Annotated in this window: 98 protein-coding genes, 1 tRNA gene and 1 pseudogene (1 of these 100 running past the window's edge); 49 read left to right on the top strand and 51 right to left on the bottom strand. The window is 71.8% G+C overall.

All coding sequences use genetic code 11. From position 1 onward, the window contains the following. A protein-coding gene (locus tag ACXJKA_RS04700; protein ID WP_456824019.1) for a hypothetical protein crosses the window boundary here: on the bottom strand, positions 1-348 show its beginning. The gene continues 528 nt to the left of window position 1, outside the view; only the first 348 of its 876 coding nucleotides appear in the window; the start codon lies at positions 346-348; its stop codon lies beyond the left edge, outside the window. Continuing rightward, on the bottom strand, positions 345-1,289 hold the full coding sequence (locus tag ACXJKA_RS04695; protein WP_456824018.1) for an alpha/beta hydrolase: 945 nt from the start codon (positions 1,287-1,289) through the stop codon (positions 345-347). The genes ACXJKA_RS04700 and ACXJKA_RS04695 overlap by 4 nt, the downstream gene beginning before the upstream one ends. Before the next feature lie 111 nt (positions 1,290-1,400). Between ACXJKA_RS04695 and clpB the strand changes: the two genes are divergently transcribed. Further along, a complete protein-coding gene (clpB, locus tag ACXJKA_RS04690) occupies positions 1,401-3,995 on the top strand; it encodes an ATP-dependent chaperone ClpB (RefSeq protein ID WP_456824017.1) in 2,595 nt (864 codons plus the stop codon). A 4-nt stretch (positions 3,996-3,999) separates the two neighbouring features. Here clpB and ACXJKA_RS04685 read toward each other — a convergent pair whose 3' ends face one another. Beyond that, complete coding sequence (locus ACXJKA_RS04685; RefSeq protein ID WP_456824016.1) at positions 4,000-5,439, bottom strand: outer membrane protein assembly factor BamB family protein; 1,440 nt, start codon at positions 5,437-5,439, stop codon at positions 4,000-4,002. A 282-nt stretch (positions 5,440-5,721) separates the two neighbouring features. Here ACXJKA_RS04685 and ACXJKA_RS04680 point away from each other — a divergent pair, with 282 nt between their 5' ends. Continuing rightward, entirely contained in the window at positions 5,722-6,378 is a 657-nt protein-coding gene (locus ACXJKA_RS04680) for a TetR/AcrR family transcriptional regulator (RefSeq protein WP_456824015.1), read from the top strand. 122 nt (positions 6,379-6,500) lie between these two features. Here ACXJKA_RS04680 and ACXJKA_RS04675 read toward each other — a convergent pair whose 3' ends face one another. The 5 genes from ACXJKA_RS04675 to ACXJKA_RS04655 form a co-directional block, all read right to left on the bottom strand. After that, positions 6,501-7,064: a hypothetical protein gene (locus tag ACXJKA_RS04675; RefSeq protein ID WP_456824014.1), complete on the bottom strand. Its 564-nt coding sequence runs from the start codon at positions 7,062-7,064 to the stop codon at positions 6,501-6,503. A 93-nt stretch (positions 7,065-7,157) separates the two neighbouring features. Continuing rightward, on the bottom strand, positions 7,158-9,398 hold the full coding sequence (locus ACXJKA_RS04670; protein ID WP_456824013.1) for an aryl-beta-d-glycosidase: 2,241 nt from the start codon (positions 9,396-9,398) through the stop codon (positions 7,158-7,160). A 225-nt stretch (positions 9,399-9,623) separates the two neighbouring features. After that, complete coding sequence (locus tag ACXJKA_RS04665; RefSeq protein WP_456824138.1) at positions 9,624-10,196, bottom strand: DUF4190 domain-containing protein; 573 nt, start codon at positions 10,194-10,196, stop codon at positions 9,624-9,626. A 95-nt stretch (positions 10,197-10,291) separates the two neighbouring features. Further along, the gene (locus ACXJKA_RS04660) at positions 10,292-11,518 is read right to left on the bottom strand and encodes a DUF4190 domain-containing protein (RefSeq protein WP_456824012.1); all 1,227 of its coding nucleotides are present in this window, start codon (positions 11,516-11,518) and stop codon (positions 10,292-10,294) included. 75 nt (positions 11,519-11,593) lie between these two features. Then, positions 11,594-12,388 (bottom strand): exodeoxyribonuclease III, encoded by a 795-nt coding sequence (locus tag ACXJKA_RS04655; RefSeq protein WP_456824011.1) that lies wholly within the window; start codon positions 12,386-12,388, stop codon positions 11,594-11,596. A 124-nt stretch (positions 12,389-12,512) separates the two neighbouring features. Between ACXJKA_RS04655 and ACXJKA_RS04650 the strand changes: the two genes are divergently transcribed. Then, positions 12,513-13,268, top strand: coding sequence for an SDR family NAD(P)-dependent oxidoreductase (locus ACXJKA_RS04650; protein ID WP_456824010.1), 756 nt, complete (start codon positions 12,513-12,515; stop codon positions 13,266-13,268). Positions 13,269-13,415: 147 nt separating this feature from the next. On the opposite strand, the gene ACXJKA_RS04645 is transcribed toward ACXJKA_RS04650, so the two are convergent. Then, positions 13,416-14,006 (bottom strand): TetR/AcrR family transcriptional regulator, encoded by a 591-nt coding sequence (locus ACXJKA_RS04645; protein ID WP_456824009.1) that lies wholly within the window; start codon positions 14,004-14,006, stop codon positions 13,416-13,418. A 72-nt stretch (positions 14,007-14,078) separates the two neighbouring features. On the opposite strand from ACXJKA_RS04645, the gene ACXJKA_RS04640 reads away from it, so the two are divergent. Next, positions 14,079-16,379 carry an MMPL family transporter gene (locus tag ACXJKA_RS04640; RefSeq protein ID WP_456824008.1) on the top strand — a complete coding sequence of 767 codons (2,301 nt, stop codon included), beginning with the start codon at positions 14,079-14,081 and terminating at the stop codon, positions 16,377-16,379. A gap of 57 nt (positions 16,380-16,436) precedes the next feature. Here ACXJKA_RS04640 and glpK read toward each other — a convergent pair whose 3' ends face one another. The 3 genes from glpK to ACXJKA_RS04625 all read right to left on the bottom strand — a co-directional run bounded on the left by glpK (position 16,437) and on the right by ACXJKA_RS04625 (position 20,666). Next, positions 16,437-17,960 (bottom strand): glycerol kinase GlpK, encoded by a 1,524-nt coding sequence (gene glpK, locus ACXJKA_RS04635; protein ID WP_456824007.1) that lies wholly within the window; start codon positions 17,958-17,960, stop codon positions 16,437-16,439. A gap of 97 nt (positions 17,961-18,057) precedes the next feature. Beyond that, positions 18,058-18,744 (bottom strand): MIP/aquaporin family protein, encoded by a 687-nt coding sequence (locus ACXJKA_RS04630; RefSeq protein ID WP_456824137.1) that lies wholly within the window; start codon positions 18,742-18,744, stop codon positions 18,058-18,060. 113 nt (positions 18,745-18,857) lie between these two features. Next, on the bottom strand, positions 18,858-20,666 hold the full coding sequence (locus tag ACXJKA_RS04625; protein WP_456824006.1) for an FAD-dependent oxidoreductase: 1,809 nt from the start codon (positions 20,664-20,666) through the stop codon (positions 18,858-18,860). Between the two features lie 145 nt (positions 20,667-20,811). Here ACXJKA_RS04625 and ACXJKA_RS04620 point away from each other — a divergent pair, with 145 nt between their 5' ends. From ACXJKA_RS04620 to ACXJKA_RS04610, 3 genes are all read left to right on the top strand, one after another. Further along, positions 20,812-21,801, top strand: coding sequence for a sugar-binding transcriptional regulator (locus ACXJKA_RS04620; protein ID WP_456824005.1), 990 nt, complete (start codon positions 20,812-20,814; stop codon positions 21,799-21,801). 70 nt (positions 21,802-21,871) lie between these two features. Beyond that, positions 21,872-22,375 carry an amino-acid N-acetyltransferase gene (locus ACXJKA_RS04615; protein ID WP_456824004.1) on the top strand — a complete coding sequence of 168 codons (504 nt, stop codon included), beginning with the start codon at positions 21,872-21,874 and terminating at the stop codon, positions 22,373-22,375. Between the two features lie 52 nt (positions 22,376-22,427). Then, the gene (locus ACXJKA_RS04610; RefSeq protein WP_456824003.1) at positions 22,428-23,003 is read left to right on the top strand and encodes a GNAT family N-acetyltransferase; all 576 of its coding nucleotides are present in this window, start codon (positions 22,428-22,430) and stop codon (positions 23,001-23,003) included. A gap of 14 nt (positions 23,004-23,017) precedes the next feature. Here the strand turns inward: ACXJKA_RS04610 and ACXJKA_RS04605 are convergent, their stop codons facing one another. Then, positions 23,018-23,920: an A/G-specific adenine glycosylase gene (locus ACXJKA_RS04605; protein WP_456824002.1), complete on the bottom strand. Its 903-nt coding sequence runs from the start codon at positions 23,918-23,920 to the stop codon at positions 23,018-23,020. Between the two features lie 143 nt (positions 23,921-24,063). On the opposite strand from ACXJKA_RS04605, the gene ACXJKA_RS04600 reads away from it, so the two are divergent. Then, positions 24,064-24,678 (top strand): hypothetical protein, encoded by a 615-nt coding sequence (locus ACXJKA_RS04600; protein WP_456824001.1) that lies wholly within the window; start codon positions 24,064-24,066, stop codon positions 24,676-24,678. A gap of 89 nt (positions 24,679-24,767) precedes the next feature. After that, on the top strand, positions 24,768-26,081 hold the full coding sequence (locus ACXJKA_RS04595; RefSeq protein ID WP_456824000.1) for an APC family permease: 1,314 nt from the start codon (positions 24,768-24,770) through the stop codon (positions 26,079-26,081). Here ACXJKA_RS04595 and disA read toward each other — a convergent pair. The 4 genes from disA to radA all read right to left on the bottom strand — a co-directional run bounded on the left by disA (position 26,078) and on the right by radA (position 30,456). Further along, positions 26,078-27,196 carry a DNA integrity scanning diadenylate cyclase DisA gene (gene disA, locus ACXJKA_RS04590; protein WP_456823999.1) on the bottom strand — a complete coding sequence of 373 codons (1,119 nt, stop codon included), beginning with the start codon at positions 27,194-27,196 and terminating at the stop codon, positions 26,078-26,080. The genes ACXJKA_RS04595 and disA overlap by 4 nt on opposite strands. A 195-nt stretch (positions 27,197-27,391) precedes the next feature. Next, the gene (locus ACXJKA_RS04585; RefSeq protein ID WP_456823998.1) at positions 27,392-28,462 is read right to left on the bottom strand and encodes a LacI family DNA-binding transcriptional regulator; all 1,071 of its coding nucleotides are present in this window, start codon (positions 28,460-28,462) and stop codon (positions 27,392-27,394) included. Between the two features lie 68 nt (positions 28,463-28,530). After that, on the bottom strand, positions 28,531-28,761 hold the full coding sequence (locus ACXJKA_RS04580) for a hypothetical protein (protein ID WP_456823997.1): 231 nt from the start codon (positions 28,759-28,761) through the stop codon (positions 28,531-28,533). 273 nt (positions 28,762-29,034) lie between these two features. Further along, positions 29,035-30,456, bottom strand: coding sequence for a DNA repair protein RadA (radA, locus tag ACXJKA_RS04575; RefSeq protein WP_456823996.1), 1,422 nt, complete (start codon positions 30,454-30,456; stop codon positions 29,035-29,037). Between the two features lie 335 nt (positions 30,457-30,791). On the opposite strand from radA, the gene ACXJKA_RS04570 reads away from it, so the two are divergent. Beyond that, positions 30,792-31,601 carry a hypothetical protein gene (locus tag ACXJKA_RS04570; protein WP_456823995.1) on the top strand — a complete coding sequence of 270 codons (810 nt, stop codon included), beginning with the start codon at positions 30,792-30,794 and terminating at the stop codon, positions 31,599-31,601. Positions 31,602-31,715: 114 nt separating this feature from the next. On the opposite strand, the gene ACXJKA_RS04565 is transcribed toward ACXJKA_RS04570, so the two are convergent. The 4 genes from ACXJKA_RS04565 to ACXJKA_RS04550 form a co-directional block, all read right to left on the bottom strand. Next, positions 31,716-32,096: a VOC family protein gene (locus tag ACXJKA_RS04565; RefSeq protein WP_456823994.1), complete on the bottom strand. Its 381-nt coding sequence runs from the start codon at positions 32,094-32,096 to the stop codon at positions 31,716-31,718. Between the two features lie 382 nt (positions 32,097-32,478). Continuing rightward, entirely contained in the window at positions 32,479-34,026 is a 1,548-nt protein-coding gene (locus tag ACXJKA_RS04560) for a sensor histidine kinase (RefSeq protein WP_456823993.1), read from the bottom strand. 14 nt (positions 34,027-34,040) lie between these two features. Continuing rightward, complete coding sequence (locus ACXJKA_RS04555; protein ID WP_456823992.1) at positions 34,041-34,778, bottom strand: response regulator transcription factor; 738 nt, start codon at positions 34,776-34,778, stop codon at positions 34,041-34,043. Positions 34,779-34,846: 68 nt separating this feature from the next. Continuing rightward, positions 34,847-35,500, bottom strand: coding sequence for a TetR/AcrR family transcriptional regulator (locus tag ACXJKA_RS04550; protein ID WP_456823991.1), 654 nt, complete (start codon positions 35,498-35,500; stop codon positions 34,847-34,849). Between the two features lie 99 nt (positions 35,501-35,599). On the opposite strand from ACXJKA_RS04550, the gene ACXJKA_RS04545 reads away from it, so the two are divergent. The 6 genes from ACXJKA_RS04545 (at position 35,600) to ACXJKA_RS04520 (ending at position 44,190) form a co-directional block, all read left to right on the top strand. Continuing rightward, a complete protein-coding gene (locus tag ACXJKA_RS04545; RefSeq protein WP_456823990.1) occupies positions 35,600-38,113 on the top strand; it encodes a beta-d-glucosidase in 2,514 nt (837 codons plus the stop codon). 121 nt (positions 38,114-38,234) lie between these two features. Further along, positions 38,235-39,917, top strand: coding sequence for an ABC transporter substrate-binding protein (locus ACXJKA_RS04540; protein ID WP_456823989.1), 1,683 nt, complete (start codon positions 38,235-38,237; stop codon positions 39,915-39,917). Between the two features lie 93 nt (positions 39,918-40,010). Beyond that, positions 40,011-41,117 carry an ABC transporter ATP-binding protein gene (locus ACXJKA_RS04535; protein WP_456823988.1) on the top strand — a complete coding sequence of 369 codons (1,107 nt, stop codon included), beginning with the start codon at positions 40,011-40,013 and terminating at the stop codon, positions 41,115-41,117. Then, complete coding sequence (locus tag ACXJKA_RS04530) at positions 41,114-42,091, top strand: ABC transporter permease (protein ID WP_456823987.1); 978 nt, start codon at positions 41,114-41,116, stop codon at positions 42,089-42,091. Before ACXJKA_RS04535 ends, ACXJKA_RS04530 begins: the two co-directional genes overlap by 4 nt. A gap of 3 nt (positions 42,092-42,094) precedes the next feature. Further along, complete coding sequence (locus tag ACXJKA_RS04525) at positions 42,095-43,087, top strand: ABC transporter permease (protein WP_456823986.1); 993 nt, start codon at positions 42,095-42,097, stop codon at positions 43,085-43,087. Continuing rightward, the gene (locus tag ACXJKA_RS04520; RefSeq protein WP_456823985.1) at positions 43,084-44,190 is read left to right on the top strand and encodes an ABC transporter ATP-binding protein; all 1,107 of its coding nucleotides are present in this window, start codon (positions 43,084-43,086) and stop codon (positions 44,188-44,190) included. The genes ACXJKA_RS04525 and ACXJKA_RS04520 overlap by 4 nt, the downstream gene beginning before the upstream one ends. A gap of 109 nt (positions 44,191-44,299) precedes the next feature. On the opposite strand, the gene ACXJKA_RS04515 is transcribed toward ACXJKA_RS04520, so the two are convergent. The 7 genes from ACXJKA_RS04515 to ACXJKA_RS04485 form a co-directional block, all read right to left on the bottom strand. Next, positions 44,300-45,502 (bottom strand): hypothetical protein, encoded by a 1,203-nt coding sequence (locus ACXJKA_RS04515; protein ID WP_456823984.1) that lies wholly within the window; start codon positions 45,500-45,502, stop codon positions 44,300-44,302. Positions 45,503-45,513: 11 nt separating this feature from the next. Continuing rightward, positions 45,514-48,162, bottom strand: coding sequence for a glycoside hydrolase family 73 protein (locus ACXJKA_RS04510; protein WP_456823983.1), 2,649 nt, complete (start codon positions 48,160-48,162; stop codon positions 45,514-45,516). A gap of 12 nt (positions 48,163-48,174) precedes the next feature. Next, positions 48,175-49,518, bottom strand: coding sequence for a hypothetical protein (locus tag ACXJKA_RS04505; RefSeq protein WP_456823982.1), 1,344 nt, complete (start codon positions 49,516-49,518; stop codon positions 48,175-48,177). Positions 49,519-49,522: 4 nt separating this feature from the next. Beyond that, positions 49,523-49,993 carry a hypothetical protein gene (locus ACXJKA_RS04500; RefSeq protein WP_456823981.1) on the bottom strand — a complete coding sequence of 157 codons (471 nt, stop codon included), beginning with the start codon at positions 49,991-49,993 and terminating at the stop codon, positions 49,523-49,525. A 52-nt stretch (positions 49,994-50,045) separates the two neighbouring features. Next, the gene (locus ACXJKA_RS04495) at positions 50,046-51,296 is read right to left on the bottom strand and encodes a hypothetical protein (RefSeq protein ID WP_456823980.1); all 1,251 of its coding nucleotides are present in this window, start codon (positions 51,294-51,296) and stop codon (positions 50,046-50,048) included. Further along, the gene (locus tag ACXJKA_RS04490) at positions 51,289-53,862 is read right to left on the bottom strand and encodes a hypothetical protein (protein ID WP_456823979.1); all 2,574 of its coding nucleotides are present in this window, start codon (positions 53,860-53,862) and stop codon (positions 51,289-51,291) included. Before ACXJKA_RS04490 ends, ACXJKA_RS04495 begins: the two co-directional genes overlap by 8 nt. A gap of 64 nt (positions 53,863-53,926) precedes the next feature. Next, positions 53,927-54,154, bottom strand: coding sequence for a hypothetical protein (locus ACXJKA_RS04485; protein WP_456823978.1), 228 nt, complete (start codon positions 54,152-54,154; stop codon positions 53,927-53,929). A gap of 203 nt (positions 54,155-54,357) precedes the next feature. Here ACXJKA_RS04485 and ACXJKA_RS04480 point away from each other — a divergent pair, with 203 nt between their 5' ends. Continuing rightward, the gene (locus ACXJKA_RS04480; RefSeq protein ID WP_456823977.1) at positions 54,358-55,188 is read left to right on the top strand and encodes an AfsR/SARP family transcriptional regulator; all 831 of its coding nucleotides are present in this window, start codon (positions 54,358-54,360) and stop codon (positions 55,186-55,188) included. Here the strand turns inward: ACXJKA_RS04480 and ACXJKA_RS04475 are convergent. Further along, positions 55,133-56,839 carry a hypothetical protein gene (locus ACXJKA_RS04475; protein ID WP_456823976.1) on the bottom strand — a complete coding sequence of 569 codons (1,707 nt, stop codon included), beginning with the start codon at positions 56,837-56,839 and terminating at the stop codon, positions 55,133-55,135. The genes ACXJKA_RS04480 and ACXJKA_RS04475 overlap by 56 nt on opposite strands. Before the next feature lie 176 nt (positions 56,840-57,015). Between ACXJKA_RS04475 and ACXJKA_RS04470 the strand changes: the two genes are divergently transcribed. The 9 genes from ACXJKA_RS04470 (at position 57,016) to ACXJKA_RS04430 (ending at position 66,452) form a co-directional block, all read left to right on the top strand. Further along, positions 57,016-57,366: a hypothetical protein gene (locus ACXJKA_RS04470; protein WP_456823975.1), complete on the top strand. Its 351-nt coding sequence runs from the start codon at positions 57,016-57,018 to the stop codon at positions 57,364-57,366. 63 nt (positions 57,367-57,429) lie between these two features. After that, a complete protein-coding gene (locus ACXJKA_RS04465) occupies positions 57,430-58,377 on the top strand; it encodes a phosphatase PAP2 family protein (RefSeq protein WP_456823974.1) in 948 nt (315 codons plus the stop codon). A gap of 70 nt (positions 58,378-58,447) precedes the next feature. Then, positions 58,448-61,177 (top strand): type I DNA topoisomerase, encoded by a 2,730-nt coding sequence (topA, locus tag ACXJKA_RS04460; protein WP_456823973.1) that lies wholly within the window; start codon positions 58,448-58,450, stop codon positions 61,175-61,177. A gap of 54 nt (positions 61,178-61,231) precedes the next feature. After that, entirely contained in the window at positions 61,232-62,239 is a 1,008-nt protein-coding gene (locus tag ACXJKA_RS04455) for a Gfo/Idh/MocA family protein (protein WP_456823972.1), read from the top strand. 52 nt (positions 62,240-62,291) lie between these two features. After that, positions 62,292-62,933 carry a dTMP kinase gene (gene tmk / locus ACXJKA_RS04450; RefSeq protein WP_456823971.1) on the top strand — a complete coding sequence of 214 codons (642 nt, stop codon included), beginning with the start codon at positions 62,292-62,294 and terminating at the stop codon, positions 62,931-62,933. Continuing rightward, positions 62,930-64,069, top strand: coding sequence for a DNA polymerase III subunit delta' (locus ACXJKA_RS04445; RefSeq protein ID WP_456823970.1), 1,140 nt, complete (start codon positions 62,930-62,932; stop codon positions 64,067-64,069). The genes tmk and ACXJKA_RS04445 overlap by 4 nt, the downstream gene beginning before the upstream one ends. 103 nt (positions 64,070-64,172) lie before the next feature. After that, on the top strand, positions 64,173-65,741 hold the full coding sequence (locus ACXJKA_RS04440; protein WP_456823969.1) for an alpha/beta hydrolase: 1,569 nt from the start codon (positions 64,173-64,175) through the stop codon (positions 65,739-65,741). A gap of 51 nt (positions 65,742-65,792) precedes the next feature. Further along, positions 65,793-66,296, top strand: coding sequence for a hypothetical protein (locus ACXJKA_RS04435; protein ID WP_456823968.1), 504 nt, complete (start codon positions 65,793-65,795; stop codon positions 66,294-66,296). 80 nt (positions 66,297-66,376) lie between these two features. Beyond that, positions 66,377-66,452, top strand: a tRNA-Thr gene (locus ACXJKA_RS04430). Between the two features lie 56 nt (positions 66,453-66,508). On the opposite strand, the gene ACXJKA_RS04425 is transcribed toward ACXJKA_RS04430, so the two are convergent. Then, positions 66,509-66,880 carry a tyrosine-type recombinase/integrase gene (locus tag ACXJKA_RS04425; RefSeq protein WP_456824136.1) on the bottom strand — a complete coding sequence of 124 codons (372 nt, stop codon included), beginning with the start codon at positions 66,878-66,880 and terminating at the stop codon, positions 66,509-66,511. Between the two features lie 180 nt (positions 66,881-67,060). On the opposite strand from ACXJKA_RS04425, the gene ACXJKA_RS04420 reads away from it, so the two are divergent. Then, positions 67,061-67,972 carry a hypothetical protein gene (locus tag ACXJKA_RS04420; RefSeq protein ID WP_456823967.1) on the top strand — a complete coding sequence of 304 codons (912 nt, stop codon included), beginning with the start codon at positions 67,061-67,063 and terminating at the stop codon, positions 67,970-67,972. Between the two features lie 129 nt (positions 67,973-68,101). Here the strand turns inward: ACXJKA_RS04420 and ACXJKA_RS04415 are convergent, their stop codons facing one another. The 4 genes from ACXJKA_RS04415 to ACXJKA_RS04400 are packed head-to-tail and all read right to left on the bottom strand — an operon-like array spanning position 68,102 to position 71,001. Further along, positions 68,102-68,806 (bottom strand): alpha/beta fold hydrolase, encoded by a 705-nt coding sequence (locus ACXJKA_RS04415; protein ID WP_456823966.1) that lies wholly within the window; start codon positions 68,804-68,806, stop codon positions 68,102-68,104. 29 nt (positions 68,807-68,835) lie between these two features. Continuing rightward, positions 68,836-69,216, bottom strand: coding sequence for a cupin domain-containing protein (locus ACXJKA_RS04410; RefSeq protein ID WP_456823965.1), 381 nt, complete (start codon positions 69,214-69,216; stop codon positions 68,836-68,838). Positions 69,217-69,240: 24 nt separating this feature from the next. Then, positions 69,241-70,137, bottom strand: a complete 897-nt coding sequence (locus tag ACXJKA_RS04405) for an alpha/beta hydrolase (protein WP_456823964.1) — start codon at positions 70,135-70,137, stop codon at positions 69,241-69,243. Positions 70,138-70,161: 24 nt separating this feature from the next. Further along, positions 70,162-71,001 (bottom strand): alpha/beta fold hydrolase, encoded by an 840-nt coding sequence (locus ACXJKA_RS04400; protein ID WP_456823963.1) that lies wholly within the window; start codon positions 70,999-71,001, stop codon positions 70,162-70,164. 137 nt (positions 71,002-71,138) lie between these two features. Between ACXJKA_RS04400 and ACXJKA_RS04395 the strand changes: the two genes are divergently transcribed. The 7 genes from ACXJKA_RS04395 to ACXJKA_RS04365 all read left to right on the top strand — a co-directional run bounded on the left by ACXJKA_RS04395 (position 71,139) and on the right by ACXJKA_RS04365 (position 77,734). Next, positions 71,139-71,498 (top strand): response regulator, encoded by a 360-nt coding sequence (locus tag ACXJKA_RS04395; protein ID WP_456823962.1) that lies wholly within the window; start codon positions 71,139-71,141, stop codon positions 71,496-71,498. Between the two features lie 21 nt (positions 71,499-71,519). Next, entirely contained in the window at positions 71,520-72,185 is a 666-nt protein-coding gene (locus ACXJKA_RS04390; RefSeq protein ID WP_456823961.1) for a response regulator transcription factor, read from the top strand. A 132-nt stretch (positions 72,186-72,317) separates the two neighbouring features. Beyond that, complete coding sequence (locus tag ACXJKA_RS04385; RefSeq protein ID WP_456823960.1) at positions 72,318-73,754, top strand: GAF domain-containing sensor histidine kinase; 1,437 nt, start codon at positions 72,318-72,320, stop codon at positions 73,752-73,754. A 73-nt stretch (positions 73,755-73,827) separates the two neighbouring features. Then, positions 73,828-74,457: a pyridoxamine 5'-phosphate oxidase family protein gene (locus ACXJKA_RS04380; RefSeq protein ID WP_456823959.1), complete on the top strand. Its 630-nt coding sequence runs from the start codon at positions 73,828-73,830 to the stop codon at positions 74,455-74,457. A 350-nt stretch (positions 74,458-74,807) separates the two neighbouring features. Next, positions 74,808-75,896: a sensor histidine kinase gene (locus ACXJKA_RS04375; RefSeq protein ID WP_456823958.1), complete on the top strand. Its 1,089-nt coding sequence runs from the start codon at positions 74,808-74,810 to the stop codon at positions 75,894-75,896. 31 nt (positions 75,897-75,927) lie between these two features. Further along, positions 75,928-76,542: a response regulator gene (locus tag ACXJKA_RS04370; RefSeq protein WP_456824135.1), complete on the top strand. Its 615-nt coding sequence runs from the start codon at positions 75,928-75,930 to the stop codon at positions 76,540-76,542. A 190-nt stretch (positions 76,543-76,732) separates the two neighbouring features. Further along, entirely contained in the window at positions 76,733-77,734 is a 1,002-nt protein-coding gene (locus tag ACXJKA_RS04365; protein ID WP_456823957.1) for a hypothetical protein, read from the top strand. 206 nt (positions 77,735-77,940) lie between these two features. On the opposite strand, the gene ACXJKA_RS04360 is transcribed toward ACXJKA_RS04365, so the two are convergent. Next, complete coding sequence (locus ACXJKA_RS04360; protein ID WP_456823956.1) at positions 77,941-81,744, bottom strand: glycoside hydrolase family 3 C-terminal domain-containing protein; 3,804 nt, start codon at positions 81,742-81,744, stop codon at positions 77,941-77,943. A 288-nt stretch (positions 81,745-82,032) separates the two neighbouring features. Here ACXJKA_RS04360 and ACXJKA_RS04355 point away from each other — a divergent pair, with 288 nt between their 5' ends. Continuing rightward, complete coding sequence (locus ACXJKA_RS04355) at positions 82,033-82,785, top strand: SDR family NAD(P)-dependent oxidoreductase (RefSeq protein WP_456823955.1); 753 nt, start codon at positions 82,033-82,035, stop codon at positions 82,783-82,785. A 77-nt stretch (positions 82,786-82,862) separates the two neighbouring features. Here ACXJKA_RS04355 and ACXJKA_RS04350 read toward each other — a convergent pair whose 3' ends face one another. Further along, entirely contained in the window at positions 82,863-84,140 is a 1,278-nt protein-coding gene (locus ACXJKA_RS04350; RefSeq protein WP_456823954.1) for a glycosyltransferase, read from the bottom strand. A gap of 474 nt (positions 84,141-84,614) precedes the next feature. Here ACXJKA_RS04350 and ACXJKA_RS04345 point away from each other — a divergent pair, with 474 nt between their 5' ends. Both ACXJKA_RS04345 and ACXJKA_RS04340 read left to right on the top strand, forming a co-directional pair. Continuing rightward, complete coding sequence (locus ACXJKA_RS04345) at positions 84,615-85,601, top strand: phosphotransferase family protein (protein WP_456823953.1); 987 nt, start codon at positions 84,615-84,617, stop codon at positions 85,599-85,601. Beyond that, positions 85,598-87,139, top strand: a complete 1,542-nt coding sequence (locus ACXJKA_RS04340) for an MATE family efflux transporter (protein ID WP_456823952.1) — start codon at positions 85,598-85,600, stop codon at positions 87,137-87,139. Before ACXJKA_RS04345 ends, ACXJKA_RS04340 begins: the two co-directional genes overlap by 4 nt. A 223-nt stretch (positions 87,140-87,362) precedes the next feature. Here ACXJKA_RS04340 and ACXJKA_RS04335 read toward each other — a convergent pair whose 3' ends face one another. After that, positions 87,363-89,789 carry a glycoside hydrolase family 2 TIM barrel-domain containing protein gene (locus tag ACXJKA_RS04335; protein WP_456823951.1) on the bottom strand — a complete coding sequence of 809 codons (2,427 nt, stop codon included), beginning with the start codon at positions 89,787-89,789 and terminating at the stop codon, positions 87,363-87,365. Positions 89,790-89,864: 75 nt separating this feature from the next. After that, on the bottom strand, positions 89,865-90,896 hold the full coding sequence (locus ACXJKA_RS04330; RefSeq protein WP_456823950.1) for a LacI family DNA-binding transcriptional regulator: 1,032 nt from the start codon (positions 90,894-90,896) through the stop codon (positions 89,865-89,867). A 351-nt stretch (positions 90,897-91,247) separates the two neighbouring features. On the opposite strand from ACXJKA_RS04330, the gene ACXJKA_RS04325 reads away from it, so the two are divergent. From ACXJKA_RS04325 to ACXJKA_RS04305, 5 genes are all read left to right on the top strand, one after another. Then, positions 91,248-92,567: an ABC transporter substrate-binding protein gene (locus tag ACXJKA_RS04325; RefSeq protein ID WP_456823949.1), complete on the top strand. Its 1,320-nt coding sequence runs from the start codon at positions 91,248-91,250 to the stop codon at positions 92,565-92,567. A gap of 89 nt (positions 92,568-92,656) precedes the next feature. After that, positions 92,657-93,637, top strand: a complete 981-nt coding sequence (locus tag ACXJKA_RS04320; protein WP_456823948.1) for a carbohydrate ABC transporter permease — start codon at positions 92,657-92,659, stop codon at positions 93,635-93,637. Then, the gene (locus tag ACXJKA_RS04315; RefSeq protein WP_456823947.1) at positions 93,630-94,442 is read left to right on the top strand and encodes a carbohydrate ABC transporter permease; all 813 of its coding nucleotides are present in this window, start codon (positions 93,630-93,632) and stop codon (positions 94,440-94,442) included. Before ACXJKA_RS04320 ends, ACXJKA_RS04315 begins: the two co-directional genes overlap by 8 nt. Then, on the top strand, positions 94,439-97,444 hold the full coding sequence (locus ACXJKA_RS04310) for a glycoside hydrolase family 2 TIM barrel-domain containing protein (RefSeq protein WP_456823946.1): 3,006 nt from the start codon (positions 94,439-94,441) through the stop codon (positions 97,442-97,444). Before ACXJKA_RS04315 ends, ACXJKA_RS04310 begins: the two co-directional genes overlap by 4 nt. 249 nt (positions 97,445-97,693) lie before the next feature. Continuing rightward, the gene (locus tag ACXJKA_RS04305) at positions 97,694-98,869 is read left to right on the top strand and encodes a VOC family protein (RefSeq protein WP_456823945.1); all 1,176 of its coding nucleotides are present in this window, start codon (positions 97,694-97,696) and stop codon (positions 98,867-98,869) included. A 100-nt stretch (positions 98,870-98,969) separates the two neighbouring features. Here the strand turns inward: ACXJKA_RS04305 and ACXJKA_RS04300 are convergent, their stop codons facing one another. The 4 genes from ACXJKA_RS04300 to ACXJKA_RS04285 all read right to left on the bottom strand — a co-directional run bounded on the left by ACXJKA_RS04300 (position 98,970) and on the right by ACXJKA_RS04285 (position 101,399). After that, positions 98,970-99,218, bottom strand: coding sequence for an SCO4226 family nickel-binding protein (locus ACXJKA_RS04300; RefSeq protein WP_456823944.1), 249 nt, complete (start codon positions 99,216-99,218; stop codon positions 98,970-98,972). Between the two features lie 95 nt (positions 99,219-99,313). Further along, positions 99,314-100,642, bottom strand: a complete 1,329-nt coding sequence (locus ACXJKA_RS04295) for a hypothetical protein (RefSeq protein WP_456823943.1) — start codon at positions 100,640-100,642, stop codon at positions 99,314-99,316. Beyond that, positions 100,642-100,926: a DUF7701 domain-containing protein gene (locus ACXJKA_RS04290; RefSeq protein WP_456823942.1), complete on the bottom strand. Its 285-nt coding sequence runs from the start codon at positions 100,924-100,926 to the stop codon at positions 100,642-100,644. Before ACXJKA_RS04290 ends, ACXJKA_RS04295 begins: the two co-directional genes overlap by 1 nt. Next, positions 100,923-101,399 (bottom strand): RipA family octameric membrane protein, encoded by a 477-nt coding sequence (locus ACXJKA_RS04285; RefSeq protein ID WP_456823941.1) that lies wholly within the window; start codon positions 101,397-101,399, stop codon positions 100,923-100,925. Before ACXJKA_RS04285 ends, ACXJKA_RS04290 begins: the two co-directional genes overlap by 4 nt. Positions 101,400-101,560: 161 nt before the next feature. Between ACXJKA_RS04285 and ACXJKA_RS04280 the strand changes: the two genes are divergently transcribed. Beyond that, positions 101,561-102,211, top strand: coding sequence for a DUF4203 domain-containing protein (locus ACXJKA_RS04280; RefSeq protein ID WP_456823940.1), 651 nt, complete (start codon positions 101,561-101,563; stop codon positions 102,209-102,211). Between the two features lie 76 nt (positions 102,212-102,287). Here the strand turns inward: ACXJKA_RS04280 and ACXJKA_RS04275 are convergent, their stop codons facing one another. Further along, positions 102,288-102,854 carry a hypothetical protein gene (locus ACXJKA_RS04275; RefSeq protein ID WP_456823939.1) on the bottom strand — a complete coding sequence of 189 codons (567 nt, stop codon included), beginning with the start codon at positions 102,852-102,854 and terminating at the stop codon, positions 102,288-102,290. Further along, positions 102,848-104,125 (bottom strand): wax ester/triacylglycerol synthase domain-containing protein, encoded by a 1,278-nt coding sequence (locus ACXJKA_RS04270; protein ID WP_456823938.1) that lies wholly within the window; start codon positions 104,123-104,125, stop codon positions 102,848-102,850. The genes ACXJKA_RS04275 and ACXJKA_RS04270 overlap by 7 nt, the downstream gene beginning before the upstream one ends. Positions 104,126-104,398: 273 nt before the next feature. Between ACXJKA_RS04270 and ACXJKA_RS04265 the strand changes: the two genes are divergently transcribed. From ACXJKA_RS04265 to ACXJKA_RS04255, 3 genes are all read left to right on the top strand, one after another. Further along, the gene (locus ACXJKA_RS04265; RefSeq protein ID WP_456823937.1) at positions 104,399-104,884 is read left to right on the top strand and encodes a hypothetical protein; all 486 of its coding nucleotides are present in this window, start codon (positions 104,399-104,401) and stop codon (positions 104,882-104,884) included. 74 nt (positions 104,885-104,958) lie between these two features. Beyond that, positions 104,959-105,987, top strand: coding sequence for a phosphotransferase family protein (locus tag ACXJKA_RS04260; RefSeq protein WP_456823936.1), 1,029 nt, complete (start codon positions 104,959-104,961; stop codon positions 105,985-105,987). A 107-nt stretch (positions 105,988-106,094) separates the two neighbouring features. Beyond that, positions 106,095-108,302 (top strand): lanthionine synthetase LanC family protein, encoded by a 2,208-nt coding sequence (locus ACXJKA_RS04255; protein ID WP_456823935.1) that lies wholly within the window; start codon positions 106,095-106,097, stop codon positions 108,300-108,302. Between the two features lie 16 nt (positions 108,303-108,318). Here the strand turns inward: ACXJKA_RS04255 and ACXJKA_RS04250 are convergent, their stop codons facing one another. The 3 genes from ACXJKA_RS04250 to ACXJKA_RS04240 all read right to left on the bottom strand — a co-directional run bounded on the left by ACXJKA_RS04250 (position 108,319) and on the right by ACXJKA_RS04240 (position 109,684). Then, entirely contained in the window at positions 108,319-108,960 is a 642-nt protein-coding gene (locus tag ACXJKA_RS04250; RefSeq protein ID WP_456823934.1) for a winged helix-turn-helix transcriptional regulator, read from the bottom strand. 5 nt (positions 108,961-108,965) lie between these two features. After that, positions 108,966-109,400 carry a VOC family protein gene (locus ACXJKA_RS04245; protein ID WP_456823933.1) on the bottom strand — a complete coding sequence of 145 codons (435 nt, stop codon included), beginning with the start codon at positions 109,398-109,400 and terminating at the stop codon, positions 108,966-108,968. Between the two features lie 143 nt (positions 109,401-109,543). Further along, complete coding sequence (locus ACXJKA_RS04240) at positions 109,544-109,684, bottom strand: hypothetical protein (RefSeq protein ID WP_456824148.1); 141 nt, start codon at positions 109,682-109,684, stop codon at positions 109,544-109,546. 107 nt (positions 109,685-109,791) lie between these two features. On the opposite strand from ACXJKA_RS04240, the gene ACXJKA_RS04235 reads away from it, so the two are divergent. Then, positions 109,792-110,862, top strand: a complete 1,071-nt coding sequence (locus ACXJKA_RS04235) for an RDD family protein (RefSeq protein WP_456823932.1) — start codon at positions 109,792-109,794, stop codon at positions 110,860-110,862. 57 nt (positions 110,863-110,919) lie between these two features. Then, on the top strand, positions 110,920-111,222 hold the full coding sequence (locus ACXJKA_RS04230) for a hypothetical protein (protein ID WP_456823931.1): 303 nt from the start codon (positions 110,920-110,922) through the stop codon (positions 111,220-111,222). An 18-nt stretch (positions 111,223-111,240) separates the two neighbouring features. On the opposite strand, the gene ACXJKA_RS04225 is transcribed toward ACXJKA_RS04230, so the two are convergent. The 4 genes from ACXJKA_RS04225 to ACXJKA_RS04210 form a co-directional block, all read right to left on the bottom strand. Beyond that, a complete protein-coding gene (locus tag ACXJKA_RS04225) occupies positions 111,241-111,936 on the bottom strand; it encodes a hypothetical protein (RefSeq protein WP_456823930.1) in 696 nt (231 codons plus the stop codon). A gap of 46 nt (positions 111,937-111,982) precedes the next feature. Next, a complete protein-coding gene (locus tag ACXJKA_RS04220) occupies positions 111,983-112,411 on the bottom strand; it encodes a YdeI/OmpD-associated family protein (protein WP_456823929.1) in 429 nt (142 codons plus the stop codon). Between the two features lie 37 nt (positions 112,412-112,448). Then, positions 112,449-113,165: a DUF5701 family protein gene (locus tag ACXJKA_RS04215; protein WP_456823928.1), complete on the bottom strand. Its 717-nt coding sequence runs from the start codon at positions 113,163-113,165 to the stop codon at positions 112,449-112,451. 64 nt (positions 113,166-113,229) lie between these two features. Next, positions 113,230-114,426 (bottom strand): hypothetical protein, encoded by a 1,197-nt coding sequence (locus tag ACXJKA_RS04210; RefSeq protein WP_456823927.1) that lies wholly within the window; start codon positions 114,424-114,426, stop codon positions 113,230-113,232. Positions 114,427-114,817: 391 nt separating this feature from the next. On the opposite strand from ACXJKA_RS04210, the pseudogene ACXJKA_RS04205 reads away from it, so the two are divergent. Beyond that, positions 114,818-115,343, top strand: a pseudogene (locus ACXJKA_RS04205) (hypothetical protein); the annotation flags it as partial.

Genomic DNA, 115,343 nt, shown 5'->3' with positions numbered 1-115,343 from the left:
GCTGATGAGCGCCACCAGGAAGCCGAGGATCCCGACGCTGCTCCCGACGCTCGCGCTGGCGCTCACGCTGCCGGCGAGCGTGTCGCGGGTGGCCTCGGAGAGTCCGAGGCTGTCGGCCATGAAGTAGCCGAACCCGCCCTGCTTGTTGGGCCGGAGCGCCGCCGTCACGATCATCACGGGGACGATCGAGACGAAGGCCTGCGCCGCGAGGGTCATCGCGCGGTCGAACGGCTCGATGTCGACGAAGCCGGTGTAGCCCCGCTCGACCAGCGCACCGATCGGAGTGAGTCGCACCCGGGCGGCGATCCGCAGGCCGCGCAGCCGCCAGCGGGCGATGGTTCCGGTCACGGCAGCCGAGCGTCGAGGAATGCCAGCACCTCGGCGACGTAGATCTCGCGGGCCGGCAGGGGAGACAGCGCGAGGTCGTGCGCGCCGCCGGGCACCTCGACGAAGGTGACGTCCGGGCCGAGGTTCGGCGCCAGGCGCTGCATGTCCGCCACGTCGAGAACCGAGTCGGTCGCAAGGAGCGCGTCGTGCCAGACGTCGTCGGGACCCGAGGCGTCGGACGCCAGCAGCAGCACCGGGACGTCGATCTCGAGTCCCGCGGCCACCCGAGCGTGCCCACGACGAATGGCCCGCGCGAAGCCGGCGCGGGCCGGGAAGCCGTCGAGTGGCTTCCACGCGAGGTCGTACGACCACTCCCCGCCGGTGCCCTCGTGCAGCGCGCGCCCGTAGAACGGCGCGATCTTGCCGACGACGAGCTTCGGGGCGACCCTGCCCACGCCGTCCAGCACGGCCGTGAAGACGGTGCGCTCGAACCAGGAACCGTTCAGGTCCAGCCACGGACTGTTGAGCACGAGGGCGTCGATGAGTCCCTCACCGCGGCGGGAGTCGGCCCACAGCGACGTGACCAGGCCGCCCATCGAGTGTCCGAGCAGGACGACCTCGTCGTGGTCCTCGCGGATCACGCGGATCGCGGCGTCGATCTCCTCGGCGAACGTGCCGAGGTCCGTGACGTAGTTGGCCGGGCGGCCGTCACGGATGGAGCGCCCGTAGTCGCGCAGGTCGAGCGCATACACGTCGTAGCCGTGCGCTGCGAGTGCGTCGCCGAAGCCGGTGTGGAAGAAGTAGTCGACGAACCCGTGCACGTACAGGAGTGCGCGCCGGCTGGGGGAGCCGACGCGGTGGACCAGGGTGGCCACCGGGTCCGGGGTGCCGCCGTCGGGCCTCAGCGGGAGGGTCCGGGAGGTCCAGCCGGGGCCCAGCACGTCCGGGACGTCGTCACTCATGGCGTGATCGTGCCATGGCGTCGGCGCTCGGGCGGGGTGAACAGACTTGAGCGGAATAGACTCAACTCTGCACGTCGTTGCGATGAGCAGACACGACACACAGGAGGTCACGTGGACGCCAAGTTCACCACCCGGTCCCAGGAGGCCCTGGGCGACGCCATCCAGCAGGCCTCGGCGGCCGGCAACCCCCAGCTCGAGCCCGCCCACGTGCTCAGCGCGCTGCTGCAGCAGGAGGGTGGCGTGGCCAACGGGCTGCTCGACGCGGTCGGCGCCGACCGCGGAGCGCTCGGCCGCACCGTGCGCGGCATGCTCGTCAGCCTGCCGACGGCGAGCGGGAACGCCGTGGCCCAGCCGACCGCCTCGCGCGCCCTGGCGACGTCGCTCGAGGCAGCCTCGTCCGAGGCCCGCTCGCTCGGCGACGACTACGTCTCGACCGAGCATCTGCTCCTGGGCCTCGCCACCGGCCAGTCCGGCGTGGCTGACGCGCTGCGTGCCCAGGGGGCCTCGCGCGACGCGCTCGCGGCCGCGCTGCCGACCGTCCGGGGCTCCGCGCGCGTGACGACACCCAACCCCGAGGGCACGTACAAGGCGCTCGAGCAGTACGGCCTCGACCTGACGCAGCGGGCGCGCGAGGGCAAGCTCGACCCGGTGATCGGCCGCGACGCCGAGATCCGCCGTCTCGTGCAGGTGCTGTCCCGGCGCACCAAGAACAACCCCGTGCTCATCGGCGAGCCCGGCGTCGGCAAGACCGCCGTCGTCGAGGGCCTCGCGCAGCGGATCGTCGCCGGGGACGTGCCCGAGTCGCTGCGCGGCAAGAAGCTGGTCGCGCTCGACCTGGCCGCGATGGTGGCCGGCGCCAAGTACCGCGGGGAGTTCGAGGAGCGGCTCAAGGCTGTGCTGGCCGAGATCACCGGCTCGAACGGCGAGGTGGTGACCTTCATCGACGAGCTGCACACGGTCGTCGGGGCGGGTGCCGGCTCCGAGGGTGCGATGGACGCGGGCAACATGCTCAAGCCGATGCTGGCGCGCGGTGAGCTGCGCCTGGTGGGTGCGACGACTCTCGACGAGTACCGCGAGCGGATCGAGAAGGACCCCGCGCTCGAGCGGCGGTTCCAGCAGGTGTTCGTCGGCGAGCCGTCGGTCGAGGACACCGTCGCGATCCTGCGCGGGCTCAAGGAGCGGTACGAGGCGCACCACAAGGTCACCATCGCCGACTCCGCGCTGGTCGCCGCCGCGACGCTGTCCGACCGCTACATCACCGGCCGCCAGCTGCCCGACAAGGCCATCGACCTGGTCGACGAGGCCGCCTCCCGCCTGCGCATGGAGCTGGACAGCTCGCCGATCGAGATCGACGAGCTGCAGCGCGCCGTGACCCGGCTGGAGATGGAGGAGGTCGTGCTGTCCGAGTCCGACGACCCCGCCTCGGCCGAGCGCCTTCAGCGGCTGCGCAAGGACCTGGCGGACCGGCGCGAGGATCTCGCGTCCCTGACCGCGCGGTGGGAGAAGGAGAAGGCCGGCCACAACCTCGTCGGCGACCTCAAGGCGCGTCTCGACACGCTGCGCACGGACGCCGAGCGGCTCCTGCGCGAGGGCGAGAACGAGAAGGCCGCACGCATCCTGTACGGCGAGATCCCCGCGCTGCAGGAGCAGATCTCCGTCGCCGAGGCCGAAGAGGCGTCGGCCGACGCCGCGCCCGACGGCCCGCCGATGATCGCCGAGAAGGTCGGTCCCGACGAGGTCGCCGAGGTCGTCGCGCAGTGGACCGGTATCCCCGCCGGCCGGCTGCTGGAGGGCGAGACCGCGAAGCTGCTGCGCATGGAGGAGGTGCTCGGCGAGCGGCTCATCGGCCAGCGCCCCGCCGTCGCCGCCGTGTCCGACGCCGTCCGGCGCGCCCGTGCGGGCGTCTCGGACCCGGACCGCCCGACGGGCAGCTTCCTCTTCCTCGGCCCGACCGGCGTCGGCAAGACCGAGCTCGCCAAGGCGCTCGCGGACTTCCTGTTCGACGACGAGCGCGCCATGGTCCGCATCGACATGTCGGAGTACGCCGAGAAGCACTCGGTGGCCCGGCTCGTCGGAGCCCCTCCCGGGTACGTCGGGTACGAGGAGGGCGGGCAGCTGACCGAGGCCGTCCGTCGTCGGCCGTACTCGGTGGTGCTGCTCGACGAGGTCGAGAAGGCGCACCCCGAGGTGTTCGACGTGCTGCTGCAGGTGCTCGACGACGGCCGGCTCACCGACGGGCAGGGGCGGACGGTCGACTTCCGCAACGTGATCCTGGTGCTCACGTCGAACCTCGGCTCGCAGTACCTGGTGGACCCCCTGCTCTCCGACGACGAGAAGCGCGACGCGGTCATGTCCGCGGTCCGCACCTCGTTCAAGCCCGAGTTCCTCAACCGGCTCGACGACGTGGTGCTGTTCGACCCGCTGTCGCTCGACGAGATCGGGCACATCGTGGACCTGCAGGTGGCGCTGCTGGCCCGCCGTCTGGCGGACCGCCGGCTGACGCTCGACGTCTCGCCCGCCGCGCGCGAGTGGCTGGCGCTCGAGGGGTACGACCCGGCCTACGGTGCGCGGCCCCTGCGGCGCCTCGTGCAGCGCGAGATCGGCGACCGGCTGGCCCGGCAGCTGCTCGCTGGGCAGATCCACGACGGGGACACCGTGGTCGTCGACCGCGGGGAGGCCGGCCTGGAGGTCACCAGCCGGCGGTGACGCGTCAGCCGAACCCGACGACCTGCGTGCCCTGCCCGCTGATGAGCCGGTCGCCGGCGACGAACGCGGAGGTGATGCCGGCGGGCAGCGGGGTGCGGCGCAGGGCGGTGCCGTTGCGCCGGTCCATGACCAGGAGGTCGCCCGTGCCGGAGGGGTCGAGAGGCGACTGCACCAGGAGCAGGTGGCGTCCGTCGGTGAGCAGCTCCCCGCCCGTCGTCGACGGCGAGCGGGGGGTGCTCCACACGACGGTCCCGTCGCGCCCGTCCAGGGCGACCACGGCGTCGACCGTCGGCAGATAGACCCGCCCCTGCAGCACCATCACCTGGTCGCCCGCGTTCCTGGCCACGACGACGTCCGCCTGCCAGAGCTGCTTGCCGGAGCGCCCGTCCCACCCGCGGGTCGTGATGCCGGTGGTCACCTCGAGGCCGGGCACGCTGCCGTCGTCGACGGTCCGGCGCAGCAGGTCTCCGGTGACCTCGAGCGGCGGCTCGCCGGGGCGCAGCACGTGCACCAGCTCGTCGCCGCCGTCGGGGTTCGGACGCGACCACGTGAGCCACCCGTCCTGGGTGGTCGCCCACGTGTCGGTGCTCTCGTCCGGCTCGAGCCGCTCGCCGTCGGCGGTCAGGACGAGCGGGCCGCTGGGCCGGTTGTAGACGACGATCAGGTCCCCGGCCTCGCCCAGGGCCGCCGGGCCGTCACCCCTGTCCTGCCACGGCTCGTCGTCGCGGAAGCGCCAGAGCTCGTCGTCGGTCATCGGGTCGCGGGCGACCACGACGAGCCGCTGCTGGTCGTCGACCTCCGCCGTGGCCACCAGGTCGGTCAGGACGGCGAGCGTGTCCACCGGGGCGACCGGGTGGTCGGCCAGCACGCGTCCGTCGGCCAGGTCGAGCACGACGACGTGCGCCTGTGTGGCCGGTCGCCCCGTGTCGTCGGCGGTGTCGGAGAAGCGCTGGTAGCCGTCGGTCACGAGGCAGACCGCACGGTCGTGCGCCGCGGTCCGGCAGCCGGTCGTCGTGCCGTTCAGCGGGTCGGTCAACGCCGGGTCGGGGCCGCGCAGCGTCGTCGACCAGGCCCGGGCCCCCGTCTCGAGGTCGAGCGCCGTATAGGTGAGCGAGCCGTCGGGGCCGACGAGCACGCCGTGCAGAGCGTCGTGCGCGACCCCACCCCACGCGAGGGCACCGGTGCCGGGCTCGCTCCGCCAGACGGTCTCGAGCCGGTCGCCGACCGGCTCGATGACACCGGGCAGCGCCGCGATCCGTGCGTCGGTGGCGCGCTCTCGGGCGTCGATCAGCTGCTGCGCGCCGAGCACGAGCCCGACGGCCGCGACCAGGACAGCCAGCAGCCACCACCGGCGCTTCTTGTGGACGGGCGCGGCGTCGACCTGCGGCTCGAGCTGGTCGTCCTCGAGGAGCTCGACCGGGGCGAGGTCGGCGCGGCGGTGCATGACCGGACACTACCCACCGCGGGCGGTCGACGTCTGGATGGCCGACGGGTGCGGGACCCGTCGCCGGGCTCACGACGAACGCCGCGGCCCGGTCCACCAGCGGCGTGAGGATCGCGGGCCGGTCGAGGTCGACGTCGATGATCGTCGGGACCACCGCGCTGATCCGCGCGCGATCTGTCGGCAGGGAAGTCCAGCGAGCCGGCGTGGAGAACGGCCTCGAGCCCGGTCAAGCACCTACTTACCATCTGGTCGGAATTGGCTCCGGCGTGCGATCCTGTCGCCATGACGACCGAGGTCACGACCGCATCGACGCCGTCCGCTCAGGGCGCCGCGTCGGCGTCCCCGCGCTCGGGCGGCTACGCCAAGGGGCGCGCGACGCGCGAGGAGATCCTCGACGCTGCCATGCAGCTGTTCGGCGAGGTGGGGTACCACACGGCCTCGCTGCGCGAGGTGGCCTCGCGCGTCGGCATCTCGCACCCCGGGCTGCTGCACCACTTCGCCAGCAAGGCGGCCCTGCTCGAGGCCGTCCTGACGCGTCGCGACGAGATCGACGAGGCCCTGTTCGCGGCCGACGTCGCCGCGGGCCACGACTACTTCGACAGCATGTCGCTGCTTGTCGAGCGCAACGCCGCCCGCCCGGGCATCGTCGAGCTGTTCGCGACGCTGTCCGCCGAGGCCACGTCCCGCGACCACCCCGCGCACGCGTACTTCCAGGACCGCTACCGCCGGGTGCTCGCCCTGACCGCGACCGAGTTCGAGCGCTGGCGCGACCTCGGGCGGCTCCGGCCCGGGATCGACCCACTCACCGCCGCTCGCCTCACCGTCTCGGCGATGGACGGCATGCAGGTCCAGTGGCTGCTCGCGGCCGACACCCCGGACAACCGCCCGGACATGGCGGCGGCGCTGCGCGCCCAGTTCACGGCGCTGCTCACGGACTGAGCCCGGCGCCGAGCTCGTGACTCCGAGTCGAGCTCGCCGGTTGCAGCTCACGAGGTCGACTCGGAGTCACGAGCTGGTGGGCTGCAGGTGCTGAGCTCGACCGAGCGGCTGAGCTCAGCGGCTCACATCTGCGCCGGGTCGATGCCGTCGACGAGGTCCGACCAGAACCGGACGCGGCGTGACCGGTCCTGCGTGGGGACCGGCGAGGACCGGTGGAGGAACTCGCGGGCGAGGTAGTCGGCGAGGTCCGAGCCGTAGTGGATCACGTCCGTCTGGTAGATCGAGAAGACGGGCGTCCCCGTGGGTGCCGGGGCGCTGGGCAGGTAGCGGTGCGCGTACACCGGGATCATCTTCCGGACCTGCTCGAGGTGCCGCCGGGCCACCGCCTCGCGCTCGTCGTCGGGGCGCGGACCCCACGACGCCGGCCAGAAGTCTGCGTGGAGCACGTCGTGCACGACCCCGTCGACGGGCCACGCCAACCGCGCGTGCAGCGGTGCCTCGTCCTCGTCCAACCAGTCCGGCCAGCCGTCGCCGACGGGCACCGCGAGCGTGAGCATCTCGCGGTGGTCGGCGCAGAACGCGAACCCGAACCGGCGCTCGACCTCCGCGACCTCGTCGTCGGTCAGCCCGGGATCGAGCCAGACCCCGGCGGCGTCCAGCCCGGCGAGCACCGCGTCGAGGTCCATGGAGTGAGTGTCCCAGGTGCCGAGAACGGCAGATCGCCGCGAGAACGGCACGGCGGGGTGCCGTTCTCGCGGGGACGTGACGTTCTCAGGGGGTCAGCCCGCGGCGACCTTGGCGACGAGGATGTCGAGCGCCTCGCGGTCGAAGCCGCCCAGCCCGAAGTCGGAGATCACCTTGGCCGGCATCTGCATGATCATCGCCTGCATGGTGTCGTCGAGCGGGCCCATGTCGGCGGGCGGCACAAGCGCGGCCTGCAGCAGCGGTCCGCCGACGGGGTGCGCGAGCCACTCCTCGATGGTCGACATCGGCGTCAGGTCGCCCCACAGCGGCTCGCCCTCCACGTCGAGCGCCACGGACCCGCGGATGTCACGCGACGACGACCCGACCTCGATCACGAACTCGCCGCCCTCGACCACCCAGCGGTGCAGGCCGGGGTGCCAGTACGAGAGGTCGCGGCCGGTCAGCGAGAACGTGACCTCGCGGGACTCCCCGGGCTCCAGGGCGACCTTGGCGAACGCCTTCAGCTCGCGCGTCGGGCGCAGCACGGCGGCCTGCGGGTCCCGGACGTAGACCTGGACCACCTCGGCGCCGGCGACCGGGCCGGTGTTCGTGATGGTCGCGGTCACTGTGACGTCGGTCCCGTGGGCCGTGGCCGCCACGTCGCCGTAGTCGAACGTCGTGTACGACAGGCCGTGCCCGAACGGGTAGGCGACGTCCATGGCGCGGGTGTCGTACCAGCGGTAGCCGACGAGCACGCCCTCGCCGTAGCGGACGACGCCGGCCTCGCCGGGGAAGTTGCCGAACGCCGGGGTGTCCTCGAGGCGGTGCGGGATCGTCTCGGTGAGCTTGCCGGACGGGCTGCGGACGCCGAGCAGGAGGTCGGCGACGGCCGAGCCGCCCGCCTGACCGCCGAGCCACGTCTCGAGGATCGCCGGGGCGAGGTCGCGCCAGCCGGTGACGCTGACCGCCGAGCCGTTGGCGAGCACGACGACCACCCGGGGGTTGACCTCCGCGATCGCGCGCAGGACCGCGACCTGGTTGTCGGGGAGCCCGAGGCGGGGGCGGTCGTAGCCCTCGGACTCGTCGGGTCCGGGCAGTCCGAGGAACACCACGACCGTCTGCGCGGCGCGCGCCACGTCCACGGCCTCGACCAGGAGGTCGTCGTCGGAACCGTCCGGCCCGCCCGCGATGGTGAAGCCGGCCGCGAACGGGAAGGCTCCGCCGGCTGCCCGCAGCGCGTCGAGCGGGACGTCGAGCCGGGTCGGGTTCACCTGCGAGGAGCCGGCGCCCTGGTACCGCGGCGTGCGAGCGAACTCGCCGACGACCGCCACGCCGTCGGTGGAGGCGAGCGGCAACAGTCCGCCGTCGTTCTTCAGCAGCACGGATCCCGCGGCGGCGGCCTGGCGGGCGAGCTCGTGGTGGGCGTCCACGTCGAAGGAGTCCTMCGCCTCGATGCCGGGCAGCGCCTTGGCGACGAGGTCGAGCACCCGGCGCGCGGCGACGTCGAGCACGGCCTCGTCGAGCGAGCCGTTCCGGACCGCGGTCACGACCTCCTCGTCGGGACGCGGACCTGCGGCGGGCATCTGCAGGTCGAGGCCTGCGGCCAGCGCCGGGACGCGGTCGTGCACGGCGCCCCAGTCGGAGACGACGAGGCCCTCGAAGGCCCACTCGTCGCGCAGGATCTCGGTGAGCAGCCAGTGGTTCTCGGACGCGTACGTGCCGTTGACCTTGTTGTACGCGCACATCACGGTCCACGGCTGCGCGTTCTTCACCACGCGCTCGAACGCCGGCAGGTAGACCTCGCGCAGCGTGCGCTCGTCCACCTCGGCCGAGACGCGCATGCGGTCCGACTCCTGGTTGTTCGCCGCGAAGTGCTTGAGCGACGTGCCGACGCCCTGGCTCTGGATGCCCCGGACGATCGCGGTGCCCAGCTCGCCGGCGACCACCGGGTCCTCGGAGACGTACTCGAAGTTGCGGCCGCACAGCGGGGTCCGCTTGATGTTGACGCCCGGGCCGAGCAGCACGGCGACGTCGTTGGCGCGGGTCTCCCGGCCCAGCGCCTCGCCGACGCGGGTGACCAGGTCGACGTCCCACGACGAGCCGAGCGCGGCGGCCGTGGGGAAGCAGGTGGCCGGGACGGAGTTGCCGAGCCCGAGGTGGTCGGCGTCCTCCGCCTGCTTGCGCAGGCCGTGCGGACCGTCGGTCACCATGACCGCGGGCACCCCTGCGCGCTCGACGCCCTGCGTGTGCCAGAAGTCGGAGCCCGACGTCAGCGACGCCTTCTCCTCCAGGGTCAGCTGAGCCAGCACGCGTTCGACATCGAAGTCCTGCGACATTGCGGGGCACCTTCCTCGGTGGGGTTCGTCGTCCGCCACCTTAACCCAATTCCTACCGCGTGGTAAGTGTCTGGTTGGCAGAGAGGGGGCGGCCCTCCTCGACGTCGCCCTGCGTGAAGACTTCGTACCGCCACACGCGACCAAGTCTTCTCCGAGTGCCCTCGGTCCATGCCGGACCATCGCGCACGGCTGGAGGTCGACGCTGGGGCGACAGGGTCGGGCGGGTCAGGGGAGGGTCGCGGTCCCGTCGAGGAACGAGCCCGTGACCCGGCCACCGTCGACGACGGCCAGGCACAGGCCGATGCGGTCGCCGTCCGCCCACGAGCGCTCGGTCGGCGACCACGTGACGGTCCGGACCCCGCCGGTGACCTCCGTGTCGTCGAGCACGCACGCCCGCGCGACACGGGCGTCGGCCGATTGCTGACCGGGCCAGACGGCGTCGTCGGCGAACCGGAACTCGGTGATCACCTGCGCCACGTGCGGGTCTGCGCAGGGGACGACGCGGACCGAGTCCACCGGGCCGTTGCCGGGGACGTCCGAGAGGCAGTTGCCCGTCACCAGCTGCTGCGCGTGCGCGTCCCGGGCCGCCGGCACGTCGGCGGGCAGCGGTCGGGTGGCCATCGACGTGAGCACGACGACCGTCCCGACGACGGCCAGACTCACCGTCCCGAGGACCCCGAGAACTCCGCCCGCGATCGCGAGACCGCGGCCGCGCCTGTGTCGCGTCCGGATCCTGCGGCGGGCGACTGCGGCCAGCACCAGCGCGACCGGCCCGAGCCCGAGCAGCCCGGTGACCAGCGACCAGACCGCCGTCGGCTCGAGCGGCGGGCGCGGGGCGACCCACCCGGGCGCGTAGTGCGGCTCCGGGTAGGAGTAGGCCCGGCCGATACCGCTCAGGATGCCGTCCCCGCGCCGGCCAGCTGGAGCGTGCCGGCCGTCGCCGACCCGGTCATGCCGGGCTCGTCGCCGGAGAAGACGCAGTACGCAGCCGTGCTGCCCGCGGCGAAGTCGTCCGGGTGGGGGTAGTACAGGCTGACGTCACCGGAGGAGAAGTAGTCGGGCAGCAGTCTCTCGGTGAGCTGGTCGCAGGCGTCCCACGCCTCCCAGTACGCCGGGTCGTTCTCGTCCTCGGCGTCGAGGCTCACCGGGCCGGACATCGGGACCAGCCCGACGACCTCGGCGTCGTGCGGGACCTCGCAGCCGACGGGCTCGGTGTCGCTCATGTCGTAGGTCGCCGCGTAGGTGGTCAGGCAGGTGCCCGTCGTCAGGTCGGTGCGGAGCGTGAAGGAGGGGATCTGCGAGCCGCTGTCCGTCCCCGACGACCCGTCCGTGCCCTGGTCGGTCCCCTGCTGGACCTCGTCCCAGACGTCCGAGGAGCTGATGGCGCTCCCGAGGATCAGCGCGACGACGACGATGTAGGCGACGATCGCGAGCATCCAGAGGATCCCGACGGCGCCGATGACGATGCCCGCGATGGCCCACCCGCGGCCCGCCTTGCCGGAGACCCTGATGCGGCGCAGCGCCGCGATGCCGAGCCCGAGGCCGACGGGGCCTGGCAGCCCGCCGAGGAACAGCAGGCCCGCGGTGCTGGTGACGAACGAGGCGATGGCCATGCCCTCGGTCGGCGGCGTGACGTACGGCTGGCCGTAGCCGTAGAGCTGTGTGCCGTACGGGGGCTGCGGCTGGTCGTAGCCGGGCGCCCCGTACTGAGGAGCTCCGTAGGGGGGTGCTCCGTACTGAGGCGGTGCCCCGTACTGAGGAGCTCCGTACTCGGGCCCGCCGTACACGGGCGCGGCGGGCTGGGGAGCCCCAGACGAACCGGGTGCGGCGGCGCCGTACAGACCGGCCACGGGAGCACCGTACGGATCGGGCGCGGGAGCGCCGTAGGGACCGGCCGCTGGTGCGCCGTACGGATCCGGCGCGGCAGCGCCGTACGGACCGGCTGGGGGAGCGCCGTACGGACCGGGCTGCGCGGGCGGGGCCTGCCCGCCGTACGGCGACACCGGCACCTGGCCGCCGGCCGCCGGCAGCGAGCCGCTCGGCGGAACCGGGGAGGCGGCCGGGTCGGGGACGGCGTAGGGGTCGGGAACCGGAGCCGGCCCCCCAGGCTCGTTGCTCATGCGCGCAACCTAGCCCACCGCGCCGCCGCGCCGACCGGTCTTTCCACCGACATCACCCGTGAGCGCCCGCGGACGTCAGTCGGCGATCTCGAGCACGACCGGCACGTGGTCGGACGGCGCCTTGCCCTTGCGCTCGTTGCGCTCGATGGTCACGCCGGTCACCCGGGTGGCCAGCGCGGGCGTCGCGTAGGTGAGGTCGATCCGCATGCCCTCGTTCCGGGGGAACCGCAGCTGCTGGTAGTCCCAGTACGTGTAGGTGTGCTCGGCGGGGACGTGCACCCGCGAGACCTCGGTGTACCCGGCGCTTCCGATGGCGGTGAAGGCGTCGCGCTCGGCCGGGGTCACGTGCGTGCGTCCGGCGAAGAAGCCGATGTCCCACACGTCGGTGTCGAGCGGCGCGATGTTCCAGTCGCCGACGAGGGCCACCTGAGCCTCGGCGTCTGCGGCGAGCCAGCCGGCCGCGGCGTCGCGCAGCCGACCCAGCCAGTCGAGCTTGTAGGCGTAGTGCGGGTCGTCGACCTCCCGGCCGTTCGGCACGTACAGGCTCCATACCCGCACGCCGCCGCACGTCGCGCCGAGCGCCCGGGCCTCCGCCGCCGCCGCCGGGTCGCCCCACGTCGGCATGCCCGGGAACCCGACCTCGACGTCCTCGATGCCGACCTTGCTGACGATGGCTACGCCGTTCCACTGGGAGAACCCGCTGGTGGCCACCTCGTAGCCGAGCGCCTCGAACGCCTCCCGCGGGAACTGCTCGTCCTTGACCTTGGTCTCCTGCAGGGCCAGGACCTCGATGCCCGTCCGCTCCAGGAAGGCGACCGCACGGTCGGTGCGGGCGCGGATCGAGTTGATGTTCCAGGTGGCCAGACGCATGGGGCAGGACGTTACCGGGCGCCGACGACATGCCTGCATCCGGATGATTCGGACATCCCGGTGTTGAGCGGGACGAACCGCTCCCGTACGGTGCGCACAACGCCAGCCACAGGAGGTTGAGAAGGTGGAGCAAGCGCTCACCGGTCGTCGCGCGCTCGTCACGGGCGGCGCCTCGGGGATCGGGCGCGCAGCGGCGCTAGCGCTGGCCCGGGCGGGTGCGGACGTGGCGATCACGTACCTGTCGCACGACCCCACCGACGTCGTCGCCGAGATCAAGGACGAGGGACGCATCGCGGCGTCGTTCCAGGTGGACGCCCGGCGCAGCTGGGACGTGGACAAGGCGGTCAGCGACGCGGCGGGCATGCTCGGCGGCGGCATCGACATCCTGGTCAACAACGTGGGCGGTCCCGTCGAGCGCCGCCACGTCGCGGCGATGGACGACGCCCACTGGCACGGGGTGCTCGACCTCAACCTGTCGTCGGCGTTCTACGTCACCCGGGCCGCGCTCGCGGTCATGCCCGACGGGGGCCGGATCATCACCGTCGGCGCGCAAGCGGCACGGAGCGGCGGCGGGACCGGGATGGTCGCGTACTCGACCGCGAAGGCTGCCCTCGAGGGGTTCAGCCGGGCGCTGGCCCGCGAGCTCGGCCCGCGGCGGATCACCGTGAACGTCGTCGCGCCCGGCTTCGTCGCCGGCACACCCCTGCACGCGGCGCACACGCCCGAGCCGGCGCAGCGGGCCGCCGTGGCCGCGTCGCCGCTGAACCGGGCGGGTGCTGCCGACGACATCGCCGAGGCCGTCGTGTACCTCGCCTCGGACGGCGCGGCGTTCGTCACGGGCACGGTCCTCGACATCAACGGCGGCGCCTACTTCAGCTGACCATCTACGAACCAGCGACGTCCGCACATCCGGTCGTCGGAACCCGCGAATCTGCGGACGTTGCGAGTCCGACCGCGTTGCGTCCGCACATCCGGTCGTCGGGACGCGCGAATCTGCGGACGCTACCGATGGGGGCGAGCGGCGCGGTCAGCGCTCCGGGGGCCAGCCGCTGACCGCCGACCATGCCCAGGAGGCGGCGTCGCGGGCGGGGGGCAGCGGGTCGCGCGCCAGCCACGCGACGAGGACCCCGATGACGGACCCGGCGAGCGCGGCCGCGGCGATCGGCTGGGGCAGGGAGGCGAGCGCGGGTGGCGAGCCGTGCAGCTGGAGGCCCTCGAGCGCGAGCGCCTCGATGCGCCGGCGCAGGCGGGCGACGGCGACGGGGGAGCCGTGCTCGCCCAGCGCGCAGCGGTAGAGGGCGACGTTCTCGGCGACATGGGTGGCGTACCGGACCAGCACGTCGGGGGCGTCGTCGGCCGCCGTACCGGGATGGATCTGGGTGAGGTCGGCGCCCACGAGTGCGGCCTGCGCGTCGAGCGCGTCCGCCAGCAGCGTGTCGGTGTCGGGGTAGTGCTGGTAGAACGTGCTCCGGTTGACGGTCGCGCGGTCGGCGACGTCGGCGACCGTGATCTCGTCGAGACGGCGTTCCCTGGCGAGTGCCAGCAGGGCATCCTGGAGCAGGCGGCGCGTGCGCAGGACCCGGGGGTCGACGCGGGCGCCCTCGTCCTGGATGGTCATGCACCCCATCTTGCCACCGACGTATAACCAACACTTGTCGGGTAACCTGCACCGGTCGACCAAGGAGTGAACATGGCACGCGTGCTGGACCGTCTGGGCCGGGGAAGCTACCGCCACCGCTGGATCGTGCTGGTCACCTGGCTGGTGATCCTGACCGCCGCGGGGCTCGGCGCGGTTGCGTCCGGGCTCCACCTGTCGAACACGTTCTCGATCCCGGGCACCGAGTCCGACCGGGCGCAGGCGCTCGTCGCCGAGCGGCTGGGCACCCAGGCCGCGGGCGTCGGCGGCAACAACGCGGCGGACGCGCAGGACTCGACAAAGCCGGCGAGCTCACGCGTCGTCGTCGCTGCGCCCGAGGGCGAGTCGTTCCTCACAGGCACCGGCATCCAGGACGTCATGACCGCGTTGGCGCCCGTGGCGGACGCCGAGGACGTCGCCGGCATGTCCGACCCGGTGTCCAGCCAGGCCGTCGCCCCCGACGGCAGCGTCATGTACGTCGACGTGCAGTTCACCGTCGCGGCCGACGACGTCCCGACGGCCACGACCGACGCCCTCGAGACCGCCAAGTCGAGCCTCGAGGCCGACGGCTACGAGGTGGCCCTGGCGGGTGGCCCCTTCACCGAGCCGCTCAAGCTGGCCGGTCCGACCGAGGCGCTCGGGCTCGTCGTCGCCCTCGTGGTGCTCGTGGTGACGTTCGGGTCGCTCCTCGCGGCCGGCATGCCGATCCTCACAGCCCTGCTGGGCGTCGGCATCGGCGTCGCCGGTGTGCTGTCGCTGTCCGGGATCACGGACATCTCGTCGTCGACCCTGACGCTCGCGCTCATGCTCGGCCTCGCTGTCGGCATCGACTACGCCCTCTTCCTCCTGTCTCGGCACCGCCAGCAGCTGGCCGACGGGATGGACCCGCTGCAGTCGGCGGGGCACGCCGTCGGCACCGCCGGCAGCGCCGTCGTGTTCGCCGGCACGACCGTGGTCATCGCCCTTGCCGCCCTGACGGTCACGGGCATCCCGTTCCTCGCCGCCATGGGCCTCGCCGCCGCCGCGACCGTCGTCATCGCCGTGCTCGTCGCCGTCACGCTGCTCCCCGCCCTCATGGGCTTCGCCGGCGAGCGTCTGCGGCCGAGGGGTCGCGCGATGCGGCAGGCCGAGCACTCCCGCGAGGCGCGCAACCGCTGGGGCGCGCTCGTCACGACGCACCCGATCATCACGCTGGTCCTCGGCGCTGCGCTCCTGCTCACGATCGCGATCCCCGCGCTGAGCCTGCGGCTCGGCCTGCCCGACGCGGGCCGTGAGCCCGAGGGCACGGGCGACCGCCGCGCCTTCGAGATGCTCGCCGAGGGCTTCGGCCCCGGCTTCAACGGCCCGCTCGTCGTGCTCGTCGACGCGCAGGAGGACCCGTCCGCGCTGCCCGCGGCCGTCGAGTCCGTGACGGCGACGGTCTCCGCCCTCCCGAATGTCGCCTACGCGGCGCCCATCGCCGCGCCCGGCGCCAGCGAGGGTGCCGAGGCCGCGCTCGTCGTCGTCATCCCGACCGGCGCGCCGGACTCGGAGGAGACCGCCGACCTTGTGCATGCCATCCGCGACGCCCGCCCGGCGCTCGAGGAGAGCACCGGTACCCAGCTCTGGGTGACCGGTGCCTCCGCCGCGAACATCGACATCACGGAGAAGCTCGCCGCCGCGTTCCCGTTGTTCCTGCTCATCGTCGTCGGGCTCGCGATCGTGCTCCTGCTGGTCGCGTTCCGGTCGCTGCTGGTCCCGGTGACCGCCGTGCTCGGGTTCCTCCTGACGATCGCCGCCGCGTTCGGGGCGACGACGGCCGTGTTCCAGTGGGGCTGGCTGTCGGGCGTGTTCAACGTCGACTCGACGGGCCCGCTGCTCAGCTTCCTGCCCATCCTGCTGGTGGGCGTGCTGTTCGGGCTGGCCATGGACTACCAGGTGTTCCTGGTGTCCCGGATGCGCGAGGAGCACGTGCACGGCGCCGACCCGACGACGTCAGTCCGGCTCGGCTTCGCCCACGGCGCCCGCGTGGTGCTGGCCGCGGCGCTGATCATGATCTCGGTGTTCTCGAGCTTCGTGTTCAGCGGCTCGGCGCAGATCGGCCCGATCGCGTTCGCGCTGGCCATCGGCATCCTCTTCGACGCCCTCGTCGTCCGGATGACCATGATCCCGGCGGCCATGACCCTGCTGGGGAAGTCGGCCTGGTGGCTGCCGCGCTGGCTGGACAAGATCATCCCGAACGTGGACATCGAGGGGGCCGCGCTGGACCCGACCGGTTCGCACGCGGCCGCCGCGCCGGTCGACACGGTGCCCGACGACGCCCACCACGGCACCCACGCGGCGCACGGCGTGCACGCCGCTCCGGCCGACGACTGACGCGACGAGGGCCGGGGCGCCTCGTCGCACCCCGGCCCTCGCCCGTCGATCAGACGATCAGCTCACGTCGTCGTCCACCCAGTCGAAGGTCTTGGTGACGGCCTTCTTCCAGTTCCTGTACTGCCGGTCGCGCTCGTCGGCGGCCATCGCCGGCTCCCAGCGCTTGTCCTCGGCCCAGTTGTCGATGACGTCCTGCTCGCCGCTCCAGAACCCGACGGCGATGCCGGCCGCGTAGGCCGCGCCCAGGGCGGTGGTCTCCGCGACCTTCGGCCGGACCACGGGGACGCCGAGGATGTCCGCCTGGAACTGCATGAGCAGCTCGTCCTGGACCATGCCGCCGTCCACCTTGAGCTCGGTCAGGTCGACGCCCGAGTCGGCGTTCATGGCGTCCAGCACCTCGCGGGTCTGGAACGCCGTCGCCTCGAGGGCCGCGCGGGCGATGTGGCCCTTGTTGACGTACCGCGTGAGGCCGACGAGCGCGCCGCGGGCGTCGGAGCGCCAGTACGGCGCGAAGAGGCCCGAGAAGGCGGGCACGAAGTACGCGCCGCCGTTGTCCTCGACGGTCTTGGCCAGCTCCTCGATATCGGGTGCCGACGAGATGATGCCGAGGTTGTCGCGCAGCCACTGGACGAGCGAGCCGCTCACGGCGATCGAGCCCTCGAGCGCGTACACGGTCGGCTGGTCGCCGATCTTGTAGCAGACCGTCGTCAGCAGGCCGTTCTTCGACGGGACCGGGGACGTGCCCGTGTTGATGAGCATGAAGTTGCCGGTGCCGTAGGTGTTCTTGGCCATGCCGACCTCGAAGCAGGCCTGCCCGAACGTGGCCGCCTGCTGGTCGCCGAGGATGCCCGCGATCGGCACGCCCGGGACCATGCCGCCCTCGCGGCCGACCCCGTACACCTCGGACGACGACCTGATCTCGGGGAGCATCGACAGCGGGATGGTCATGTCGTTGGCGATGTCCTCGTTCCACGTCAGCGTGTCGAGGTTCATCAGCATGGTCCGCGACGCGTTGGTCGGGTCGGTGACGTGCACGCCGCCGTCGACACCGCCGGTCATGTTCCACAGCACCCACGAGTCGGTGTTGCCGAACGCCAGCTGGCCGGCCTCCGCCTTCTCCCGGGCACCCTCGACGTTGTCGAGGATCCACTTGACCTTCGGGCCCGAGAAGTACGTGGCCAGCGGCAGGCCGACCTTGTCCTTGTACCGGTCGGCGCCGCCCCCGAGCGCCCCCAGCTCGTCGGCGATCTTCTGCGTGCGGGTGTCTTGCCAGACGATCGCGTTGTAGACGGGCTTGCCCGTGGTCCGGTCCCAGACGACGGCCGTCTCACGCTGGTTCGTGATGCCGACCGCGGCGAGGTCCTTGTAGGTGAGGTTGGCGCGGGTGAGCGCGAGGCCGACGACCTCGCGGGTGTTCTTCCAGATCTCCTCCGCGTTGTGCTCCACCCAGCCGGCGCGGGGGAAGATCTGCTCGTGCTCGATCTGTCCGGACTCGACGATCTGGCCGGAGTGGTCGAAGACGATGGCGCGGGAGCTCGTGGTGCCCTGGTCGATGGCAAGGACATACTTGGTGTCGGGCATGGTGCAGATTCCTCCGGGTGGTTCTGGGAGCCCGGACGGCGTCCTTCAGGGGGTGCTGGACGCCGCCCGGGCAGGGACGACTGTGTGGTGGGCGGTGTCAGATGTACGCGGTGGCCGCGAGGCCTCCGATGACGCCACCGACGAGGGGGCCGAAGACCGGGACCCAGGAGTACGCCCAGTCGCTCGAGCCCTTGCCCTTGATGGGCAGGAGGGCGTGCGCGATGCGCGGGCCGAGGTCACGGGCAGGGTTGATGGCGTAGCCGGTGGGGCCACCGAGGCTGGCACCGATGCCGACCACCAGCAGGGCGACGAAGAGCGGGCCGAGACCCGAGGGCGTCTTGCCGGACACCAGGATGACGAAGACCAGCACGAACGTGCCGATGACCTCCGTGATGAAGTTCCACGTGTACGACCGGATGGCCGGGCCGGTCGAGAAGACGGCGAGCTTGGTGGCGCCGTCGGCGTCCTCGTCGAAGTGCTTCTTGTAGGCGATGTAGCAGAGCAGGGCACCGATTGCCGCGCCGAGCATCTCTGCCGTGACGTACAGCACGCCGTTGCCGACGGTGACCGGGAGGCCCTTCGGGGCGAACGTGTCGGCACCGCTGGCCCAGATGCCGATCGTCACTGCTGGGTTGAGGTGTGCCCCCGACTTGAAGGCGGTGTAGACGCCCGCGAAGACCGCGAGGCCCCATCCGAAGTTGATGAGCAGCCAGCCGCCGTCGAACCCCTTGTTCCTCGGCAGGATGACGTTCGCGACGACGCCGGTACCGAGCAGCACGAGCATGCCGGTGCCGAGAACCTCGGAGAGGAACACCTCTCCCTGTGTGTAGTCCACTGTCGACCCTTTCTGACGGACGTCGTTGTCACGTGCGCCCCGCGGAGGACCGCGGGGAGTCTTCAGGTTCCGGCGGGGCCGGAGGAGCCGGGCCCGCGCGGTGAGCCGGGCTTGGTCCCCGCGGCGACCGGCTCGTCGGAGAGCATCGGCGACAGGTCCGCGGCCCGCAGCCGGACCTTCTCGGCCTCGGCGTCGTCCAGCTCGAGCGCGGCGGCCTCCTCGGCCTCGCACCGCGCGCGGTACGCCTCGATCTCCTGGCTCCGCTGGTGCGCGTCCCAGCCGAGGATCGGGGCGACGAGGTCCGCGATCTCCTCCAGAGCACCGACGCCCTTGTCCGCCTGCTCGTAGTTGAGCCGGGTGCGGTGCATGAGCACGTCGTCGAGGTGCAGGGCGCCCTCGTGGCTGGCCGCGTAGACGATCTCGGCGCCGATGTAGGCCTCGGCGTTCTTCAGCGGCTCGGCCAGCGACGGATTCTCGTCGACGAGGTCGATGAGCTCGCCCAGCAACGACCCGTACCGGTGCAGCAGGTGGTCCATGCGCGGCCGGGTCCACCCGTACTTCAGGCCGATCGCCCGCGCCTGTCGCTGGAACACCTGCAGTCCCTCCGCGCCGACCAGCGGGAGGTCGTGCGTGATGGACGGGAGGCTGGTGGCCCGGCTGCCGATCGCGAAGTCGACAGCGTCCTTCGCCATCACGCGGTAGGTGGTCAGCTTGCCGCCGGCGATGACCGTGAAGCCCGGGGCGGGGGAGGCGACCGTGTGCTCGCGGGACACCTTGGCGCTGCTGGTGCCCGCCTTGACCTGCGGCTGCAGCAGCGGGCGCAGGCCGGCCCAGGTGCCGATGATGTCCTCGCGCGTGATCGGCCGGGACAGCACCGTGTTGGCGTGCTCGATGACGTAGTCGATGTCCGCGCTGGTGGCGACGGGGTGCGTCAGCTCCTGCTTCCACGGGGTGTCCGTGGTGCCGATCACCCAGTACCTCGACCACGGGATGATGAACAGCACGGACTTCTCGGTCTGCAGGATCAGCCCGACGTCGCCGGCGATGCGGCTGCGCGGCACGACGATGTGCACACCCTTGCTGGCCAGCACCCGCAGGCCGCCCTCCGCGCCGGCGAGGGACTCGGTCTGCTCGGTCCACACGCCCGTCGCGTTGATGACGGACCGGGCCCGGACGTCGATGTGCTCGCCCGTCTCCAGGTCCACCACCTCGGCGCCGGTCACCGCACCGCCGGTCGTGGTCTGCAGGTCGAGCACCTGCGTGCGGGACGCGGCGTGCGCGCCGTAGCTGACCGAGGTGCGGACCAGGGTCTCGACGAGCCGGGCGTCGTCGACGCTGGCGTCCCAGTACCGGACCGCGCCGATCGCGGCGTCGTGCCGCAGGTCGGGGAACAGGCGCTCCATGCCCTTGCGGGACAGGTGGCGGTGCATCGGGAGGGCGCGCTTGGACCCGGTGACCGAGGCGAGGGTGTCGTACAGCGCGACGCCGGCGCCGACGTAGGCCCGCTCCCAGACCCGGTTCTCCAGCGGGTAGAGGAAGCTCACGGGCTTGACCAGGTGCGGGGCCAGGCGGTTGATCAGCAGGTCACGCTCGGTGAGCGCCTCACGCACCAGGTGGAAGTCGAGCATCTGCAGGTAGCGCAGGCCGCCGTGCACCAGCTTGCTGGACCTGCTCGACGTGCCGCTCGCCCAGTCCTGGGCCTCGACGATCGCCGTGGACAGTCCCCGGGAGACCGCGTCGAGCGCGATCCCGGCGCCGGTGACGCCCCCTCCGATCACCAGGACGTCGAGCTCGTTCCCGCGTTCAGCGCTCCCGCGCATCGCGTCGAGTGCGTCCTGTCGTGCTTGGGCCGTCAGCGGCGCCGTCCTCATCCGAAGTACCCCCGGTGGTTCTGTTGTCGCACTTTGTCCCACTCGCCCGGTACGGGCTTGCTCGCTATCGTCGTCACCAGGCGAACGAACGCGCAACAGCAGTGCACAAACGTGCAGCGCCGATCGCGTGCGGGAGGGGGTTCCGATGTACATCGAGCGGGAGCAGGACGTCCTGCGGGCGGCGTCCATGTACTACCTCCAAGACATCAAGATGGAGGTCATCGCCCGCCACCTGGGAACCTCGAGGTCCACCGTCTCCCGGCTCATCAAGCGCGCGCGCCAGTCCGGGCTGGTCGAGATCACGCTGCGCCCGGCGAGCACGCGTGCACCCGGCCTCGGCCGCACCATCGCCGCCACGTTCGGCATCGACACCTACGTCGTGCCGGTCCCGGACTCGGCCAGCCACATCGAGCGCCTCGACCAGGTGTCCATCACCGCGGCCCGCCTGCTGTCCTCGTGGTTCGACTCCGACATGGTGCTCGGCGTCGCCTGGGGGACCACGCTGGCATCGGTCTCCCGGTACCTCGCACCCAAGCCCACGCGCGGGTCGGCGGTCGTCCAGCTCAACGGCGCCGCGAACATGCGCACCAGCGGGATCGAGTACGCGAGCGACCTCATCTCGACCTTCGGCACCGCGTTCGCCGCGGCCGTGCACCACTTCTCGGTGCCAGCGTTCTTCGACTACCCCGACACCAAGGCCGCGATGTGGCGCGAGCGGTCGGTCCGCCGGGTGCTCGACATGCAGCGGCGCGCGGACATCGCGGTGTTCTCCGTCGGCGCGGTCGCGGGGGCCGTGCCGTCGCACGTCTACTCGGCCGGGTACCTCGACGACGCCGACGTGAAGAACCTGCACGACGAGGGCGTCGTCGGCGACGTATGCACGGTGTTCCTGCGCGCCGACGGGTCGTGGCAGGACGTGCACCTGAACGAGCGCGCGACCGGCCCGACGCCGGTCGAGCTGCAGCGGATCCCGCGGCGCGTCTGCGTCGTGGCCGGCGACAACAAGGTCGCGCCGCTGCTGGCCGGCCTGCGGGCGGGGGTGGTGACCGACCTGGTGGTCGACGAGATCACGGCCACCGGGCTGCTCGACGCAGCCGAGCCTCCCCACCCGCGGCGCGTGCGCGCACGGGTGTAGCCGCGCGTTCCTCATCTCGGGAACCGGGCGGCTCCGCGGCGCGGACCACGCTCGCCATTACGTTGGCCCGATGTCCTTCCGTGTCCGCCCCGCCCTCCCGGCCGACGTCCGCGCCATCCGCGCGCTCGTCGAGCCCTACGCCGCCGAGCGGATCCTGCTGGCCAAGGAGTGGGTCGGGTACTACGAGGCGGTCCAGGAGTTCCTCGTGGCCGAGGCGGACGACGGGACTGTCATCGGCTGCGGCGCGCTGCACGTCATGTGGCAGGACCTCGCCGAGATCCGCACGCTCGCGGCCGACCGCACCCGGCGGGGCACCGGCGTCGGGCACGCCCTGCTCGACGCACTGCTGGAGCGTGCGCGTCAGATCGGGTTGCGACGGGTCTTCTGCCTGACCTTCGAGGTCGCGTTCTTCGAGTCCCACGGGTTCCACGTCATCGAGGGCACACCCGTGACCCCGGACGTCTACCTCGAGCTGCTGCGGTCGCACGACGACGGCGTCGCCGAGTTCCTCGACCTCGCGCGCGTGAAGCCGAACACCCTCGGCAACACGCGGATGCTCATCGAGCTCGACTGAGGCCTCGAGGAAAGCGCTGGGCTGCCCGACCCCGCTCGGGCACGATGGCGCCGTGCACACCTATCTGGAGACCGAGCGCCTGGCCCTGCGCCCCTTCGTCGCCGACGAGGCCGACCTGCTGATCGAGCTGGACAGCGACCCGGCCGTGATGCGGTACCTGTCCGGGGGCGAGCCCACCCCGCCCGAGTTCGTCCGCGAGCTCGTCCTGCCGAGCCTCCTCGCCGCCTACGAGAGGTGGGGCGGGAGGTTCGGGCTGTTCGCGGCGTTCGAGCGGGACGGCGGCGCCTTCGTCGGCTGGTTCTGCCTGCGCCCCGAGCGGGAGGGCCCCTTGGACGAGGTCGAGCTCGGGTACCGGCTGCGCCAGGATGCCTGGGGCAAGGGGTATGCCACCGAGGTCTCCCGGGCGTTGCTGGTCAAGGCGTTCACGGAGCTCGATGTGCGGGTGGTCTGGGGCGAGACGATGGCGCTGAACTTCCCCTCGCAGAAGGTGATGGAGAAGGTCGGCATGACGGTCGCGACGACGGTGGACACGCCCGAGGACATGCTGATGGTCGAGGGCGCGGAGCGTGGGGGCTTCCGGTACGAGATCACGAAGGAGCAGTGGGACGCCGACGTCCGCGTCCGGTAGGGCCGGGCGCGCCGTCAGGACGGCAGCCGGTACGTCGGCGGGTCGTCGTCGCTCGGGGCCGGGTCGCGCGTGATCAGGCCGTCGGCGAGCAGGCCGTCGACGCAGCGGGCGAGCTGGCGGGCGTCGGTCCAGACCGCGTCCACCGCGGCCGCCGGCACCGGGCCGAGCGCCTCGCGCAGCAGCGCCATCACGCGCCCCCGCACCTGCCGGTCGGTGCCCTCGAAGGTCTGGGTCCGTCGGCGGCCGGCGTGCTCGTCGGCGGGGCGGCCGGCGGCGTACCAGGCGCACACGTCCTGGACCGGGCACACCTCGCACCGGGGCGAGCGGGCGGTGCAGACGAGCGCCCCGAGCTCCATCGACGCCGCGGCCCAACGGGCGGCCTGCGCGTCGTCGGACGGCACGAACGTCGTCGCCCGACGGACCTCGTCGACGGTCTGGCTCGGCGCGGGCAGCGCGACCCCTTCGACCGTGCGCGCCAGCACCCGGCGCACGTTGGTGTCCAGCACCACCGACCGCCGACCGAACGCGAATGCGAGCACCGCGGCGGCCGTGTACGAGCCGATGCCGGGGAGGTTCAGCAAGGCTGCCTCGTCGGCCGGGACCGACCCGCCGTGCCGCTCCACGATCGCGCGGGCGCACTCCTGCAGGCGCAGCGCCCGGCGGGGGTAACCCAGCCGGTCCCACGCGCGCAGCACGTCGGCGGTCGACGCCGCGGCCAGGTCAACGGGAGTGGGCCAGCGCGACATCCAGGAGCGCCACGCCGGGTCCACGCGCACGACCGGCGTCTGCTGGAGCATGACCTCGCTGACGAGCACGCCCCACGGGGTCCGGTCGGCGGAACGCCACGGCAGGTCGCGCGCGTGCACGTCGAACCACGCGAGCACCGGCTCGCGCAGCTGGGCGGGGGACGGCGGCACCGCAGCATCCTGCCCCACCGCCCGCGCCCTGGGCGCCGCACCGCGCGTCGGCCGCGCGAGCCGGCGAACCTCCCTCTACGGTGGTCGCGCCGCGGGAACGGTGCGGCACGCACAGGACGTAGTCGAGACGGGCCGGAGGACGTATGAGCGAGTCGCGACGCCTCCCCGCCCGCGTGTACTGGGTGCGGCGGCTCGTCGTCCTCGGCATCCCGCTGCTGGTCGTCCTGCTCGTCGTGTGGCTCGTGGTCGGTCGGGGCGACGGCGAGGACCCGACGCCCGCGGCGCAGACCACGACGTCGTCCCCACCGGTCGAGCAGCCCGCAGACCCGGCCCCGAGCACGACGCCGAGCGACACCACCTCGGGCGTCGCGGACTGCGCACCCACCGCGCTGGTGCTCGCGATGACGGCGGACGCCGCGACGTTCGCCGCGGGCGTCAGCCCCACGTTCTCCGTCGCGATCACCAACACCGGGACCGATCCGTGCCTGGTGGACGCGGGCGAGGCGCAGCGCGAGATCGTCATCACCTCCGGCGACGATCGGGTCTGGTCGAACCGCGACTGCATCGTGGCAGGCACGGAGTCCCGCACGCTCCTGCTGCCCGGTGGGGGCAACGACACGACGCCGTTCGCCTGGAACCGGGTCCGCTCGGCGGAGGGGTGCCCGGCGGGCCTTCCCGCGCCGGGCGCGGGGACCTACTCGGCGCAGCTGAACCTTGCCGGGGCGAGCGCCCCGCCGGCCGTGTTCGGGCTGGGCTGACGGCCCCGGCCTCGTCCGCGATACCCGTCCACGCCGCTAGGGTCGAGCGTGCCGGCCACGGCACAGGCGGTCGCACCGAGGGAGAGTCCATGTCCGAGGCAGCTCCGGCGGCAAAGGCGCAGCTGAGCGTGCGCGGTGCGGCCGTGCTGGGTGTGGGTGCGATGGTCGGCGCGGGGATCTTCGCGCTGCTCGGGCAGGCGGGCGAGGTCGCCGGCTCCGCGGTGTGGCTGTCGTTCCTGCTGGCCGGGGCGATGTCGGCCACGCTGGGGTACACCCTCGTGAAGTTCGCGATGCGCTGGCCGTCCTCCGGCGGGTTGATCGTCTACCTGCAGCACGGCTACCGCAGCCGCCGCGTGGTCGGGGTCGCCGCCTGGCTCGGGTACCTCACCGCCATCGTCGTCGTGGGCGCGATGGTCGCCGCCTCGTTCGGCGACTACGCCGCGGTGGTGCTCGCCGACGGGCCGTCGGGCGGCTGGCTGTCCAAGCTCTGCGCCGTCGCGCTGGTGGTGTTCGCGGCGTGGCTCACCGTCGCCGGTCCGCGTCTGGTCGACCGGGTGCAGTCGGCGATCGTCGGCCTGCTCCTGGTCGTGTTCACCGTGTTCGTCGTCGGCACGCTCCCGCAGGTCGACTTCGGGTTGCTGGCGCCCAGCACGTACCCGGGCGTGAACGACATCCTGGCCAGCATCGCCCTCACGTTCTTCGCCTACCTCGGGTTCGCGGTCATCTCGTTCGTCGGCGACGACCTGGCCGAGCCACGGCGGGAGCTGCCCATCGCGATGTACGCGGCGCTGGCCCTCACCACGGTGCTCTACGTGGCGGTGGCGGTGTGCGTGTTCGGGACGCTCCCGGTGGACGAGGTGGTCGCCGCCGGGCCGCGCGCGCTGGCGGTCGCGGCGGAACCCACGCTGGGACAGGCCGGCTACGTGATGATGACGTGCGCCGCGCTGCTGGCGACCGCGTCGACCGTGACCGCGATCCTGTACAGCTCGGTCGGGCTGACCAGGGCGCTGGCCAGCTCGGGGACCTTCCCGCCGGCCTTCGGCGCCGGGACCCGGCTGGGGCGGCACGGCGGTCTGCTGATCACGGCCGCGCTGATGGTCCTCATGGTGACGGGTCTCAGCGTGGGCGCGCTCGCCTCGGTCGGCAGCGCGGTGTCGCTGGCGGTCTTCGTGCTCGTGGCCATCGGGGCGTTCAGGCTGCGCAGGGAGCTCGGCGCCTCGCCCGCACTGACGGCGACGGCAGTCGCGGTCTCCGGGGTGGTGCTGGTCTGGTTCGTCGTCGACCTCTACGTGTCCCAGCGGCGCTCGTTCTGGATCATGATCGCGCTGGTCGTGCTCGCTGTCGTGGTCGACGCGGCGTGGTCCCGGCGACGCCTCGCTTCCGAGGCTGGAGCGGCGAGCTAGACGTACCGCTCGAGGATGCTCGACTCGGCCAGCCGGGACAGCCCTTCGCGCACGGCCCGGGCACGCTGCTCGCCCACGCCGTCGACGGCCATGAGGTCGTCGATGCCCGCCGCGAGCAGCTTCTGCAGGCCGCCGAAGTGCGCGACAAGCCGGTCGACGATGGCGCCGGGCAGGCGCGGAACCTTGGACAGCAGGCGGTAGCCTCGCGGGCCGGCGGCCGCGTCGAGGGCGTCGCCGCCACCGGGCAGGCCGAGGACGCTGGCGATGCGCGCGTTGTCCAGGAGCTCGGTCGAGTCGAGCTCGGCCAGCGCGTCCAGCACGGAGTCGACGTCGCGCCGGCTGGTGTCGACGTAGTCGCGGATGATCAGCGCGCGGTCGGAGCCGATGCCGCCGACCAGCTCGTCCAGCTGCAGGGTGAGCAGGCGGCCGTCGGTGCCGAGCTCGACGACGTAGCCCTCGATCTCCTCGGAGATGCGGCGGACCATCTCGAGGCGCTGGACCACGGCGGACACGTCGCGCACGGTCACCAGGTCCTCGATCTCGAGGGCCGACAGAGTGCCGCTGACCTCGTCGAGACGCGACTTGTACCGCTCGAGCGTGGCCAGGGCCTGGTTGGCGCGGGACAGGATCGTGGTCGAGTCCTCGATGACGTGCCGCTGGCCGCCGACGTACAGGGCGATGATCCGCATGGAGGCGGAGACCGACACGACCGGCAGGCCCGTCTGCTTGGCCACGCGCTCGGCGGTGCGGTGCCGGGTGCCGGACTCGGACGTCTCGATCGTCACGTCGGGCAGCAGCTGGACGGCCGCGCGCACGATCCGCGAGATGCCCGCGTCGACGACGACCGCGCCGTCCATCTTGGCCAGCTCGCGCAGGCGGGTGGCGGAGAACTCGACGTCGAGGACGAAGCCGCCCGAGCAGATGCTCTCGACCGTCCTGTCGAAGCCGAGCACGATCAGGGCGCCGGTGCGTCCGCGCAGGATCCGCTCGAGCCCGTCGCGAAGCTCGCCGCCCGGGGCGACGGCAGCGAGGGTCGACCTCAGGAGGTCGTCGGGAGCGTGCGGCACGGTTGCATGGTAACGACGCAAGCCGACGACGGCTCTTGCGACCCGCATGACGGACCCGATCGCCCGCAGGTGTTCATCCGTCCGCCGCCGTCGTCGAGATCGACTCGGCCGCTACCCACGGCGACGCCTCCCGTTCCGTTGCGTCGGCGAGCGGACTGCGTCACTCGAGCCCACGGCTCGATCGGGACGTCGCTGTTCGCGTTCCCGACTCGTGCTTGCGCAAAGACCGTGTCGCGTCTCGCGCTACAGAGTCTTTGGCGAACGCGGGGGTGCCGTGCTGTCGCGGACCACCAGGTCGACCAGGATGCGGTGCTGCTCCGGGTCGGGCGCGGCGCCGGCGCGGAACCGGGCGATCGACGAGGTGAGGGCCGCGGCGGCGGCCTTGCCCTTGGCGGCGAAGTCCTGGTGGATCGTCGTGAGCGCGGGGCGCAGGCGGCGGGCCAGCGGGGAGTCGTCGAACCCCACGACGGAGACGTCCTGCGGCACCCGCAGCCCGAGCTCCTCGGCGGCGTGCACGACCGCGGCGGCCATGAGGTCCGAGAAGCACAGGACCGCGGTCGGGCGGTCGGGTCCGGACAGCAGCGCGCGGGCGCCCTCGGAGACGTACGGCTCCATGTTGTCGTGGACCTCCATGACGACCGGCGTGACGCCGGCCGCGTCCAGAGGTGCCATCCAGCCGATCTGGCGCTCGCGCGCGACGAACCCCGACCCGGCCGCGGACGGGTCGGGCGCGAACCCCGGCGGCACCTCGACGTTCATGGTGAGGATGCCGATCCGGCGGTGGCCGAGGTCGAGCAGGTGCTGGGCGCCCAGGCGGGCGCCGTGCTGCTCGTCGAGGAGCACGCTCGCGGCGCCCACGGTCGGCTCGCCGTCGACGAAAACCAGCGGGAGCTTGCGCTTCACCAGCCAGTCGACCGCGGGGTAGTCGGCGGCGCACCCGTAGACGAGGGCGCCGTCCATGGGGATGTCGCGGGCCGGGATCGTCCCCTCCGAGCCCGTCGACGGCAGCAGGACGACGGCCAGCCCCGTGGGGGCGAGCTCCTCGGCGACCGCCCCGAAGAACGCCGCGGCGATCGGGTCCCGGAACGCCGCCCCGACGGACTCGGTGAGCAGGACGCCGACCGCGCCGGTCGTGCCGCGGGCGAGGGCGCGCGCCGAGGGGTCGGGGCCGACGTACCCGAGGTCCGCCGCGGCCGCGAGGATGGTGCGCCGCATGTCCGCGGAGAGCTGGTCGGGGCGGGAGAACGCGTTGGACACGGTCATGCGGCTGACGCCGACCTTGTCGGCGATCGTCTGCAGGGTCACCCGCGACATGACGCCACCCTGTTCCGCTCCATGCGGGACAGGGTAGGTCGCCGGGACGGGTCCCGGTGGGGCGGCCGTCATCGGGCGGGGTGACCCGCCTCGGTGGTCGAGGTGGGGGCGACTGCGTCGGCCAGGTGGTGCAGTGCGTCCGCCAGCGTGCGGCGGGTGCGCGGAGCGCGGGTCCGGGGCGTGCGCTGGCGCCGTTCGGGCTCCGGCGTCTCGGGCGCCCAGGGTCGTGCGCTGTCGGCCTCGTGCTGCGCGACGTTCACACCGAGCAGCAGTCCGAGCTGCGAGCTGTCCATCGACATCAGGGCTTCTCCTGTCGGTTCGTCGTTCTTCTATACCGATAAAGTAACCCGTGCGTCTGTACCGGTCAAGAGGAATACGGAGGTCGTCGGGACTCGTCGAGATGCGGGTCCCCGACGGCGGTGCCGCCCTCGCCGTGGCATCGAGACGGGTATGCGCGCCCTCGCCGCGGCATCGAGACTGGATGCGCGCCCTCGTCGTGGCATCGAGACTGGATGCGCGCCCTCGTCGTGGCATCGAGACGACGAGGCTCTCCCGCCACGAAGCGAACGCGGTCAGCGCCGCCCGGTCGAGGCGGTCTCCGGCACGAGCCCGGCGGCGGTCACGGCCTCGATGAGGTCCGCGGCGATCAGCACGGTGATCCCCGCCGGGGGAGTCGCGCCGTCCAGCGCGCCGGCGGGCACGATCGCGCGCGTGAACCCGAGCCGCGCGGCCTCGGCCAGTCGCCGCCCGACCCCGGACACGGTCCGGATCTCACCGGCCAGCCCGATCTCCCCGATGGCGACGAGCCCGCGCGGCAACGGCACGTTCTCCCGCGAGCTCAGGGCGGCCAGGGCGAGGGCCAGGTCGGCGCCCGGCTCGGCGACACGAGCGCCGCCGATGGTCGAGACGTAGACGTCCTGGTCCGCCAGCCGCGCGCCGAGCCGACGCTGCAGGACGGCGAGGACCATCGCGAGCCGGCTGCTGTCGACGCCGCTGGTGGTTCGACGCGGGTTGGGGACCGCACTCGGCGCGACCAGCGACTGCACCTCGGTGACCAGGGGCCGGCGACCCTCGAGCGTCACGGTCAGGCACGTGCCCGGCACCGCGTGCAGCGCCTGCGAGACGAACAGGCCGCTGGGGTCGGGAAGCCCGACGATCCCGGACTCCGACAGATCGAAGCAGCCGACCTCGTCGGTCGGGCCGTACCGGTTCTTGGTCGCCCGGAGCATGCGCAGGCGCGAGTGCCGCTCGCCCTCGAACTGGCAGACGACGTCCACCAGGTGCTCGAGCGTGCGGGGCCCGGCCACCGACCCGTCCTTGGTCACGTGCCCGATGAGCACCACCGGCATGTCCCGAGCCTTGGCCGCCTGGATCACCGCGGTGGCCACCTCGCGCACCTGCGACACGCCGCCGGCCGTGCCCTCGACCTGCGCCGAGGCGATGGTCTGGATCGAGTCGAGCACCAGGAGGTCCGGCTCGACGTGCTCGATGTGGCCGAGGACCGTGCCCAGGTCGGTCTCCGCCGCGAGCAACAGCTGGGGGTCGAGCGCGTGGATCCGACCGGCCCGCAGGCGCACCTGCGCCGCCGACTCCTCGCCCGTCACGTAGAGCACCCTGCGGCCGGTCCGAGCCGCACGCGCCGCGACGTCCAGCAGCAGGGTGGACTTGCCCACGCCCGGCTCGCCGGCCAGCAGCACCACGGCGCCGGGCACGATGCCGCCACCGAGCACGCGGTCCAGCTCGTCGACACCCGTGGGCCGAGACCGGGCCGTCTCGACGTCGATCTGGTCGATCGGCTGCGCCGGCGAGCGCGTGGGTGAGGTGGCGACCGTGCGTGGTGCGCCGCCGCCGGGGCCGGTGTCCTCGACCACCGAGCCCCACGCCTGGCACTCGCCGCAGCGACCGACCCACTTGCTCGCGGTCCAGCCGCACGCGGTGCAGCGGAAGCCCGGGCGGGCGCTGCGGTCGGGGCGCTTGGTGGAGGTCGAGGTCACGCGCTGCACGCTAACCGCTGGGTCCGACACGACCCCCTCGACCGCGCCGGTCACCGCCCTCGCGGCGGCGCGATCGGAGGAGATGGCCCACGCGGTGCGATCGTGCAGACCGACCCCCTTGGCGCGGGTTCGGTCGGTGCTCGTGCACACGAACCGGTACGCGGAACAGCTCCCGCGAGACGCGTGTCAGGGTCCAGGCGCTCCCGGTGGTCCGGCGGGGTAGATCTGCCGGGCTCGCGGCATTCCGGCGTCGTGGCGTCGGGGGACGAGTTTGCGTCGGTAGGCTGCGGGCGTCCGACGAGGGTTCGGGCGACGCGATGCAAGGGGGAGCCCCGATGAGCGACACCGGCCGTCCCGGCCCCGAGCGGCCGACGCCGCCGCCGATCACGAGCTGGCAGACGCAGCCGCCGACGACCCCGGTGCCGCCCACCCCGTCGCCTTCTGCAGGTCCCGCGCCCGCGACCGCGGGTTCGCCGGCATCCGTCGCCCCGGTCGGCGAGCAGGAGCCGCCCGCCGTGCCCTCGTCCGGCCGGCCGCGCTGGCTGGTCCCGGTGATCATCGGCGTGGTCGTCCTGCTCGCCGCGGCGATCATCATCGCGATCGTCACCGGCTCGAAGGGTGACTCGACGGACACCCCGCCCCCGGCGGCCGCGTCGACCGTGCTGCTGCCGTCCCCGACGCCCACCGTCGCCCCGGTCGCCCGCCCGGCGACCACCGCGTTCGCGTCCGCGCTGCCGACGAGCGTCCTCCAGTACGCGCTCGCCACGTCCGCGCCCGACACCGAGTGGCAGGCCGCCGGCGCCATCGAGGCGTACACGGAGACCTACGCCGACGGTGGCAGCGGGACCGCCACCGTCCGGTCGGGCCAGTGGGAGACGCCCGAGGAGGCGACGGCGTTCGCCGCGTCGCTCGTCGCGGCGTTCCCGGCGGCTCCCGCCGCGCCGTCGCCGTCGGCGTCGAGCGACGCCCCGGCACTGCCCACCAGCGGCGACGTCACGGCGGGCGGCGCCAAGGCGGGCACCTACTCGATCGCCGACGCCGGCGACGGTACCGGCGTCGCGGTGTGGACCAACGGGACGACCGTCTTCCAGGCCACGGTCCCGGTCGAGGACGTCGTCGACTTCTACAACGCGTTCCCGCTGTAACCGGTTGCCCGGGTGCCGAACCCGACGTGACGACGTGAGCGAGCTGGTCGACGTCACTCGGGTCGGGTTCGGCGCGCGACGGTCAGGGCTTGGTGGTCGCGGCGAGACTGCAGCTCAGCTGGCCGCGATGATCGACAGGACGTTGCCGGCCGGGTCTGTGAACCAGGCGATCAGCGGGCCGCCCTTGCGGAAGACGAAGTCGTCATCGGTCTCGCCCGGCGTGCCCTCGTACTTCTCGAACTGCACGCCGCGCTCCCGCAGCTCGGCGACCGTGCCGGGCACGTCCTCGACGGGGAAGTTGAGCACCGTATAGGTCGCGGGCGTGTGCGCCCGACCCTTCGGGTAGACGAGCACCTCGTGCCCGCTCTCGAAGTGCAGGAAGAGCATCCCGTTCTCCTCGGTGACGTCGAGCCCGAGCACGTCGGCGTAGAACGCCTGCGCGGCCGGGATGTCGTCGGTCGAGAACCCGCTGAACGCCTTGCTGAGATCAGCCATCACCACTCCTCGAAGAATCCGTCGGCACTCGGGCTCCAGGCTCCCCTGCTGAGGGCGCCCAGTCCACCGGAGCTGCACGGACTTCCGAGCCGGGCCGCCCAGGCCCCCGCTCGGATGTCGAGGGATGGGTATGGGACGTCCGAGCAACGGAGACCCAGGGGGCTGCATCTGCTTGGACGTTAGAGGGAGGAGTGCAGTACGTCCGACCACAGGGACCCAGGCTGCATTTGCTCGGAAGCTAGCGCGGGTGGTGCGGGACGTCCGCACATCCGGTCGTTGGGACGGCCGAATGCGCGGACGTTGCGAGGGGTGGTGCGGGACGTCCGCACGTTCGCGCGTCGGGGCGACCGGATGTGCGGACGTTGCGCCCACGGGGGAGCGGTCAGAGGCGGGCGGGGGTGCGGGGGGCCGGAGCGGTGGGGGCCGGGGTCGTCGCGGCCGGGAGGGTGACCGTGAAGGTCGTGCCCGCGGTGCCGCCGTCGACCGTGATGGTGCCGCCGTGGGCGGTGACGACGGCGTGCACGATCGCGAGGCCCAGTCCGGTGGAGCCGGCGGCGCTGTTGCGGGAGGCGTCGCCGCGGGTGAACCGCTGGAACAGGCTCTCGCGCAGGGCGGGCGGGATGCCGGGCCCGTCGTCGGCCACCTGCACGACGACCGCGGCGCCGGTCTTGCGGACGCGGACGGTCACGGCGGTGCCGGCGGGGGTGTGCAGCCGGGCGTTGGACAGCAGGTTCGCCAGCACCTGGCGCAGGCGGTGGTCGTCGCCGACCACGAGGACGTCGTCGGCGGCGTCGTCGTCGGGATCGGGCAGGTCCAGCCGCCAGTCGTGGTCGGGTCCGGCGGCGTGGGCGTCGGTGACGGCGTCGATGGCCAGCACGGTCAGGTCGACGGGTTCCGACTCCAGCGGGCGCCCGGCGTCGAGGCGGGCGAGCAGCAGCATGTCCTCGAGCAAGGCGGTCATGCGCAGGGACTCGGACTCGACGCGCGACATGGCCTGCAGGGCGCCGACGGGCATCTCCTCGGGAGAGCGGCGGACCAGCTCGGCGTACCCGCGGATCGACGCGAGCGGCGTGCGCAGCTCGTGGCTGGCGTCGGCGACGAACTGACGCACCTGCGACTCGGACTCGTGCCGGGAGGCAAGCGCCTGCTCCACGTGCCCGAGCAACTGGTTGAGGGCGGCACCCACCTGACCGACCTCGGTCGCGGGGTCGGTGTCCTCGGCGGGCATGCGGTCGGCGAGCACGACCTCGCCGCGGTCGAGGGGCAGCGTGGCCACGCGGTTCGCGGTGTCGACGACCCGGTCCAGCGGCCGCAGCTCGCGGCGCACGAGCACGACGCCGGCGGCCGCGGCGGCGAGCAGGGCGAGCGCGGCGACGACGAGCTCGACGACCACGAAGGTGGTGACCGTGCTGGTCAGGGCCGCGGTGGGCAGCGCGGTGACGTGGGTGGTGCCATCGTCGTCCACGCTCGCGACGGCCCGGTAGGCGCCCAGGCCGGCCACGGTGATCGAGTGCGCGTCGCCGTCGGCGGGGACGGCGAGCATCTGCGTGGCCTGCTCGGTGGTGAGCGCGGTGGGCGTGCCGTCGTCGCCGACGTAGCCGGCCTGGAACGCGGTGAGGTCGGCGGGATCGACGCCCGCGGGCTGCTCGACGTTGACGGTGCCGGCGTCCTGCCCCGGACGGAAGTTGCCCGAACCCGCGGCCGGCGGCTCGAAGATCTGCCCGGGGGAGCCCGAGAGGCCGCCCGCCCGGACGGGTCCGTCGGCCGCGCGGTGGTGGGCCGCGGTGAGCTTCTCGTCCAGCTGCGTGATCAGGGAGCTGTGCAGCGCGAGCGTGGACACGGTCCCCATGGCCGCGGCGACGACGGCGACCAGCGCGACGACGACCACGACGAGGCGTCGGCGCAGCGTCCATCGGGGACGTGTGCCCATACCGACGGCCAACCTCAGATCGAGGGCTTCAACACGTAGCCGACCCCACGCAGCGTGTGCAGCATCGGCGTGCGCCCCTTGTCGATCTTGCGCCGCAGGTAGGACACGTAGAGCTCGACGATGTTGGCCTGGCCGCCGAAGTCGTACTGCCACACGCGGTCGAGGATCTGCGCCTTGGACAGCACGCGCTTGGGGTTGCGCATGAAGTAGCGGAGCAGCTCGAACTCGGTGGCGGTGAGGCGGATGTCCTCGCCGCCGCGGGTGACCTCGTGGCTGTCCTCGTCCATGGTCAGGTCGCCGACGACGAGCACGGCCTCGTCGCGCGTCGACATCGCACCCGTGCGGCGCAGGAGGGCACGCAGGCGCGCGACGACCTCCTCGAGGCTGAACGGCTTGGTCACGTAGTCGTCGCCGCCGGCGGTGAGCCCGGCGATCCGGTCCTCGACCGCGTCCTTGGCGGTGAGGAACAGGACGGGGACGTTCGGGTGGGTGGCGCGCACGCGGCGGAGCACGTCGATGCCGGACAGGTCGGGGAGCATGACGTCGAGGACGATGACGTCGGGGTCGAGTGCCTTGGCGGCGCGGACGGCGGCGTGGCCGCTGAGCGCGTGGTCCACCTGCCACCCCTCGTAGCGCAGGGCGGTCGAGAGCAGCTCGGCCAGCGTGGGCTCGTCGTCGACCACGAGCGCACGGACGGGGGAGCCGTCGGCACGGGTCAGGGCGTCCGGTCGGCGGAGGGCGGTCGTCGTCATGTCCCCAAGACTCGGACTGCTTCCTGACGTGCGCCTGGACCGAACCTGTGAAATGTCTGAGGGGCCGGTCAGTCGAGCGGGTGCGGGCGCTCGGCTCCCAGCAGGGCGGCCGCGAGGATGGCCTCGATGGCGAACTGCGTGGCGGCGGGCAGGTCGACGCCGTCGTCGAGGAGCCACTGGACCTGCAGGCCGTCCATGACGCCGATGATGGAGCTGGCTGCGCAGGCGGCGACGTCGTCGGGCACCGTTCCGCCGCTGACCTCGACGAGCGCGGCCTGGATCTCCCCGCGCAGGACGGTGAAGCGGTCCGTGACCCAGCCGCGGGCGGGGTGGTTCTCGGTGACGGACTCGCCCGTGAGCACCGAGTAGCCCTGCACGATGCCCGGGCGGTCGACGTTCATCCGCGCGGTGCGGATGAGGTGCCGGAACAGCTCCATGCCGTTCGGGATGTGCTGGCCCTCGAGGTCCCGGACGTCCTCCTTGTCGCGGAACTCCAGCACCTCGACCAGCAGCTGCTCCTTGGAGCCGAAGTGGTGCAGCACGCCGGCGTGCGTGATGCCGACCTGCTCGGCGACCTCGGTCAGCGACCCGTTCTTGTACCCCTTGGACCCGAAGGTGTTGGCGGCAGCCCGCAGGATCTCCGCGCGGCGCTCGGCGGTGGCCTGGCGGGGCTGCCGCGCGCGGCGCTGCGGCGCTGCGGCGGGGGGAACGGCGTCGTCCATGACTGAAACCATACTGTGATCATCGCACTTACTGACAGGTCAGTAAGTTGTGCTTTCATTCTCCGCAGAAGACAACGACGTCCGATCGGAGCACGTGCTGTGTCACTCGACACGGCCACCCAGCCGCCCACGGCTGAACGGCCCATCTCATCCCTCGACGAGCTGCTGGCTGCCCTCTCCCTGGAGGAGAAGGTCTGCCTCGTCGTCGGTGCCGGCCTGTGGTCCACCACCGCGATCCCGCACATCGGCCTGCGGGCGATGCACGTCTCCGACGGCCCCGCCGGGGTGCGCGGCGTGTCCGAGTCCGCCGACGAGACGTCGGCCTCCTTCCCCGCGCCGAGCGCGCTCGCCGCAACCTGGGACGTCGACCTGGCCGACCAGCTGGGCCAGGTGTTCGCCGCCGAGGCGCGCCGGCACGGTGTCGACGTCGTCCTCGCACCGCAGGTGAACCTGCAGCGCACGCCCGTCGGCGGGCGGCACTTCGAGTGCTACTCGGAGGACCCGCTGCTCACCGGTGCGATGGCCGTGCACGTGGTCCGCTCGGCGCAGGACCGCGGCGTCGGCATGTGCGTCAAGCACTTCGTCGCCAACGACTCCGAGACGCAGCGCACCACCTACCTGGCGCGCGTCGACGAGAAGACCCTGCGCGAGGTCTACCTCGCCCCGTTCGAGCAGCTCGTGCACGAGGCCCAGGCGTGGTCCGTCATGAGCGCGTACTCGGGCGTCGACGACGGCACCACGGCGGCCACCGTCGCCGAGCACCGCCCGCTGCTCACCGGGATCCTCAAGGACGAGTGGGGCTTCGACGGCGTCGTCCTCAGCGACTGGGTGGCCACCAAGTCGGTCGTCGGCGCCGCCGAGGGCGGCCTCGACCTGCAGATGCCCGGACCGGACGGCCCCTGGGGCGACGGCATGCTCGACGCGGTCCGCGCCGGCGACGTCAGCGAGTCGCTGCTCGACGCCAAGGTGCTCCGCCTGCTGCGCCTGGCCCAGCGGGTGGGCGCCCTCGAGGGCGTCGCGCCGTCCGGGGCGGACCGCGACCGGGTGGCCGACGTGGACGTGCGCGGGGTGCTGCGCGAGCTGGTATCCCGGTCGATGGTGGTGCTCCGCGACGACGAGCACGCGCTGCCGGTCTCACCCGACGACGTCACCCGGATCGCCCTGCTCGGGCCCAACGCCGTTCACCCGTTCGTGCAGGGCGGCGGCTCGGCGTTCGTCCGTCCGGACCACCTGTCGACGCCCGAGGCCGCGCTGCGCGAGGCGTTCGGCGAGGTGGCGATCGAGACGCACCCCGGCGCGGTGTCCCGGCTGCTGCCCCCGTCGCTCGACCTGGCCGGCCGCTGCACGACGCCGGAGGGGCGCGTCGGCGCGCTCGGCGAGCTGATCGACGCGGCCGGCGCCGTGCTGACCGCCGCCGACGTGACCGAGTGGAACGGCTGGCTGCGCGAGGTCCCCGGCCCCGCCGCCGCGCTGCGCATCCGCACCACGGTCCGGCTCGACGAGCCGGGGCGGCACGAGGTCGGCGTCGGCACGGTGGGCAAGCACTCGATCCGCGTCGGCGGGCAGCTGCTGTCGACCGGCGACCGCGTCGTCGGGGCCGAGGTCATCCTCGACTCCAGTGTGAACCAGCCGCCGCCCGCCACCCTGGTCATCGACGTGACGGAGCCGACGACGGTCGAGATCGACGCCGTGGTGCAGGCCGTCCACCCGGTCGGGTACCCGAGCTTCGTCCGCGCCGAGCTGGTGCACCGGGTTCCGGGGACGTCGCCCGACGAGCTGCTCGCGGTCGCCGTCGAGGCCGCCGCGGCCGCCGACCTCGCGGTCGTCGTCGTCGGCACCAACGAGGAGATCGAGTCCGAGGGCTACGACCGCACGAGCCTGGCGCTGCCCGGCACGCAGGACCAGCTGGTCAAGGCGGCGCTCGCCGCGAACCCCCGCACCATCGTCGTCGTCAACGCCGGCGCCCCCGTGCTGCTGCCCTGGCTGGACGAGGTGCCGTGCGTGGTGTGGGCGTGGCTGGGCGGCCAGGAGTGGCCCGAGGCGCTCGCGGACGTGCTCACCGGCGTCACCGAGCCCACCGGCCGGCTGCCCTGGACGCTCCCCGCGCACGAGTCCGACGTGCCGGTGCCCCACGCGGTCCCGGTCGACGGGGTCGTCGACTACCACGAGGGCATCCACGTCGGGTACCGCTCGTGGCTCAAGCTCGGCCGCACCCCCGCTGCACCCTTCGGTCACGGCCTCGGCTGGACGACGTGGGAGTACGAGGCCGTGACGAGTGCCGCCGAGGCGGACGGGTCCGTCGTCCTGGACGTCACCGTCCGCAACACCGGCGCCCGCGACGGGCGCGAGGTGGTCCAGGTCTACGTCGAGCCACCGGCCGGCGACCAGGAGCGTCCCACCCGTTGGCTCGGTGGGTTCAGCGTCGTGCACGCCGCCGCCGGCGCGCACGCGAACGTCCGGGTGAGGGTCGACGCGCGAGCGTTCCGCACCTGGGACTCGGCACAGCCCGGCTGGGTGACCCCGACCGGTACCTACCCGATCCGCGTGGGCCGGTCCTCGACCGACCTGCGCCTCACGGTCGACGTGACTCTCCCCAGGAGCACGCCGGCGTAGTCGCACAGCCCTGCAGCCCGACCAGGCACAGCAGCCCCGGTCCGACGAGATCCGCAGTCCCGTCGGGCCGGGACCAGAAGTGAACGACCCGCAGTTCCGACATCAGTGCAAGGAGGCACTCGTGAGAATCCGCAAGCTCTCGACGGTGGTCGCTACGGCAGCCACCCTCGCGTTGCTCGCTACCGCCTGCTCCGGCAGCGGAGGCAGCAGCGACGACTCGTCCGGCGGTACCGGTGGCGCCTCGGACAAGATCCTGACGATCGGCATGCCGAACGGCCCGCAGCAGCCCAACCAGAACCCGCTCGCGACCGGCTCCGCGTCGCTCTCGCTCGGGTACGCGTTCGCGGTCTACGAGTCGCTCATGCAGGTCAACGAGCTCAAGCCGACGGACCCCCCGACGCCGTGGCTCGCCGAGTCCGTCGAGTGGAACGCCGACTCGACGCAGGCCGTCATCACCGCTCGCGACGGCGTGAAGTGGTCGGACGGGACGGACTTCACCGCCGACGACATCGCGTACTCGATCCAGCTCCGCAAGGACAACAAGGAGCTGAACACCGACTTCCCCGACCAGTACGGCGACATCACGGTCGACGGCAACAAGGTCACGGTGAACTTCGTCTCGGGTCAGTACGTCAACCGCGACAAGCTGCTCAAGCTCCTCATCGTCCCGAAGCACCTGTGGGACGGCCAGGACCCCGTCAAGTGGACCGACGACGAGATGGTCGGCACGGGCCCGTTCAAGCTCAAGTCGTTCACGCCGCAGTCGGTGACGCTGGAGCCGAACACGGACTACTGGGGCACCAAGCCGCTGGTCGGCACGCTCCGGTACGACACGTTCAACGACAACGCGGGCCTGACCACGGCCCTCACCACCGGTGAGGCGCAGTGGGGCTGGACGTTCATCCCGGACTACGAGAACACGTTCATCGCCAAGGACCCCGACCACTTCCACCAGGTGGCGGGCGGCGGCTTCGGCGTCGACGTGCTCTTCCTGAACAACGAGACGAAGCCGTTCAACGACGTGGCGTTCCGCACGGCGCTCAACATGGTCGTGGACCGCTCGGACATCTCGGAGACCGCCGGCTACGGCGTGTGGCCGCAGATCAAGAGCGTGACCGGCCTGCCGCAGCCCTCGGGTGACGCGTTCATCTCGGACGCCTACAAGGGCAAGGAGCTGTCGGTCGACGTCGACGGGGCCAAGCAGGTCCTCACCGACGCCGGCTACACGTGGGACGGCGACGCGCTGGTGGACCCGGACGGCGAGAAGGTCTCCTTCACGCTCCAGAACCCGACCGGCTGGACCGACTACCTGGACGCGCTCGGGATCATCGGCGAGGGTGCCAAGAAGCTCGGCGCCGAGGCCACGGTCGAGGGCGTCGTGCAGGACACGTGGTTCAACGACATCATCCCCTTCGGCAACTTCCAGGCCTCGCTGCACTGGACCGACGGTGGCTCGACGCCGTGGAACATGTACTCCAACATCATGGACGGCGCGTCCTACGTGCCGCACGGTGAGTCGGCGACCTGGAACTTCGGTCGCTACCAGAACGACGAGGTCACGACCGCACTGGCCGACTACAAGGCCGGCACCACGGACGAGGACCGCGCCGCTGCCCTGGACGTCGTCCAGAAGCACTTCGTCGAGGACGTCCCGGGCCTGGTCATCTGGTCCCGCCCGGCCGTCGCGCAGTACTCGACGGCCAACTACACGGGCTTCCCCACCGATGAGGACCCGTACGCGAACCCGCAGCCGACGGGTCCGCAGGCCGCACTGATCCTGTCGAAGCTCAAGCCGTCCAACTGAGCTCTGACGAGGTGACACGGGGAGCGGCGGGCGAGTACCCACTCGCCCGCCGCACCCCGTGCCCGGTCCGCACACTCTCGACAAGGTGATCCGATGAGCTCCCCCCAGGCAGTGCCGCCCGACGAGGACGCCCCCGTGCTGCAGGCGATCGACCTGCGCAAGCACTTCCCCGTCCGCGGCTTCCGCTCGCACAAGGTCGTGCACGCGGTCGACGACGTGAACCTCTCGCTCTACCGCGGCAAGGTCGTCGCACTGGTGGGGGAGTCGGGCTCCGGCAAGTCGACGATCGCCCGGCTGCTCGCGCAGCTGATGCCCGTCACGGGCGGGCAGATCCTGCTGCACGGGCAGGACGCGACGGCGAAGAACCGTCGGGCGTTCGGCGCCTACGTGCGCCGGGTCCAGATGATCTTCCAGGACCCCTTCGGGTCGCTGAACCCCGTCCACACCGTGCGCTACACGCTCACCCGCAGCCTGAAGATCCACCGCGGCCGGCTGCGCGGGGTCGAGCTCGAGGCGGCGCTCGAGGAGCTGCTGGACCGCGTCCAGCTTCGCCCGGCCGCCCGGTACATCGACAAGTTCCCGCACGAGCTCTCCGGCGGCCAGCGCCAGCGCGTCGCCATCGCCCGCGCGCTCGCGGCGGACCCCGAGGTGCTGCTGGCCGACGAGCCGATCTCCATGCTCGACGTGTCGATCCGGCTCGGGATCCTCAACCTGCTGCGCGACCTGCGCGACCGCCTGCAGCTCGCGATCCTCTACATCACGCACGACATCGCGTCGGCCCGCTACTTCGCCGACACGACGATGGTCATGTACGCCGGCCGCGTGGTGGAGACGGGGGACTCCGAGTCCGTCACGCAGGACCCGAAGCACCCGTACACCCAGCTGCTGGTGCGCTCCGCGCCCRATCCCGACGACCTCGAGGCCCGCGCCCGCGGCGCCCGCGGCGAGGCGCCGAGCCTGGTCGCGCCGCCCAGCGGGTGCCGGTTCAACCCGCGCTGCCCGTTCGCCAACGACGTGTGCCGCACCGAGGTGCCGCCGCTCATGGCCGTCGGCGAGGGCCGCGAGGCCGCCTGCTGGGGGTACGCCGACCGCCCGGACCGTCCGTCGCTGGGCTCGGTGCTGGACGCGTACGGCGAGCGTCCTCGGGTGGAAGAAGCGCTGCTCGCTGTCGTCGAGGCGTCGAAGGAGGCCGACCGATGAGATTCGTCGCGCGACGCGTCGTGTTCTACCTGATCACCGCCTGGGCGGCGATCACGATCAACTTCTTCATCCCGCGGATCATGCCGGGCGACCCCGTGAGCGCCCTGATCGCCAAGAACCAGGGCCGGATCAGCCCCGACGCCGCCGAGGCGCTGCGCACGCTGTTCGGGCTGGACGCGAACATGTCGCTGTGGGACCAGTACGTCGAGTACTGGCGGCTGCTGCTGCACGGCAACCTCGGCATCTCGTTCACGTACATGACGCCGGTGATCGACGTCATCAAGCAGGCGCTGCCGTGGACCATCGGGCTCGTCGGCATCGCCACGCTCATCAGCTTCACCATCGGCACCCTCGTGGGCATGGGGATCGGCTGGCGGCGCGGCACCTGGGCCGATGGCCTGCTGCCCCTGTCGACGTTCTTCTCGTCGGTGCCGTACTTCTGGCTCGCCCTGATCGCCATCTCGCTGTTCTCGGTGACGCTCGGCTGGTTCCCGGCCAGCGGCAGCTACGACCGCAGCATGGTGCCCAACCTGTCGTGGGAGTTCATCGGGTCCGTCATCTACTACGGGTTCCTGCCGGCGATGACGATCGTGGTGTCGTCCATCGCGGGCTGGATGCTCGGCATGCGCAACATGATGGTGACCGTGTCCTCGGAGGACTACGTGACCGTCGCGCAGGCCAAGGGCCTCAAGGAGCGGTCCGTGCAGATGGGGTACGCCGCCCGCAACGCGATCCTGCCGCAGGTGTCCAGCTTCGCGCTGTCGCTCGGCTTCATCGTCGGCGGCACCCTGGTCATGGAGATCGTGTTCTCGTACCAGGGCATCGGCTACTACCTGTTCAGCGCGGTCAACGCGAAGGACTACCCCCTCATGCAGGGCTGCTTCCTGGTGATCACCTTCGCGGTGCTGCTCGCCAACATCCTGGCCGACTTCGCCTACGGCGTGCTCGACCCCCGCACGCGACAGGAGGGCTGACACATGACTGTCGAAACCTCGATCTACGAGGACCTCGAGATCGCGCCGGACGCCACGCCCCCGCGGTCCGGCAAGCGCCGGTTCCTGTTCATGCGCAACACCAAGGCGCTCACCGGCCTGGTGATCCTCGGGTTCTTCTTCCTCATCGCCCTGATCGGGCCGTGGATCGCGCCGTACGACCCGAACCAGCGCAGCAAGGCGATCCTGCAGCCCCCGTCGTGGGAGCACCTCATGGGCACCACGCACCAGGGGCAGGACATCATGAGCCAGCTGATCCTGGGGACCCGCAGCGTGCTGGTGGTCGGCTTCGTGGCCGGCACCGTGGCGACCGTCATCGGCGTGATCGTCGGCGTGACCGCGGGCTACATCGGGGGCTTCGGCGACGAGGGCCTGTCCGCGCTGTCCAACGTCTTTCTCGTGATCCCGCAGCTGCCGCTCATCATCATCATCGCGGGGCAGCTGCCCTCGGCCGGCGGTCTGACCGTCGCGCTGGTGATCGCCGCGACAGGCTGGGCGTGGGGTGCGCGCGTGCTGCGGGCGCAGACCCTCTCCCTGCGGAAACGGGACTTCGTCGAGGCCGCGCGGGCCAACGGCGAGAGCACGTGGCGGATCATCACCGCGGAGATCCTGCCCAACCTCACCGCGATCATCGCGGCGGGCTTCGTCGGCACGGTCGGGTTCGCGGTCCTGTCGCAGATCACGCTGTCGTTCGTCGGCATCACACCCACCAACGAGTGGAACTGGGGCACGGTCCTGTACTGGGCCCAGGCCCAGCTGGCCCTCCAGCGCGGCGCGTGGTGGTGGTTCGTCCCCGCCGGCCTGCTCATCGCCCTGCTCGGCACGGCGCTCGCGCTGGTGAACTTCGGCATCGACGAGTTCGTCAACCCGCGCCTGCGGTCCGTGGGCCTCAACGCCCGGACCATGCGCCAGCGCAAGATCCGTCCCCGCATCGGCTTCACGCCGGTCGTCTACGAGGCCAAGGAGGACCGGGCATGAGCATCAGCGCCGCTCCCACCCAGCGCGCGTTCCGGGCGAACGCCGCCGCCACCGATCCCGTGCTCGAGATCAAGAACCTCTCGGTCGACTACGGATACGACGAGGACCCCACGCACGTGCTGCGCCAGGTCTCGCTCACGCTGAACCGCGGCGAGGTGCTCGGCCTGGCGGGCGAGTCGGGCTGCGGCAAGTCGACGCTCGCCTATGCGGCGACCCGGCTGCTGCCGCCGCCGGGGCTCATCACGGGCGGGGAGGTCATCTTCACCGACCGGTCCGGCCAGAAGACCGACATCCTCACGCTCAACGACAACGAGCTCCGCGCCACGCGCTGGCAGGACCTCGCGATCGTGTTCCAGGGCGCGATGAACTCGCTCAACCCGGTGTTCCGGATCGGACGGCAGATCGCCGACGCCATCACCGCGCACCTCCCGGGCGTGAGCAAGAAGGAGGCCCTGGAGCGGGCCGGCGGGATGCTCGAGCTCGTCGGCATCTCCGCCGACCGGCTGCGGGACTACCCGCACCAGCTGTCCGGCGGCATGCGCCAGCGCGTGATGATCGCGATGGCCCTGGCGCTCGACCCGCAGGTGCTGATCATGGACGAGCCGACGACGGCCCTCGACGTGGTCATGCAGCGGCAGATCGTCGAGCAGATCGCGGAGCTGCGCGACCGGCTCGGGTTCTCGGTCATCTTCATCACGCACGACGTCTCGCTGCTCATCGAGATCGCGGACCGCATCGCGATCATGTACGCCGGCGAGATCGTCGAGGACGCCTCGGCGCAGGACATGTACCGACGCCCGCGGCACCCGTACTCCGACGCGCTCCTGCACTCGTTCCCGCCCCTGCGCGGCCCGCGGCGTGAGCTCACGGGCATCCCGGGCTCGCCCCCGGACATGTCGAACCTGCCCTCGGGCTGCCCGTACCGGGACCGGTGCGCGCACGTGTTCGACGCGTGCGCGGCCATCACGCCGGAGCTCGTCGAGCCCTTGGTCGAGGGCGACGACCCCCGCCGGTCGGTCGCGTGCCTGCGGCACGACCCCAAGGCCGTCGCGGCCGCCGGGTTCGCGCCCGTACCCGTGCCCGTGGAGCTCACCGTCCGCTGACCGCCCGATCCCCGCCCCGTCCCGGGACCTCCGCCGCGGCCGCCCTCTCCACGGGGCGGCCGTGCACCCGGGGCGGGGTGGCTTCGTCCCACCGCTGTCTCGGGCGGGGTCACTCGTTCCGCCGGGCCGCTCCGTAGCGCTCGTCCGAGCCGTAGAAGACGTGCTGCGCGAAGCACGCGTAGCTCGACGGGTTGTGGACCGCCTGGTCGATCGTCATGGTGCTGTACCCGGGCTTGTGCTCGTAGATGTCGTTGCTCGAGTCGGCCTTCTGGTCCACGTAGTGCACCGGCTCGTGCAGCACCATCGCCGCCCGGCACAGCGGGCCGAAGGTGGTGAAGACCCGCGTCGCACTGATGTGCTGGCCGAAGACGGTGTACATCGGGTACGGGGTCCCGTCGGCCGCCGTGCCCTTGTCCTGTCGTGCCTCCCCGTCCGTGCGTGCCCGGAACGGGGACGGCGTCGCGGTCAAGGCCGCCGCGACGCGGTCGTAGATGTCGAGCACGGTGCGGGCGTAGAAGAGGCGTGACTCCGCCACGCGGTCGGCGGTCAGCCTGAAGTGGGTGGCGAGCGCCGCCCCCGTGACCCCGGGTGCGCTGCCGCCTCCCGAGACGTACGCGCCGAGGGCCGCTCTCGCCGCCGCCACCCAGCGCAGCGCCTGGGCCCGCGCGTCCCCGACCATGAGCAGCTCGGGCACGCCCCACCACGTCCCGGCGACGTCGCGCGGCTGGTCCGTCGCGTCGGTGTCCCACGCGTAGCGGACGTAGCGGTGAGCCTTGAAGAAGTAGGAGGAGGTGTCGTAGGGCCCGACACCGCTGACCGCGGCGTCGACACCACCGGCGAACTCGCCGGGGAGCTTCCACGCCGCGAGCGGTCGCAGGGTCGGGTCGAGCCGGTCGAGCACCCAGTCGAACGCGACGTAGCTCGGACCCCGGAAGAAGTACGCGTAGCGGGCGAACCTGCCTCTCCCGTTGAGCACGGTGTCGAACCTCTCCAGGTCGCCCGTCAGCCCCCAGCTCGCCACGGACGACGGTCCACGGTCCACGGCGTCGCGCGCCCAGCTGTAGCGGACGTACGAGCCGTCCTTGAAGAAGTAGGTGTTGCCGACGAACGACTCCTGCCCGTCGATCACGGCATCGACCCCCGAGCGGAACGGCTCCGGGAGCCGCCACAGAGCGAGGTTCTGCGGGTACCCGTCGGAGGCGTGGTCCTTCTTCCAGTCGTAGCGCACGTAGTGCTCGCCGTGGAAGAAGTACGCGCTGCCCGCGTGCTCGCCGAACCCGTTGCACGCGGCCTGGATCAGGCCCTTGGCCACGGCTCCCCGACCTACTTCCACCCGCTGCGCTCGAGCAGGCGCATGACGGACTGCACCGTCTTGCCGTAGCTGGGATCCGTCGCGAACCCGGCCTTCGCGACCTCGGCGGCGAACCGGTACGGGTCAGTTGCAAAGCCGAAGGCCGGCGCGTACCGCTTGTTCCGGCGGAGGAACTCCCCGTGGCCCACAAACGCGAGCTCGGGCGAGGGAAACACCCGGAACCAGTCGCGGACGACGTAGTCGTACCTACCGTCCGGCCTGGGCGTGACCGACACGACCTCGGGGAAGCCCCGGACGTCCGGTCGGCTGAGCACCTCGCGCGTCCGCCACAGCTGGCGGGTTCCGGGCGCGTCGCTCGCCCGGGCCTTGATGCCGAAGAAGTTGTTGCCGGCCGCGCGCGCACCCCAGCCCGACTCGACCGCGGCCTGCGCGAGCGTCACCAGGCCGGGCACGCCGGTCCTGGCCTGGCTCGCTCTCGCGTAGGGGCCGAACAACCTGACGAACTCCGCGGGCGACCGCTTCTTCCCCGACTGTGGCGGTGGTCCTTGTGCTGGTCCGGACGACGGTGCCGGCCCGCGAGGTGTCGGGCGGGTCGGGGCCGCCGGGGTCACGGGCGGTGCGGCACCGCCGCCGAGACCCGGGACGCCACCGGCGAACAGCGGGCTCGGATGCAGGGCACCCTCCCAGCTGAGATCGACGTGGAAGTGGTCGATGTGCGGGTTGTGGTTGGGCTTGGTCATGTAGCTCCGCCAGCCCTGCGCCCGTCGTGACCACGACCAGATCTGCCTGTTCCAGATGATGGTGGCCACCTGGAGCTCGACGGCATTGGCCATGAGCCACCGGATATAGGCCTCCGCCTGCGCTGCCTCCGCCGGCTTGGACACGAACCCGTGGCAGTCGATCGCTCGACCCTCGCTATGGATCGACCGCGCCCCGAACGAGGTGTTCCGTGGGACGAAGGTGCCCGCTCTGCGACCGGTGAGACGGCGCCACTGGCCCGCGAGCGCAACGGCACCGGGCAGGGCGTGCGTGCCGTCCTTCGCGTACGGGGTCACCTTGACGATGCCGGCGACGCGGTCCGGAGTCCGGGTCGCCGGCGGGTTGGTCGCCGGCCCCGACGGGGTCGTCGGCGGACGCGAGGGGGCCGGGCCGCCGTGGACGCAGCCCCGGCGTGCCGCGCCCGGGAGGTCGGCACCCGGGTCGGCGAGCAGAAGGGGCCCGAAGGTCTTGGGGATCAGGTTGTGCTCGACCGAGGTCGACTCGACGCGGAACCGCCGGTGCACCGCGGCGGCGTCGGGCGAGGAGCTGATCGTCGGGCAGATGCCGGCTGCGATGGCCAGGGCGTGCTTGGCCGTCCCCGTACCCGGACGGAACAGCACGCGGAGGGCTGAGCCCGACGCGCCACGCGCGATGCGCCGCTTGGCCCAGGCGACCACGTTCGTCATGTCGCCGTAGCTGCCGTCGAACAGGTGGACCTCGTCGGCGTCGGTGTGCCGCAGGATCGCGTTGAGCGGCGCGCCGCCGCCGGAGTGTGCGGTCAGGATGAGGCGGCCGAGCGTGGCCTGCACGCCGGTCTGCGCCCGGAGCAGGTCGAGACCGCTGGCCACGAGCCGGCTGATCGCCCCCGGTGTCACGAGCTCCGGGAAGTTGTAGCCGGCACCGCTCTGACCGCCGAAGAAGTTCCCCCGGGGGACGAGCCCCAGCGTCGGGCGCGCGCGTCCGCCTCCCAGGACGACACCGCTCGCCGCCGCCTTGTCCTGGATCTTCATCCGGGCTCCGGAGCCGCTGTAGCCGTGCAGGTGCACGACGACGTCGACGGTCGTCGTGGACCGCGGCATGGCGTTCCACCGCACCACCAGGTCGGGCTGGGTGCCGCGGTGCGCCCGCAGGAGCGGGTGGTTCGACACGGTCCGCTCGCCGGCCGGAACCTGCGCGCCGGGGCCTTCCTCGTGCACCTGCTCCGCGATGCCGAACCGCGACTCGACCGAGGCCGACGCCTCGCCGCTCGCGGCCCAGTCCTCGGCGTAGATCTCGCCGGGCCACTCGAGCAGCTCCGGGTTGAGCTCGCTCGGTGACTCCGTGGCGTACGCGACGGAGGACTCGTCGGTCTCGGTGGCGACGTTCTCCAGCGCCAGGTCCTCGTACCCGACGTCCTCGTAGCCGGTCTGCTCGTAGCCCGTCTGCTCGTAGCCGGTGTCCTCCGTGGCCCACTCCGCGCTGACGGCGCTCTCGCCAGCCTCCTGCTGCGACGTGTCCTCGTAGGCGGACTCGTTCGCGGCGTGGATCGACTCGAACGACGTGTCTTCGAACGTCGTGTCCTCGAACGTCGTGTCCTCGAACGTCGTGTCCTCGGACCACGGCGTCTCGAAGGCCGACTCCTCCTGCGCGCCCTGTTCGTACGGCAGCTCGCCGTACGGTGACGCCTCGGGCTGCGCGTACTCGCTCGGAAACTCGGTCGCCGTGTGCTCAAAGGCGCCGATCTCCTGGGCCGGGGTCTCGGTCAGCATGTCCTCGAACATCTCCTCCCCTGCCACCTCGGCCGGGTTGGCCCAGATCTCCTCGTGGACTCCCCAGAGCGCCGACTCCTCCGCACTCTCGGCCGGCGCGAACACGGACGACCCGGCGTGCCCGTTCACGGTCGCCACCTCTTCCTCGTACATCCCGCACCTCCGCTAGCCGCGCGTCAGCGTCGTCGGACGGTGCCCGTTGGTCGACCCAGCCGTGGGCGCGACCGGCCGGGCCGGCGGAGCGACGGCCGAGCCTGCCATCAGCCGGGTCGGCTGCGCGGAGCGGGGTTCGGCACCTGCCCTGCGCGTCGTGACCGCGAGATCCTTGACGCGCTCGCCGGTCGCGGACTGCCAGAGGTCGACGATGCGGTTCATCGCGGTCGCCACCGCGTTCGGTGACCCGTGCTTGTACAACGTCTCGGCCTGGGCCGGGACGTTGAAGAGGCCCAGCTCGATGGCCCACAGCACCGGCGACATGAGATCGGCGAGCTCGAAGAGCTCCCGCGACTGGCGCGACGGAGCGATGCCGACGCGGGCTCCGATCGCAGCGAGCCGGTCCGCGGCGTTGCCGCTTCCACCGGCGGTCGCCTTGAGGTCGACCACGATCGAGGTGTCGTACTCGACCGTCAGGTGGAACCAGCTCATCATCGAGACGAACGCGAACTCCTCGCGGGCCAGCATGCCGCCCCGGCGGCGCAGCTCGAGCAGCTCGCTGAGGGTCTGGCAGAGGTACGCCACGTAGGACGGGTCCGTCGCCTTGGCACCCGAGCTGTTCGTGTCGTTCTCGTAGCCCAGCCAGACCTGCCGGAGCAGCTCGTTCCACAGCTCGAGGAACCGGGTGTTGATCGTCGGACCGACGTCACGCTTCCACGGCTGGCCGCTCACCCCGCGTCCGACCGGATGGGGCAGGTCGAGGCCGAACATCCGCCAGTACAGGTTGCGTCGGTTGATGGCCGCGTCGGCTCTCAGCTGGCTGTTGAGCGCCCCGCTGGTGCTGAAGAGTGGGGGGTCGCGGAAGAAGAGCTCCTCGGTCGATCGGACCCAGGCCACCGAGTCCGCCGACGGGGTAGGCAACGTCTCGCCCACGACGTAGCGCCGGACGACATCCGCGAAGATCTCGAAGATTCCGGTGGCCTCGATGAGGTAGGCGTACATGGCGTGGTCCCACAGGGGTGCGGGGCCGAGGATGGCCTGGGCAGCCGTGGTTCCCGGCGTCGTCGGCACGGTGAACGGCTGCGTGGGCACCCCCAGCGTCGGCTGCACCCCCGACGCGAGGGTGGCCAGCAGGCCCCCGGGCTCCTGGCTCTTGGCGATGCTGCCGATCGGGACCGGCATCTTGGTCGACGGCAGGTTCAGCAGGGTCGGCCACGCGGTGCCCGCGAAGCCTCCGGCCGCCCACGCCTCCTCGAGGAAGCGGCTCAGCTGCAGCGGGTAGACCGACAGGACGGCGTTGGCCTCGGCGTCGGTGACGCCGGCCGGGGTCACGCGTGCCGCAAGCGCTCGGAACATCGGTTCAGCTCCTTCGTGGTTTTCTCGGGCTCTGGCCCTGGACCTGAAGCGGGACGCCGGCGGCGATCGGCACGTCGAACTTGTCGAGGAACTCGACGAGCTCCACGACCTTCGTTTCCCGCTCCCTGTCGACCTCGTACGAGAACATCCCGTCGTCACCGGTCGCTGGCAGGTCCCCGGATGCGCGGCTCGAGTCGACGGTGAGCACCATCGACACCGCATCGGGCGGTATGGGGTCGCGGAACACGAGGTCGCTCCCCCCTGGGTACTGGATCTGGTCCATCCGGATCAGCACGCGGTCCGGGGACTCCGAGGCGCTCGCGAACCGCCCGAGTCCGTTGCGCAGGAGCCGGAACTGCAGCGCGACGGTCTGCTGGTCCGCGGTCAGCGGCGTCGTGGTCTGCCGCAGAGCCGCCGCCACGGACGCCATCAGCTGGGTGAACTGCTGCTGGTCCATGCTCAGCTGCGGAGCCACCGAGCCAGTCGATGAGAGTTCGGTCACGTGAGCCACGTCCTTCCCCTGGTCATCAGGCGGCGACCGCGCGGTCGCCACCCAGTCGTCGCAGCCAGTCCCGCATGGCTGTCGGCGGTTCGGTCGAGTCGAGCCCACGCAGGACGGTGAGCGAGAGGATGCGCATCGACTCGGTGCGCTGCAGGTAGGTCGACGTGTAGAGGGAGTCACCGGCCCGGTCGGCGAGGCGCTTGAGCTCCGCCGGTGACACCCGCTCCGGATTGGCCAGCTTCGCGAGGTACGTGCCGTGGAAGGCCTGCATGCGGGTCCTGGTGCAGACGTCGACGATCGTGGCGAGCAGCGGCAGGCTCACCGTGCAGATCTCCGCGACCTCGCGCGGAGCCGCGCTCAGCGGGAACCTGTCGAGCCAGCGGGCGCCGAGGTCGTCCCACGGCCCGCCCCCGAACCATGAGCGGCACAGGGCGACGTTCAGCTGCACCCGCAGCGCCGACACCGGGTGCGGGTCGCCGAACGGCATCCGGAACACGGCCGTCGACGGCCCGTCCACCACGGTCGCCAGGGCGGGGACCGGCGCATACCCGAGCAGACAGAAGGCGTACACGTCGGCCGCGACCTCGCTCGCCCACCCGCTCCAGGCCTCCGCCGCGAGAGGGCTGTGCGGCGCAAGGGCCTTGCGCAGCGCCGCGGCGAGCTCCGGCACCCACCCCGCGAGGTGCGCCACCTGGTGCCCCGTCTCGTGCACGAGCGACGTCGGTTGCCACAGGTTGTGGCGCGTGACCTTGATGGCGGCCGCCGGCGAGAGCGACGCGTCCCACAGGCGCGCACCGGCGCGTAGGATCGACGCCCCGAGCCCCTTGTCGAGGTAGGTCAGCACGGGTGGCGTCTCGATCCCGAGCGGCCGCAGCACCTGGTCCATGCTCTGCACGGCGAGCTCGTCGAGCCCCCGCAGGATCGCCGCGATGGTCGGGTTCGCCCGGGTGGTCACCGCGTGGCCGTAGAAGTCGACGATCGCCTCGGCCCTCGCATACTGGCGCCGCAGCGTCAGCAGCTCGGTCCGGACCTGCTTGAGGTCCGCGTCCGTCCGCGCCGCCCGGAGTGAGAACAACAGCCGATCGGCCCTCGCCGTCAGGCGCTTCGCCTGGGCGGTCAGGCTGGCCCGGACGCTCTTGCCGAGGTAGGACTCGAGCTCCCCCCACGTCGCCGACGACGCCGCGACCTCGAGCTCGCCGAGCCCGAGGCAGGCGCGGCGCCAGTGCCGGGCGTCGGATTCGAGCGCGGCAACTTCGATGGCGAAGCGGTCACGCATGGATCCAGCCCGGGTGAGCGACGACCTCCGGCACGGGCACCTGCCCGGGCCTCGTGCCGATGCCGTCGAAGGTGAGGAGCAGGGTCACGCCCTCGGCCGGGTCGGCCACCGCAGCGGACAGCTGCGCACCCCGCTGGGTCAGGTAGCTCGAGAGCCCGCGGCCGGCTGCAGCCGCGACGCGGCCCGCGAGCGTCGCCGCCGCCGCCGGGTCGGTGACGAACCCCGAACGCAGCAGACTTCGGGCGACCCGTGTGCGAAGCCGGGGCAGCAGGACCTCGCGCAGCGACGTCAGCACGGCCGGCAGGTCGCGCTGGCCGGCGGGAGCGGACCGCTGCAGGGCCGCTTGGAGCGTCCGGGCCCGACGTTCCGACAGACGCACGGCGATGCGCATCCGTCGCCGGCCCGGTTCCCAGCGCACGCTCACCTGCCGCCGGGGTCGGCGCGCCTTGCCCGCGGGCAGCTGCGCGACGCGGACGCGAAAGTACCGCTGGCCCGGGCGCGTGTGGGTGACGATCCTGCTGGGCGTGCCCTGCGCCGCGCGCCGTCCCAGACCGGGCTCGCCGAGCAGGACGCCCGCCGCCTCGGGTGTCAGCTCCTGGTACTCGCTCGAGGACGGCGTCTCACCGGCCGGGAGCGTCTCGTCGCGCGTGAGGTGCCCGAGCGACGTCCCCGGCACCGTCTCGTACAGGTCGAGCTCGGTCCGCACCGGCCAACGGTTGACGCCGAGGTCGAGCAGGTACTGCTCGAGCGTCCCCCCGTCCGACCACGGCACCTGCCGGGCGGCCCGCCGGGTGATCGGGACGGCGAAGACGCGCGAGTACTTGCGGAACCGGTACCGCGGTGCGGTGGAACGCGGCATCAGGACCCACATCCCACCCTCCTCCGCGGTCTCCCGCTCGGGCAGGTCGCTGCGCAGCACCCGGTCGGGCAGGTAGGCGGCGGCCGCCTCGGCGAAGGCGCGCTGCACGGCGGCACCGACCTGCAGCGGGTCCCCGAGCTCTTCCGACGACAGCTCGTCCAGCACGCGGTTGACCGTCGCCTCGACTGCCGAGGCCAACGCCTCGCCCGGGAGGGTCGACAGCTCGGTCTGCGACGTGGTCTCCAGACCGAGGGCCGTGAAGGCGAGACCGACGCCGGCACGCGCGATCATCCGGTCCGGTTGCTTGCCGACGACCGCCGCGATGCGCGCGATGTTGGCGGGACCGACGATGTTGCGAATCAGCCCCGCGAGCGGCTGGGCCAGCAGGTCGATGAGCTTGTCGCGCGCTCCGGTGACCTTCAGGCCCAGCTTGATGAGAGGCCGGACCGCCAGCACCGCCGGGAGGAACTCCTGGATCGGCCCCACGGGGTTCTCCCCGGTGTACTCCGTGAGCTGCGCGGCGAGCCGGGCCCGGGCGTCGTCCAGCTGGGAGAGCGCATCTTCGCCGATCCCGGACTCGCCGGCCCCCACCGATTCCCACGACTCGAAGTTCTCGAAGGACTCGGGTTGCCCCGACGACTCGTTGGTCCCGAACGTCTCGAAGCTMTCGACACCACCCTCGTACGTCGTCTCCCACGTATCGGAGAGGCCGGAGCTCTCGAGATAGCTCGCCTCGAGCGCCGAGTCCTCGCCCGTCAGCGCCGAGTCCTCGCCCGTCGGCGCGACGAGCATGGCCGCGACCTCCTCGTCGAAGGTCCGCGCCATCTCGGAGGCGAAGCCGGTCTCGTACGCGCTCTCCAGCGGCGTGTCCTCGCCCGTGAGCTCGCCGATGCCGAGGGCCTTGGTGATGATCGGGACGAAGGGCCGTACCGGTGCCGGCAGCAGCTTGGTCAAAGGCTTCACCAGCTTCTTCAGGACGGCCTTGAGCATGCCGAGCCCGGCCTTCTTCAGCCGGGCGAGCAGCGGGCCGATGAGGTGCTTGCCGATGCCCTTGACGCCCTCGACGACGGTGCCCAAGCCCTTCTTGGCGAGGTCGACGACCCCCTTGAGGGGGTTCTTGGCGATGGCCACCGCCTGCTTGACCAGGCTCTTGGCCTTGTTCGCGAGGCCTCTGACGATCTTGCCGAAGAGCTCCGACTCCAGGGCCGGGTGCGTCTCGAGCGTCTCGAGCAGCTCCGTCAGCTCGTCCTCGGAGATGTTCTCCAGGTTGGCGCTCTCGAGCCCGGACGCGAAGCCGTCGATGGTCCGCTCCCACTCGCTGAGCAGGGGCGCCATCCACTGCGTGAGCGCCTCGCTCGCCTCCGACTCCGACGGGGCGACCGACCACTGCTGCGCGTCGGCGAGCACGCGCGCCGCGCCCTCGTTCATCAGTTCCTCGAGCGCGTCCTCGAAGTCCTCGTCGTGCAGCTGTTCGAGGAGCTCCCGGGCTTCGGACTCGAGCTGCTCGGCCTCGGTGACAGACTCCTGGGTGAAGGGCGACTCGGCGACGAAGTAGCTCTCGAACGGGGCGCCCGACTCCTCGAAGGCGTCCGCGCGCTCGGCCGTCGTCGCCGTCTCAGGCATCGTGGCGGTCCCGGACGTGAAGCCGGCAAAGGGCGAGAAGTACTGGACGTCCTCGCCCTGGGCCGCGTCCTCGTCGACTCGCATGGCCACACCTCCGTGTTGAGCTCCGTTGCCAACTCATGATGGGGAAGCAGGTGCTGCGCCGGCGTCAACGTTCTGTCTCTGCCCGAGCCGGCTGCTGATCGGGCTCGACGGACCGATGGTCACGCAGCTCGGTGAGCACCTCGGCGAACCGGTCAGCCGCCGGCTCGACGTCGCTGAACACCGACTCGACGGCTCGAGCTCCCGGCCCGGCGCTGACGATGATGCGGATGACGAGCCGATCCGGGTCGCGCCAGGCCCGGACCACGATCAGCCGGTTGTCGGAGGTCGTCACCCGGCACACGCTGGCGGGGCCACGTCCACGTGTCCGTCAACGGTCCGTCCAGGCCACCTGCCCGGGCCACCGTCGGGCAGGTGGATGGGCGCCGCAGGGGTCGGCCTCGCCCCGTTGACGGCATGTTGACACCGGGTGAAGCATCAATCGTCAGGCTCGGACCGTAGCGGGGTGAACGGCGCGGTACGACAGGGGGAATCACGGTGGCACCTGCGACAGCTGCGGACGTGGTGACGGTGAACGGCTCCTCGGCCGAGCTCCGGCTTCTCGGCGGCTTCTCGCTGCAGGTCAGCGGCGCGCCCGCCGCGCTGCCCATGCACTCGCGCCGCGTTCTCGCCTACCTCTCGCTGGACCACGTGCAGGGCTACAGCTGCGATCGGGGGGTGCTCGCGGAACGGCTCTGGCCCGATGCGGGGACGGAGCGGTCGCGGGCCAGCCTGCGAACCGCGCTGTGGCGGATCCGCCGGGTCAGCCAGCACCTGGTGCTCGTCCAGCCGGACACCGTCCGGCTCGGGCCCGGGGTCCGGGTTGACGTGCACCAGTTCCGGCAGATCGCCGACCGGATGATCGGCGACGCGGACGGCCACACGGCCGAGTCCGCCCGGGTCATCGCCCGGTCGACCGAGCTGTTGCCCGGGTGGGACGAGTCGTGGCTCGTGCTGGCCCGTGAGCAGCTGCGGCAGGCTCGGCTGCACGCCCTCGAGGCGAGCGCTGCCCACCTGCGCCGCGAGCGGAGGTTCCCTGAGGCGATCGAAGCGATGCTCGACGTCATCGCGGAAGAGCCGTTGCGCGAGAGCGCTCACGCCGCACTCATCGACGCGTACCTCAGCGAGGGCAATGCGTCGGAGGCCATGCGCCAGTTCGACAGCTTCGCGGCGCTGCTCTGGCACGAGCTCGGTATCCGTCCCTCCGACGCCCTCTGCGCACGCGTCGGCCTGGAGCTGACGTCGATCCCGCGCTCCACGGACCATGGTCTGCTCAGCCCGCCGCCCAGGTCGCGGGTACCGGCGCCGGCCGTCTCGCGCTCGGCCTGAGATCCGTGCGCATCATCGCGCGTGCGCGGTAGTCGGCAGGCCCGCCCGACGGGTGCGCCAGGCGGACGTGCACGCCGCCGACGAGGGAGAGGTCGGCCGCGAGCTCGCCCGGACGCCCCAGACCGATCGGCGCCCGCACGTGCAGGACCCGGGCTCGCCCGGGCTGCAGGTCGAAGCCGGCAACGGCCGCCACGTTCGTCGCGGCGTCCGACCGTGCGGGGTCTCCTCCGCCGCGGGCCAGCGAGAACAGCAGGAGGAAGTGGCGGCACGCCTCGGCGCCGGGGTTGCTCACCTGCGCGCTGATCCACGGGCGCCCGTCTGTCCCTTCGCTCACCCACAACCTGTCGAAGCGGACCGGGCTGCCCGGACGGGGGTCGTCGAAGCCGTAGACGAACCGGTGGAAGGCGTCCACGACGGTGACTGCGCCGGTCTCGAGGACGAGGTGCTCCTCGAGCTCCGCCGTCGAGACGCACGTATGACGTCGCTCCCGGAAGAGCCGTCCCATCGCGCGCAGCAGCGGCTCGTGCCCGGACATCGCGGCAAGACCGCCGAACAGGCGACTGCCGTCGCGGTAGGCGGCGGCGTCGGTGTGCCGCTGGAACGGACGACGCGAGCAGAGCTTCGTCGGTGGACGTCGGAAGTCGAGCGGGGCCGGGGCAGCGCCCTGGGTGACGTAGGTGGTGAAGGCCTCGTCCCACCACCCGTCGGCGTCCGACGCCGGCATCGCACCGCGGGCGAACCAGCTGTGCAGCACCTCGTGCGCGAGGGCGCTCGACGACGTGGTCGTGGCGCCCGCGTACTCCATGCCGCCCTCCGCCCCGTGGAAGAAGCAGGTGTACCGGTCCAGGCCGACGCTGCCGAAGGTCGCCTCGTTCCACCCGAGCAGCCGGCCGATCCGCGCGCTCTCGTACGCGAGGTCGTCGGGACGGCCTCTCACCTTCCAGACGTCGATCGCCACCGTGCGTCCGGATCCGCCCAGCACCACTGTTCTGCGAGCGTGGTCGAGCTCGTCAGTCGGCCACAGCTCGAGCATCGGCGAGACCGACGAGCCCCAGGCGGGAAACCTGATGCGCCAGGAGCCGGCGCCGGCGGTGGTGACGGCCCCGTTGGTGATCACGCTGTGGGGCGCCTGCACCCCGGTCAGCGTCACGGCGAGCTCGAACGGGAACTGGTCGAACGGCAGGTTGCTCGGGAACCACATCTCCAGGTGGCGTCCGTCGAACAGGTCGGCCATGCCGAAGGACCACCGCAGCCGTCCTCGGCCCCGGGTGGCGAGCACGGGGGGATAGGCGCCGCCCAGGTCCGAGCGTGGCTGCCCGAGCCGGTACCTGAGCCGCAGCGTGTGTGCCGACTCAGCCTGCTGCGGCAGGTCGAGGACTCGGATCGTCGCATGGGGTCCTTCCCCCACCGACCGGGGACCCAGCCGCGCGGGCGCGACCGGTCGACCGTCGAGCCAGGCCTGGTCGATCGACTGGCGCAGGTCGAACAGCGGGCAGCCCGACGTCGGGCCCACCCGGTAGCTCAACAGGGCGTCCGCGACGCCGCCGCGGGTGCTCGCGTCCAGCACGACACGGACGGTGAGCTGCCGGACGTGGACCGGGACCGCCAGCAGGCCGTCGACCTCACGAGGAGCGGGCGCGTGGACCAGCACGTCGGAACTCTGGCCCGGGGGCGTGCCGGGTTCCGTCAACGGACCGTCTCTACCTGTGGCTGGACACAGCCACAGGTAAAGAGACGGTCACGTCCAGGTAGTCCACAGGGTCCGTGGGTGAAGTGGGTGTCGAGCACGTGGAGCACCACGTGACCGACAGAGCCGGGAGGCCCGCCATGCGCACGGTGACCGCAGCTGAACCCGCACGCGAGGGCATGCCGCCCACCCCCGCCTGGCTCACCGCCAACGTGCGGCCGGCCGGGTCGTTCGGGCGGGCCGACGTCGGGCGGCTGCGCGCGCTTCTGGGTGCGCTGTCGGGGTCGGCGTCGCTCGTGGTGCTCGACCTGGCGGCGGTGAGCCTGCGCAGCGGGCGGGCAGCCGACGCCATCGACGAGGCGGGCTGGGAGCTCGAGCGCCGCGGCGGGTGCCTTCTCTGCATCAACGCCGACGAGGACGTGCGCGCGCGGCTGGGCGGCTGCCTGCACGCGGTCGTCGTCGGCCCCGACGAGCCGCCGCCGGGGGCGTGAGACACCTGCCCGGACCCTGGCACGGCGTCCGGTCCGGACGCCCGGGTGACCTACCGTGGTCCGGTGAGCGACACGCCCGTCATCCCCGCGCCCGTGCGGCCCGCACCGGCCTCCGGGGACCGGCGCGGCGTGGTCGTCGGGATCGCGCTGCTGGTGGCGGTGCTCTCGTTCGCGGGCGTGTACGTGCTGTGGCGGGTGTTCGTCGACACCCTCGCCGGCCAGGAGGTCGAGAACGCGGCCCTCCAGGGTGCTGCGTACGGGCAGACGCAGCTGTGGCGGGTCGCCGAGCGGGTGCTGGACGTCGTCTCCGTCGGGTTCATCGCCCTCGTCCTCATCGCGGCGATGCTCATCGCCGCGCTGCGCCGTCGGTGGTCGCTCGCCCTGCAGGTCGCGGTGCTGATGATCGGCGCCAACCTCACCACGCAGCTGCTGAAGAACGGTGTGTTCTACCGGCCCGAGCTCGGGGTCGAGGCGTCGTACGGCAACACGCTGCCCAGCGGCCACACCACGGCGGCCGCGTCGGTCTCGGCGGCGCTGCTGCTCGTGGTCCCGCCGCGGGTGCGGCCCTGGGCAGCGGTGTTCGGCGCGGGGTACACGACCGCGACGGGCGTCTCGACGCTCATCGGGCAGTGGCACCGGCCGTCCGACGTCGTCGCCGCGGTGCTCGTCGTCCTCGCGTGGACCGCCATCGCCTGCGCCCTGGTCGCCCTCACGCCCGCCCGCCCGTCGACCGCGACCGGTGCGCTGCGGCTGGCGGGGGACCCGCCGCCCACGCCCGCGACGATGCGGGGGGTCGTCGCCGGCCTGCTCGTGGTCGGCGCAGCGGCGGGCGCGTCGGCCGTCGTCGCGCTGTCGCACACGTGGCAGAACCGGGCTGACCTCGAGGCTCGCGCCGAGCAGGTCACCGCCTATCTCGGGGGTGCCGCGGGCGCCCTGATGGCGGCGTGCGTGGCGTTCGCGATCATGCTGGTGCTGCGGCAGGCCGCGTCGTCGCGATTGCCGCGGGCTTGACGGGACGCCGTAGAGTCCCCAACGTCGCGCGGGTCGTCCGGCCCGTCGAAGTCTGAGAAGGGCAAGACCGATGTCTGCAGGGCGCAAGCTCGTGATCGTGGAGTCGCCTGCCAAGGCGCGCACGATCGCCGGGTACCTCGGCGAGGGGTACGACGTCGAGGCGAGCGTCGGGCACATCCGCGACCTGCCCCAGCCCTCGGAGCTGCCGGCGGACATGAAGAAGGGGCCCTTCGGCAAGTTCGCGGTCGACGTCGACAACGGGTTCGCGCCGTACTACGTGGTCGACTCGGACAAGAAGAAGAAGGTCAGCGAGCTCAAGAAGCTCCTCAAGGAGTCGGACGAGCTCTTCCTGGCCACCGATGAGGACCGCGAGGGCGAGGCCATCGCCTGGCACCTGCTGCAGGAGCTCAAGCCCAAGGTCCCCGTCAAGCGCATGGTGTTCCACGAGATCACCCCCGAGGCCATCCAGCGTGCGCTCGCGAACACCCGCGAGCTGGACGACCGCCTGGTCGACGCCCAGGAGACGCGGCGCATCCTCGACCGGCTGTACGGCTACGAGGTCAGCCCCGTGCTGTGGCGCAAGGTCCGCCAGGGCTTGTCCGCCGGGCGCGTGCAGTCCGTCGCCACCCGGCTGGTGGTCGAGCGCGAGCGCGAGCGCATGGCGTTCGTCGCCGCCGACTACTGGGACGTCACCGGGACGTTCGCCGTCCAGGACACGGCCGAGCCGTCCTTCAGCGCGCGCCTGACGTCCGTCGACGGGCAGCGCGTGGCCTCCGGCCGCGACTTCCTGGACACCGGGCAGCTGCGGGCCGCCGACGTCGCCCACCTGGACGAGGCCCGCGCGACCTCGCTGGTGGCCGGCCTGGCCGACTCCGCGTTCTCCGTCTCGTCGCTCGAGACCAAGCCGTACACGCGCCGCCCGGCCGCGCCGTTCACCACCTCGACGCTCCAGCAGGAGGCGTCCCGCAAGCTGCGGATGGCGTCGCGGCAGACCATGCGCACCGCGCAGGGCCTGTACGAGAACGGCTACATCACCTACATGCGTACGGACTCGTCCTCGCTGAGCGCGCAGGCGATCGACGCCGCGCGGCGGCAGGCGTCCGAGCTGTACGGCGCCGAGTACATCCCGGATGCGCCCCGCGTCTACACCAGCAAGGCCAAGGGCGCGCAGGAGGCGCACGAGGCCATCCGCCCCGCCGGCGACCACTTCCGGACCCCCGCGCAGGTGGCCAAGGAGCTGTCGGGCGACCAGTTCCGCCTCTACGAGCTCATCTGGAAGCGGACGGTCGCCTCGCAGATGGCCGACGCCCGCGGTCAGACCGCCTCGGTCCGCCTCGGCGCGACGGCCGCCGACGGCACCGACGTGCTGTTCTCCGCCTCGGGCACCGTCATCACGTTCCGCGGGTTCCTCGCCGCGTACGAGGAGGGTCGCGACGTCTCGCGGTACGCCGAGGAGGCCGACGAGGCCGCGGCGGCGGCGGAGAAGGACGACGCCCGGCTGCCCAAGATGGCCGAGGGCGACCCGCTGTCTGCGTCCGACCTCACGGCCGACGGGCACCGGACCTCACCGCCGCCGCGCTTCACCGAGGCCTCGCTGGTCAAGGCGCTCGAGGAGCGCGGGATCGGCCGCCCGTCGACCTACGCCGCCACGATCTCGGTCATCCAGGACCGCGGGTACGTGACCGGTCGCGGGCAGGCGCTCGTGCCGTCGTGGCTCGCGTTCGCCGTGACGCGGCTGCTGGAGGAGAACTTCGACTGGCTGGTCGACTACGACTTCACGGCCGAGATGGAGGAGGACCTCGACGCCATCGCGGCCGGCGACAAGGACCGGGTGGCCTGGCTGTCGCGGTTCTACTTCGGCGACGGCTCGGGCAACGAGGAGGGCGAGGGCCTGCGGGACCTCGTCGCCAACCTGGGCGAGATCGATGCCCGCGAGGTCAACTCGATCCCGATCGGCGAGGGCATCGTGCTGCGCGTCGGCCGGTACGGCCCGTACCTCGAGGACTCGGCCGCCGAGCCCGGCGAGGACGGCAACCCGCGCCGCGCGTCGGTGCCCGAGGAACTGGCGCCCGACGAGCTGACCGTGGCCAAGGCCCGCGAGCTGCTGGAGACGCAGCCCGAGGGCGACCAGGTGCTGGGCACCGACCCCGTCGCCGGCACGCCGATCGTCGCGCGCAACGGCCGCTACGGCCCGTACGTGACCGAGGTCCTGCCCGACCCCGAGATCGACACGTCGCTGTCGGCCGCCGCCCAGAAGCGCGCGCTCGCCGCGGCGCCCAAGCCGCGGACGGCGTCGCTGTTCAAGTCGATGTCGCTGCAGTCGGTGACGCTGGACGACGCACTGATGCTCCTGTCGCTGCCGCGCGTGGTCGGGGTCGACCCCGAGACCGGCACGGAGATCACGGCCCAGAACGGCCGCTACGGGCCGTACCTGAAGAAGGGCACCGACTCGCGGACGCTCGCGTCCGAGGAGGCGCTCTTCACGACGACCCTCGACGAGGCGCTGGCCATCTACGCGCAGCCCAAGCGGGGCCGCGGGGCGACCGCCGCGCCGCCGCTGCGCGAGCTGGGCGACGACCCGACGTCGGAGAAGCCGATCACGGTCAAGGAGGGGCGCTTCGGCGCCTACGTCACCGACGGGGTCACCAACCGGACCCTGCCGCGCGACCTCACGCCCGAGTCGATCACGCGCGAGCAGGCCGTCGAGCTGCTGGCCGAGAAGCGTGCGTCCGCTCCCGCGAAGAAGAAGGCGCCCGCGCGTCGCGCGCCCGCCAAGGCCAAGGCGGCGACCAAGAAGTAGCGCTGCGCGCAGGGGGACGGCGGGCACGCCGCACACCGCGCTAGGTTGTCGCCCATGGCAGACCGCGCTCAGGACCCTCGCACCGCTCCGCCGATCCGCTGGGGCATCCTCGGCGCCGGCAACATCGCCGCGACGTTCGCCGCGGCCGTGAACGCGCACACGCGCGCGCAGCTGGTCGCGGTGGGGTCGCGCAACCGGGACCGCGCCCAGCGGTTCGCCACGTCCCACCACATCCCGACCACGCACGTGGGCTACCGCGAGCTGGTCGAGGACGAACAGGTGGACGCGGTCTACATCGCGACGCCGCACTCGGAGCACAAGGAGCAGGCGCTGCTCGCCATCCGGGCCGGCAAGCACGTGCTCGTCGAGAAGGCCTTCACGCGCAACGCGGGCGAGGCCGAGGAGGTCTTCGCCGCCGCCCGCCAGGCCGGGGTGTTCGTCATGGAGGCGATGTGGACGCGGTTCCTGCCGCACGTCTACGCGCTGCACCAGGTGATCGACGCCGGCGAGATCGGCGAGATCATCAACCTCTCCGCGGACCACGGCCAGGCGTTCGCGTTCGACCCGGCCAGCCGCCTGTTCGACCCCGCGCTCGCGGGCGGGGCGCTGCTCGACCTCGGGGTGTACCCGGTCTCGTTCGCGCACGACTTCCTCGGCGTGCCGGACGCCGTGCAGGCCGTCGGGCAGCTGACCTCGACGGGCGTCGACGGCCAGATCTCGATCGTGCTGTCGTACGGCGACCGGACGCAGGCGACGCTGTCGACGACGATGTGGGCCAAGACGCCGACCATGGCGCACATCTCGGGCACCGAGGGCAACATCGTGGTCAAGGGCAGCTTCTACGCGCCGACGTCGTTCCGGGTGCAGCGCCTGGACGGCCGTGTCTGGGAGTTCGACCAGCCGGGCACCAAGGGGCTGCAGTACGAGGCGGCCGAGGTGGCCCGTCAGGTCGCCCTCGGCGCCACGGAGAGCCCCCGGATGACGTGGGACCACACGCTCGAGGTGCTCCGGACCATGGACACCGTCCGCTCGCTCATCGGGGTCAGCTACCCGGGCGAGTGAGCCTGTGCGGCGCGCGTCCGTCGTGTCGGCCGCGCCGACTACCCTGGCGCACGTGACCTCGCCCGACGCCCCCTTCCACGCGGGACTCTTCGTCTCCCTCGAGGGCGGCGACGGCGCCGGCAAGTCCACGCAGGCGCGATTGCTCGGCGACTGGCTCACAGGCCTGGGTCGGGAGGTCGTGCTGACCCGGGAGCCGGGCGGCACGGAGCTCGGGAAGCTCCTGCGCGACGCGGTCCTGCACGGTGACCACGTCGACGCCCGGACCGAGGCGCTGCTGTACGCCACCGACCGCGCGCACCACGTCGCCTCGCTCGTGCGCCCCGCGCTCGCCCGCGGCGCGGTCGTCGTCACGGACCGCTACCTCGACTCCTCGGTCGCGTACCAGGGCAGCGGCCGGGACCTGGGGGCCGACGAGGTCGAGCGCCTCTCCCTGTGGGCCGTCGACGGTCTGCTCCCGGCCCTCACCGTGCTGCTGGACCTCGACCCCGTCGCGGGCAAGGCCCGGCTGACGGGGGACCCCGACCGGCTGGAGCGGGCCGGCGACGAGTTCCACCGGCGCACGCGCGAGGCGTTCCTCGGCCGCGCCGAGGCGGAGCCCGGGCGCTGGCTGGTGCTGGACGCGACCCGACCCGTCGACGAGCTGGCCGCGGCGATCCGCGAGCGCGTCGCCGGCGTGCTGGGAATCGCGCTGTGACGAGCGTCTGGGACGACGTCGTCGGGCAGGAGCCGGCTGTCGAGGTGCTGCGCCACGCGATCGAGGACCCGGCCGCCATGACGCACGCCTGGCTGCTCACCGGCCCGCCGGGCTCGGGGCGGTCCAACGCGGCGCGCGCGTTCGCCGCGGCGCTGCAGTGCGCGACCGACGGGTGCGGTGTCTGCCACGACTGCACGACCACCCTGCGCGGCCTGCACCCCGACGTCACCGTCGTCGCGACCGAGGGCGTGTTCATCCGCGCCGAGACCGCCCGCCCGCTGGTGGAGCTCGCGCAGCGGTCGCCGTCCCAGGGCCGGCACCGCGTCATCATCATCGAGGACGCCGACCGCCTGAACGACACGAGCGGCAACTCCCTGCTCAAGGCGATCGAGGAGCCCGCGGGCCGCACCGTCTGGGTGCTGTGCGCGCCGAGCCCGCAGGACGTGCTGGTGACCATCCGGTCCCGCTCGCGATCCGTAGCGCTGCGCGTCCCGCCGGTCGACGCCGTCGCAGCCCTGCTCGTGTCCCGGGACGGCATCGATCCCGCGGTCGCCGCGATCGCGGCCCGCGCCGCCCAGAGCCACGTGGGTATCGCGCGACGGCTCGCCAGGGATCCTGAGGCCCGCGCCCGCCGCAGGGCGGTGCTCGGCATCGCGGCGAAGATCCGGGGCGTCGGCGACGCGGTGCTGGCCGCCGGGGAGCTCGTCGAGACCGCGCAGGCCGACGCGAAGGCCGCCACCGAGCAGCGTGACGCCGACGAGCGCGCGGAGCTGCTCCGGTCCCTGGGGGCCGAGGGCGCCGCGACCCTGCCGCCGGCGCTGCGCACCCAGGTCCGACAGCTCGAGGAGGACCAGAAGAGGCGGGCCACCCGGTCGCAGCGCGACGTCCTCGACCGCGCCATGGTGGACCTGCTCTCGCTCTACCGCGACGTGCTGGTCGTTCAGCTCGGCGCCGGCGTCGAGCTGGTGAACGTCGAGCACGAGGAGTCCGTCCGCACCCTCGCCGAGGCGAGCACGCCGGAGCAGACCCTGCGGCGGATGGACGCCGTCGGGCAGGCGCGCACACGGCTCGCGGGCAACGTCGCGCCACTGCTCGCCGTCGAGGCGATGGCGGTGGCTCTGCGCCCGCAGGGCTGAGCGGGGCGCCCGTCGGCGCCCTCCTGTGCAGATCGGGTGATGGGTGGGTCCCCCGGGTGCCGGACGTGCCGGGAGGCCCAGCAACGGCGGCTACCGTGTGCGCATGCCGTTCTCCGACCGCCCTGCCGCGCCCTCAGGCGCCGCGCGCGACCGACGGCATCGCCTCGTCGCACTCCTCGCCGTCGCCGCCGTCCTGCTCGCCGGGTGCGTCTCGCCGAAGAACCAGGCGGCCGGCCCGACCCCCGGAGCGACGTCGGAGTCGCCGTCCGCGGAGGCCACGGGCGACCTCGGTCGGTTCTACGGGCAGCAGCTCGAGTGGACCACGTGCGCCGAGGGGGAGTGCGCGACGGCGCAGGTCCCGCTCGACTACGCCGACCCCGCCGGCGCCTCGATCGGGATCGCGCTGGCGCGCAGCAGGGCGACGGGCGGTGAGCCCCTGGGGTCGCTGCTGCTCAACCCGGGTGGCCCCGGCGCGTCGGGCGTGAGCTTCCTCGCGCAGGCCAAGGGGATGGTCAGCGAGGACGTCCAGCGGCAGTACGACCTCGTGGCCTTCGACCCCCGCGGCGTCCAGCGCTCCAACCCGGTCCAGTGCGTCGACGACCCGACCCTGGACCGGCTCATCGCGACGGACCCCGACTACTCGACCGACGCCGGCATCCAGGCGGTGATCGACGCCTACGGCGAGCTCGGCGCGGCCTGCCTCCAGAACACCGGTCCGCTGCTCGGGCACGTGGACACCGTGAGCGCGGCGCGCGACCTCGACGTGCTGCGCGCGGCCCTGGGCGACGGCAAGCTCGCCTACCTCGGCTTCTCGTACGGCACCGAGCTGGGCGCCACCTACGCGGCCCTGTTCCCCGAGAAGGTCGGCCGCCTGGTGCTCGACGGGGCGCTGCCCCCCACGCTGACGTCCATCGAGGCGTCGGAAGGCCAGGCCGTCGGCTTCGAGAACGCCCTGCGCGCCTACATCGCGGACTGCCAGGCCGGGCCCAAGTGCCCGTTGACCGGGTCGGTCGACGACGGGCTCGCGCAGGTCCGCGGCCTGCTCGACCGCGCGCGGGTCAACCCGCTGCCCACCAGCAGCGACCGGGACGTCACCAGCTCGCTGGCGTTCTACGGCATCGCGCTCCCCCTGTACGCCAAGTCCTACTGGCCGTACCTCACGCAGGCGCTGACCGAGGCGCTCAAGCAGAACGACGGCACGACGCTGCTCGCCCTCGCCGACCAGTACTCCGACCGTGGCCCGGACGGCACCTACACGACGAACTCCACGGTGGCGTTCGACGCGATCAACTGCGTGGACGACCGCGGCTCCGCCGACTTCGCCGAGATGCGCGCCGAGGCCGCCCAGATCGAGGCTGCCGCACCGACGGTGGGGTCGTTCTTCGGCTATGGCGGGACGCTGTGCGCGAAGTGGCCCGTGCCCGAGGTCGGCGGCCTCGACTCGTACGCGGCCGAGGGCGCGGTGCCGATCCTCGTCGTCGGCACCACCAACGACCCGGCGACGCCCTACAGGTGGGCCGAGCAGCTCGCCGACCTGCTGTCGTCCGGCGTGCTGCTCACGTACGAGGGCGAGGGGCACACGGCCTACGGCTCCTCCAACGACTGCATCGCGAACGCGGTGGACGCCTACCTGCTCTCCGGCACCGTCCCCGCGGAGGGCACGCGCTGCTGACCGGCTCCTCTCCGGTTGCCGGGGGCATGTCGGCGGGCCACCGTGAGGGGCATGGCACCCCTCGCTCCCTCCCTCGGCCACTCCAGCGGCCCGGCCCGACGACGCCCGAGCACGGGGCTCGTGGTGCGCTCGGCGCTGCTCGGCTGGGCTGCCGGCGCGCGCTCGTCACTCGGACCCGGCGCACCCACGATCACCGGCGGACGCGGCCCTCTCGTCCGCACGGGCGCGGCGCTCGGCGTGGTCGGCGAGCTGATCGGGGACAAGCTGCCCACCGCACCGAGCCGTCTCGAGCGCGGCGGCGCCCTGACGCGGGCGGCGTCCGGAGCCATCGGCGCGTCCATGCTCGCCGCCCGCGACCACGCGCGCCCGCTCGTCCCGGCCCTCGCCGGAACCGTCGGAGGCCTGGCCGGGACGTACGGCGGCGCTGCGTGGCGGGCGTGGGCTGTCGGCCGGATGCCGGCCTGGCGCGCGGCCGTCGCCGAGGACGCGGTGGCGCTGACCCTGGCTGCCCTCGCGTGCGCGCCGGGGCGCCCGGTCCGGGCGCTCGAGACGTGACCCCCGACGCTCGCTTTGGAGGGCCGGGGTTCCTCCGGGTACAGTAAGCGGGCTCGCCGGGGACCACGGTTCCCGACGACGCCGCCTTAGCTCAGTCGGCAGAGCGTCTCACTCGTAATGAGAAGGTCAAGAGTTCGATTCTCTTAGGCGGCTCCACACCTGACCTGCGGCTTCACCTTTCGGGGTGAGGCCGCATCGTCGTTCCCGGCTGCTCACGCTAGGGAACTGCTAGGGAGGGCGCGCGAACTGCGCGGCACAAGGTCCGCAGCGGCCTGTGCAGCGGCCGGCCCGACGCCGCCCACGAGGTGGCTGTACGTGTCCGACGTGACGGCCAGTTGGCTGCGCCCGAGGCGCTTGCTGACGACCGTCAGCGGGACGCCCGCCGCGAGCATGAGTGACGCCTGAGCGTGCCGCAGATCGTGGAAGCGGCACGGCCTCAGCGGTGCGCCGTCGACCGTCACCTTCGGCACGAGACGACGGAACGCCTTACCGATGGAGTGATCCATGAGCTGAACTCGTCGGACCCGCGGGGTGGTCGGATGGGCGTGACCTCGGGCACCAGAAGGCCGGGAGCTTGCCGGCAGTGAAGGTCTCGGCTCCGTCGGGAGCTCGGGTACTGCCGTCTACTAGCCCTACGAGGACCGCGATCGAGCCGGGCGACGAGGAGCATGCGGAGTCGGAAGTTGTAGCGGTTGCGGAACTCCAGTTTTCGCGACGTCCGGTCGCCCCTCGCCCCAGGTCGTGCGCGGGGGGACGATGAGGATATGGATACCCCGCGGGGGTCGGGCGAGTTCGAACACGCGGACGAGCTGGCGCGCCTGCGACGACGCGCCTTCGGACCGGATGCTGACATCGTGGGGGATGCGGCGGCTCAGGCTCGGCTCGCCGAACTGGAGGCCGCCCAACGTCGACAGGCGACTCCGGTCGGCGATACCGCCACAGGGGCCCCCGCTCCGATCCCGGAACGCGTCCCGGTCACCGAGACGGTCGAAGGGTCGCGTTCTGCTCCCACGTCGGTCCGTCAGCCTGTCGGCGGGGTGTTCGCCGCGCATGAGCGTGCCGGAACGTCGGTCATCGAGCAAGACACCGCCGAGGGGTCGACCGCCGCAGACTCGATCAACCGAGCCCCCGCGGCACCGTGGTGGCGCCGCCGCTCGTCGATCGTCGCCGGCGTCATCGCGACCCTCGCCCTGAACGTGGCCGTCACCGCGTCGATATCGCAGCTGCTTGCTGATCAGTCCACTCCCATCCCGGCCGAGACAGCGACCGAGGAGACGCCGCCGGTCCCTGATGGGCAGGGAGGTGGGTACTACGTGCCCGCACCGGATCACATGCTCGCACTGAAGTCGGACGGTGCCGCCGCCGATCAGCCGCACGATCCGGGGGGCAAGCTCGACGCTCTAGGGATCAGTCCCGGAGAGCTGAAGCGCTACGAGGACTTCTACGGCCCCGAACCCTGGGACATCAACGTCTGGAGCGGAGAGTCTCGCTACGGCATGACCTGCCTGCTTGTGGCTGTCGCCGGCCAGCCGATCAGCGACGGGGGGCGCGCCGCCGAGGGGTTGTTCCCTCAAAAGCCTCGACACCATCGCAGACATCATGGGGACCGAGAGTCTCACCCGATTGGTGCTCAAGGGCGACCACATCGACGTCTACGTGTACGAGGGTGGCGCTGACCCGAACGCGTCTCAAGGCTAGCTGGGGCGCCGCACCACTGACCCGGTCGACGAGACGCTGGCGCGCCAGGGGCGCCGTACGCCCCAGGTCTTCTCGCACAACGACTCGTGCGAGGTGCCAGGTCGCCGTCACGTCGTCGACGCGGCGGCCTCCAGTACGAGGCCCGCGACGTCGTCCGGGTGCGAGATCCCGACGACATGGGAGGCCCCGGGGATCTGGATGGTACGTCTGGCGCCGGCGCGTTCGGCCATCACCTGGTGAGCGCCCGCGGGGATGTTGCGGTCGTCGGCGCCGAAGATGAACCAGCTCGGGACGGACTGCCACAGCGCGCGGTCGCCGAGGGGCTCGTTGAGGGCGACGGCCGTGACTGGACGCTGGGTGACCGCCATCGCGGCCGCCGTGTCCTCGTCCAGATCGGCACAGAACTGGTGGTGGTACTTGGCCTGGTCGATGTAGAGGTCGACGCCGCCGGACCGGAGCGGAACCTCCACGAGCGTGTCACCCAGGGTCGATCCCGGGGCCAGCGCCGACGCGTCCGCGGCGCTCTCGCCGGGCTGCAGGGCGAACCCGGCGACGAACACGGCGGCGGTGATGTCTCCGGCTCCGGGGTCCACCGCGGTCAGCACGGCGCCGCCGTAGGAGTGGCCGACCAGCACGATCGGGCCGTCCAGGGTCCGGAGGAGATCGTTCAGCGGCGCCGCGTCGGTCGCGACTCCGCGGAGCGGGTTGGCGTAGGCGATGACGCGGTGCCCGCCGGTGCGGAGCGGGCCGATCAGCCCGTTCCAGCTGTCGGAGTCGGCAAACGCGCCGTGAACGAGGACGACAGTGACCATGAGTGCTTCTCCTCGACTCTTGCGTGCGGTCAGGTCTCGAGCGTGGAGACCGGCTCGCCGGTCCGGACGATGTAGGTGGACAGCATCCTCCCCGTGTCCGGGCCGAGGTCGGTCGCGTTGTGGGGCACACCGGGCGGGATGAGGAACCCGTCACCGGCGTTGAGGACCGTCGTGCTTCCGTCGCGACGTTCCATCCGCACCGTGCCGGCGACGATGTAGCCGACCTCCTCGCCCGGGTGGTGATGCCATCCGGACGACACGTCGACGGGGATCTCGGTGAGCACCTGCACGATGTCCCGGCCGGGGATCGAGGAGGTGGCGTGCTGGACCTCGGTGCGCTTGAGGGTCCGGGTGAGCTCGTCGCGGTCCAGCGGACCGGTGTCGCCCGCCTGTTCGGGTGCGGTGGTCATGGCGGTGCCTCTCGTGGGTGCCAGTCAGGACGTGGGGGTGTGGAGCAGCGCAAGCAGTTCCTGTGCCACCTGGTTGGGTTGGTCCTCCACGAGGAAGTGGCTGGCCTCGAGGCCGCGACCCCGGAGGTTGTCGGCCCACGGCGCCCAGACGGCAAGCACGTCGCCGTAGAACCGGGGTAGCGCCCCGGCCGCGCTCCAGAGCACCAGCAACGGGATGATGATCCGCCGACCGGCGGCGCGGTCGTCGTCGTCGTGCCGTCGGTCGATGCCGGCGCCGGCGCGATAGTCCTCGCAGATGCCGTGCACGACCGAGGGGTCGTCCAGGATCTGCCGGTACACCCTCATCAGCTCGTCCGGATACCGGTCGGGGTGCCGGCCCAGGCCGAGGGTCCGGACGTGATGGTCGAAGAACGTCGACGGGTTGCTGTTGATGAGGTCCTCGGGCAGCGGTTCGGGCTGAGCGAGGAAGGCCCAGTGCCAGTAGGTGACGGCCATGCGCGCGTCCGCTCGAGCCCAGACCTCACCGGTGGGCACCACGTCGAAGGCCGCCACGGCGGTGACCGCGTCGGGGTGGTCCAACGCGACTCGGTAGGCGATGCGCCCACCGCGGTCATGGCCGGCCACCGCGAACCGGTCAAGACCCAGCGCTGCCATCAGCTCGACCATGTCGTTCCCGAGCGCGCGTTTGGAGTAGGCGCTGTGGTCGCCCGACGGGCCGGGCCGGAACGACTGGCCGTAACCGGGGAGGTCCACGACGACCACGGTGTGCTCCGCCGTCAGCAGGCCGGCTACCGCGTGCCACATGACGTGGGTCTGCGGGTAGCCGTGCAGCAGCAGCACCGGCGGGCCGTCGCCGCCGACGCGGGCGTAGATCGCGCCCCGGTCGACGTCGACCATCCGGGAGAGGAATCCGTCGAACATGTCGTCACCGGGCTCGCGGATCGGTCACGACGGGTTGGCGAGGAACCGCAGCAGCTCGCGGTTCACCTCGGCGGTGTGGGTGACCGGGTGGATGTGCGGGCCGCCCTCGATCTCGACGTAGCGCGCGGCCGGGAGCGCGTCGTGCGCCCGGCGCCCCTGGCCGTCGACGGACAGGATCCGGTCGGCGGTGCCGTGCATGATCAGGGCGGGCACGTCGACGCGCGCCAGGTCGGCAGTGAAGTCCTCGAGCCATCCCTGCGGGCACGCCCAGGTCGCATACGGGGAGGCGTCTGCGCCGGCCGACCACATCGCCCGGACGGTGTCCGCGCTGACGCGCGTGCCCTGGTAGTCGTCGAGGTTGAGGAAGTTGTCCATCATCCCGGTTAGCCAGGCGAAGCGGTCGTCGAGGATCGCCTGCTGCACACCCTTCACCCCGGCCGCGTCGACACCTTTCGGGTTGTCCGGGCCGTGGGCGAACGTCGGCGTGAGGCTCTCGATGAACACCGCGCTGCGCAGCCGCTCGGTCCCGAACCGTCCGATGTACCGGGCGAGCTCGCCGGTCCCGAGGGAGAAGCTGACGATGCTGACGTCGCGCAGGTCCAGGGTGCGCAGCACCGTGTCGAGATCGCCGCTGAGCGTGTCGAAGTCGTAGCCCGTGGTCGCAGCGCTGGACCGACCGAACCCTCGTCGGTCGTAGTTGACGACCCGAAACCCGGCCTCCAGCAGCGGGTGCAGCTGCGGTTCCCAGGATCTGCCGTCGAAGGGCCACCCGTGCAGCAGGACCACCGGCCGGCCGGAGCCTTGATCCTCGTAGTACAGCTCGACAGGCGCGGAGTTCTCTTCTCCGACTGCGATGGTTCCCATCGTCGCTCCTCGCTCGCGGTCCGTCGCTGAGGTCTTCGACGATGCTCCGCATGCGTCGGGCGCGCGCGGGGGTCTACCGGAGAAAGTCTCCGGAGAACCCGACGGTCGGGCCGGCCGCCCGGGTGGACGATGACACGATGGCTGCCTCCGTGATGGTTGTGGATGACGACGACGGATTCCGCAGCCTGGCGAACAGGATTCTGGCCGACTGCGGGTTCCGTCCGGATAGTGAGGCGCGTAGTGTTTCGGATGCGTTGCAGCAGGTCACGCACCAAATTCCCGATCTCGCCCTCGTCGACATCGACCTTCCTGACGGAAACGGCCTGGAATTGAGCAAGCAGCTGACGGCTCTGCGGTGGAGTGTGCGCGTCGTCCTCGTCTCCGTGGACAGCGACGCCGCCACGCAGAAGGAGGCCACCGACGCGGGGGCGGTCGGGTTCCTCCCCAAGAGCGACCTGTCGTGCGCCTCGCTGCGCTCCCTGCTCGGCGACGGATGACGTGCGATGGACGGTGCGCCCGTGACCGAGCCGGTGCGAGTGTGCGTCGGAGACGATGACGTCCTCCTCCGGCACGGGGTCGTGCGGGTGCTGCGTGATGCGGGACTGGATGTCGTCGCCGAGGCTGGCGACGCCCGCGAACTCCTCGCGCTGACGCTGGCACACCGGCCCGACGTCGCCATCGTCGACATCGGCATGCCACCCCGCCGCGAGGACGACGGCCTGCAGGTGGCGCTCGAGATCCGCCGGCGGTTGCCCGACATCGGGGTCGTGGTGCTGACGCAGCACGACGACCCGCAGTATGCGATGGAGCTGATCGGCGATCGCGTCGACGGCGTGGGTTACCTCCTGAAGGAACGCGTCGGGGATGTCAGCGACTTCAGCGCGGCCGTCGTGCGGGTAGCGCGGGGAGGCACCGCACTCGATCCGACAGTGGTGGCGCACATGGTGCGGCCGCACCGGGTCCCGGACGAGCTTGCACTCCTCACCGAGCGCGAGCTGGCGGTGCTGGGGGCGATGGCCGAGGGCCAGTCGAACGTCGGGATCGCGCGAGCGCTGATGATCAGCGTCGCGGCCGTGGAGAAGCACGTGACCGCCATCTTCCGGAAGCTCGAGGTGAACTCGGACGCCGGCGGGCACCGCCGCGTCCAGGCGGTTCTTCGCTTCCTGTCCCCGCAACGGACCTGAGCCGTGAGCACCGCCACCGCGGGGACGCCGGACCTCCCACCGACCGGTGTGGAGGAGGACCCGACGGACGTAGCCAAAGTTCCCATGGATGAGGTGCGCCGACTCGTCCACGAGGAGCTGTCCCTGCGTCGCGTGGCGGAGGTCGTCGCCACGGCCGGACCATCCGACGACATCCTCAGCGCCATCTGTCGAGCGGCGTCGGACCAGCTGGACGGCCAGGCGATCACCCTGCTCCAGTTCGTGACTGCCGACACGATCGTTGCGGTCGCCACCTACGGTGGACCGGTTCCGCCCGGGGTACGAGTCGTTCACCAGCCGGGCTCCATGTCTGAGCAGGTGGCGCGGACCAACCAGGCGGTACGGGTAGACGACTTCGCGCGTCTTTCCAGCGCCGGCATCGTCGGAAAGTACGGCATCCGAGCCGGCGTCGGGGTCCCGATCATCATCGACGGCCGGGTGTGGGGGATGTTCTCGGCGACGTCTCAGATCGGACCGCTGCCGCTCGACACCGAGACCCGGTTGGAGGGCTTCGCGCAGCTGATGTGGGCGGCCATCGCCACCACGGACGCTCGCGAAAGTCTGCAACGACTCGTCGACGAACAGGCGGCACTGCGTCACGTGGCCGAGCTCGTCGCACGCGAGTCACCACCGTCCACGGTCATCGACGCAGTAGTCCGGGAAGCCACTCGCGTCCTGGATGCCTCCTCGGCCGCCGTGATCCGCGACGAGGGGCCCGCATCCTCGATCGTCGCCGAATCTCATGTCCGCGCCGAGGCCGGCGAGCAGCACGCCGAAGCCCCGGTCCTCGTCGACGGAGAACGGTGGGGCACGCTCACGGTGACCTCAGCCGCCACGGGCCACCCGGTCGACCACGACCGGCTCAAGCCGTTTGCGGACCTCATCGCCGCCGCGATCGCCAACGCCAAGAACCGAGACGGCCTCACCCGGTCCCGCGCGCGCGTCATCGCGGCCGCGGACGACGCACGCCGCCGCCTGCAACGCGACGTCCACGACGGCGCTCAGCAACGGCTGGTCCACACGATCATCACTCTGAAGCTGGCCAGAGACCGCGCCGTCGGCGGAGGCGACGTCGCCGATCTGCTGGCCGAAGCGCTGACCAACGCGGAAGACGCAAACCGCCAGCTGCGTGACGTCGTCCGCGGGATCCTGCCCGCGTCGCTCACCCGCGCCGGGCTCGCCGCAGGGATCGAATCGCTCATCTCAGGTACACCCATCCCCGTCGATGTGGACCTGGACATCCCGCGGCTGGGGACGGCCGTCGAGACCACCGGCTACTTCACCGTCGCCGAGGCGATCAACAACGCCGTCAAGCACTCTCGGGGCACTCGTATCCGAGTCATCGGCACGATCGGCGAGGACGGCGGCGAGCTCGTCCTCACCGTCGAGGACGACGGCATCGGCGGCGCGGACCCTGCTCGTGGATCGGGATTGACGGGCCTCAGGGACCGCATCGACGCCAGCAACGGGACGATCACCATCACCAGCTTGCCCCAGGCCGGCACCGTGATCACAGCCCGCATCCCCCTAGGTGCCGGTGGCACTCCATGAGCCGCCGCATCGACGACCGGTCCGGAGATCCGGGCGCGCACCCCGTGCTCGAGCCAGACGACAAGGAGGTCACGTGAGCAGGCAGTACGGATGCATCGCCTTTACCGACGACGTGCGCGAGGTCCAACAGCAGTACGGCAGCGCCGAGTTCTACGACCGGGTGCGGTCTCGGGCCACGGGAGCCAGTGGTCCCGACCCGTTGGGACCGCGAGAGGCGGCGTTCCTGGCAGAACGAGACGGGTTCTACCTCTCCACCGTCAGCGAGACGGGATGGCCCTACGTTCAGTTCCGTGGCGGCCCCCCGGGCTTCGTCTCGGTGCGAGACGCGCACACGATCGCCTGGGCAGACTTCCGTGGCAATCTCCAGCACGTCTCCACGGGCAACCTGATCGGGGACCAGCGCGTGGCCATGATCGCGGTGGACTACAACCGACGCGAAAGGCTCAAGTTGTTCGGGATGGCCCGGGTGGTCCGCATCGAGGACGACCCGACCTACGTCTCGTCGTTGACCATCGATGACGACGACGCGGTGGTGGAGGCAGCCATCACCGTCACCGTCACCGCCTTCGACTGGAACTGCCCGCAGCACATCCCCCGACGACTCACGCTCGACGAGGTCGACCAGCGCGTCGCCCCCCTTCGCGAACGCCTCATCCAGCTGGAGGCCGAGAATGCTGCGCTCCGGCAGGCGGCGGCGATCTGAGGGCCCCCCATGCGTGGTCGCCGCTCGGCCATCACCGGCGTCGAGCTGATTGCCCGGTGGTGCAACGCATCGCGGGCGGTCGCCCGGTTGCACCCGATCGTCGGGTGACGGCCGCAGTGCAGATGTCGACGGGGCCGCCTGACAGGGAAGGTGAGTCGGTGCTCGATGCGGCGGCGGCGTTGACGCGGTGCCTTGACCCTACGGAGGCGTTGGACGCCGACTACGCCCACACACTCTGGGTGGCTGCCCGGGGTTCGCGACCAGCACAGATCGACACGCGAAGCAGCGCTCGATCTCCCCGCACGTGCGCGGGAGTGACTGCACAGGCACCGCGCCCTAGGCTGCGGTGGGTGCGCCGGCCATGGGTACACGATGCGGTGCTGGCCGCGCTGCTGGCGGTCGGGCTGGCCGTCGTCGATCCGCCTGACGCGTGGCTCTGGTTCGTCGCGGTCTTCGTCCCGCTCGTGTGGCGGCGTTCGTACCCCACGACGGCTTTCTGGGTTGTCTTGGCGGTCGCCGTCGGGACGTGGGTTGTCACCGGCATCGACGGCGTGTACCCATTCGCGGCCGTGCTGGTGGCGTTGTACACGCTCGTGCGATACCGGTCGTGGCGGTCGGCCGCTGTGGCGGTCGGGGCGACAGCCGCCGTCCTGGCCACAGGATGGCTGCAAGGCGACCTGCCCGCGGGCGACCTCGCGACCCTGGCGTGGGCGTTGTCGCTCGCGGTGCTGGCGGGGACAACCGTCCGGACACGCGTCGCGTACCTTGCCGAGCTCCGCCAGCGGGCGACGCAGCGGGCCGAGCTCGCGGCGGCGGCGGAGCGGGGGAGGATCGCGCGCGAGGTGCACGACATCGTGGCGCACAACCTGGCGGTGATCGTGGCGCTCGCAGACGGGGCGGCGCTCAGTTCCGATTCGGTGCCCGGGCGCGCCGCGGAGACGCTCGCCACGATCGCCGAGACCGGGCGGCAGGCGCTGTCGGAGATGCAGCCGCTGCTCAGCTCCTTGCACGCGGGGGTGCGTCCACAACCAGGGCTCGCGGACCTCCCCGAGCTCGTGGAGCGGGTGTCCCGGGCCGGAGTCGCAACCACACTCGTACAAGACGGCGCGCCAGGTGCATGGGACGCCGGGGCAGAGCTGGCCCTGTACCGCGTGGTTCAAGAGGCGCTGACGAACGCGCTCAAGCACGCCGGCCCCGGCGCTTCCGCACAGGTGCGGGTGCGGTTCACCTCGACCGGGGCGGAGGTCGAGGTGAGTGATGACGGTCGCGCCCCGCGCCGCCCGAGCACGAGTGCGCAGGGGCGCGGGTTGGCGGGAATGACCGAGCGTCTCGCCGCCTACGGTGGAGTGGCCGAGGCGGGTCCCGTGGCCTCGGGCGGGTGGCGTGTCCACGCAACGATCGAGAGCAGGGGTGGGACCGGTGCGGGTGCTGCTGGCTGACGACCAGGCCCTGCTGCGTCTCGGGTTCCGCATGGCGCTCGAGACACAGCCCGACATGGAGGTCGTCGGTGAGGCTGAGGACGGCGAGCAGGCGGTCGTCATGGCAGCGGCGCTCGAGCCTGACGTCGTGCTCATGGACGTCAGGATGCCGGTCCTGGACGGCATCGAGGCGACACGGCGGATCGTGGCGGCCGCACTGCCGTCTCGGGTGCTCGTCCTCACGACATTCGATCTGGACGAGTACGTCTACGCCGCCCTGCGCGCCGGGGCGAGCGGGTTCCTGCTCAAGAGCGTGCGCCCGGCGGACATGTTCTCGGGGATCCGCGCGGTTGCGGACGGCGACGCGGTGGTCGCGCCGAGCATCACGCGACGGCTGATCGATGCCTTCGCCGAGCGCCAGCCGGACACGGACGGCCCGTCCGTGCGCGAGGACGCACGCATCGCCCAGCTCACCGCGCGCGAGCGCGAGGTCGTGGTGGAGGTTGCGCGCGGACGCTCGAACGCAGAGATCTCGCAGCGGCTCGGCGTGGCGCCGGGCACGGTGAAGACGCACGTCGCGCGCATCCTCTCCAAGCTTGCGCTGCGGGACCGGGTCCACGTCGTGGTGTTCGCCTACGAGTGCGGGCTGGTCTACCCAGGCGACTGACGGCTGTGGCTCGCACCCGCGCCTTGCTCCACCGACTCCTGGGTGTCTGCCTGAGCGGGTACTCCGGGAGGCATAGGGGAAGGGAGCGGGCCCCGACTCAGGGCAGACGACGTCGGGCTCGGCGGTCAATAGCGTCCGAATCATGGTTCAGACATCGACAGTCACGCCCGTCGCCCGACGAAGTCGCCTCGTGCCCGCCGTCGGACTGTTCTTCCTGGCACCGCTGGTCGGTGAATATCTTCTCGGCAGCCTTGCGGTCACGGAGCTGCTGGGCCTGATGTCCGTCGCCCCGCTCTACGGGGGCGGGGCAATCCTCATCCGAGAAACGGCGCGCCGCCTGCGCCTCGGCTGGCCCGGCATCGTCCTGCTGGCCCTGTGCTACGCGATCGTCGAGGAGGGCCTCATCCTCCACACCCTCTTCAACCCTGATGCTCTCGGCCTCGGTCTCCTGGAGTACGGCCACATCGGCGCGCTCGGGACCAGCGCGTGGTGGACCACCTACGTCTTGACCATCCACACCGTGTGGAGCATCGCGGTCCCGATCGCCCTGATGGAGGCCCTCACCACCCGCAACCGCCTCGGCCCCTGGCTGAGCCGGCGCTGGACCGCGGTGGTCACGCTGCTGTTTCTCTCCGGCTGCGCTCTCACGTTCGCGTACTTCCAGGAGGAGTACCCCTACCGCTTGTCGCCGCCGCAGTGGGCCGGCTCGCTCTGCGCGATCGCTGCGCTCGTCGCGGTCGCATTCTGGCTGCGACACCGGCCACGCCGAACGCCCGTGCCGCGCACGCCACCAAGCCAGATGGCGGTGGGAACGACGTTCTTCGCTCTGGGATCGACGTTCATGCTCCTCCTGCTCGCGGCGGTCGCTCTTGGCGGGGCGATTCCCGGGCTGGAGCTCTCGGGCAGGATCAGCGACGAGGTGCCGGCATGGGTCATCGTCGTGGGCCAGCTCACCGTGATCGTCGTCGGCGCCGTAGCGCTGGTCCGCTGGTCCCGCCGCAGCCGATGGGGCGACACGCACCTAACCGCGGTCGCCGCCGGCCTGCTGCTCGCCTATGCCTGGTACGGAGTCGTGCAACAGATGCTGGCCGACGACGCCCGCGCCGTCGACATCGCAGGCAACGTCACGCTCGCGCTCGGGGCGGTGGCCCTGGCCGAGGTCGCGATGCGACGCGCGAGTCGAAGCGAGTGACTGGAGCCCATCCCCACAGGCGTCTGAGGTGAGCCCCGGAGGTTCGACTGGCCGGCAGCGCACGTTCGGGCGAGATTCTGGCTCCGGCGCCATCGTGGGTGCCACAGCGAGCGATGCGGCATGCACGGCTCAGGAGAAGGTCAAGAGGGACACACGAGTGCCCTGCCCCGCGGGAGCGGGGCAGGGCACCGTGCTGATGGAGCTGGCTACTTCACGGACCAGACCACCGTGACGACCGGCGAGGTGTTGCCGACCTTGTCGGTGCCGCTGAAAGAGACCGAGAGGTTCTCGGCACTGATGTCCGTGACGGGGACGGTCCAGGCACCGGTCGAGGAGACCGGGACTGTGGTGCGTGTGGCCTTGGTGGCCGCGTCGGACTGGCTCGTCGCCTTCAACCACACGGAGCCCGTGTAGTAGTAGTAGTTCGAGCCCCGCTGTTCGACGAGGTAGACCGTGACGGTGCTGGCACCGGATCCAGTGTCCACCGACTGGCCGCTGATGGCGGTCCAGTTCTTGGCCTTGCCCGCGGGACGGGCGACGGTGGTCGAGGGTGCCGACTGGTCGACGATGACGACCTGGCTGGCCGACGTCTTCGCCCCACCGATGACCAGGGCGTCGACCGGGCTCGCCTTCACGCTGAGCGTGTGCGTGCCCGCCCCGAGAACCAGGGTCGCCGAGGTCGACGAGGCGGCGACCGTCTGGAGGACCGTGCTCCCGTCGAGGATCTGGTACTCCTTGAGCGACGCCGCCGGGGCGGACGCCGTCCAGGTGATACCGACCGTGCCCTGGGTGTAGTTCTGCGCGTTGACGACGACCACACCGGTTGTCAGCGAGAGCACGGGGGCGCTGAGCGCGGCCCGCGTCACCGAGACGGTGGTGACCGTGGTCGTGGCCTGACCGAGGTCGTTCTCGAAGACGGCCCGGATCTGGATACCGTTGTCCGCGGCTACCGCGCCCGTGAGCGTGTAGGTCGGGGACGTTGCGCCGGCGATGTCGTTCCAGGTCGTGCCGTCCGTGCTCTTCTGCCACTGCACGGTCGGGGCCGGCGAACCGGAGGCCGCCGCCGTCAGGGTCAGGTTCGCACCGACCGCGACCGAGGAGGTCGCGGCGATGTCGGTCGTGATCTCAGGTGCCACGTTCGACGACGTCACGTTCTTGGTGACCGTGAGCTTGATGTCGTTGGACGCCGCGCCCAGGCTGATGGTCCGGCTGCCCGTACCGACGACCCAGTTCTGCGCGACGGTGTCCCACCCGGAGACGTCCTGCGGGTCGACGTGCAACGTGAGGGTCTTGGAAGCGCCCGGGTCGAGCTGGACGCGGTCGAACTGGACGAGCTTCTGTGCCGACTGCTCGAACCCGCTGATCACGAGCCCGTTGGAGTCGTACACGGGCGGGGCGAGATCGGGTGAGGCGCCCAGGTAGACCTGAGGAGCGTCCGCGCCGGCCTTGGTGCCGGTGTTCGTGACGGTGAAGGTCACGTCCAAGCCGCTGTCGGCCGTGACCTTGGCCGACAGCCCCGAGTATGCGAACGAGGTGTAGGACAGGCCGAAACCGAAGGCGTACTGCGGCTGGTAGTTGTGGATGTTCACCGACGGGTCGGTGTACCAGCGGTAGCCGACGTTGACGCCCTCGGTCCACTTGAACGAGGACACCGTCGGGTCGTCACCGCTGAGGGTGGCGGTGGTGCGCTCCGGGAAGTCGGTGTACATCGTGTGCGCGTCGTCCACCGGGAAGGTGATCGGCAGCTTGCCCGAGGGGTTCGCGTTGCCGTACAGCAGGTTGGCCGTGGCGGTGCCACCCTCTTGACCCGGGTACCACATGTTGAGGATGGCGTCGGCCTGGCTGGCCCACGGCATCGCGACGGCGGCACCGGCGTTGAGCACGATGACGACCTGGTGACCGGCCGCGTGTGCAGCAGGTGCGACCGAGTTGATCAGGTCGATCTGGTCCTGCGGGATGACCGACAGACCGGCGGAGCTCGACGAGCTCGGACCCGAGCCGGCGTTGTTGGAGCCGACGAAGATGACCGTCTTGTCGGCCGTCTGTGCGGCCGTGACCGCTGCCGCGGTGTTCGCCGCGAGCGGGGCCCACGCGAAGCGCAGCGTCGGCGTCTGAGCCGAGTTGGCCGTCGGGTTGTAGGTGAACGTGACCTGGTGCAGACCGGCGGTCAGGCCCGCGAGCGTGACGCCGGTGTTGTCCTTGCCGAGGTACTGCCCGTTGGACGCGAGCTGGCCGTCCGGGAAGTCGTTCTGCAGGATCGTCGACGCCGGCGAGGCCAGCGTCCTGTTCGTGCCGTCGACCGCCAGGGAGACCGTGCCGGCCGAGGCCGGGCGGACCCCGTTGTTGTACGCGGTGGTCACTCCGGAGTCGGTGCCGTACGGGCGCTGCAGGTACAGCGTGTACGTGTCGGTCGTCGGGACGTCGATGTAGCCCGTCCAGGAGTACCGGTAGCCCTTGACCAGGTTCGCCTGGCTGCCATCCACGATCGTGTCGGTCGAGGTCGTGACCACCGGGACCGCGTCGCTGCTCGTGGTCGTACGGACCAGCCCGGCGAGGGTGCCCGCCGCGTCCTGCTTCAGGTTGGCGGCCGGCACGGTCGTGCCGATCCAGTCGATCCCGGGTGCCGCGAGCACGTTGCTCGTGCCGTTCACCGCCTTGATCGCCTTGACCGGGGTGTAGTTGTTGCGGTCACCGAAGCCGCGCGAGCGCTCGCCACCGGGTGCCGAGGGCATCAGGTAGCCCGTCGGGCCGACGACGGCCACCTTGCTGCCCGTCGCGAGCGGCAGCGTGTTGGCGTCGTTCTTGAGCAGGACGGCGGACTCCTCGGCGAGCTTGAGCGCGACCCCGGAACCGGCGGCCTTGTCGACCGGGGTCCCGTTGAACGTCGAGCTCACGTCGCCGTGCTGCGGGACGTCCGACTGGTAGGCGGCCGGGATCTTGCTGTTGTCCAGCAGACCGAAGCGCTCCATCTCGTAGATCGCCCGTGCGATCGCGTTGTCCAACGCGTTCGCGTAGGCGGGGTCGTACGTCGAGGACGTGACGGTCACGAGCGGCGTCAGCTTGGCGGCCGTGAGGCTCTGGCTGATGAACTCCTGGTCCATGCCGGCGATGAGGTCGGACGTCGCCTTCGACGCGTTGGCGTAGTCGGAGGTGATGAAACCCTTGAGGCCGAACTGGCCCTTGACGATGTTGGTGAGCAAGTTCGTGTTTCCGCAGGAGAACTGCGGGGCCGGCTGCTCACCGACGATGCGGAACGTGGCGTAGGAGCACATCATCGAGCTGACGCCGCCGTCCTCGATGGCCGCCTGTGCCGGCTTGAGGTACAGCTCGTGCGCTGCCTGCGAGCTGACCAGCGAGGGGGTGCCTTGCGCCTGCCCGTTGTACATCGACACGTGCTTGACCTGCGCGAGGAGGCCCTGGCTCTGGATGCCGTTGATCTCGGTCGCCGCGAACTGTGCCGACACGTACGCGTCTTCGCCGTTGGTCGTCAGGTTGCGCGTCCAGGACGGGTACCGGGACATGTCGACCTGCGGGCCGTAGATCACGTCCGTGTCAAGGGCGCGCCCCTCCTGGCCCACGATCTCACCGAGGGTCGAGTAGGCCGACCGATCGAACGAGGACGCGAGACCGATGCGGCTGGGTAGGCCGGTTGCGTCGGCGTACACGTTGATGCCGAGGGCATCGACGTGGCGCATCTCCGGGATGCCGAGCCGCGCGACACCAGGCAGGTAGCCCGCCTGGCCGTGCGGGTCAGGGTCGGTGGTGCCGCGAACCAGCGACGTCTTTTCAGCGACCGTGAGCTGGGACACCAGCCACGTGACCGTCTTCGTCCATGGCGCGTCGGCCGCGGTCGGGGGGGACTGCAGATCTGCGGCGGGGTCCGCAGAAGCTGCGCCCGGGACGACGACGCCGCCGACCAGCAGGGCGATCGTGGCGGCCCCAGCGCAGACGGCGAGACGAGACGCTGAGGGGCGCGCCGGTCCGCGTCGGGGGATCAAGGAGCTGGGCATCGGTTGTCCTCTCTGACAACAGGACTGCTACTTCTAGGGGAGCGCTTGCCCGCTGCCCGTCCTGGTCTGGAGGCGACGTTCGGCCCGGCGAGGATTGACATCGTTGTCAAACGTTCGACCCGGACCGCGCCATAAGTGCGGAGCCCGGCGCGCCGAAATATCGGCTCATGACTGGAGTCAATGTCACCAAGGTCCTGTTTGTCCATCCCAAGCGGGCAGCCACTTTCGGCTCGGACTCGGGACCTTTGGCCCTGGACGGTGCGGCGCCCGGGCGACGACCTTGGCCGTATGGCTACCTACGACGTATTCGATCGAGCCGCCATCGTCACCGGCGGCGGATCGGGCATCGGGAAGGCGACGGCTGAGCTCTTGGCGGCCAACGGAGCCCGGGTGCTCGTCGCCGATGTGTCCGACAGTGCGACGGCCGTCGCGGAAGCGATCACCGCCGCCGGCGGTGTGGCATCGGCGTTCATCGGAGACGTCACCGATCCGGACGGGTGCCGGGCGATGGTCGCAGCGGCCGGCGAGCTCGGCCCGGTTCGCATCGCCGTGAACAACGCCGGCATCGGCGGCGAGATCGCGCTGACCGCCGACTACAGCCTGGAGAGCTGGCGTCGGGTCATCGAGGTCAACCTCAACAGCGTCTTCTACTGCATGCAGGCCGAGCTGCCGGTCATGGTGGCGGCCGGCGGCGGGTCGATCGTCAACATGGCCTCGATCCTCGGCACGGTCGGGTTCGGCATGTCCTCGGCCTACGTCACGGCCAAGCACGGCCTGGTCGGGCTGACCAAGAACGGCGCGCTGGAGTATGCGGCCCAGGGTGTCAGGGTGAACGCCGTCGGCCCCGGATTCATCGCGACGCCGCTGGTGGAGACGAACCTCGACCAGCCGACGCGGGATTTCCTCGCGGGCAAGCACGCGCTCGGGCGCATGGGACGGCCAGAGGAGGTCGCCGCCCTGGTGGCGTTCCTCGCCAGCGACGCAGCGTCGTTCATCACCGGCAGCTACCACCTGGTGGACGGCGGCTACACCGCCTCGTAGTCCGACGCTGCTGGTCCGGTCACCCGTGACGTGCGCGTTACTCGGTGGCGCTCCTGGCGCGGAAGGCCTCCCCGCCCTCAAGGGGCGGCGCGGTCAACGAGAGACTCGATCTCCTCTGCCGCGCTGGGCTGGAAGCGCGCCTCGGCGGCAAGCATCTGGGCTGCGTCGTGGGCGCGTGCGGTGAAAGTCGGGTCGTCCAGGACGCGCCGGACGGCGGAGGCGATGTGGGCGGCCGTCGGACGGCCGGTGACCTGGACGCCGGCGGACAGGCGCAGCACACGGCTGGTGTTGGCGCGCTGGTCGCGCCCCATCGGGATGCACACCAGCGGCACCCCGGCGGCCAGCGTCTTCATGACCGTGCCGTGGCCGGCGTGCGTGACGACGACCGCAGCCTCGCGCAGGACATCCCGGTGTGGTGCGGCGCGGACGACTTTCACGTTGTGACGTGCGGGAACATCCTGCGGGTTCACTGCCTTGCCGGTCGTGATCACCGCACGGACCGGCAGTGAGCCGAGCGCTGCGGCGACGGTCTGCAGCATGGCGGTCTGTCGCTGGTACACCGAGCTCATCGCGACGAGCACGAGCGGTCCGTCGCCCTCCGGACGCCACGCCTCAGCCCGGCTGGACGACCAGTCCGGGTCGTCGAGCTGCGGCCCGACATAGCGGACGTTCGCCGGGAGCGGGGCCGGATAGTCGAAGCCCGGGCTGCTCAGCACCAGAAGACGGTCGAGCTCGTCCATCTGCCCGAACAGATCCGGCACCGGCGGCAGACCGTACCGGGCCCGCACCTTGTTCAACGGCGGGGCCACGAGCCTGGTCGCGAGGAGGGCGGCTTCGACGGCCATCGCATCCCGCAGCCGTCCCAGAGGGCTGGCCCCGGGTGACCATGAGGTCGCCATCGGAGGCCGACCCCGCAGGGGCCGCACATAGAGGTTCGCCATCAGGCCGGCGCACGGCAGACCCGACGCCTGGGCCCCGATCAACAGCCCCGGCAGCATCGACTCGGCCACCACGGCGTGCGGGGAATGCGTGCGTACCACCCGCAGGACGTCGTCGGCGAAGCGACCACTGGCGTCACCGCTGGCAAACCGTCGAAGGGCCTGGACCCGCTGACGTGGGCTTCCGTGCTCGAGCGCGGCGAAGGCGGCCGTCTGGTCGGCAACGGTGTCGAAGTGTGGTGCGGTCGTCCACGGGGTGAACGCGCATCCCGCAGCCCGAGCCGAGGGCCCGACGGTGGGATCTGCCAACACGACGACCTCGTGCCCGCGGTGCACCAGCTCCGCGGCGACACCGAGCATGGGCGGCACGGTCCCGCCCGCGTCGAAGGCTGCCAGCAGCAGCCGAGCGCCGGTCACGGTCGACCCTCCTGCGTCGGGCGGACCGAGGGCATGGCGCCTCCTGCTGCCTCAGGCCTGCTTGGGCGTCGCGCGCACGCACCGCTCACTGCGCACCGCCTCCGGGGGTCACGCGGTGGCGCCGAGCATGTTGTGCGATGCAGCCGTGGGTTCGGGCGACGGTCGGTGGCAGGTCGCTCTGGTGGTCACGGGCGGAGATGTCCTCCCTCGCACAGGGTATGACCGTCGCGCGCCTGCTGACATCGTCGTCTTTTCCACGTATCGCGAGCTGCTCGAGGCCCCTCGCCGTCGCCTGGAGCGGCTGACGGCTGAGGGCGGCGGGGTGCTCGGCGCAACTCGGCCGACCGTCATGGCGCGCCTCGTCGGTGACCAGGTTGGTGTACGCGGCGGACCTAGAGTTGCCGAACGTGTCGGGACCCGACGCAGGAACCGCCCAGGGGCAGGACAGCCCTGCTGCACCACGATGAGGACTCGATGGAGAGCATCACGAAGAACCGCCAGACGCCCGCGACGCTGCGTGCGATGGTCGAGCGTGCCTACGGCGCTGAGCAGGTGCCCACGGGCGAGCCGGACACCTGGCTGGAGGAGCTGGGGCACGGCTGGTTCAACGTCGCCTACCGGATCGTGCTGCGCGACGGCCGGGCCGTGGTCGTGAAGATCGCGCCGCCGCGGGACGTGCCGGTGATGACCGCCGAGCGCGGCGCGATGCGCATCGAGCTCGACTCGCTGGCACTGATCGCCGACCGCACCGACGTCCCGGTCCCGCACGTCGACCACGCCGACCTGAGCCACGAGCTGGTCGACGCCGACTACTTCTTCATGCCGTTCATCGACGCCGACAACTTCGGCATCATCACCAAGGGTCTGAGCACCGAGCAGCGCGACGCGTACAACGAAGCGCTCGGCGCTGCCAACCGCGAGCTGAACTCCATCCGCGGGGGCTGGTTCGGACCGCTGTCCGGCCCCGGTGACCCGTCCTGGCGAACCGTGTTCACCGGCATCGTCGAGGCAAACCTGGCCGACGGGGAGGCCCGCAGCGTCGACATCGGCCGGGACTACGACGAGATCCGCAAGGTCGTCGCCCTGCACGCCGACGTCCTCGACGACGTCACCGAACCGAGGTTCGTCGAGTGGGACCTGTGGGACTCCAACGTCATGGTCCGCGACGGCAGGATCGTCACGATCATCGACCACGAACGTGCCCTGTACGGGGACCCGCTGATGGAGGCCGGCTTCTCCGCGATCGACCTGCCCGACTTCGGCGACCCGACCGCGTTCATGCGCGGCTACGGCCACGCGAGCCTCACGCCGAGGGAGCAGACGCGCCGTCGCCTGTACACCCTGCACCTGGTCGTGATCATGGCGATCGAGACCGTCTACCGCGGACACACCACACCCACCCAGTACGACTGGGCACGCGGGCAGATCGATCGAATGATGCGCCTGCTCACCGAGCCGTGAGCCCTAGGGACCGCGGCGCGCCGGCGCGGCGCACGCTCGACGCCACCGCCCTGGGCGAACGGCCCGTCGGGCGGCTGCTGTGGCAGACCTGCACCCAGACCACCATCGCGGTCGGGGTCTACGGGATCTACGCACTGACCAACGCCTGGTTCGTCGCCCGCGGCGTCGGGACGACCGCGATGGCGGCGGTCAACCTCGTCGCCCCGTTGCTCCTGGCGCTGGGCGCGGTCTCGACCGCCCTCGGCGTCGGAGCAGCCTCGGTCGTCTCCCGGCACCTCGGCGCCGGCGACACGACCATCGCCGCACGCGCGGCTGGGAACGCCTTCGTCGTCTTCTGGTCCGCTGCCGTCGCGACGACCGTGATCGGGCTGACCGGGCTCGAGCCGCTCCTGCGGCTGCTCGGCGCCCACGGTCCGACCCTCGGCTACGCCCGCGACTACGCCGTGGTCATCCTGGCGGGTGCGATCGTCTCGACCGGGTTCTCCAGCGTGGTGCGCGCCGAGGGTCGGATGCGGTTCGCCACGATGCTGTGGGTCGTCCCGGTCGCCGTTCAGATCACCCTCGACCCGCTGCTCATCTTCGGGCTGGGCCTCGGGGTCCGGGGAGCCGCCCTGGGAACGGTCGGCGGCCAGGCCGTCTCCGCCGCCATGAGCCTGTGGTTCTTCTTCGTCCAGAAGCACCGCCCGTACCGCATCCGCGGCTCCGACCTGCGTCCCCACCTGCCCACGGTCCGCACCCTCGTCGGCATCGGTGCCCCCTCGTTCCTCGCCGGCTTCGGGGCCACCCTGCTCGTCGTGGTCGTCAACACCACGCTGTCCGTAGCCGCCGCCGCGACCACCGCCCTCGCCGCGTTCGCGATCTGCTCCCGCATCCAGACGTTCGTCTCCATGCCCCAGCTCGGCATCAGCCAGGGGATGCAGCCCATCGTCGGGTACAACGCCGGCCGCCGGCTCGCCGCACGCGTCCGACGCACCAGGACTCTGTCGGTGCGCGCGACCCTCGTGTACAGCACCGTCGCCGCCGGGTCCGTCGCTCTGCTCGCGGAGCCGATCACGGCCGCCTTCGTCGACGACGCCACCGTCCAGACCGAGGCCGTCGACGCCCTGCGCATCCTGGCGATCGGGTTCGCCGCTGCCGGCGTCACGCCGTTGGTGTCCGCGTACTTCCAGGCGCTCGGCCGACCACGACCGTCCTACCTCATCTCCGTCGGAACCCTGTTGCTCCTCAAGGTCCCGCTCGTGCTCGCCCTCGGCCGCACCGGACCCACCGGCGCCTGGACCGGCCTGGCCGCGGGGGAGCTCCTGTCCGCGGGCATCGCGCTGCTGGTTCTGCGCCGCCTCGACGGCCCGGCCACACGCGGCGGGGAGATGACGTCCACGGCGAGACGCGGTCGACCTGCCGCTGGCGCCGACGTGGGTGCCATGTGGCGTGAAGCGGAGCCCATCGCGGCGGACGGCCCTGGACACGACCCTGGTCCTGACCTGCACGGATCGACGCCCGCCGACACCGACCGCACCCCTCGACGCGCCTCGTCATGAGAAGGTCAGGAGTTCGATGCGATCGGCAATGCATGAGGTCACGGTCGACTCGTCGAGGCCGACCCGACCATTCCGCGCCGCTGACAGCGACCGTCGGCGACGTTGATCCGGATCGAGTCGCTCGGGCGGATCCACTCACAGGGCCTGCCGCGACGGCCCGTGAGCGCAACGACTATCTGCTGGGACTCGTGCTTGCGGGATACGCAGACAGGCCCCGCCCGGCCTACTCGCCGACCGCGGTATGTGCGATCAGCGCGACGACCACGCGCCCCGTGCCATCGCCGTGGACGGTGACCTCGATGTCGCCGGGACCGGTCGGGCGGACCACGGCGAGGGCTCGCCCGTCGAAGGTCGTGCGTGTCGGGGCATCGAAGCGCTCGGTCGTCGTCGGGTTGCCGGAGCCCAGGGCGACCAGCTCGCCCGCGCCGCTGACCTCGACGGTGATCAGCTGGTCGTGGCCGGTGACCAGGACGCCGCTCGCGTCGCGCAGCTCGATGGCGAGGTAGGCGAGGTCGGTGTCGTCGGCGCGCAGCGTGGCCCGGTCGGCGGTAACGGTCAGGGTGGTCGGGCCGGACGCGGATGCCAGCGAGGTGCGGCCGGTCTCGACGCCTGCCTGGTAGGACACGGCCACCAGCTCACCCGGGCGGTAGACGGTCTCGAGCGAGGCGAGCATGGGGAGCCGCGCGCCGACGGGTCCGCGCGCCACCTCGGTCCCGTCCAGCAGGAGGGCGACCTCGTCGGCGTCCGCGTAGACCTCGACGGTCACGGGCCTGCCTTCGAAGCCTGGCCAGGTCCATGAGGAGACCGAGTCGCTCCACGCCCACGGGGACTGCATGGAGACGGTGTGGCCGTGCCGTTCGGGGCGGAGCACGGCGATGGCGGGCTCGGTGCGCAGACCGTAGACGATCTCCCGGTAGTAGGAGACCGGGCGGCGCCATCCGGTGATGTCCAGGTCGCCGCACCAGGCCGTGAGGTACGGGTACTCACGCTCCAGCTCGGGCACGGCATCGGGGTCCTCCTGGTACGCCGTGGCGCCGATGCCGACCTCGCCGAGGTAGTCCCAGCCGGTCCACGTGAAGTCTCCGATGACGTGGGGATGGGCCTCGACCAGCGGCCAGAGCGTCCCGATCTGCGAGGGGAAGGTCTCCGATCCGACGATCACGCGGTGCGGGAACAGCGCCGCGTCTGTGGCGTAACGGCCGTCGGCGTAGTTGAGGCCGAGGACGTCGAGCACGGAGCTCGACTCGGCCGTGCGCCGGGTGACCGCCTCGGACGAGCCGATCGCCCGCATCCCCTCGCCGATGTCGGCCATCAGCTCGTTGAGCCCTCGCTCGCTCGCCAGGACCGCCGGCAGGTCGTCGAGGACGGCCAGCGCTGCGTTGATGCCGTTGGTGATCGGGCGGGTGGGGTCGAGGCTGCGTACGTGCTCGGCCATCTCTCGAGCCAGGGCTGCGCCGTGCGGGGTACCCACCTCGACGATCTCGTTGCCCAGCGAGTACATGATCACGCTGGGGTGGTTGTAGTCCTTGGCGACCATCGACTCCAGGTCAGCGCCCCACCACTGCGGGAAGTCCAGCGCGTAGTCGTAGGGCGTCTTGCCGCGGGTCCACATGTCGAAGGCCTCGTCCATGACCAACATCCCCACGCGGTCGCACGCGTCCAGCAGCGAGGGAGAGGCCGGGTTGTGCGCGGAGCGGATCGCGTTGAAGCCCGCAGCCTTGAGCAGCTGGATGCGCCTCTCCTCTGCCCGGGCGATCGAGGCGGCTCCGAGCGGGCCGTTGTCGCTGTGGATGCATGCGCCGCGCAGCAGCACGCTCTCGCCGTTGATGCGTAGCCCCCGGTGCGGGTCGACGGTGACCGTGCGGACGCCGAAGGTCGTGAGCACGTCCTGGGCTGCGTCGCCCAGGCCGGTGCGGGCGACGTACAGGGACGGCGTGTCCACGCTCCACAGGTGGGGATCTGGCAGGTACAGGCGTTGGCGCACGACCGCTGTGCGACCCGGCGCGAGCGTCAGGGGCGTCGCATCGCCTTCGGCGTGGGTCCCCTGTGGGTCGGTGACGGAGGTCGTGACCGTGAGCGCGGCGGTGGTCAGCCCGCGGTTGACGACCGAGGTGGCGACCTCGATGACGGCCCGGTCGTCCTCGAGCCGGACCGTGCTGACCCGGACACCGTCGAGCCCGATGTGCACCGGGTCGTCGATGTGCAGGTAGACCGGGCGGTGCAGCCCCGCACCGGAGTACCACCGCGAGTCCTGGCCGGACCGCACCTCGATGCGCAGGGTGTTCGTGTCACCGAACCGGAGGTAGGGCGTCAGGTCGACGAAGAAGCGCGCGTACCCGTCGGCCCGATGCCCGGCGAGCTCGTCGTTGAGGAACACCATCGCGTGGCGGTACGCGCCCTCGATCTCGAGGCGGACGACCTTTCCGGCCCATTGTGCCGGGACGTCGAACGTCTTCAGGTAGGTGTAGGCACCCGTCGGGTAGTACGCACTGGCCCCCCGTGAGGGGACGTCCGCCGCGCGCTCGGCGTCGCGGAGCGCATCGTGCGGCAGCCGGACCGCTGTGGGTGCGGCATCCTCCCCGCTCAATGCCGCGAACGCGCTGAGCGGTGTGCGGTAGGACCAGTCGTCGTTGAAGGACGTGCGAGCCATGCGGGTCTCCGATCGGACGGACCTGAGCACCGGGAGAAGTGGCCGCCGGTGCCGCGGCGGGCTGGAAGCCGCGGTTCAGCGCTGCGGGGACGCGGTGCTCGCCCGGACGACGAGCTCCGTGGGCACGACCGTCAGGGCCGGCGCCGGGGTCGACCGTGACCGGAGCTGACCGACGACGAGGCCGACGAGCGCGCGGCCGATGGCGGGGAAGTCCTGCCTGACGGTCGTCAGGGGCGGCGAGCCCCAGCCGCTGACGGCGATGTCGTCGAAGCCCACCACGGACACGTCGTCAGGCACGCGGCGGCCCTGCTCGTGCAGCGCCCGCACCAGGCCGAACGCCATCTCGTCGTTGGCACAGAACACGGCGGTCACGTCGGGGTCGGCCGCGAGCCGCTTGCCGGCCTCGTAGCCGGAGCGCGCGCTCCAGTCCCCGTACACCGGCTCGGGTGGACGTATGCCGGCCTCGAGGAGGCAGCGGCGCCATGTACCGCTGCGCACGAGGGCGTGGTCCGAGTCCGTCGGCCCAGCGAGGTGGTGCACGGTGCGGTGTCCCAGGCCGAGCAGGTGGCGGACCGCGTCCTCGCTGCCCTGGACGTGGTCGGCGGTGACGGTGGGGTAGTGGCCCGCGAACTTGGAGAACGACACCGCCACGGGCATGCCGGCGGGGAGCACGAGCGTCTCCGGCGTCGCCAGCTCGGCCCGCATGATGACGAGGCCGTCGATGGCCTGGTGCGAGATGCGGTGTGCCGCGTTGTCCCAGCCGTCCGGGTCGGGGTTGCGCACGTGGAGGAGCGTGACCGAGTACTCCTCGAGCTCGGCGGCCGCGACCAGGGCCTCGGCGGTGAGGGCCTCACCAGTGCGGTTGAAGCCGTGCGAGAGCACGCCGATGGCGCCGAACGTGCCGTTCCGCAGAGCCTGGGCCGCCCGGTTCGGCGAGTACCCGAGCTGGTCCATGGCGTGCACGACGCGTGCGCGAGTACTCGATCGGACGGACTCGGCGCCCGTCGAGACGCGCGAGACCGTCTGAGGCGAGACCCCGGCAAGCCGGGCAACGTCTCCGATCGAGGGGCCCGAGCGGCGTCGGCCGGGCGCTGGAGCGGTGGTCATGGCGAGATGCTAGTGGTGTGGAGGGATGGTGACGTCACCAATCGTCGAAAATCAATACCGGACCGTTACCAAATCGTCTCCGGAGCACCCGCCAACCCGCTGCTATGGTGACGTCACCAATCGCCAGAGAGGTCGAGGGACGCCGGTGTCGCTCGTGGTCGGTGTGGACGAGACCTCTGTGGCGCGGAACTGGGAACAGCCTGACCCACAGCACGGAGCACGACCTCCAAACAGCACAGTCGACCGAGCCCGTTCACCTGCTGCGACGTTGCGGCGGGCGGCGGGAGCCGGCGGCTCGGCGAGAGCCGGTGCCGGTCAACGGAACGACCAACAGCACGAAGGGATCACCCGATGAAGAAGACACGCACGCTCGGCGCACTGGGCGCAGTCCTGTCGCTGAGCCTCGCCCTCGCCGCTTGCAGCGGCGGAGACGGCGGCTCGGGCGGGGACGAGACGACCGGCGCGAGCGGGGGCTCCGGCGACAACACCCTGACGGTCTGGGCCTGGGACCCGGCGTTCAACATCTACGCCCTGCAGGAGGCCGAGAAGGTCTACCAGGCCGACCACCCGGACTTCAAGCTCGACATCGTCGAGACGCCGTGGGACGACCTGCAGACCAAGATCACCACGCTGGCGCAGTCGGGCGAGACCGACCAGCTGCCCGACATCTTCCTCATGCAGAACAACGCGTTCCAGAAGAACGTGATCAACTACCCGGACATCTTCGCCGACTTCTCCGACTCCAAGGTGGACTTCAGCGAGTTCCCCGAGTCCGTCGTGGCGTACTCCACGATCGACGACACCAACTACGGCGTGCCGTTCGACAACGGGGCCGCGATCGGCGCGTACCGGACGGACATCCTGGAGCAGGCCGGTTACACGGTCGACGACTTCACGGACATCACGTGGGACCAGTTCCTCACCCTCGGCAAGGACGTGCTGGCCAAGACGGGCAAGCCTTTGCTCACCGGCCAGGCCAACTCGGCCGACACGATCATGATGATGCTGCAGAGCGCGGGCGCGAGCCTGTTCGATGACGAGGGCAACCCGACGATCACCGACAACGACGCGCTGCTGGCCGCCATCGACATGTACGGCCAGATGGTGAAGGCCGGCGTCTTTGTCGAGGTCAACTCGTGGGACGAGTACATCAACACGATCGTGAACGGCAACACGGCCGCTGTCGTCAACGGCGTGTGGATCTCCGGCTCCATCCAGTCCGCCCCCGACCAGTCCGGCAAGTGGGCCGTCACCAACGTCCCGAAGCTCGATGGCGTCGACGGCGCGACCAACTACACGGCGAACGGTGGCTCGTCCTGGGCGATCACCCCGAACGGCAACGAAGCGCTCGCCAGCGACTTCCTGGACGCGACGTTCGCCGGCTCGACCGAGTTCTACGACACGATCCTCCCGAAGTCCGGCGCGCTCGCCAACTGGCTTCCGGCGGGTGAGTCCGACGTCTACAACGAGCCGCAGGAGTTCTACGGCGGGCAGCCGATCTACGCCGACGTCCTGAAGTTCGCCGCGAAGGTGCCCGCCAACAACACGGGCGCCTACTACTACGAGGGTCGCGACGCCGTGAGCGTCGCCATCACCAACATCCTCAACGGCGCGGACCCGAAGGCCGAGCTCGACCAGGCCCAGCAGACCGTCGAGTTCGCCATGGGGTGACCTGAGGGCGGGCGGCGGGGACCGGTCCACCGGCTCCGCCGCCCGCTTTCCTGCCCTGCCCGTCACCGCGAAGAAGAGGTGAGCCGCTCGTGTCCGCTCCCACCGCACCGACCGAGGGCCGCGCGCCGAGCGCGCCCCCTCCCGGGACAAAGAAGTCCCGTCCGTCCAGGCCGCCCAAGGGCGCACCCCTGTCGGCGATCCAGCGCCGCCGCAGCCTGACCGGGTGGACGTTCATCCTTCCCGCCGCAGCCATCATCGTGCTGGTCAACTTCTGGCCGATGATCCAGGCGCTCTTCCTGTCGCTGAAGACGGGACGCGGGACCAAGCTCAACTGGGCAGAGCCGCTGTGGCTGAACTACCAGCGGCTGTTCCAGGACGACCAGTTCCGCCTGACGCTGAGCACCACGTTCATCTACCTGATCATTCAGGTGCCGATCATGCTGCTGCTCGCGATGCTGCTGGCGAACCTGCTCAACGCACCCTGGCTGCGGTGGAAGGGATTCTGGCGGACGGCGATCTTCCTGCCGTGCGCGGTGGGCCTGGTCTCGTACTCGCTGGTGTTCCGGCAGATCTTCGCGACCGACGGCCTCGCCAACGACCTGCTCACGCAGTTCGGGATACTCGACTCTCCCGTCAACTGGCTCGGCCAGACGGGCACCGCCCGGATGGTGATCATCCTCGGCCTGCTGTGGCGGTGGACCGGATACAACATGATCTTCTTCCTGGCCGCGCTCCAGAACATCGACAGGTCGACCCTCGAGGCCGCCCGCGTCGACGGCGCGAACGGGTTCAAGACCTTCTGGTACGTGACCATGCCGCAGCTCAAGCCGATCATCCTGCTCTGCGCGATCCTGTCGACCAACGGAACGCTGCAGATGTTCGACGAGTCGTTCAACCTCACCGCCGGCGGCCCTGGCAACACGACGATGTCGGTCTCGCACTACCTGTACAACGTGTCGTTCCGCAACAGCCCGAACTTCGGGTACGCGGCTGCCATCTCCTACGCGATCCTCATCATCGTGGCCATTCTGGCCGCCATTCAGCTGAAGGTGGGCGACAAGCGTGACTAGAACAACCCTTCGCCGGATTCCCGCATACGTGTTCCTGTCGGTCGCCGTCGTCCTGTCGGTCTTCCCGCTCTACTTCATGACCGTCTCGGCGACGAACACGAGCAACGAAGTCATCGCGTCCAAGCTGCTGCCGGGTAGCCACCTCCTCGACAACTTCAAGGCGCTCGTCGACTCCCAGCCCCTGGGGACGGCGTTCTACCACTCGGCGGTCAACGCCATCGCGACGACCCTGCTCGCCCTGATCCTGTGCTCGATCGCCGGGTATGCGTTCGAGATCTACCACTCGCGGGCGAAGGACACCGTCATGGGCCTCCTGCTCCTGGCGATCATGATCCCGTTCGCGGCCACGATGATCCCGTTGTTCCGCCTCTTCGCGCAGCTGGGACTGGTGAACTCGACGATCGCGGTCATCCTGCCCCTGATCGCGACGCCCTTCCTGATCCTGCTGTTCCGGCAGGCCTCGCGGACGTTCCCGCACGAGATCATCGAGGCGGCACGCCTCGACGGGCTGGGCGAGGTGAGCATCTTCGCGCGCATCTACCTGCCGACGATGAAGCCCACCCTTGCTGCCGCGGGTGTCATTACCTTTCTGTTCTCGTGGAACAACTTCCTGTGGCCGAAGGTGATCCTCGTCGACAACGCGTACCAGACCTTGCCGATGCTGCTCTCGAACATGCGCGCCGGGTACGTCACCGACTACGGAGCCCTCATGCTCGCCGTGTTCATCGTCTCGGTGCCGACGGTGGTCGTCTTCCTCCTGCTGCAGCGCAGCTTTGCCGAGGGCGTCACGGGGGCCATCAAGTGACCTTCGAGCTCAGCCGCATCACCGACCCCGAGTTCGTCAAGGAGAACAGGCTCGATCCGCACTCCGATCACCGGTGGTTCGCCTCCCCCCAGGAGGCGGCCACCGGGACGAGCTCCTTCGAGCAGTCCCTCAACGGGCTGTGGAAGCTGCACTACGCGAAGAGTCCCGCCCTCGTCGTCCCCGGCTTCGAGCGGGTGGACGTCGACGACTCGGGCTGGGACGACGTCCCGGTGCCGGCCCACGTGCAGCTGCTCGGCTACGACCGCCCGCAGTACACCAACGTGCAGTACCCGTGGGACGGCTACGAGCAGCTCGAGGCGGGGCAGGTTCCGCAGCGGTACAACCCCGTGGCGACGTACCGCCGGACGTTCACCCTCGAGCACCCGCTCGAGCCGGGCGAGCGGCTGAGCGTGAGCTTCCACGGCGCGGAGAGCGCCGTGGCCGTGTGGCTGAACGGCGCGTACGTCGGCTACGGGACCGACTCGTTCACCCCGTCGGAGTTCGACCTCACCGACGCGGTGGTCGACGGGGAGAACGTCATCGTCGCGCAGGTGGTCCGGTGGAGCGCCGGGTCGTGGATCGAGGACCAGGACTTCTTCCGGTTCTCGGGCCTGTTCCGGGACGTCGTCCTGTACCGCCGGCCCGCCGTGCACGTCGAAGACGTCCGCGTGGTGACCGACGTCGCTGACGACCTCTCCGAGGCGACGGTGCGCGTGCGCGTCGTGCTGGTCGGGGACGGCAGCGTGGGCGCCACGATCGCCGGCGCCGGACAGCTCGATGGCGACGACGAGCTCGTCGTCCGCATCGAGAGCCCGCACCTGTGGAGCTCCGAAGACCCTCACCTGTACGACCTCACGCTCGACGTGCACGACGCGTCGGGCCGCCTGACCGAGCACATCCCCGTGCGGGTGGGTGTGCGCCGGTTCGGCATCGAGGACGGCCTGCTGAAGGTCAACGGGTCCCGCGTGGTGTTCAACGGGGTGAATCGGCACGACTTCGGTCTGCAGGGTCGCGTGATGACCCGTGAGCAGACGGAGGCCGACCTCCGGCTCATGAAGCGGTTGAACATCAACGCCGTGCGGACCAGCCACTACCCGAACAACTCGTTCTTCTACGAGCTGTGCGACGAGTACGGCCTGTACGTCATCGACGAGATGAACCTCGAGTCGCACGCCATGTGGGACCGTGTCGCCATCGGTGGCGCGCCGATCGAGGAGGCGCTGCCCGGGGACCGCCCGGAGTGGCTGCCCGCCTTGCTCGATCGCGCCGCCAGCATGCTCGAGCGGGACAAGAACCACCCGAGCATCGTCATGTGGTCCTGCGGCAACGAGTCGTTCGGCGGGACGGACATCCTGGCGGTCGCGGACTACTTCCGTCGCGAAGACTCCCGGCCGGTGCACTACGAAGGGGTGCACTGGGACCCGCGGTACCCCCAGACGACCGACGTCGTCTCGCGGATGTACGCGCCGGCCACTGAGATCGAGGAGTTCCTCGCGACGCACCGCGACAAGCCCTACCTGCTGTGCGAGTACGCCCACTCGATGGGCAACTCGTTCGGGGCTGTCCACAAGTACGTCGACCTCGCCTACCGCGAGCCGCTGTTCCAGGGTGGCTTCATCTGGGACTTCGCGGACCAGGCACTCCGGCGCACCGACCCCGGTGGCCGTGAGTACTTCGGCTATGGCGGTGACTTCGGCGACGCGCCGCACGACTCGGACTTCAGCGGCAACGGCATCGTCTTCGCCGATCGCACCCTCAAGCCGCTCGCCCAGGAGGTGCGCTACCTCTACCAGGGCTACCGGCTCACGGTGGGCAGCGACAAGGTCACGGTCGAGAACCGTCACCTCGCCACCCCGTCGTCGGCGCACGAGTGCGTCGTGACCGTCGCCCGGGAGGGCAGGGTGCTCCAGGAGGAGGTGCTCGAGACCGCCGTCGCCCCCGGGGCGTCGCAGGTCTACGCGCTCCCGGTCACGGTGCCGACCGCACCCGGGGAGTACACCGTCGACGTGTCCTTCCGGCTGCGGCGCACCACGCGCTGGGCGTCGGCCGGGCACGAGGTGGCGCACGAGCAGACGGTCGTGGTCGTCTCGGGCTCCATGCCGGCCCGCCGGGCCGCCGCGCCGGAGGTCGTCTACGGCATCCACAACGTGGGCGTGCGGGGGCGGCACTTCACCGCCCTGTTCTCCCGGCTGCACGGGGGGCTGCTCTCCTACCGCTACGGGCTGACGCCGGACGGCGGCCGTGAGCTGCTGCGCTCGGTGCCCCAGCCGTCGTTCTGGCACGCACCCACCTCCAACGAGCACGGATGGGGCGCCCCCGCGCAGGACGGGGCGTGGCTTCTGGCCAGCCGGTACGCGACGGCCGTCCGAGGCCCTGACCAGCCCGCGGTCGAGGAGACCGACGACGGCGTGCGCGTCACCTTCAGGTACGAGCTGCCGACCACACCGGCGGGGGAGTGCGAGCTCTCCTACCTCGTGGACGGTGACGGTCGCGTCGAGGTGACGCTCACGGTGCGACCCGGCGCGGGGTTGTCGGACATGCCGGAGCTCGGCCTCCTCTTCGCGACCGACAGCGCGTTCCGCCGTCTGCGCTGGTACGGGGACGGGCCCGAGGAGTCCTACGTCGACCGTCGAGCGGGCGCCCGGCTGGGTGTGTGGGAGGCGGACGTGCGTACCGCGCTCACGCCGTACCTGCGTCCGCAGGAGGCGGGCAGCCGCACCGGCGTGCGCTGGGCGACCGTGACCGACGAGCAAGGGGCGGGCCTGCGGTTGGAGTCGGGCCAGGGCATGGAGCTGTCGGCCTTGCCGTGGACGCCGTTCGAGATCGAGAACGCCGCGCACCACACCGAGCTGCCGCCGATCTATCAGACGGTCCTGCGGCCGGCGCTGCAGCGCCGTGGGGTCGGCGGCGACGACTCCTGGGGTGCGCAGACCCATCCCGAGTACCGGCTGCCCACGGATACCGAGCTGACGTTCCAGTTCGCCTTCCGCGGGCTCCTCTAGGTAGGCGACTCCACCACGAAGGCCCCGTGACCAGCGGTAACGCTGGTGCGGGGCCTTCGTCGTCGGGCGGGGGCAGCGCCGCGGGTGCCCGGGGCTCCATTGCCGGGCCCACGACCGACCGCCGATACTGACACCACCCGCCGCGATCGACAGCGGCGCAACCCCACCACCCGCACGCGGGCACCGCCCATGGCGATTTCGATGCCTCCGGCCGGGACCGGGTCACTGTCCGGAGGGAGATCGTCCGCAATGACGGAGATCGGAACGGATTGGCGGGTGGTCGATGGCGTCACGACGGCCTGGTTCGACGCGCCGTCGCTGACCGAGGGGGCTGCGCTGGCCGGGAGCATCGTGGAGCTGCCGGCCCCGACCGCGGTCGACCTGCGCGCGACAGGCATCCGGGTGCGCCTCGACTCGGACGAGCACGCCGAGGCCGTGTCGGCGGCCGCACGAGATCTCGGGCTGGCCGCGAACCCAGCCGCTCTGCAGCACCTGAGCGTCGTGTTCGAGTCCGCGAACCCGTCGGTGGTGCGGCCGTTCTGGCAGCGCGCGCTCGACTACGCGCCCGGCGAGGACGGTGGTCTGGCGGATCCGTTGCGGCGCGACCCCGCGATACGGGTCCGGGTGTCGACCGATCCGCGGCCGTTGCGCAACCGCATCCACCTCGACGTGGTGCGGCCGGCCGCATCGGTCGAGCAGGCGCGTCTTGGTAAGGCGTTCGGCCCGTTCGGGGTCTGTCACACCGACCCCGACGGCAACGAGGTCGACCTGGTGCCGGGCGACGCGCTCGGCGAGAAGACGGGGACAGCCGACTGGCAGGCGGTGTTCAGCGCGATGGCGTGCTACCGCACGACCTCGCCGACGCAGCAGCGTGACCTGGCCGCCGCAGCCGCGGCGCTGGCCGTCGACGCCGGCTTCCCGCTGCTGGTCGACCTGCGCCCCGGGCTCGTGATCCTCGACACCGGCAAGGACCTGTGGGAGGCGGACGCCCACGGCCTTCAGCTCGACTTCACCGACCTCGCCGAGAATCTGCAGACCGCTGCCCGCGAGCTCGGGGCCACGGCGGATCCGGGGCTGCCGCGCTTCGCTCAGCTCGTCCTCGACGCCGCCGACGTTGCCGCGGTCCGCGCCTTCTGGGTCGCCGCACTCGGATACACCCCCGATCGGCGAGCCTGGGTCATCGACATCGACGATCCGCGGCGGCTGAACCCGGTGCTGATGTTCCAAGAGATCGACGCCTCGGAGACGGAGCGTCGCCGGCAGCGCAACCGCATCCACGTCGAGCTCGCTGTGCCGTCGGACCTCGCGCAGATGCGCCTCGCCACGATCGTCGCGGCCGGTGGCCGGCTCCTCGACGAGTCAGAGGGTCGCTGGCGGGTCGCCGACCCCGAGAGCAACGAGCTGGTGATCGTCAGCGGGGGATAGCTGGCGTCCGGCCACGCCCACGCCAGCAGCGGCCCGGGCGTGGCTGCCCCCGCGCCAGCCCGGCCGCAGTGCGATCGCGGACGCCGTGCGCCGACGGCCGCTAGGCCTCGACCGGGACCGGGTAGATCTCGACGGCCGGGTGACCGGTCCGCTCGTGGATGCGGAGGACCGCATCGGCGTTGGGCGCCTCCGAGACGCACCAGACCATCCCCGACTCCGGGTCGCCCCACGCACTCTGGAAGTCGACCCCCTCCTCGCCCTGGATGTCGACGTCCGCTTGGTGCGCGGCTCTGAGCGCCTCGGGCGTGATGCCGACCATCCCGTGATGAACGTCCATGAACTTGGGCATGGCTCGAGCCTCCTGACGGATCTGCCGACGCCTCTTTGCGCCGGTTCGTCCTAGTTCTACTCCGCGCCGAGACCCGTGGAAAGGAACAGCGGGAGCTACGCCGTGGACGCGCGGTCGTGCACGCCGCGGGCCGTTGGAGCTGCGCCCGCGAGCGTCGCCCACAAGTGCCGCTCGAGGCTGCGCGAGAACGGCCCCACGGTGGCCGGGTCGCTGCTGTACGCGAGCACGTCGTGCCCGTCAAGCACCCGTCCGATCTGCTCGATGACCGGTCCCGGGGGTGCGGCGAGGGTGTCGAGCCCGGGGACGTTCCAGCTCGGGGGTGCGATCCGTGCGACGTCAGGGACGAACCCCGCGAGCCGGTCGACGTGCCCGATGTACACGCAACGGCCGTCGTCGTGCGCGGAGAGCTCCCGGATCTCCCAGAGGAGGCTCTCGGTGGGCCGCGACACGTCGACGACGGTGACCTCCGTGCTCGCCAGCAGACGGGTCACGGCGGCACGCCACAGCGCGTTGGTCGACGCCACGACCATCAGCTGCGGGCTGAACACGCGGCGCGTCATCCGCTCGACCAGGCGCCCGACCTTCTCGATGTCCTCGTCGGTCGTGACCGACTGGCGCGCGGCCCCCTCGGCGGTCTGCACGCTGCGCTCGACCCGCCGCGAGAAGAGGACCGCCGGGAAGAGGAGGCGACGAAGAACCCCCGCGAGGATCGTCACCGCCAGGAGCACCAGCACCACCGCCGTCGCGAGCTGCACGGGCGACTCGATGCGTACCGGCGTGGCGTCCAGCAGGCCCGCGGGCAGCAGCGAGGCGGGGTCCGTCGCGGTGTCGGCGGCCCGCCCGGCGACGACGACGGCGATGACGACGATCGCACCGACGACGCGACCGGACACCCGACGGACGTTCCGAGTCGCCTCGCGGGAGAACGTCGTCAACGCCGACCGTCGCGCGCCGACCGCCTGCACGTCGGAGTCGTCCAGCGTCACGACCCGCCACGACCGGCCGAGCACGGCGAGTGCCGAGGTCACGATCCTCGTGGCGTCGTCGTACCCGAACCGACGCAGGAAGAGCACGGCGTGGCGCCGCCGTCGCAGCACCACCAGTCCCAGCCACATGACGAGCAGCGCCGCGACCAGACCGACCCCGAGCCGGACGCCGGGGTTCACGAGCGCCTGCGGGTCCGGGGCCGGCGACGAGCGGACCCACTCGGGCGCCCACTGGCCGTCGGGGTCCAGCTCGTTGGCGACGAGGGCGACGTACCCGAGACCGACGGCTGCACCGAGAATGGCGGCCACGGCGACGACCCCGCACGCCCCGACCAGGCCGACCCCCATGAGGAGCACGCCGCCGACGCTCGCCGCGGACGCGGACAGGCGTCGCGCGGTCTGTCGAGGAGGGACATCGAAGACGACGCGGATGCCCATCACCGAGCTCCGGCCGCTGCCCGGATCGCTTGCAAGAACGGCTCGTCGAGCGCGCGCACGTCGTCGGCCAGCTGCTCGAACGGTTGCAGTGCCGGGTGCTCTCCGTCGCGCGTGAGCATCCACGCGACCCAGGCGTCGTGCACGTCGGACGCCGTCACCGCCGATCCCTTCGCGCGCAGGAGCACGGCGTAGGCGAGGAAGAGGTCTCGAGCGTCGGGCGGCACGTCGACGCCGTCGGGCACGCAGGCCCGGATCGCGTCGGCGGTCTCGTCGAGGTAGGTCACGACGTGCCCAGGTAGACGGCCAGCGCGACGTTGATCAGGAAGAAGACGACCGGGACGACGCGCTCGACCGTGCCGAGCTCGGCATAGCGCGGCCGCCAGTGCTTGATGGGGTCGCTGCGCAGGGCATCCCACTCGTCGGCGAAGATCTGGTGCGAGAGCTCGCGTTCGAGGCGCGTGATGACGGCGAACTTGGCGCGGTTGAGGGTGCGGTAGCTGCGCAGGAGCACGAACCACGTCGCCGACGTGACCGCGCCCGAGACGCAGACCGCCACGAGGACCCAGGTGTCGGCGGTCCGGCCCGAGAGGAAGCCGAGAGCCGACAGGATCGCGCTCTGCAGGGCGACGAAGAAGCTGTTGGCGACGCCGCGACGGGCGGAGATGCGGTCCGCCATCTCGACCGCGAGCTTGTAGAGCTCCATCACCTCGCCGGGGCGCGGACCGACCGGTGGCGGCGGGACCGTGTTCGACGTCACGACCATCTCCGGAGGAGTGTCGAGCGGAGCTGCGCGGCCGGCGAGGCTGCGCCGCAACTGGACTCTACCGCCGAGGAGCTCGGCGGTCCGGGAGCACCATTTGCCACGAGTTCATCCGTGTCGTCGCAAGGATCGAGGGCGGCGAGCCCTACATTGCAGACATGGCAGACATCTTGTTGGGAATCCTCGCGATCGTCGCCGGGGGCGTCATGCTCTTCGCAGGGCAGTTCGTGCTGCGGCTCATCCTCCCGATCTGGGGCTTCTTCGCCGGGTTCGCCGTCGGGGCAGGGCTGTTCGCCGAGCTCGCCGACGAGCGTGTCCTGGGCACCGTRCTCGGCTGGATCTCGGGCCTGGTCTTGGGCCTGGTCTTCGCGCTGCTCGCGTACTTCTTCTACGCGGTAGCCGTGATCTTCGCCATGGCGACGTTCGGCTACGTGATCGGCGCCGGCCTGATCGTCGCCCTGGGGATCGACTGGAACTGGGTCGCGGTTGTCGTGGGTGTGGCGATCGGCGCCGCCCTCGGACTGCTGGCGGTCTTCGGGAACATGCCGATGATCGTGCTGGCTGTGCTCAGCTCCATCGCTGGTGCCATCAGCGTGGTCGGCGGCTTGATGCTGCTGTTCGGCTCCCTGAACTCCGCCGACTTCACCGAGGGCAGCTTCAGCAGCGCGGTCGACGCAGGCTGGGGCTGGTACCTGCTGCTGGTGGTGCTGGCTCTGATCGGTCTCATCGCGCAGACCCGGCAGCGGATCGTGGTGCGCCGCACCATCAACGAGGCCTGGTACGCCAGGTCGGGTGACCTCGCGACCTGATCCTCGAACACCGCGACCGCACGCGCGGTCGTCGTGACGTCAACGGCCCTCTCGCTCCCGTGAGCGAGGGGGTCGTTCAACGTCCGGGGCCGGTCGACGCCACTCGGTCCGTGGACCGGTCCGCCCACGCTGCCGGTCGCAGGTAGCTCCACGACGCGACCGCGAACACCGCCGTCGATGCCACGACTGCCGTGGCCACGGGTCCGAGCCACGGCACCGGGATGAGGAAGAACACGTCGGTGTCCGCCAGGCTCGTCGGCCACCCGGTCAGCACCCGCAGGAACAGGTAGTAGGTGAGGTCCCACGCGGTGAACGCGATGAAGAACGCGGCCACACCGTGCCAGAACCGGCTCCCGGCCAGCACCGCGACCGCGGCGAGCATGAGGATCGTGGAGGCCTCCCGCGCGGTCTCCGTACGGGTGAGGTCCGGGTCGAGGAGCATCGTGTGTACGGGGTCGACGAACCGGATCACCCCCAGGTCCAGGTAGACCCGTCGCACGGGGGCGTCGTCGACGAGCTGCGAGCCCAGCGCCAGGCGCAGGTAGTGGACCACCGCCGCCTCGACGTACCCGAACCCGATCCCGAACGCGACGACCGCCGCGTAGCGCAGCCAGCGAACCCGCGACGTGCTGGTGGTCACCATCCGCGCATCGTGCCGTCTGGCCGTGCGCGAGCGCGAGACCGCGCATCGGAAACGGCTTCTGGGTCCCTGCCGACCTCGGCCGCCTGGCGCGCGCCGATGGAGGCGACGTCCCGAAGCCGGGCCGCGAGATCGTCGGCCAGTGAGGAGGCCAGGTCGGCGGACTCCGGCGAGCAGACGACGGCGGCGTAGAGACGGCCACCGATGGACGTCGCCGCGACGAGCGTGGTCACGTTCCCGACGACGGGCACGAGCGGGACGACACCGACGACGGGAGTCCCGAGCACCCGCAGCGGCTCGGGTGGCCCCGGCGCGTACGTCACGACGGTCGAGATGAGGCGCTGGCGCCGGAGCATGGTCGGGAGCATCCCGAGCCGGCGTGCAAGCACGGCCCCCGTCGCGGCGACGGGCCACGTCCACGGCCGGACGTGCCTCTTGACGTGCCGGGTGTGGCGGGCGAGCTCGGCGGGGGAGCCCCCCGGCTCCGTGACCGCGACGCGCAGGGCACCGACCTCGTTGCCGAACCTCGACCCGGGCACCGTGGCCGGCACGGAGATCACGACGCGTTCGCCGTGACCGCCGCGCGCCGCGTCCGCGCGGCGAAAGGCGCACCCCCACGCCCACAGGAGGGCGTCGTTGACCGTCGCCCCGCAGGCGTGGGCACCGGCCCGGAGGTCGTCGACGTCCACGCTCACCGGGACCGCGGTGAGGCCGGCGGTGACGGGCTGGACGAGCGGGCTGCGACCCGCAGGACCGACGCGCCCCCGCCCGCCGCGGCCGGACGCCGTCGATGGACGACGGCCCGGGGAGCGAGACGCGACGGCCGCGGACGGGTCGACCAGGCACTCGAGGAGCAGGCCGAGGATGCTCGGGCCGTTGCCGAGGACGTGCGCGCTGGTCCACACGAGCGCCGACCGCTCGTGATCCGCGAGGTCGACGATCGTCAGCCGCCACGGCGGGCGGCCCGCCGGCATCGGCCGCAGGAGGTCCTCGACCGCGACGGCGAGCGGGTCGGCGCCGGGGGCCACGCGGACGCGGACGTGATGCGCGAGGTCCACCGGGCACCGCTCCCACACCGGCGCGCCCGGCCGGCGTCGTCGCACGCGCTCACCGAGGCGCGGCTCCTCGGCGACGGCCCGCGCCATGCGCGCACGGATCAGCCCGACGTCGGGCGCCGGACCGGCGAGGACGAGCAGGACGGCGACGTTCCGCGGGCTGGGGCCGACATCGGTCGCCAGCTCCGCACGGTCGAACACGCTCAGACGACCAGGCACACCGTCAGCCTCGCGGGGGAGCCCTGGCGCCGACAGGGTCGGACGTCCCGCGCCACGAGCGGCGCAAAGCCTGAGAACGTGCCGGATCTCTGCTGGACCTCACCCTGTTGCGAGGGGTAGCGTTAATTGTCCGTTAGGCCCGAGTTGTGTGGGCCGGAGCGGAAGTGCCGAGGTGTGACGAGCCCGTCGACCCCCGATCCCCCGAGCCGGACGACCACCGGCCGGGGTCGAAACACTCGCGTAGGCGAATCGGACGAGGCAAGGAACGTCAATATGGGCTACGAAGGCGGACTCGCCCGCCATCCACTGACACCCACCTTCACGAATGAATCGCCGGCGGGGGCTGGCATCGAGTACGAGACCCTTGTGGGTTTCGTCGGCGACTCGCCCACGGCGGGTCACGTGCGCGTGTACGCAGGCCTCGCCTTCCGGAGCTACGTCGAGGTGGCGGTCGCGGACATCGCGCACGCGTCACCGCTCGACCCGGAGGACTCCGACGGTCCGACGGTGGTTCGGGTCGCTGCCGGCGCGCACCTGAAGTACGTCCGCACCGAGCGGGTCGAAGGCGACGCCAGCTACGTGCTCGGCGCCGTCCGTAAGTCCTATCGCGGGCCGACGGGTGACTCTGCAGAGGACGGCGCGGTCGCGTTCAAGACTGAGCTGTCCGGGCCGTACCCGGTGTCCGAGGTGTACCCGCCGTGTCCGCCGCCCATCACTCCCGTCCTCTACTGCGTGTCTGACGTCTATCCGCCTTGCTGAGCGGCGCTCCGCACCGGACCTCGCCCGGGCGGGCGGAGACGAGTCCGATCGCGCTTCTTGACGTCGATTCCGTCGTGCCCTACCTAGTCCAGGCGGGCTTGCTCGCCGAGGACGTGATCACCGACGGCGGCCTCGTCGTCGACGCCGTTGCACGACGCCATCAGAACCTCCGTGTCACGCTGCCCGCGGGTGCCGGTCGTGCTGGCTTCTTCGTCAAGCAGGCCGATGCACTCGCGGTCGGCGGCCTCGAGACAGTTGCGGCCGAAGGCAGGTTCTATGCGGGCACCGTTGCGCGCGCGCCGGCTCTCGCCCCCGTTGTCCCCTCCCTGCTGCGTTACGACGACCACCAAGGCGTCGTCGTGCTCGAGCTCTTGGCCGACTTCCGGACCCTGAGGGAACTGGTCGCGACGGAGGGCCCCGAGCGCTTTCCGACGCGAGTGTGGCGGCGGATCGGCGAGATTCTCGCGGTCGTCCACGGACGTCCCGGTGAGCGGCCGAGGTTGCCCTGGGTACTCGACTCCGTGGACCCGGCCGTCGAGGCGCTCGCGGTCCTCGGGCCGGCGGCCCTTCGGGCCTTCCAGATCGTCCAGGGCTCGCGGATCCGCGTCGGGCTGCTCGCGGCGGCCGACCGCTGGGAGCCGACCTGCTTCACCCATGGCGATCTCCGAACGGACAACGTTCTCGTCGGCCCCCGCGGGAGCGAGCCGACCGGTCCCACCCGCGAGGACGTCAGGCTCGTGGACTGGGAGTTCTCTGGTCACGGTGATCCGCGCTGGGACATCGCGGGCGCCCTCGCCGACGCCGTCGTGAGCTCGTGGGATCGGTTCGGGACGGAGCTGAGCCTGCCGGTGGTGCAGGCGTGCGGCCTCGCGGTCCGCCGCGGCTACGGCGTGGCCACGCAGGGCGTGTCCGATCCGGAGTGGCCGGGCACGGTCGCTTGCTTCGCCGCTGCCCACCTGGTGGTCGCCACGTTGTCCGAAGCGCGGGTTGCGGGCCATGACCTCACCCATCGAGGGGTGGGTTATCTGCAGGTGGCTGAGAACATTCTGGCTGATCCGGCCGGAGCGGCCGCCGACCTCTTCGGTGTGACGGACCCTGGATGAGCGGCGCCGCGGACCTGGTCGAGCTCGCGCGGCGCGTGTGCGCCGTCGGGGAGATGACTGCACTCCTGGACGGCCGCGAGCTCACCCCGACCACCCCGCTGCCGATCGTGGGCGAGGCCGCAAGCACCGGCCCGACCGCCGCCGATGTCACGCCCGCCCGCCCTCATTCGGTCGGTGTCGCCGAGTCCCCGACGATCTCCTGGCTCGCGACCCAGCTCTACGGCCACTGCTACGTACGGCCCGTGCCGCGATCGAGGTCCAGCACGGACTCCGCCGCGGCCCATTCCTTCCGGCTGGCGTTGTCTGCGGCGAACTCGGGCAGCGGTCACTGGGAAGTCGGATGGCACCTCGTCGAGACGCCAGCGACCCAGGCGGTCGGGGACGCCGGGCGGCTGAGGGTCCGCCGGTACGGGGCGGTATTCGTGACCACGCCCGACCGGGTGCGGTCCGCTGGCGAGGCCGCGAGCGTCGCGGTCCTGGTTCCCAAGGAACGTCGCAACCTCCACCCGGGCTACTACGTCGCCCTCGGCGACGCTCCTTGGCCGGCGGCCGACACCGGACTCGTGACTCGGGTCTACTGGAACCTCAGCGCGCGTGGAGCGCCGGTCTGGGTGCGGGCCGTGACCACCGACCTCAACGGCGCCGGGATCCCGTTTCTGGCCAAGCTGCGCGACCATCCCGACGGTCACGGGCGCGCCGACTCGGCGGTTCTGTATCTGCCCGAAGGCTTCGACGGACCCACGCACGAGCGGCTCGCGTGGGTGTACTCCGCGGTCAGCGACCATCTCGTCGGCGACGAACCCATGTTCACTCGGACGCTCGCGCCGGGGGTCAGCGTAGCGATCGACCCGGGAAGCGGGCTCAGCTTCGGACAGCACAGATGCGAGCTCGTCGCGCTGGGACTTCGCACGCACGGCCAGTCGGGTAGTCCCGACGTCCCGAAGGAGAGGTACGCCGCAATCGCCGGCGCATTCCGCCAGGCCGGGATCGATCCGGACCGCCCTCATCGCGTCGACAGCCAGCCGAGTGACATCGACACGATCCCCGTTTTCGACGCACCGCGTCGCCGGTCCGCACCTGCGGCCAGAACACCAGGCCCCGGTGGCACAGATCTGCTCGAGGCGGCGGCGGGCCTTGGCGACCAGCTCTGCGGGACGGCCTACTGGAACAGGCGAGAAGGCTGCTGCACCTGGGTCGGGCGGCGACCGGACGTGACGTCGTACGCGCACGGGCGAACCCCGCAACCGATCGCCGTCACCTTGGACGCCCGGCTGTACGACGGCACCGCCGGGATCGCGCTCTTCCTCGGTGAGCTGAGCGAGCTGACTGGCGAAGAGCGGTATCGGCGGACCGCCCTGGCTGCGGTCGCGACCTCCAGCCGGGCGGTGCAAGCGGTCGCCACATCGGGCGAGCAGGCAGCAGGGTTCTACACCGGCGTGTGCGGTCTGGCATGGGTCGCGCGCCGCCTGGCAGCCATCGCGCCGGAGGCGGCGGGATGGGCTGACGACCTCGATCGGCTCGCCGTCGACACGATCCGCTCGCGGAACGAATGGCCCGACGACGTCATCGCGGGTCGGGCCGGCACCATCTTGACCCTCCTCGCTCTGGACGGGGCACACGACAGCCAAGGTGCACATCGGACGCTCGCGGTCCAGCTGGGCCGCGCACTGGTCACGTCGCTCGGATCGCGTCGGATGCTGACCGGCCTGGCCCACGGCGCCTCGGGGTTCGGCGCCGCGCTCCTCCATCTGCACGCGCGCACCGGGCTGCGCGAGTTCCAGAAGGCCGGCCGAGGCGTTCTTGAGTGGGAGAACGGCCTGGTCGACGAGATCGACGGCAGCTGGCCCGACCTCAGGGATCTTCCCGCCGGTGCCGCGGACCCGCGGGGGCGCGCGGCCGTGACGTGGTGCAACGGCGCGGCTGGGATCGCGATCGCTCGGCTCGCGGCCGCGACCGACGACCCCGGTCGTCGGTCGTTGCACCTGGCGGGCGCGAGATCCGCCCTTGGTCTCACTCGAACGGCACTCGCTCGGGTGGGGCCGGACGATGACAACTCGTTGTGCCACGGGAGAGCCGGGCTCGCGGAGACTCTGCTCGTCGGCAGTGAGACGCTCGGAGAGCCCGAGCTTGCCGATGAAGCTCGCGAGGCGATGCGCGCCCTCGTTGCCAAGGACCGCTGGAGAGGCGATGCCGGCCGCGACTTCGTGCGGGCGAACCCGAGCTTGATGCTGGGTGCGGCCGGCATAGGTCATCAACTCCTTCGGCTGCACGCTCCCTCTGCCGTGCCCACGGTCCTTGGCGGCCCGCGTCCTTGACCGATCGTCGCTCCGGTCAGGCGGCGAGGTGGAACGTGCTCGCGAACCTGTCGAGGAGGTCGGCTCGGCCGCGCAGAACCTCGACGACACCGGTCTCGATCGCACGGTCCGCGGTGAGCTCGCCGGAGATGAGCCGGCGGATGTCCGCGCCCGCGGCGAAGGCGAGGTCGACGGGACCGTCGCCGCGGGTCACGTCCAGGGTGGAGCCGTCGACCCGGACGAGCAGGTCGGCGGGACCGAAGCGGGTCGCGTAAGCCGTCGCGGGCAGGGTCGCCGCGACCTGTGGCCGGAAGGCGGTGCGCAGGGTGATGGTCATCGAGTCGGGCGTGATGACCTGCTCGTCGCGCGGCTCGCCCATCGCCTTGAATCCCCAGGCGCCGAGCGCGAGCACGACGGGCTCGAGCTCGCGGCCGTAGGGCGTCAGCTCGTAGATGATGATGCGCGAGCGTGGCGCCCGGCAGATGAGGCCGGCCGACTGCAGCTCCTTGAGTCGCGCCGCGAGGATGTTGCTCGGGATGCGGGGCAGGCCCGCGGCGAGCTCTCCGTAGCGGCGGGGCCCGACCAGCAGGTCGCGCACGATGAGCAGGGCCCAGCGTTCGCCCACGAGCTCCAGGGCCCGGGTCAGGCCGCAGTACTGCCCGTAGTCGCGTGCGGCCATCGGCGTCAGGCCTGCTGGCCCGCGAGCTCGTCGGGGGCTGGTGCGGCGGCTGCCGGGTCGAACCAGCCGAACTCGAGGATGTTGCCGTCGGGGTCGGTGAGCTGGCGCTGGTACATGAACCCGTAGTCCGAGGCGGGGTGCTCCTCGGCGCCGCCCGCGGCGAGCCCGTCGGCGAGGGTCGCGTCGACCGCGTCGCGGGAGTCCAGGAAGATGGCGGTCGAGACCGACGGGTTCACGGCCGGGTCTCCCAGCGGCTTGTCGGTGAACGTCTGGAAGTACTCGCGCAGCAGGACCATGACGTAGCTGTGGTCCTCTTCGACGATGAAGCAGGCCGCGTTGTGGTCGGACATCTGCGGGTTGATGGTGAGTCCGACGGCCGTGTAGAACGCCTTCGCGCGCTCCAGGTCGGTCACCGGCAGGTTGACGAAGATCGCAGTCATCGTGCTCTCCCTCTGGCGTGATTCCCTCCGTGGACGGCACCACACTTGCAAAAAACAAGTGCGGCGTCAAGGCCTCCGAGAGAGATGCCGAAGGCCCAGGAACATCGCGATCCTTGGCCTTCGACGTCCCTGCCGGATGCCGGTCAGTCACCCTTCACGTTGACGATCTGGTGCAGCACGTGGCGGACCTCGACCAGGTCGGCGGCGTCGGCCATGACCTCTGCCTTTCTCCTCGAGGATCGATGCCAGCTGATCAGTCGCGGGCTGGGGTGCGCGCGTGTCATGAGGCGGGAGCCTGACGCGTCGACGGGGCCTGCGGTCTCCGTCTTTTCCCCAGGCCGCGGCCGGAAACGGGGCACGCGGAACCCGCCGCTCTGCCAGCATCGGGGGCGTGACGGACATCGCGACGCTKCCGACGGACGTCGCCGCGCCGGTCGACCGGCCCCCGCTCGCCTCCTGGTCACGACGCGTCGTCGCGGCCTTCCTGGACGACGCGATCCTCGGTGGTGCGACGTGGCTCGTGCTCGGGCTCGACGGGCAGGCGCCGTCCCTCACGCCGTCGTTCCCGGTCGGCGAGGGGGCGGGCGACTCCCTCTCGTGGGTCACCAGCGCGTGGCTCRTCGGCGTCCTCGTCGCCCTCCTGGCGCTGCAGGGCTACACCGGCGCCACCCCGGGCAAGCGCGTCGCGGGCGTCGCCGTCGTGGGAGAGGCCGACGGGCTGCCCATCGGCTTCGTCCGCTCGGCCGCCCGGGTCCTGGCGCACCTGCTCGACGCCATCCTGCTCGTCGGGTACCTGCGGCCCCTCTGGAACGCGAAGCGGCAGACGTTCGCGGACACGCTGGTCGGCACCCTCGCGATCCAGACCCGCGAGCCGGCCGCGCACCCGTGGTTCGCGCGGTTCCGGCGGGAGCCGTCGGCCGGACGGTCGACGGTCGTGTCCGTCGGTGCGGTCGTGCTCGTCGTGGTCGGGGTCGGCTTCTCGACGACGAACGTCTCGGGCGGCTCCTCCGACCAGGCGCCCGTGCCGTGCGTGGACGACGGAACGGTCGCCGGCCCGACCGCGTCGGCCGACGCTGCGCACACCAGGTCGACGTCTTATGAGCGGCGTCTCTGGGTCACCCGGTCGACCACGGACACGCAGGAGACCGGCCTGGGCATCACGTGGACGGTGGCCCTGCCGTCGTCGGACCTGTCGCTCGACTCGGTCCACGTCGAGACCGATCTCGTGTCGGCCGACGGATCCGTCGTGACGCTGACGCAGGACGACGTCCAGGCGACGGCGTGGCAGGACGACCGGGTCGTGCTCGGTGCGGTGCCCGTCCCCCAGGGCGACCTCGACGAGTCCGGGCCGGGCTGGACGGCGCGGTCGCGGCTCACCGTCGACGGGGCCGTGGTCGGGGCGTGCACCGTCGACGCCGCCGACTGGGCCGGTGCGACGCTGCCGGTGGTCCCGGGAGCCTGACGCGCGCCGCTAGCGTGGCGCCCATGGACCGCGGCGCCGAGATCGAGAGCTGACGCCGTGCCCTCCTACCGGGTCACCGCAGCGGTCGGCCTGCTGCAGCCGGGTGTCGCCGCGCCCGACGTGCTGCCGCAGGCGGTGGCGACCGCCGAGGCGATGACGACGGTCGAGGCCTACGACGTCGCCGTGGTGCGCGGGCAGGCGCGGGTCACCGTGCGGTTCCAGGCCGACGACGACCAGACCGCCCGCCGCGTCGGGTGGGCGGTGCTCGCGCGGCTCGACGAGCTGGCGGACATCAGCGGGCGGAGCGTGACCCGGCGGTTCGGGTCGCGGTGGTACCCGGTCCGGGCGCAGCAGTACTGAGCCGGCGACGCCGTGACGCTAGCCCCGGTCGATCGTCAGGCTCCCGAGCCCGCCGGCCACCGTGAGCTCGTAGTGGTCGGCGTCCTCGTCGAACGCGTCCGTGGTCAGCACGGTGCCGGCGCCGATGCCCTGCGTGCTCTCGCCGTCGATGTCCGCGCTTCCCACGCCGGACGTGACGGTGACGCGGGCGCCGACGCCGTCGGGGAGGTGCAGGACGAGGTGGTCGGCGCCCGCGCGCTGGTCGATCGCCACCGTGCCGTCGGGCGCGGGCAGCGTGAGCTCGATGCTGCGCGCCCCGCCGTCGAGCACGAGCCCGGACACCGTGGTGTCGTCGAGGTCCGCGTCGACGGTGTCGGCACCTGCCGAGAGGTCGATGGTCCAGTCGACGTCGTCGGCCAGCCGCACGACGGCCGCGCCGCCGTCCAGCGCCACCACCCGGGTGTCGTCGGAGTCGTCGATGCCGGGTCTCGAGTCCGGGCCCGTCGCCTGGACCTCGAGCAGATCGCCGGCCGGGGCGTCGGTGCCGATCGTGATCGAGGTCGCGCGGCCGGTCAGGGACAGTGAGACCTCGTCGGCGGACCCGCGGTCGACCGAGACGGGGTCCTCGAGGTGGTCGCCCTGGTCGGGGCGTGGGTTCGGGTCCGGGAACGAGGTGCAGCCGGCCACCAGCACCAGCGCGGTGGTGAGCAGCGTGGCCGTGGCGAGGGAGCGCATCCCGGGACGCTAGCGGCGGTGGCGACCGGCCGCGCGGCGACAGCGCTCAGCCCAGGTCCGCGACGGCCTTCGCTATCCGGCGCTCGCGGGTCTCCGGGGTCTTCGCGTCCTCGATCGGCCCGACGATCGCCTTGCGCCGGCTGACCGACAGCGCGTCGAACGCGGCCCGCGCGGTGTCCGAGAGGGCGGCCGCGAGGTCGTCGGGGACCTCGACCGTGCGCGGTGCGTCGTCGAACTCGATGTCGACGTCGATCTCCTGGCCAGCCTCGACGCCCGCGCCCGTGCGGTTCTCGGAGCTGAGCGGGAGCAGCGTCTTGCCCCGGTACGGCGTCACGGTGCTCCGGTAGGAGAAGCCGTTGATGGTCACGACCACCGGGAACCGCGGGCCGCGGTCCATGGCCGCGACGACGTCGTCCGGCACGGGCAGCCCGGTCGCGGTCTTCCCGCTGAGCTCCACGGTGGTGCGAAAGCGCATGACTCCTCCTGGGTCGACCGGCACCCTCGCAGACTAGTCAGACGTCCGCGGGTGCGACCCGGTCCTCCGCCGACGCGGCGCCCAGCCACGTGTGCGGGTTGCGGTCCCAGCACCAGCCGAGCTTCGCGCGGCGCTCGCTGATCCACACGGCCGGCACCCGCTGGTTGGTGCCCGTCCGGGACGCCAGCAGCGAGAAGCACTTGTTGGGGCGCAGCATGTCGGGCCTCACGACGACGAGCGCGACCCCCTCGTCGATGGTCAGCGGGGTGCGGCCGCGGCTCGTGATCGTCGCCAGCGCATGCTCGGGCCGCACGTTGCAGAACTCCGAGCCGGTGTCGACGCCCCGCAGCAGGTACGGCTCGGCGGGCACGTCGATGCCCTCGATCGGGCGGTAGGTCGGGGCCTCGACGCGGTCGATCACGCTCACGCCGAGCTGCTTCCCGCGGCGCATCGCCGGCGCCACGTCGTTGAGGTCCAGGCCCGGCAGGACCAGCACGAACGGGACGTCGTCCCCCTCGACGCCGGGGGCCGTGGTCGGCGCCGCGGCGGCCTCGGCGAGGGGCGCGAGCCGGTCACGGAAGGCGGCCGGGTCCTCGCCGAGCAGCGCCGGAAGACCCAGCTCGACGTAGGCCGTGATCTGGCGGTCCAGCTCCGCGCGCGCGTCGGCGGCGCTGTCGAACGCGGTGGCGGCCCGCGACGGCGGCGCGGTGACGGTGGGGAGCTGCGGGTCGACGGGGGTGACGGGGACGCCCACGGGCTCCTCCTCGGGTCGGCGGGTCTTGTTCAACGACTCCGACCCGCCGCGCGTTCCCCGGTGGTCAGAGCAGCGGCGTGCCCTGCCCGATCACCAGCGGTTCGCCGACCGCTCGCGCGGGTCGGGCGCGGCCCTCGCCCTCCCGGACGGCGGCCGAGAACCGGTGGGCGACGACGAGGCTCGGTGCCCCCGCGTCCGACGCCTCGACCAGCACGGCGCGGGCGCCCACGGAGCTGGGGTCCGACGAGTCGCCGGGCAGGCGCCCGATCCAGGCGACGGCAGCGCGGTCGGCCCCGGAGGCCCGGACCCACTCCCGCGCCTCGGCCGCCTCGTGCGCGTCGAACCGCCGCACCTCGTGGCTCGCGGCCGGACCGTCGACCAGGGCGAACGTGGTCGCGGTGTCGACGCCGGCCAGTGCCGACTCGAGCGCGTGGTCGAGAGCTCCCAGGGCGATGTCCTGCGCGGCCGGCGACGGCGGGTGGGGGAGGTCGGCAGGGGTGCGTGCCGGCTGCGTCCCGCCCAGCAGGGAGAGAGCAGGTTCAGCCGCGGGCGCCGTCGGGGACTGCGGCAGCGCGTCGGCGTCGGGGTCTGAGGCGCGGCGGGGCGCACCGGCGGCGTCGGCCAGCGCGCGCAGGGCGGTCGGCTGGTCCTCCACCGGACGGGCGGCGAGCGGCGGGGTGGACCGTCGGCTCGAGAGCGGCTGCCCCTCCKAGGCCGGCCGCGAGGGCAGGTAGACCGGGCCCTCGGGCTGCGGGTCCAGGTCCCGGGCGCGCTCCGGCGTCCGCTGGGCGGGCAGCTCGGGGGCCGCGCCGGCCGACAGGTGCGCGGCGGCGGCGGTGACGTACTCCGCGACCCAGCCGGGCGTGCACCCGGTCTGCCAGCGTGCACCGACGTCGGTCAGCGGCAGTGCCGCGTCCTCGCCCGAGGCGGACACGACCGCGGGGGAGGGCGTGCGACCGGTGCGCAGGGCCCACCGGGCACCGGGGACCCGGGCGACGACGAGGTCGCCGACGCCGACGCCGAGCGCCATGACCATCGCCTGCGGGACGGCGGTGGGCGGCCCGTCGGCCCAGCGCGTCCGCGCCGAGTGCAGGAGCGCGCCGACGGCCTGTGGGTCGCCGAGGTCGGCGCCGCTGGACCGCAGGTGCGCGCGTGCGCGGTCGAGGTGGCCGAGCTCCTCGGGCGTGAGCGGCCGCACGCCGGGCACGGTGCCGTGTGGGCCGGACGCGGGAAGGGACAGCGTCGGGCGCACATCACTCATGGGTGCGGGATCGGCCCTCCGGAGGGCGTTCTTGAGCGCGCCGTCGTCGGTTCCACCGGATGGCCGTGGCGCGCCGACGTGGTCGTCGTCTCCGGCGGCGGGCGGACGCCGGCGGGGTGCGCGGGCGACCCGTCCCACGGGCCGCTCGAGGCGTGCGGTAGGCGGCCCGCTGGAGCGCTCTGATCTGCACGAGCATCCTTGCGGCCCGGGATCCGGCGGGCGACACCACGCCCCGTGGGCGACCCCGACCTCGTCTCCGGAGGGTCGCGCGGCGCCCGACAGTCGGGCCGACGAGCACCGCGGCGGCTACCCTGACGACGGTCCGACCCGATCGTCCTCCCGCTCCGGAGGGATTCTCATCCGCCGACCAACGCGCAGCATCGTCGCCGCCGTGACCGCCGTCCTCGTGGTCGGCGGCGTCGGGAGCGCGTGGGCGTGGACCGAGCACGAGGCGACCGTGGCCGCCGCGGCCGCCGCCGACGAGCGCGCGGCCGACGCGCACGACGCGCAGGTCGCCGACGTCGATGCGCGCCTGGTCGAGGTGGCCGGTGCCGCGGCGGTGCAGTCGGCGTCCGTGCGCGCCGACGCGCGCGCCGAGCTGGCCRCGCTCGCCGAGCGCGCCCGCGCCACCCTCGCGGCCAGCCAGGACGCGGTGGCCGACGACGCCGTCCGGCAGCAGCTCGCCGCCGAGCTCGCGACCGCCGACGCCGGGCTGGCCGCGACGGACCCCGCGTCGGTTGAGGCCGCCGCCTCCACCGCCGCCCCCGGCGAGTCCTCGTCCGCGGGGCACAGCGCCGCGTCCCTGCGTGCGCTCGCGGACTCGCTCGCCGCGGCGGAGTCCGCGGTCACCGCCGCGCACGACGCCTGGCTGCAGGAGCAGGCCGCGGAGGCCGCGCGCCAGGCCGCCGCGGAGGCCG

Source organism: Cellulomonas sp. P5_E12 (genome assembly GCF_054049315.1).
Note: the sequence above shows the minus strand (reverse complement) of the source record. Positions and strands in the feature narration are given on the sequence as shown.

Bases quoted from the DNA above. Each gene is read 5' to 3' on its own strand.
- ACXJKA_RS04570 (WP_456823995.1), top strand. From the start codon at position 30,792: ATGAGCGACACCGGCCGTCCCGGCCCCGAGCGGCCGACGCCGCCGCCG.
- ACXJKA_RS04240 (WP_456824148.1), bottom strand. From the start codon at position 109,684: ATGACACGCGCGCACCCCAGCCCGCGACTGATCAGCTGGCATCGATCC.
- ACXJKA_RS04595 (WP_456824000.1), top strand. From the start codon at position 24,768: ATGTCCGAGGCAGCTCCGGCGGCAAAGGCGCAGCTGAGCGTGCGCGGT.
- ACXJKA_RS04680 (WP_456824015.1), top strand. From the start codon at position 5,722: ATGACGACCGAGGTCACGACCGCATCGACGCCGTCCGCTCAGGGCGCC.
- ACXJKA_RS04520 (WP_456823985.1), top strand. From the start codon at position 43,084: ATGAGCATCAGCGCCGCTCCCACCCAGCGCGCGTTCCGGGCGAACGCC.
- ACXJKA_RS04360 (WP_456823956.1), bottom strand. From the start codon at position 81,744: ATGCCCAGCTCCTTGATCCCCCGACGCGGACCGGCGCGCCCCTCAGCG.
- ACXJKA_RS04625 (WP_456824006.1), bottom strand. From the start codon at position 20,666: ATGAGGACGGCGCCGCTGACGGCCCAAGCACGACAGGACGCACTCGAC.
- ACXJKA_RS04655 (WP_456824011.1), bottom strand. From the start codon at position 12,388: ATGCGTCTGGCCACCTGGAACATCAACTCGATCCGCGCCCGCACCGAC.
- ACXJKA_RS04630 (WP_456824137.1), bottom strand. From the start codon at position 18,744: ATGCTCGTGCTGCTCGGTACCGGCGTCGTCGCGAACGTCATCCTGCCG.
- ACXJKA_RS04220 (WP_456823929.1), bottom strand. From the start codon at position 112,411: ATGCGCTTTCGCACCACCGTGGAGCTCAGCGGGAAGACCGCGACCGGG.
- ACXJKA_RS04225 (WP_456823930.1), bottom strand. From the start codon at position 111,936: ATGCGCTCCCTCGCCACGGCCACGCTGCTCACCACCGCGCTGGTGCTG.
- ACXJKA_RS04530 (WP_456823987.1), top strand. From the start codon at position 41,114: ATGAGATTCGTCGCGCGACGCGTCGTGTTCTACCTGATCACCGCCTGG.
- ACXJKA_RS04330 (WP_456823950.1), bottom strand. From the start codon at position 90,896: ATGACCACCGCTCCAGCGCCCGGCCGACGCCGCTCGGGCCCCTCGATC.
- ACXJKA_RS04345 (WP_456823953.1), top strand. From the start codon at position 84,615: ATGGAGAGCATCACGAAGAACCGCCAGACGCCCGCGACGCTGCGTGCG.
- ACXJKA_RS04400 (WP_456823963.1), bottom strand. From the start codon at position 71,001: ATGGGAACCATCGCAGTCGGAGAAGAGAACTCCGCGCCTGTCGAGCTG.
- ACXJKA_RS04675 (WP_456824014.1), bottom strand. From the start codon at position 7,064: ATGGACCTCGACGCGGTGCTCGCCGGGCTGGACGCCGCCGGGGTCTGG.
- ACXJKA_RS04640 (WP_456824008.1), top strand. From the start codon at position 14,079: ATGGCACGCGTGCTGGACCGTCTGGGCCGGGGAAGCTACCGCCACCGC.
- ACXJKA_RS04300 (WP_456823944.1), bottom strand. From the start codon at position 99,218: ATGCCCAAGTTCATGGACGTTCATCACGGGATGGTCGGCATCACGCCC.
- ACXJKA_RS04585 (WP_456823998.1), bottom strand. From the start codon at position 28,462: ATGTCGCGGGTGACCCTGCAGACGATCGCCGACAAGGTCGGCGTCAGC.
- ACXJKA_RS04440 (WP_456823969.1), top strand. From the start codon at position 64,173: ATGCCGTTCTCCGACCGCCCTGCCGCGCCCTCAGGCGCCGCGCGCGAC.
- ACXJKA_RS04580 (WP_456823997.1), bottom strand. From the start codon at position 28,761: ATGTCGATGGACAGCTCGCAGCTCGGACTGCTGCTCGGTGTGAACGTC.
- ACXJKA_RS04325 (WP_456823949.1), top strand. From the start codon at position 91,248: ATGAAGAAGACACGCACGCTCGGCGCACTGGGCGCAGTCCTGTCGCTG.
- ACXJKA_RS04420 (WP_456823967.1), top strand. From the start codon at position 67,061: ATGGATACCCCGCGGGGGTCGGGCGAGTTCGAACACGCGGACGAGCTG.
- ACXJKA_RS04615 (WP_456824004.1), top strand. From the start codon at position 21,872: ATGTCCTTCCGTGTCCGCCCCGCCCTCCCGGCCGACGTCCGCGCCATC.
- ACXJKA_RS04265 (WP_456823937.1), top strand. From the start codon at position 104,399: ATGGGCTACGAAGGCGGACTCGCCCGCCATCCACTGACACCCACCTTC.
- topA (WP_456823973.1), top strand. From the start codon at position 58,448: ATGTCTGCAGGGCGCAAGCTCGTGATCGTGGAGTCGCCTGCCAAGGCG.
- ACXJKA_RS04355 (WP_456823955.1), top strand. From the start codon at position 82,033: ATGGCTACCTACGACGTATTCGATCGAGCCGCCATCGTCACCGGCGGC.
- ACXJKA_RS04405 (WP_456823964.1), bottom strand. From the start codon at position 70,137: ATGTTCGACGGATTCCTCTCCCGGATGGTCGACGTCGACCGGGGCGCG.
- ACXJKA_RS04555 (WP_456823992.1), bottom strand. From the start codon at position 34,778: ATGACGACGACCGCCCTCCGCCGACCGGACGCCCTGACCCGTGCCGAC.
- ACXJKA_RS04275 (WP_456823939.1), bottom strand. From the start codon at position 102,854: ATGGTGACCACCAGCACGTCGCGGGTTCGCTGGCTGCGCTACGCGGCG.
- ACXJKA_RS04695 (WP_456824018.1), bottom strand. From the start codon at position 1,289: ATGAGTGACGACGTCCCGGACGTGCTGGGCCCCGGCTGGACCTCCCGG.
- ACXJKA_RS04335 (WP_456823951.1), bottom strand. From the start codon at position 89,789: ATGGCTCGCACGTCCTTCAACGACGACTGGTCCTACCGCACACCGCTC.
- glpK (WP_456824007.1), bottom strand. From the start codon at position 17,960: ATGCCCGACACCAAGTATGTCCTTGCCATCGACCAGGGCACCACGAGC.
- ACXJKA_RS04685 (WP_456824016.1), bottom strand. From the start codon at position 5,439: ATGCACCGCCGCGCCGACCTCGCCCCGGTCGAGCTCCTCGAGGACGAC.
- ACXJKA_RS04250 (WP_456823934.1), bottom strand. From the start codon at position 108,960: ATGGCCGCACGCGACTACGGGCAGTACTGCGGCCTGACCCGGGCCCTG.
- ACXJKA_RS04510 (WP_456823983.1), bottom strand. From the start codon at position 48,162: ATGTACGAGGAAGAGGTGGCGACCGTGAACGGGCACGCCGGGTCGTCC.
- ACXJKA_RS04495 (WP_456823980.1), bottom strand. From the start codon at position 51,296: ATGCGTGACCGCTTCGCCATCGAAGTTGCCGCGCTCGAATCCGACGCC.
- ACXJKA_RS04525 (WP_456823986.1), top strand. From the start codon at position 42,095: ATGACTGTCGAAACCTCGATCTACGAGGACCTCGAGATCGCGCCGGAC.
- ACXJKA_RS04415 (WP_456823966.1), bottom strand. From the start codon at position 68,806: ATGGTCACTGTCGTCCTCGTTCACGGCGCGTTTGCCGACTCCGACAGC.
- ACXJKA_RS04435 (WP_456823968.1), top strand. From the start codon at position 65,793: ATGGCACCCCTCGCTCCCTCCCTCGGCCACTCCAGCGGCCCGGCCCGA.
- ACXJKA_RS04470 (WP_456823975.1), top strand. From the start codon at position 57,016: ATGCGCACGGTGACCGCAGCTGAACCCGCACGCGAGGGCATGCCGCCC.
- ACXJKA_RS04600 (WP_456824001.1), top strand. From the start codon at position 24,064: ATGAGCGAGTCGCGACGCCTCCCCGCCCGCGTGTACTGGGTGCGGCGG.
- ACXJKA_RS04370 (WP_456824135.1), top strand. From the start codon at position 75,928: ATGGCGCTCGAGACACAGCCCGACATGGAGGTCGTCGGTGAGGCTGAG.
- ACXJKA_RS04660 (WP_456824012.1), bottom strand. From the start codon at position 11,518: ATGAGCAACGAGCCTGGGGGGCCGGCTCCGGTTCCCGACCCCTACGCC.
- ACXJKA_RS04645 (WP_456824009.1), bottom strand. From the start codon at position 14,006: ATGACCATCCAGGACGAGGGCGCCCGCGTCGACCCCCGGGTCCTGCGC.
- ACXJKA_RS04455 (WP_456823972.1), top strand. From the start codon at position 61,232: ATGGCAGACCGCGCTCAGGACCCTCGCACCGCTCCGCCGATCCGCTGG.
- ACXJKA_RS04560 (WP_456823993.1), bottom strand. From the start codon at position 34,026: ATGGGCACACGTCCCCGATGGACGCTGCGCCGACGCCTCGTCGTGGTC.
- ACXJKA_RS04245 (WP_456823933.1), bottom strand. From the start codon at position 109,400: ATGACTGCGATCTTCGTCAACCTGCCGGTGACCGACCTGGAGCGCGCG.
- ACXJKA_RS04550 (WP_456823991.1), bottom strand. From the start codon at position 35,500: ATGGACGACGCCGTTCCCCCCGCCGCAGCGCCGCAGCGCCGCGCGCGG.
- ACXJKA_RS04565 (WP_456823994.1), bottom strand. From the start codon at position 32,096: ATGGCTGATCTCAGCAAGGCGTTCAGCGGGTTCTCGACCGACGACATC.
- ACXJKA_RS04395 (WP_456823962.1), top strand. From the start codon at position 71,139: ATGGCTGCCTCCGTGATGGTTGTGGATGACGACGACGGATTCCGCAGC.
- ACXJKA_RS04305 (WP_456823945.1), top strand. From the start codon at position 97,694: ATGACGGAGATCGGAACGGATTGGCGGGTGGTCGATGGCGTCACGACG.
- disA (WP_456823999.1), bottom strand. From the start codon at position 27,196: ATGCGGGTCGCAAGAGCCGTCGTCGGCTTGCGTCGTTACCATGCAACC.
- ACXJKA_RS04505 (WP_456823982.1), bottom strand. From the start codon at position 49,518: ATGTTCCGAGCGCTTGCGGCACGCGTGACCCCGGCCGGCGTCACCGAC.
- ACXJKA_RS04620 (WP_456824005.1), top strand. From the start codon at position 20,812: ATGTACATCGAGCGGGAGCAGGACGTCCTGCGGGCGGCGTCCATGTAC.
- ACXJKA_RS04295 (WP_456823943.1), bottom strand. From the start codon at position 100,642: ATGGGCATCCGCGTCGTCTTCGATGTCCCTCCTCGACAGACCGCGCGA.
- ACXJKA_RS04410 (WP_456823965.1), bottom strand. From the start codon at position 69,216: ATGACCACCGCACCCGAACAGGCGGGCGACACCGGTCCGCTGGACCGC.